Here is a 115,343-nt window from a genome sequence, read left to right on the forward strand (position 1 = left end):
TAATGGCTCCGGGGAAAACAGATACACCAGTCTTTGGACGATCAAGAAAGGAAGAGTGATCAGTCAGATTATTTATCACAGTCCGGAATAATTTCAGTATTTTTGTCCCGAAAAAGCTTTACCGCTTATTCATCAAAGAAATGGGTTCAGGGATAAATCAATTCAGAAATGTAAAAGAGGGTAAACCTTTTAGGTTGTGGAATTAATACATTATGGATTGAAAATCGTTGAATCTCAAATGTTGATAATGAATGTTTCAAAAGTCTAAGAACTCGTTTCTTAGGCTTTTTTATTGTATAAAGAATGGTGGATCAAGCGGAAAAGTTGGGGGCATATAATATTTAGATCTATTTAATTTTTAAAATTCACGCAAAGATCTTTTGACTACTCTTCATTTTAAGTAAGCTAAGAAATGAATCGATCTTAATCGATTCTGATGAAGCGAACACTTTGCATGCGCTTAGTCAGCAGCTACGCTGCCTTCTTTGTCTACTTGAAATAGAACATTATTTTTTTTAAACTTTGCGTGAAAAAGGATCTCAATAATTTTGATGCTAATCAATAATGAACAGAATTTTTTATATTCAGACCCAATTTATTATGTCCCTAATTTTTGAGACTGATTGATCCGCTAAAATAGGATATAAAACGAAAAACAAAAAACCCCACCATAAATGATGAGGTTTTTGTGAGCGCGAAAGGATTCGAACCTTTGACCGTCTGCTTAGAAGGCAGATGCTCTATCCAGCTGAGCTACGCACCCTTAAAATTTTGAAAAAAGTCGGGGCGGCAGGATTCGAACCTGCGACCTCCTGGTCCCAAACCAGGCGCGATGACCGGACTACGCTACGCCCCGAGGAGGTCATCAATAACGAATTTTACTTCGTTTTTGCGGTTGCAAAGGTACAATACTTTTTGAAATAAAAAAATAAAATCCGGAATAATTTTTAATTAATTTTTCATGAAAATTTTTTGACAGGTCTTAGTCATTTAAAAACCATTCACTTATGCTGTTGTAATGATGGAAATAAAATTTTTATTTTTTTAACATTCTTTGATTTGATGATAAAAGAGATAATGGATGAAACGTAAAAACCAATAAAGGCAACTTTAAAGAAAGATGGAAGATATTGCTGTTGCAGAGTTAAGCTCTTAGAAGATCTGCCGATATTTGATGATAAAAAGGTGTTTGGGACTAACTCTGGCTAAATTTTGAATTTTAAACCACGTAATTTTTATATTTGTTTATTAAATATTGAAATTGAGAGCTTTATAAAAACATTTTCTTATGTTTAGAATATTTTTTAGTTTTATTTTTTTGGTCTCTGTTGCTATTGTTGCGCAGCAACCGACAAGAGAGGATTCTTTAGTAGGATCTGTTACTCCTGAAAAAACATGGTGGGATTTACTGCATTATGATATTACCGTGAAGCCTGATTATCCAACTAAAACGCTTACAGGAAATAATAAAATAAAGTATAAAACACTTTCAGGAGGAAACTCCAAAATGATGCAGATTGATTTAGTGAAGCCCTTGACCATAGATAGTGCTTTTCAGGATAATAAAAAATTAACTTTCCATAATAAAGGCAATATATGGTATATTTCCTTGCCAAAACATAGTAAGAGTAAAAGCTATGAATTAAATATTTACTATTCCGGGAAGCCTGTTGAATCGGTATCACCACCCTGGGACGGAGGAATGGTTTGGGCAAAAGATTCCTTAAACCGTCCATGGATATCGGTGGCTTGTCAGTATAAAGGAGCCAGTTTATGGTATCCATGCAAAAATATGTTATATGATGAGCCTGATGAAGGTGCTTCCATTTCCATCATTGTTCCTGCAGACATGACAGCGGTTGGGAATGGAAGATGGGTAGGCAAAAAATTATCTTCTGACAGAACGGCAAAATATACCTGGAAAGTTGTTAATCCTATCAATCATTATGGAATATCATTTTATGCCGGAAATTATGTAAATATCAGTCAGACTTACCAGGGTAGGAAAGGGAAGCTGGATATGAGTTACTGGATTCTCGATTACAACAGGCAAAAAGCGCTTGATCATATGATTCCTGAGGCTGTTCAGACAATGAAATCCCTGGAACGATGGTTTGGGCCGTATCCATTTTATGAAGACGGATTTAAAATAGTGGAGGCGCCTTATATCGGAATGGAACATCAGAGTGCTATTGCCTATGGCAATAATTATACAAAAGGAACTTTTAAAGGAAAAGATATTTCTAAAACAGGATGGGGGAAAAAAACAGACCGATTGATTGTTCATGAGATGGCACATGAATGGTTTGGAAACAGTATAACCGCTTCCGATATTGCGGATCGCTGGATACAGGAGGGCTTTGCGGGGCTTGCCGAAGAACTGGTTATTGCAGACTTATGCGGGAGAAAAGCGGGAGAGGAATTTCTGGTTGCAAGATATAAGGGAATAGACAACGAAAAACCGATTATTGGCAGGTATGGAATTAATGAAGATAGTAGCTCAGATAATTATATTAAAGGCTGGGCTGTAATCCATATGATTAAAACAATAATGAATGATGATGAGAAGTTCCGTAAAATTTTGCAGGGGGTTACTGCCAGTTTTTATCATAAGGTAACATCAACACAAGAGATTGAAGATTATATTATTACAAAATCTGGGATGAACTTTAAACCACTATTTAACCAATATCTCCGGACAACGCAGATTCCCGAGCTGGAATATTCAATCAAAAATAACGAATTGAGATATCGGTTTACCAATTGTATCGATGGATTTTTTATGCCGGTAAAAATAGATGGGTCAGATGATTGGCTATTCCCGACAGTTTCATGGCAAACCTTTCAGCTGAAAAATAATAACATTACAGAAATAAATACTGATCCTAATTTTTATATAAAAGTGAAAAAAGTAGAATAAGCATTTTGAAAGAAAAAGTCTGTTTTCTTAATTTTAAGTAAAAGTATATTATGGTTGTAAAATATAAATGTTAAGACTTTTTTTAACTTATCTTTACCCCATGAAACGATTAATGCTTGTGTGTTTACTTCTTCCAGTACTGACGTTCTCTCAAACCAGTGGAAAAGTAATAAAAATTTCAGATGGAGATACTATCACAATTCTTCTAAAAGGTAATCAACAAAAGAAACTGAGACTCGCCGAGGTAGATTGTCCTGAAAAAGGACAGGCATTCGGGAAAAATGCTAAGCAATACACATCAGGACAGGTATTTGGTAAAACTATTAATTTTATTGAAACGGATAAAGACCGTTATGGACGCTCTATTGCCAAAGTGTATTACGACAATGGCAAATATCTCTCAAAAGAATTGATAAAAGCAGGAATGGGATGGTGGTATTTCTTTTATTCTAATGATGCTTCCCTGGGAAAACTGCAGGAAAAAGCCCAACAGAAAAAAATAGGCCTCTGGCAGGATAATCAGGCGATTGCTCCCTGGGAATACAGGAAAATAAAAAGAGAAGCAGGAAGCAAAAAAAATGAAGCTTTTAAAGCGAATGGAAAAGCAAAAGAGATCATCTGAATAATGTGAAAATCCTTCATACAGCTTTTGTGCATTTGTTATTAGGATGTTTTATCAAAACGATACTCATGACGTAAGAAATAAACAAATCTCAGCATGAAAGTTTTTGTGTACAATAACTGATAGATTGGATATGTAAACCATAGACGATTAAGATGAAAATAAAAGACGAAAAAGATTGTGAATGACTGACGTATTTGAAAATTATCTATCCTCAACAGGAGGACTAACAGCAGAGGAAATCAACTTTTCTGCACAGTTTTTCAAGCCGGTCCGCTTAAAAAAAGGAGATTTTTTTATTCATGAGAATGAAATCTGCCGTTATATCGGATTTATCACTAATGGCGCAGTAAAAGCATACAATACCGACGAAGAAGGAAAGGAAAATATTACCTGTTTCAAGTTTGAAAATGAATTTGTCACCTCGTTTCAGGAGTTTGTGGCGCAGGAAAAGTCCGGAAGAAGTATCAGGGCTATAGAAGATAGTATAATTTACAGGATAAATTACCCGGACTATCAGCATCTTCTTGCTCAGGTAACCGCCTGGAATGGCGTGATAAAATCGATCATGGAGCAAGAGTATATCCAAAAGGAACGTTATCTGCTGAATTACAATAATAAGCCGGCTGTGGATAAATACCGTCATGTCCTATCCAGCCAACCGATGCTTGTTCAGCGGATAACAACACAGGATCTGGCATCATACCTGGGTATCACGCCGCGATCACTTACACGGGCAAAGGGACAAATACATAAGCCCAACGTGTTATAGGACAAATGTCCTTATGCAGACCAGATAAGTAATGTAGATTTGCACAAAAAAAATATGTTACGTCAAATTGCTCCCGAAGTATTCCAGATTCCACTGATGCCACGAAACAGTATCAACTGCTATATTATCGAAGGTGTATTGGTAGACTCCGGAATACGGAGCTCATATACCACTATAAGGAAAGTTAATCAGAAAATTGCTGTTCATCAACATGTATTGACGCATGCGCATGCAGACCATCAGGGTTGCAGTGACCAGATTTGCGCAGAGTTCAGGATTCCTTTACTCTGCCATCCCAACGAAGTTTTCAGAGCCGAAACAGGTATGGTAACCAACGATTATCCAACTCCGGATCATTGGGTGGCAAAGCTTCAGCAAAAATACTGGGCAGGGCAGGGTCATAAAGTCGATCAGACAATTGTTGAAAACGATAGGATCGGAAACTTTCGGGTGATAGAGACTCCCGGACATTCACCTGGTCATATTTCTTTATTCCGTGAACGGGATGGAGTGCTGATCATCGGAGATGCAGCAACCAATATGAACCTGCTTACTACAGCAACTGGTCTGCGGCTTCCTCCAAATATGTTCACCTCGGATCAGCGGCGTAACATTAAATCGCTCCAAAAGCTGGCAGAGCTGAACCCTTCCGTTATCTGCTTCGGTCACGGACCAGTTTTGCGAAATACAGATCAGAAGTTTGAGCAATTTGTGGCTAAATGCAGTAATGCTCTGTGACCGCAGAAGGTTAGAGCCTTTATCCGTCCCGATCATAATCGGGATATTCTATCCTTGAGTATTGTTAATAGATGGTAAATTATAAAACAACAAAAAACCTCACCAAAAAATGATGAGGTTTTTTGTGAATTTGACAGGATTATCCTCGAACTCTTTGGTTGCTGATCTTAATTGGGTTTTAAGGGTATTTTGTTGATTTTTAGCAACTTGAATTATTTAAAGAAATAGGATTCTGTAAGGACTACAGCAATTATTTCAGTTCTATTTTTTCCAAACTGTTCCTATTTGAGTTGATTGCTGTTAATAAATAACAGAGATTCTGTTACAACTTTCGTTAATTCAGATACTCTGTTTTTAGGCTGGTTGCTGAACTTTGTATAATAATTTAAAAAGCAAAAGAAATGCAAACGATACTAGGAGCCAACGGTCAGATTGGTGAAGAGCTCGCAAGAGAACTCAAAAGAAATTTTACTTCATCTATACGAATTGTCAGTAGAGATGCAAAAAAAGTAAATGATACGGACGAAGTCTTTTCGGCAGATTTATCAATTCGCGAAAAAGCAATCGAGGCGGTAAAAGGCAGTGAAATTGCTTATTTCACATTAGGCCTTCCGATCAGTTCTGATCTCTGGGAGAAACAGTTTCCGCTTATCCTTCGTAATGTAATTGATGCCTGCAAGATTAACCATACAAAACTCGTATTCTTTGATAATACGTATATGTATCCTCAGGATGATCGCATATTGACAGAAGAAACTGCTTTTTCACCTGTGGGAAGAAAAGGAAGAGTCAGAAGAAAAATGGCTGAAATGGTGCTGAAGGAAATCGAATCCGGTGAACTTGAAGCCGTGATCTGTCGTGCCCCGGAATTTTACGGCCCTCGCAAAACACAGAGCATTACCAATACCTTAATTTTTAATAATATCAAAGAAGGCAAAAAGCTGAAGGTTCCATTGAGTGCAAACAAGAAAAGAAGCCTGATTTGGACTCCCGATGCGAGCCGCGCCACTGCTTTGATCGGGAATACCCCTGAAGCATTCGGTCAGACCTGGCATCTGCCGGTGGATAAAAGCCATCCTACCTATAAAGAGTTTATCCGAATGGCTTCAGGAATTTACAGCAGAGATCTGAAATATTCTGTTGTTCCCAAATTGATGTTCAAAATAGGCTCATTTTTTAACAAAAGTGTAAAGGAATTACTGGAGCTTCTTCCCAGGTATGAACATGACAATATATTTGACGATTCAAAATTCAGAAAGAAATTTCCGGATTTTCAGGTCACAACATATAAACAAGGGATCAGCATAATAAAAGATGAACAGCTTTCAGGAAACAAAATAATTAAGTAAATTAGTCATGTACAAATCTGAAAATCAGCATATGAAAACTCCGGAAAAAGTATCATCAATAAGTACACTTCATAAGTTCTTGGGGTTAAAGAAACCCGCTAATCCGCTGATCAGTGTATTTAATTTTGATGATGTTAAACTGGAATCGGAGGCTATTCTTAGTGCCATAACCACTGATTTTTATGTTATTGCTTTAAAAAAAAGACTGTGCTGGTGGAAAATGCCGGTATGGCCAGCAATATTATGATTTTAATGAGGGTATTATGTATTTTATTGCCCCACATCAGGTCCTTCAGTTTGATGATATACTCCTCAATGGAGTAAAAGGTTTTGTTTTGGTGGTACATCCGGATTTCCTACATGGATATGGACTGGCATCCGATATTAAAGAATATGGTTATTTTTCCTATACCGCGAATGAAGCATTGCATCTTTCTGAAAAGGAAGAGAAAACTATTTTTGATATAATAGCGAATGTTGAACAGGAAATTGATATCAACATGGATTCCTTTACACAAGACCTACTTGTTTCTAACCTTGATCTTCTGTTAAAATATTGTGATCGTTATTATAACCGCCAATTTTTGACCAGAAAGAAAGTGAATAGTGACCTTCTTTCAAAGCTGGAGCTATTATTGGATGATTATTTCAAAAATGATAAGTTAACAATTAACGGTATACCCTCAGTTCACTTCATTGCTGATCAATTACATCTGAGTGCAAATTATCTGAGTGATATGTTAAGAGTGCAAACAGGGCAAACCACACAGCAGCATATCCAGAACCGATTGATCGAAAAAGCAAAAGAATTACTTTCTACTACCTCAATGTCGGTCTCTGAAATTGCTTATCAGCTTGGATTTGAACATCCGCAATCCTTTCACCGCCTTTTTAAAAGCCGAACATCACTTTCTCCACTGAAATTCAGATCATCATTAAATTAAGGTGCTGTATTTAAAAACTTTTAAATACAGAGATTCGGTTACAACTACCCGTAATTAGGCTACTCCCAGGTAATGGTTTCTTATCAACTTTGTACTATTAAAAGAAAAAATTGGGGCATGATGAAAATCTTAATTATAGTAACCAATATAGGTATGTATGCAAGTGGTAATCTGAAAACCGGTTTGTGGCTTAGTGAACTCACTCATATCTATCATGCGGCTAAAGAGAAAGGTTATGATATTACCATTGCAAGTCCTCAAGGTGGTAACATTCCTGTAGATCCCGAAAGTCTAAAACACTTTACACTAGATAAAATTTCTGAACAATATTGGAATGAGGATGACTTTCGGTTATTGCTAGCAAATAGTGAAAAACTATCTGAGCTTACTCAACAAGAATATGATCTGATCTATTTAGCTGGGGGGCATGGTACGATGTACGATTTTCCAGATGACTCTACTATACAATCAATGGTTAGGAATCAGTTTGAAAAAGGAAAGAAAGTCGCTGCGATCTGTCATGGAGTTGGTGGATTATTAAATGTTAAGCTTAGTAACGGTGAATATCTGATCAAAGCAAAATCAATGACCGGATTTGACTGGTTTGAAGAAACTATTGCCAGAAGAAAGCGGGAAGTACCCTTCAATCTGGAAGCTGCTATTAAGGAGCGCGGTGCAGATCTCAAGAAAGCCTTTATTCCAATGACATCTAACGTTGTTGTGGATGGTAATCTGATTACAGGTCAAAATCCATTCAGTTCAAAGGAAATGGCCAAGGTGGTTATTAAAGAACTTGAAAAAATAAAGAATTAAATGACTCGAAAGGAACATTATATTCATTTTAAATCATAAACATATTAATTATGGCAAACAACATTAAAGCTGAGAGCGATCCGCAGATCCTTTCAGGTATCAGGGAATTTTTGAAGGGACTGAATAATAGCGGTGGTAAACCGCTAGAAACATTGACTCCACAGGAAGCCAGACAGGTTTTGGTTGATGCGCAAAATTCTGTTGAGGTAGATTATTCAGGTATTACTGAAGATAAAAGGGAAATTACGCAGGATGGAATTACGGTAAATATCCATATTGTAAAACCTGCCAATGCTTCTTCCGAGAACCTTCCGGTGTTCATGTTTACGCATGGCGGTGGATGGGTATTGGGTGATTATCCAACCCATAGAAGATTGGTCAGGGATTTAGTTGTCCATAGTGGTGCCGCTGCCGTATTTACAGATTATACACCTTCACCGGAAGCACAATATCCAGTTGCAATCAATCAGATATATGCAGCTACAAAGTGGGTATCAGAAAATGGTGCTGAAATTGGTGTTGATGGTAAAAATATGGCGGCTGCCGGAAACAGTGTCGGCGGAAATATGACTGCGGTCCTCTGCCTAATGGCGAAAGATAAAGGAGGCCCTGAAATAAAATTTCAATTGTTATTGTGGCCTGTAACTGATGCAGATTTTTCTCGTGAATCCTGGCAAAAATATGCTGAAGAACGATTCCTTACAGCTCCATTAATGAAATGGATGTGGAATAACTATCTCCCTGATGTCGAAAAGCGCAAGGAATATTATGCTACCCCATTCAATGCACCCTTAGAAAAACTTAAAGGCCTTCCGCCTGCATTGGTTCAGCTGGCCGAAAATGATATTCTCTTCGATGAAGGTTTGGCATATGCAAGAAAACTAGATGAGGCTGGCGTTCCAACGACTATCGAGACTTATAACGGATTTATCCATGATTATGGACTCTTAAATCCGTTAGATCATATTGAAGCAGTAAAGTTTTCATCAGAACAAGGTGCGCTAGCGCTTAAAAAAAGCTTTGTTTAAAAAATAATTAGGTAAGCTTTCGAAAAGAAAACATAATCGTTATATAAAAAATCCTGCAAATAGCCAATTTGCAGGATTTATCTATTCTTAATTCACAGAATTAACTATTAAAATGTTGTTGAAGACTAATGGATAACAGTTTTATGACAGGAGATAAAGACTTGGTAAATTTATGTTAAATGGTTGTTTTTCAGTTTTTTAATTTTGTATAGAAAGTTCGAATCCTGTTTGGTTTATTATGTTTTTAAAGAGTTTTAGCTTCAAAACAAACTGAAAAAGAATAAAATATTTGTTTTTTTAAAGAGATATTTTGTTTTAGAAAATAAAGGAAAAGGGGGTAAAATACATTAAATAGGCTGATTGATGGGTATTTATAAATAAAATGACACCATTTGGCCTAAATTGTCCTAATGGTGTCATTAAGTGAGCGCGAAAGGATTCGAACCTTTGACCGTCTGCTTAGAAGGCAGATGCTCTATCCAGCTGAGCTACGCACCCTTAAACGTTGATTTGCTTAATGTATAAGGTCATTAAAAAAGTCGGGGCGGCAGGATTCGAACCTGCGACCTCCTGGTCCCAAACCAGGCGCGATGACCGGACTACGCTACGCCCCGAATATATTAAGAGAGCGGAGGGTAAGGGATTCGAACCCTTGCGACACTTTCGCGTCGACAGTTTAGCAAACTGCTCCGTTAACCACTCCGGCAACCCTCCTTATTTGTTTATTTTTTAATGATCGTTGTTCTGTTATTGCGAGTGCAAATATAGAACAGATTTCTTTATTTACCAAATAAAATTCAAGAAAAATTTGCGTATTTTTGAAGTAATAAATCATCCAAAAACCAAACTGATGCGTAAAACATTATATATCATCGGATTAAGCACATGTGTTTTTTCATGTACTTCCCAACCGAATGTGAAAAAAAATACATACAAACCGAAAACCCCCGTGGTACAGGCAAAACCAGCAGTTAAACCTGCAACTCCCGAACCTCCGAAACCGAAAATTATTTCCGATCATGGAGTTGAGTTTTTTACCACTAATATAGCAGACCCTACTAAAAATGATAATACGGCAAGTTACGGTTCAATTGTTTCGGCTAAACCTGCCGGATATAAAGTAGTAAAAACCTATTTTCCTGCCATTGCACAAAACTTCAGACAGCGTTACTTAATATTACATTATACAGCACTCCCGGATGATAAGTCGATTACTGTTCTTACACAGCAGGCGGTAAGCGCTCATTACCTGGTTAATAATACCGGAGACAATGAAATCTACCAGCTGGTAGATGAAAACAAAAGATCTTATCATGCAGGGGTAAGCTCATGGAGAAACGATAAGAATCTTAATGATACTTCTATAGGAATCGAAATTGTAAATACCGGTTACACTACGGATGGATCCGGGAAGAGGATATTCGCGACATTCAGCGATGAGCAGGTGAGAAAAGTAGCTGCTTTAGCGAAAGATATTATTGTAAGATACCAGATTCCTGCCACGAATGTTCTTGCTCATGCAGATATTGCCCCTACAAGGAAACAAGATCCGGGGCCAATGTTCCCCTGGAAGAAATTGTATGACGAGTATCAGATAGGAATGTGGTATGATGAAGCAACAAAACAAAACTTCTTTGATTTAGCACAGTTGGATTTCACTACAAGATATAATGAACCATCCTTTATTTTCCTTATTCAGACTGCATTGCAGAAATTTGGATATGGAGTAGATCCTAGCGGACAATGGGATGATGCAACCAAGAAAACCATTGAGGCTTTCCAATACCATTTCCGCCCTCAGAATTACAGCGGAATTATGGATGCTGAAACATGGGCAATACTACAGGCTTTAAACCAGAAATACCCAATAAAATAATTGAATTAAAAGCGCATCGGTAGATGCGTTTTTGCTATCTTTATACGATCAAAAAAATAGTAAAATATCTGTAATGGAAAATTTCAGAAAAGAAAGTGATCTATTGGGGGAGTTGAATGTTCCGATAGATGCTTATTATGGGGTTCAGACGCAAAGAGCGATAGACAACTTCAAAATTTCAGGACAGCTTTTGTCTTCATATCCGGATTTTATCAAAGGCCTGGCTTTTGTAAAAAAAGCAGCTGCAAAAACCAATTATGAATTGGGACTTCTTGATGAAAACCTGTATTTTAAAATCGCAGAAGCATGTGATGAAATTGTAGCAGGGAAATATCATGACCAGTTTCCGGTAGATATGATCCAGGGGGGTGCAGGGACTTCAATTAATATGAATGCCAATGAAGTAATTGCCAATATTGTATTGGAAAAACTTGGTAAAAATAAAGGAGAATATGAGTTTTGCTCACCTAATGACCACATAAACCTTTCCCAGTCCACGAATGATGCTTATCCTACAGCGATCAAAATGGGATTGCTGCAGATGAATATCGGCCTGGTAGAAAGACTTGAGAAAATTATAGCGGCTTTCCGTGCAAAAGGTCAGGAATTCCAGGATGTCATCAAAATGGGGCGTACACAACTTCAGGATGCTGTTCCGATGACGTTGGGACAGGAATTTGAAGCATATGCCGCGACATTGGAAGAAGATATTTCCAAATTGAATAACAATGCCAGTCTTTTTGTGGAAGTTAATATGGGGGCTACAGCTATCGGAACAGGACTGAATGCCCCGGTAGGATATGCTGCTCTTTGTGCTAAAAACTTAGCTCAGATAACAGGCTTCCCGATTGTTTCAGCGCCGGACCTGGTAGAAGCTACACCGGATACAGGTTCATATGTTATCTATTCTTCAGCAATGAAACGTCTTGCCGTGAAATTATCTAAAATCTGTAACGATTTAAGATTGCTTTCTTCAGGACCGAGGGCCGGACTTTTTTGAAATTAATCTTCCTCCTATGCAGCCGGGATCATCAATTATGCCGGGGAAAGTTAACCCTGTTATCCCGGAAGTAGTAAATCAGGTTTGTTTTAAAGTAATAGGAAATGACCTTACCGTGACTTTTGCTGCGGAAGCCGGACAGCTACAGCTTAATGTGATGGAACCGGTACTTTCCCACGCTATCATGGAAAATATCAATTTCCTTTGCAATGCTTTAGATACCCTTCGTGATAAATGTGTGGTAGGAATTACTGCCAACAAGGAAGTGTGCCTGAATATGGTGAAGCACAGCATTGGTATCGTAACAGCACTTAACCCTTATATCGGTTACAAGCAATCTACGCAAATTGCTAAAGAGGCATTGGAAACAGGTAAAAGTGTTTACAATCTTGTTTTGGAGGGAGGAATTCTCTCTCAGGAAAAGTTGGATGAGATCCTTGATCCGAAAAATATGCTGAAACCGCATAATAAATAATAAAAAACAATAAGTGATAAATGATCCTCTATCTGTGATCATTTATCACTTATTCATCATCATTTATACTATAATTCGTGAGGTTTTTAATCATAATTCCTGCACATAACGAAGAAACTAACCTTTCATTCACCCTGGATTCTTTACTGCAGCAAAGTCAGAAAGACTTTAAAGTGGTGGTCGTTAATGACGGCTCCACAGATAAAACATCTGAAGTGATCAGGAGGTATACCGCCAGTGATGTACGTTTTGAGACCATTACGCTTCAGAAATCCGAGCATCAGCCAGGGTCCAAAGTAGTTCATGCTTTTAAAAGCGGGCTCCAGACACAGGCTATCGATAACTTTGATATCATCTGTAAATTTGATGCAGATATTATCCTTCCTGAAAACTATTTGCAGGCTGTAGAAAATGCTTTTATCAATAATCCGGAATATGGATTGGTAGGAGGATTATTATATGTGGAAAAAGAGGGAAACTGGGTGTACGAGGGTAATTCCAACAAGCACCATGTAAGAGGTCCAATGAAAGCTTACCGGAAAGAATGCTTTCTCCAGATGGGAGGTTTAAGAGAAACATTAGGTTGGGATAATATTGACGCGATACTCTTAAAAAATAAGGGTTGGAAAGAAATTGTTCTCCCTCAGCTGCATGTTAAATTGATGAAAATAAAAGGAGCAGATTATACCATAAAACCGGCCGATTACTATGGCAGGTATTTTTACTTTTTGGGACTGAACAGATTGATGGCCTATATTGCTTCTTCAAAAGAAGCGATGAAAAGTAAGTCCCTCTCATTTTTCTTTGATATTATCAGCTCCTATGAACACTGTAAATCCAGGAAACTGGAACTGAAAATAACAAAAGAAGAACAAAAAGTCATCAACGACCAGCGTTGGAAAATGCTCAAGAAAAAATGGCTGAAGATATAGAATGATATAAGACTAATATTCATCAATACAGCGGGCTTTAGCCCGCTTAATAAAACATAAAATATCCATTGGCTTTAGCCAAATCCTATAAACAACAGATTGAATTCAGTGAAAAAAATAGCCTACATAGAAATAGATACTCACGCCGAGATTGCCCGGGCTTTCATGGATATTATGAGAGGTAGCGAAAACATTACTGTAGACTATTATTTTTCAAAAAAAAGTTACAGATCAAATCCATCACGATGAGGAAACTGTATTTTTATCTGACAGCTCGATGATTCCGGACCAGTTAAAGGAAAAAGAATATGATCTCATTATTATCGGAACAGTCCATCGCTTTTTCAATACCTTTTTAACCATTGTAAAAAAGTATAATACCGCAATTATCACTCATAATCTGAATTTTACAAGGGCTTCAAATTCCGGCCTGCTGAAAAGTATTTTTAAGGGGGATATCATTTACAGGCTTAAATTATGGTGGAAAGAAGGATTGTTGTATGCTCCCAAAGTATACCAGCAATCGAAATTTCTTTTGGTGTTGGACGAAGCATTAACTTCGGAAAGGCATCGGTTTCTGCCTCTGTTTTATACAAAGGATTATATAAAACCTGAAAATAACGACCTGACAGTGGTTATTCCGGGTGGTGTATCACAGAAGAGGAGGAATTATGATTATATTTTTAAAACCATTCAGAAAATACAATCAGATAAAAACTATGAATTTGTATTTCTGGGAAAGGCTAAAGATAATGAACTAAAACAATTGAAAAACCTTTCCGGGAAGTTGCCGGAGAACATCCATATCACTTATTTTTCTGAGAGGGTTTCTTCCGGGGACTTTGAAAAATGGATGCAAAAAGCAGATGTTTTGTGGTGTCCGATCCAGCAGGAAACAGAATTTTTCAGCTTACAGGAAATTTACGGACTTACCAAAATGACGGGAAACCTGGGCGATGCTATTGCTTATGGGAAACTAGCCATTTTTCCTAAGAATTATCCCTCAAAACTGGAATTTATTATTCCTGAAAAAGAAAATATTCCTGAACTATTGGATGAGCTATCCAGTATGCATTTTGATTTTCAACAACACTATAACAGGGAAGATATACAGAAAAGATTAGAGAAACTTTTAAACAGTCTTATTACTGCTTAACGTTAAATCTGGCATTTTTCTTTACCTTATTTAACCTGAATGAGGTAAGAAAATTAATCATAAAGGCTGGAAGCAGAAAGATACTGGAAGTTACTTTCAGTTATAAAGTACTGGCAGTAAATGACACCATTAATTTTGTTTAATTTTAAAGAAGATAAAACAGAGAAATAGTTATTCTTTAGGGTTCCATGACTTCCATCTTCCACCTCCCAGCTTCAATCTGATTAAATCACAAATTCTTATCCCGAAATGACGTTATTTAAATTTAAAAATACTTTTAATAAACGTCATATTCAGATAATCTTCTATCGGGAATATTCTGGTAAAATAATTTCCGATATAGATCAATGCCAAAACTACAGCAGGTTTATAGACCAGGTTGATGAAGTTATTGTCAAAATTAGGAAGAACAATAGCTACTGTGATGGCTAATGTACAGATGATGGAAACGAAGATCATTTCAATCGTCAACGGCGAAACTTTAAATACAATATAATTGAATGCTATTTTAATCACATTATAAATGGTGAGGGAAATAGCTGTTGACATGGCAATTCCAATAAGCTTCAGATTCGTGTTTTTGATAAAATAATAATTCAGGCCAATCGTTAATCCTGCCAATAAAAGCATGATCAGAATATTGAATCTGTAATATTTTGAAAGGGAAATAATGTTTCCGTTGAATCCTGTAGCAAGGTCAATTAAAACTGCAGAGCCCCAAATCCAGACTACAGGCTCATATTCTCTGAGCATGGTCCCGTTTTTCGGCATGAATTGCGTAAGATAGGGGAATCCCACCATAATGCAGGAGAATAAAACAGCGCCTAGAAAATATAAAGTTAAGGATGTTTTTTTATGAAATTTATCCAGTCCTTCCATATCACCATCAGCAAGATGCTTACTGATGATAGGAGCTGAAATATTGAATAGTCCCAATTGGGGAATTGAAATCAATGAGATAAGAGCATATAAAACGGAGTATATACCATTTTCTTCCATTCCCATAAATTCTCCGATCATAAAGCTGTTAATCGCCAGATAATTTCCAAACGTACCTAAAAAATCCAAAAAAAACTATAGTTGAGAAACTCTTTCCAGAAATTATTTTTCTTAAAATAATCCGTACTGATATCAAACTTGATTTTCTCAAGTTTATTGGTGTAATATATATAGCCGGCAAGCATCAGCGTAAATATTCCGAAGAAGAAGGCAAGGGCTATATTTTGTGACAGTGAAAAATAGAAGAAAAGGCAAAATGCTCCTAAATTGGCTATTTTAGGCAAGAGATTGTCAAAGATATTGGAGACAACAATTCTTTTATAATTGGAAGTGTATTTATTGAAAATAGCACAGAGTGATAAGATTAAAATAAGAGGCAGGATAATCTTTTTTTATTTTCCAGGCCTGCGAATGAAGAAACTTTGGATAAAAGTAGGGGAGAATAAAAAAGATAGCGCAAAATATAAGAAAGTTAATCAAAACTGTAACAAGCGATAATGAAAGCATGTTCTGATTTTTACCCTCTTTCTGTAAAGAATGAAAAAACTTTACATTGGCATAAGAAATTCCGAAAACAACAAACGGAACCAGCATTTCCGCCGTTTGCATACTATAGCGAAGCTTCCATAAAATTCAAAATCATTCGGAAAAATGAATATTGCGGAAACCGTGCCCAGCAAAAAACCAATATAACCGATAATGGAATATTTGAAGCCTTGTCTCGCTACTACGCTCATAAAGTTGTTTTAAGGTTTTTTAGGTATAAAAATAATATTGTTGATGTACTGCGTTTTATTTTTTTCGTCGTTTGTATTTTGTGATAGGATCTCTTCTGTAAGAGCTTCCAGTGTGAAGCTGTTTCTGTTCAGATACCTGGCTTCATATCCCCAGCTTTTTACTTCAGAAATTTCATTCCATATTGGTGTCTGGTGGTGTCTTTGTTCCATCTCAACCATTAATGTCGGAAGGAATTGCCTGATGGTTTCTTTAGCTCCCAGGAGCGTCTTGATTTCATTTCCTTCAACATCTATTTTGATAAAATCCAGTTTGCTGAAGTGTTCTAATGCTGCCCAGTCATCCAGTTTAATCACTTTTACTTTTTCGGTATAGCTTTTTTCTTCGCCTTTTTCCTTATAAGAAGTGTTCAGGGTTCCCCGGGAGGCAATGGTTTTTCCATTGATAACAGGAACTTTAAATTCAGCGGTCATATTTTCATCAGAAAGGGCTAAAGGAAGAATCCTCATGGCAGGGAACAGTCTTTTTAATCTTCGGTAAAGTTTTTTATTGGGTTCAAAAGCATAAATATGCTCATGATCCAGTTTATTTTCCAGTTGATAAAGAAAAGTTCCTACGTTTGCTCCAATGTCCAGTATTACAGCGTTTTTGGGAAGGTATTCCTTGATCCATACCAGTTCCGGTTCTACATTGCGTTCCGAAAAGTTACTCTTATTAAGATTATTTAAGTTTTTTAAAATATCTTTTTTTATAAAAATCCGGACTTATATATTGTAGTTTCTCTGCAATTTTCTGGTATAAAGACATCCTTAGCTTTTTGACGAACAGCAAAGATAAACAAAAAATGTAAAACTTATCTTAAAAAATGTTAAATATAATAGCTTGAAAATCAGCTGTTAGTGTTTATGGTGTTTTTTAAAAGAAATATATTTTCCATCAACTACAAAACGATTAATTATAAACCATGCAAAAAATTATCCGTAAACATCTGTGAAAATCAGTGTCATCTGTGGTTATGATTAAAACCACAAAAGTCACAAAAGTTTTTAGACACCTTAGTTTTTAAGTTAAAAGTATTGCGTTGAAAAGAGCACAAAAGTTTAAAAATCAAAGATTTTTGTAAATCTGCGGTATCAGCAGCAATCAAAAAATTATCCGTAAACATCTGTTTTAATTCGTGTTATCTGTGGTTACAATTAAAACCACAAAAGTCGCAAAGCTTTTAGGCACTTCAGTTTTTTAAGTTAGAAGCATTAAAAGTCAGAGATTTTTATAATGAGCTATACCTGGACTGTCTGTGAGTAAAAATATTCACAAACATCTGTATGGGCTATTATATAGTTTAATCAAAAAAAGGAGCATTCAGGAAATCATTGAAAGGCTTCATTAGTTTAAAGATTTTTGTCATATTTTTCACTGCGTTTTTATCAAGGACTTCTTCATCTTTTAAGCGATATAGTACAATGAAATTTTTTAGTTTTAAATATTCTGCCATAGGATCTTCTTTTTCAAAACCTTGAGGAATTTTTTTAAGCTTATCATCCTGGTCAAGTTCCGGAAAGTATTTTTTAAACTCTTTATTATTCAGTATTTTGAGAAAATCATCTCCATATAATGATATTTCTTTACGGACCTCTTTCAGAACAGATGATTCAGGCATATAAATTCCGCCAGCCAAAAAAGATTTACCGGGCTCCATATGCAGGTAATAACCGCCTTTCTGGCTTCCTTTTCCCATGCCCAAAGAAGCTCCGAAATTAGTTTTGTAGGGAATTTTGTCTTTTGAAAACCTGGTGTCACGGTAGATCCTGAAAAGTGCTTTTTTGCTGTCGATTTTTGCAAGTTCTTCATCAAAACCGGACATTTCTTTAATCAGATCATCCAGAAAAGAAATAACATTTCCCTGAGCTTCGGTGTATAAAAATTTATTTTCATTAAACCATTCACGGTTATTATTTTTATCTAACTTTTTTAGAAAATCAAAATGTTTTAGGAGAAATGCTTGCTGACATATTTGGATGGTTGTTTAGCTTTGTTAATATTCTTGATCGGCTGTTAATTTTCCATGTGTATAGAGATAGTCAAATTTACATAATTAGCCGGGATATTAAAAGGAGAAAAAAGCATTTGATGATTTTATTTTTGAAAATTCATAAATAATTGAGAAAAAATTAATCCAATTTAATAAAAAAAACTAATGTTTAATAAGTTCTTAATGTAAGGCTTGTTTTTTTAGATTTAATTTTCAAAAAATTAAAGATATATTAAAAGATTCTGAATTTAAGTTTATAAATTTAAAACTTTGTTCAAAAACAAATCAAATATTTATTGTATCTTTGCAAAAATTTTAAAATAGTTAATGAATTTATTTACGGAAACCAATTTAAGTCCTGATATTCTTAAGGCGATTGGCGAAATGGGTTACGAAAGCCCAACAGAAATCCAAAAACAGACTATCCCTTTTATTCTTTCAGATATTCGCGATTTGATCGCACTTGCGCAGACAGGGACAGGCAAAACAGCAGCGTTTTCGCTTCCGATTTTGGATATGATTGACGATACGAGTCGCAAAATCCAATTATTGGTGCTTTGTCCGACACGGGAATTATGTCTTCAGATTGCTAAAGACATAAAGAATTACTCTAAGTATATGAAAGACATCAAAACTACTGCGGTTTATGGTGGAAGTAGTATTGTAGAGCAAATGAGATCTTTAAAGGATAAGCCACAAATCATTGTGGGAACTCCGGGAAGAGTAATTGATCTTATCAACAGAAAGGCGCTTGATTTTTCTGCTATTCATTGGTTGGTATTAGACGAGGCTGATGAAATGCTTTCAATGGGTTTCAAAGATGAATTGGAGACCATTCTAAGTGAAACTCCGGAAACGAAACAAACCTTCTTATTCTCTGCTACGATGAATAAAGAAGTGGAAAGGATTTCCAAAAACTATCTTACCAAACCACACCGTATTTCAGTAGGTTCCATCAATGAAGTGAAAAAGAACATTACTCATGAATATTATGTGGTAGGATACCGCCAGAAAAAAGAAGCATTAAAGCGATTAATTGATGCTAACCCTAACCAGTATTCCATCATCTTCTGCAGAACGAGAATGGAAACCCAGGAAGTAGCTGATTTCTTAATGCAGAACGGCTATGCTGCTGACGCCCTTCACGGGGATCTTTCCCAGGCGCAGAGAGATACGGTAATGAAGAAGTTCAGATTGAAAAATATTGATATCCTTGTAGCGACAGACGTTGCCGCTAGAGGTCTGGATGTCAATTCTCTGACTCACGTTATCCACTACTCCCTGCCTGATGACCCTGAAGTATTCGTTCACCGAAGCGGAAGAACAGGTAGAGCAGGAAAAGATGGTATTTCTATGGCTTTGATCAAGCCTGAAGAAAGCAGAAAACTAAAGCAAATCAAGTCTGCTACGAAAATTGAGATTAACGAAAGAACCATTCCTACAGGTGACCAGATTATTAAAGCTCAGGTAGGAGGAGTTTTTGAAAAGCTATTCACGGAACATGAAGATCTTTTTGAATTTGATGACAGTTTAATCCCGGATCTGAGTAACTTTACCAAAGAAGAACTGGTACATCAGTTGCTGCAATTCCAGTTGAAAGACCTTGCTTTATATTACAAAGATAAGCATGACCTTGCTGAGCAGAAATTAAGCACCAGGGATGATGATTATTCCAGAAGAGATCGTGGTCGCGACAGGGACAGGGGAAGAGACAGGGATCGTGGAAGAGATCGGGAACGTGGCGGAAAACCAAGAAGAAGAGATGAAAATATGGTAAGATTCTTCTTCAATCTTGGAAAGAAAGACCATTTGAAGAAACTTGATGTTTTAGATATTATCAATAAAGCTACTGCCGGAGGAAAGAGTAAGAAAAGAGCTGAAATCGGTGATATTGAAATCCTGGAGAAATTCTCCTTCTTTGAGGTTGAAAAATCGTTTAAAGACAATGTTTTAAGCAATATTCAATCTATGAAATTTAAAGGAAAAGACATGAGGGCTGAAGTAGCCAACTAAGTCTTGCTTATACCATATAAAACCGGCACCAGTGCCGGTTTTTTTGTTTGATAATCAGAGGTTAGGCGAATGTTAACAAAACTTAATGTTAGATAGTTTCAGGTACAATCCTTTTTTAAGAAATTTGCACACGAATTATAAATACTAAAAAATGGGAATTGGTAATATTTTCCACGCTTTTCAACCAAAAGATAAAATCTTCTTTGTACTTTTTGAAAAGGTAACTGAAAATCTAGTTGCAATGTCTGAAGAATTCAACACAGGAATCAAGGATTTCGACCTTAATGATGATTCTATGTTGAAAAAAATGAGCGATTTTGAGCATAAAAATGATGAACTTACTCACGAGATTTTCGTAGAACTGGGAAAAAACTTTATTACACCTTTTGACCGTGAAGATATTCACACTCTGGCAACAGGATTAGACGATATCGCAGATTATATTTACGCCTCTACAAAGTATATTTTCTTATATAAGTCTCCTGAGATGAAGGCTTATTCGGATTTCTCTTTATTGATCCACAAGGCATGTCTTGAAATTCAGAATGCAATGAAAAACCTTAAAGGCTTCAAAAACATGGAGCAGGTGAAAGAGGCTTGTATTAAAGTAAACTCTATTGAAAATATTGCAGATGACCTGCTTTCAAATTCTATGGTAGAATTGTTTGAAACTAATGATGCTATCAATATCATTAAAGTTTCATCTGTATTGAACTATCTTGAAGTTGTAACTGATAAAGCAGAAGATGTTGCGAATACCATTGAGAACATCATGATTAAATACGCATAAATAATACATAGCAAAAAATGGAATTTCCGATTTTACTTGTAGTTATTATTGCGCTGGCCCTGATTTTTGATTATATCAATGGTTTTCATGATGCTGCCAACTCAATTGCAACTATAGTTTCTACAAAAGTTTTAACTCCATTCCAGGCTGTACTTTGGGCAGCGCTCTGGAACTTTGCAGCTTTCTTTATTGCTGCCTATATTATTGGAGAATTTAAAATTGGTAATACAATTGCCAAAACCGTTAACGAGAATTTTATCACCCTTGAGGTCATCTTTTCCGGTCTTGTGGCTGCAATTGCATGGAACCTTCTGACCTGGTGGTTTGGTATTCCTTCATCATCTTCACATACATTAATCGGAGGGTTTCTGGGAGCTGCATTGATGCATGCCTTTATGATGGATTACCACGACGTGGCAGCGGCACAGCCGGCGCTTGGGACGTGGGAAACTGTTAAGGAAGCTTTTAGCCAGGTAACCCGTCAGAGTGTGGTGAAATTTGATAAAGTGATTCCGATCTTCTTATTCATCTTCATGGCTCCGATTATAGGGATGATCATCTCTATTATTATCACCCTGATTATCGTACACCTTTACAAAAAATCAAACCCGCATAAAGCAGATCAGTCTTTCAAAAGATTACAGCTGGCATCTTCAGCTTTATTCAGCTTAGGGCACGGTTTGAATGATGCACAGAAAGTAATGGGTATCATTGGTGCTGCATTAATTTATTACCACGTTGAGATGCTTCAGGACCCGGTTTATCTGAATATCCCTGCTGCAGAACGTTTTGACTTCTTTGCTGAACATTACCTTTGGGTACCTCTGGTATCTTTCCTTGCTATTGGTTTAGGAACGATGAGTGGAGGCTGGAAGATCATCAAAACAATGGGTACCAAGATTACAAAAGTAACTTCATTGGAAGGGGTGAGTGCAGAAACGGCAGGAGCTATTACTTTATTTATCACAGACCACTTTGGTATCCCTGTATCTACAACACATACGATTACAGGTTCTATCATCGGGGTAGGATTAACAAAAAGGGTTTCCGCCGTGAGATGGGGAATTACGGTAAGCTTACTTTGGGCTTGGGTATTAACAATTCCTATTTCTGCCATTGTAGCGGGGATTACCTACCTTCTGGTAACATTCTTTTCTTAATATACAAAAATCACTTAAGCATATAAAACTTTGTCCGGTTGGGCAAAGTTTTTTTGTTATATAACCAGGATGGCAACATCAACAAGAAATTTTTGATCAGCGTACATATATCTCTCCAGCTTATTCAGAGACTTTCTTAGCTTACTTTAGCTCCTACTTTTGAAACTATCCGAATTTGGAATTTATTTTTTTCACCTAATTGTTATTTATTAAGTAATGAAATGCTTGTTTTTTATGATTCTTATTTATGATATTTTATGAAGCTTAATATCTTTGTAAAATGCTTGCTGTAAAAGGTTTTTGTGTGTTTTTTTAATTAGCCGCTTTTATTATCTTTGCCATACTGAAATGATTAAATTTTAAAAAAAACACAATTCACTATAGAATAGAGATATTTTGGCTATTCAGTCTCAACAAGTTTTTACACGAACACTATATGAAACGAACACTATTATTTATTTTTGCTCTTTCGGCTTCTGCCGTTTCTGCTCAAAGCTGGAATATTACCGGAAATTCAGGAACAAGCTCATCGAACAACTTTATAGGAACAACAGATAATCAGGATTTGGTTATTAAGACTAAGAACATTGAAAGGCTGAGGATTAACTCAGCCGGAAATATGGCTATTGGAGGAATTCCTGATGACCCGTATGTTCCTTTTCAGGTATATGGAAGGGCCCAGTTCAGGTCTAATATCAACAGTGATGGTCTCCAGATAAGTAATGCAGCCCCCAAACTGGATCCCGGACTTGATTTGGTATGGATTAAATACGACCATTATCAGCCTAATGATGTAGGGCTGTTGACGCTTTCCACTCCTTCATTTGACGGGGATTGGCCGAAATCGGTATTTACCGTGAGAACCAATGGTAAAATTTTTATGGGCGGGGTAGACCCTACACCGGGATTCGTCTGCAGCGATTGTAATGATTACAGACTCTTTGTAAAAGACGGAATAAAGGCAGAGAAAGTAAAAGTAGAGGCAGGCCCTGGTGGCTGGGCGGATTATGTATTTAAAAAAGAATATAAGCTCCGTTCTTTGGAAGAGGTAGAGCAGCATATTTCAGAAAAAGGACATTTGCCGAATATTCCTTCTGCTCAGGAAGTGGAGAAAGAGGGAATTAATTTAGGGGAAATGAATACTAAACTCCTCGAAAAAATTGAAGAGCTTACGCTTTATTCCATTGAGCAGAATAAGCAATTAAAATCCCAGTCTGAAAAAATTGAGAAACTGGAACAGCAGGTTCAGAAACTTTTATCCACTCAAAAATAACACAATATGAAGAAAAAACTATTTTCTGTATTTTCTTTGTTGGTTGGATTTTTAGGCTATTCACAAACTGAAGTTTACTTTAAATATGATGAAGCCGGAAATCAGCGATACAGGGGAACCAATACGACGGCCAAAAAAGCTGAAGACCTAATTTCTAAAGAGGTAAAAGTTCAGGAACAGGCAAAAACAAGTATTGCCGCATCACAGACACCTGCCATAGATGAAAAAGCATTCTGGAAACAAATCAGGTTATATCCGGTTCCGGTGAACGACTATTTAACCATCGACTGGACTGAAGAGGTGGACAGCCTGATAGAATCTGTTTCACTCTACCAGCATAGTACTGTTCATTGGAAATTCCAGCAACAAAATATTCCCGGGTTAAACCGTCAGGTTAAGATCAATATGACCGGCTATGATTGGGGTGTTTATATTTTGCGTTTTACCCTGAAGGACGGAAGAGTCTTTGGCAGAAATGTTACGAAAAGATAAGAAACAAGGAAGAATTTAAAGAGTACAAGATCTCTATGCACGAGATTGTTTTTCTGCCCATCTTTATTTATCAATTATCATTAATACAATAACAAATAATTCTATATGAAATTATTTTTATCATTTATATTATCCTTATGTTCAGTGCTGGGGTTTTCACAGACGATACTTAACCAGCCGGAGACCACTACACGGACGGTTCAGGATCCACGTGCAGTGATGCTGGCACGAGGATTTATTGCAAAATCCGGTACCTCCAATCCGTTTATTGCAAAACTAGGCCCTGCTACAGAGAATCCAGGCGGAGGGCCAACGGATTCCAATGCCGGAGCCGATAATCCAAGTGGAACCTCTGCTCCCGCAGGCCAGAGCTTCCATGATACGAAAGGAAATATAGAAGTAAATGGCAGCGGCCAACTACAATTTACCTTACCCATTGCTTTGCCTCCGGGTGTAAAAAATGTGGCTCCACAGGTTAACCTTGTGTATACCAGTGGTTCCGGAAACGGAATTGCAGGATATGGCTGGAATCTGTCGGGAATAACTGCCATTTCAAGAATAGGAAAGACTATTGAAAAAGATGGGGAAGTTAAAGGGGTTCAGTTAGACTATTCAGATTATTACAGCTTCAATGGGCAGAGACTAATTCTCAAATCCGGAGAATATGGAAAGGATGCTGAGTATGTCACTGAAAAGTATTCTAATATTAAAATAAAATCCTCAGGGATAGGGCCGCTCTCTAATCCGGCACAATTTGAAGTTACCTTTGAGGATGGTTCACAGGCTTGGTATGGTGCGTACAAATCAGGTTTCAGGGATAATCCGGAAGTGACTACCCCTTTGGAATATAATATTGTAAAATGGAGGGATATTAAAGGTAATTATATCACATATAATTATTTGCAAACAGGTTTCTCAAATATCGCTATGATTTCAAGCATTCAGTGGGGAGGAAATGAAACACTAGGCAAGCCTCATTTTAATACAATAGATTTTACTTATATTGGTAGAGGCTTAGCCGAAGATTCCTATGTAGGAGGAGTTCGTTTTTCACAAACTCAACTTTTGTCTGAAGTTAAAGTAAACTCCAATGGCAGCCTATTTAAAAGATATACAATCGATTACCTGAAAAATGGGACGAATTATCAGGCCGTTGATAAAATAACGGAATATAATGCTGATAATAATGCTGCCAATCCGGTAGCTTTTACCTATCCTTCTCCGACACAGCCAAATTTAGAATTTTCAAACAATAATGTAGATAGTTTTGAAAACGTAAAGCTGACAGGTGATTTTAATGGTGATGGATATTTGGATTTTTCCCTGAATAACGGAGTGGTGAAGCTTGGAGGACTCAATAATACTTTTATTGATATTTCCACAGGTAAAACCTTTAATACAGAAGCTAAAGTTGTTAATACATTGTTGGATGAAGAAGGGCAGGTTCATAATGGAAATGGAATTGTTCAATACGAAGGAGGTAAAGTAACAGGTTATATTTTTAGAAATAATATATTTATCAAAGTATTTGAAAAGAACGTATATGATGAATCGCAATGTACACAAAGTACAACTGATCCTCATCCTGCGGGCTGTCGAATGTTAACCCCTATATTTAATGAAGGCGATCTTAATGGAGATGGTATTTCTGATGTCTTTTTAACTTTAAAACAGGAAATTTGTCGATGGATTCCAGACCCTAACTGCAGCGATAAAAGCGCTGATGGTACTGCTAACCGTCCTCCTCCATGTGCAATACTTGATTGCAATATATATACAGTGGGAAATTTTATTATTGACTTAAAGAATGTAGACAATCCTATTTCTACTTACATTGTTGATTCTGGCATCAATGAAAATTCCTACTATAAACAGCAATATCTGGACGTAGATGGCGATGGGAAAGTAGACATTATTGATGTTTCCAATACCGCTTATACTGTATTTGAGTTTATAAGAACAGCTCCTAATCAGTATCTTAAAAAAAATAAAATTCACAGGTAACTTAGCTGAAACAAAAGCACCAGAGTTTCCTGTGCTATTCGGGGACTTCAATGGTGATGGAAACCTTGACTTTACTATCCCAACTACAGATAATAAAGAAAAAGATAATTGGAGGTTTTATTTGGGAACAGAAAAAGGATTTTCCACTTATCTAAAAACGGACTTTTTGAAATATAGAAAACCTGATGACTATCGGAATAGTAATTATCCTACTTTTAATATATACCAGCATGTATATTCAATATCAGACATCAATAAAGACGGAAAATCGGATATTGTACATATTCTTCCTTTTAACAAGGCAGGTCAGGTAAATTCAAACGGAGCTATACTTAACAGATACTTTGGCTATACTATTGATGTTTATACTGCTAATGGAGCCGCTACAAATGGAAGTCCTGATTTCTATACCAGTTATATTTATGGAGGATATAATTATGTAACCGGTACTGGTGAATTTGGCTTATTCTCACCTATTACCTCACAGGTAAAAGTCAACAACAATTATTATGATGTATTATTATTCTGGAAGGAGAGGATGCATAAACTTAAATCTCCTTCATCTGTTGGAAAACTATCACAAGTACAATCCATTACTCAGGGTGGAATTACCACATTAATAGATTATTTAGAAATTATTCCTGATAATGATACTAACCCTAATTTTTATCAGAAAAATAAAAAAGAATATTATCCTTATTTTTCTTTAAGTAGGGTTGATCAATCTTATGCGGTATCCCAGCTAAGACAGGAAGGAAGAAAACAAGATTTCCGATACAGAGGAATGACAGGACATATGCATGGAAAAGGGATGTTGGGCTATAATCAGTCTGCCCGCAGCTCATGGTATGCTGATGGATTTGAAAATATCAAGATCTGGTCTGGAGCAGAAACTGATCCTCTTTTTGATGGAATTCCGGTAAAAGAATGGAGCATAAAAACCAATGATGAGTCCAAAATATTCCCTGTTGATATTTCTGAAAATAACACTCAGCTATTAAGTTTCAAATCTACTGTTTACCAAACGGATAAACTATTAAATGGACAAATCATAACAGTAGCAATTGCCGATACCGATAAGCCAAAGGTGATAACTGCTACTGTTCCGAAAAGTATTAAAACCAAAGATTTTTTAACTGGTACAACAACAAACATATCAATCACATATGGAGATTACTACCTCCCACAACAAAGTGTCACCAATGTTAATAATGGTTATGCAGTAACTACTTCTAGTTTTGAATATATTCACAATTTAGCAGGAATAGGTTATGATTATTTTGTAGGTCGTCCAAAAATCAAAACGGATATCATTCAAGCTTATGGCGATACAAAATCTGCCAAAGAAGAATATATATACGAAAACAATCTGTTAAAAACCTTAAAAACCTGGAACAGGGATAATACCGGATATTTACTAGAAACTTATACTTACGATGGTTTTGGAAATATTACTCAAAAAACGATCAGTAATAGCATAGACTCCCAAACCCAAACCACCGGAGCTCTGTATGATGTTAAAGGAAGGTTTGTAGAGAAAAAGACCGATAATTTAGGATTAGAAACTAACATTACCTATAATAATTGGGGGCAGATTTTAACTCAGACCGATCCGTTAGGAAATATCCTTACCAATACCTATGATGCATGGGGTAAGCTTCTTACTTCTAAAACCAATTTAGGAGGAGCTACTACCTATGAATATAAAAGAGATGATAACGCTAATCTTACTGTTATCCAATACGATCCTGATGGAAATATCTCGAAGAAATTTACCAACAGATTGGGTCAGGATTACAAATCATCAACTAAAGCTTTTGGACAAGGACAATTTGTTTCTAAAGATACCCAATATGATGTACTGGGAAGAAAAATTAAAGAATCTGAGCCTTATTTTGAAGGGCAATCAGCCAATCAGTGGAATACCATTACTTACGATGATTCCGTATTTCCTGTCACTAAGGCAACCGCTACGTCATTCAATGGCAAGCAGATGGAAACCACTGTTTCAGGCTTGATAACAACTATCAAAGAGCTCAACGGTTATGGAAAAACTACTTCAAAGACCACTGATGCGTTAGAAAATGTAATTTCTTCAACAGATAAAGGAGGAACAATACAATTCTCTTACAATGCAGCAGGAGAACAAATCAAAGCTCAATATGCCGAAAATATTGTTACCACTAAATATGATTCATGGGGGAGAAAATCAGAATTTAATGATCCTTCCAATGGTACGTATAAGTATGAATATGACGGTTTCGGGCAACCTAAAAAGATCATCAGTCCAAAAGGAACCAAAGAATATACCTATAATAATCTTGGACAGCTGATCTCTCAAACGGAAATTTCAACCACAGATGGAGGGCAGGCAACCAACAAAACGATTTCTTATACTTACGATAATAAAGGAAGAGTTGTTGCCAAATCAGGAACTTCCAAAGGACAACCCTATAGTAATAATGTTTCCTATGATCCGCAAGGAAGATTATTATCATCATCGGAAAGCAGTAACGGAAAATACTTTATCCAGAAAGGAATAACCTATGATGATAAAGCAAGAGTAATCTCTTATGAAAAGCAATTATATTCTTCAGGGGTGCTTACTAAAGTTCGAATTGAGAATGTCTACAGCATTTGGAGTGGTGAGCTCTATCAGGTAAAAGATAAAAATTCAGGAAAAACCCTTTGGGAACTTAAGGAAACTAATGCTAAAGGACAAGCTCTAAAAGCTAAGCTAGGAGCTGTAGATATCAACAATACTTATGATGCAAATGGATTCTTAACGAATGTCAATCATTCGTCGGCAGTAAAGTCAGGTATCCTGCAACTTTCATATTCATTTGATGCAATAAAAAATGAGCTCAAAAGCAGAACTACAGGAGGAGATTTTAATATTGTAGAATCTTTTGATTACGATGATAATAACCGTTTGGTGAATTGGACGAATCCTGTTACAGGAATTAAGCCTTCTACGAATAGAAATGTCTATGATGTTAAAGGCAGGATTATGGAGAACGATCAGGTAGGAACCATTAAGTTTGAAAATTCTGCAAAAATCTACCAGCCGACAGGAATGACCTTAAATGCTGCCGGAACCCAGAACTATAATAATGACTTGATCCAAAGCATTGCTTATAATGAAAACAATGATCCGGTATTTATTGATGGAGAAAAGGGAGATATTGCGTTCCAGTATGGTTTAATCAGCATGAGACAGAGAGTTACTTATGGAGGAAATTTCAATACAGATGGAGAAGGTAAATTTACCAAATATTACAATGAAGATGGAAGCTATGAAGTCTTAAAAGACAATACAACTGGAAAAGAAAAACATATCATTTATATTGGAGGAACACCCTATGAATCAAATATTGTATTTTTAAAGAACTTTACAGAGAGCAGTGGTTCTTATAAATTTTTGCATAAAGATTACATTGGAAGCATCTTAGCCATTAGTGATGAAGCAGGAAATAAACTGGAACAAAGGCATTTTGATGCATGGGGTAACTTTACTCATTTGCAGATTGGAAACGGAGCCATTATTACGGATAAGAATATTATTGATACTGCTTCGTTATTAATAGACAGGGGTTATACCAGCCATGAACATTTTGCTGAAGTAGGCATTATCCATATGAATGGTAGATTGTATGATCCTTTATTAAGGAGATTCTTAAATGCAGATGAAAATATCCAGGATCCTTATAATACCCAGAATTACAACAAGTATGGGTATGTACTTAATAATCCATTGATGTTTAATGACCCGAGTGGAGAATTCTGGCAGTTTTTAGCCATTCCAATTGTTAAAGCGGTACTTTTTGCTGTTGTGTCTTACACAGCTACTGTTTTGATTACCGGCTCTAAGTTTAATATATTGAACTTATATTCTACCATTGTAATGAGTATGCTCAGTGCGGGGATAACTACTGTTATAGGGGATGTTTTTTCTACTGCTACGGCAAGTATAGGAAATGAAGCTTTAAAAAGTCTTGTCCATGCAGGGGCACAGGGAACGCTGAGTTTTATGCAGGGAGGTAATTTCTTTACCGCGGCCGCCAGTGCATTTTTAGCAAGTGCAGTATCTTTCGGATATGCTGCTGCTGTTGGAGATGCCTATAGTGGTGTAGGACAGGTAGCATTGGGAATGCTTTCCGGTGGTGTGGGATCTGCTCTTTCCGGAGGGAATTTTTGGGACGGTGTGAAGATTGGGGGTATTGTGGCGCTATTCAATCATGTTACCCACCAGACTCAACGTATCACAAGACAGCAATCAATAAAAGCAATCCAACAACAGTATCCAAGGCTTTATAAAGTGTTATCAAAATTGCCTCAATTTTTAAATGATAATCCTGAGATTCTGAATACGTTATCTCAAGATACAGGGCTTACAAAGGAGCAAATTTTAAAATTCATGGACATTAATAGTTCAGAAGGGCAAATCATTAAACTGAGAAGAATGGGAAGGCTAGGCAGCTCAGCTTATCCTATTAGCTATATAAATGAAGACTTAGTAAAAACCCTTGAAGGATTACAAAGCCGTACTTATATACAGGGCACATCATTTTTAGCAGCTGTAACTGTTTTGCATGAATTTGTACATTGGGGTAGAGCATATAATATACTGCCATCTGATCCTAAAAGCAATAAATGGAATGCAACTGATTATGGAGATTATTGGGAGCAACGGACTTTTGAAACTATAACCGGAAGAAATCAAGAAACAATTAATTTATCATACAAATATGGCTGGAAATTTTAATTTATCAAAAATGAATAAGAATTTAAAATATATAGTGTTTTTTATTTTGTTGGTTCACATAACTTCTTGCAACAAGGAAACACAAGAAGATATTGGGCGGGATATAATAAATCAAAACTTACCTATTATATTAGATTCTATAGATAAATATTATACTTTAACCGATGAAATTTTATTGAATAAAGAAAAACGCCAAAATACTATAAAAAATTGAAAACTCTGTTAGCTATGATAGTTTTTTCTTTGAAGAATGTGAATTTTGTCAGGATATAATGAGAAATGATAGATCAAATGTTGACTCTATGTATTTTACCCAGTTCAAAATAAATAATATTCCGATAAAAAAAAATTGATGAGTATAATATTGTATTAGTGAAGCCTAATAAAGGATTTTACGGAATAAGAAAGACAATTGAGGTCTCGTTAAATAATTTATATATCTACAAAAACCAAAAAAAAGCTTTCTTAATTGTTGACAAAATAGCAGCCAATTCCAAAGGAGGTAAAACAGAAATTTATTTTTTTGAAAAACAAGGTGATAAGTGGAAATTTCACGAGAAAAAATTATTGTTTCTATAATAGGATACTAATTTTAGTAGCGGTAACTGTTCTGCATGAGTTTGTACATTGGGGAAGAGCTTATAATATTTTACCATCTGATACACCTGCTAATAAATGGGGGCAATCTGATTATGGCTCTTACTGGGAATTGAAAACTTTTGGCACTCTAACAGGAATAAATCAAGAAACAATTAATTTATCATTAAATATGGTTGGAAATTTTAAGTTGCTTTATCGCTATTCAATTTTTTTTATTTAGTTTGGTCACAATATCTTGTTCTAAACAAAACACATCTGCTAAAATAGGCCAGGAAATCATAGAACAAAATATTAATATTTTTGTTGATGAGTTGCATTGGTCAACGTTTGAAAAAAATAAGAATATTATAGTTCCAATATTTATCTCGAATTATGTAACTGAGAATAAACTATTTCTTGATGAATGTGATTGTTTTGATATTTTTAATATGGAGGGATTTAATATTGGTACAAATTCAAAATATGAGTCTTTTTTTATCAAGACAGTACCCTTAAAGATAGAAAACAAAAGTATAAAATTGGTTGAAGAAAATAGTAATATAGATTTAGAAAAATTTGTAGAACTCCAATTTAACAATTTTTTTCTTGATAAAGATCAAAATAGAGCTTTTTTAATAGTTGAAAAAATTGGTCATGGAACTAAAAGTTGGACTAAGGAGGTTTACTTTTTTGAAAAGAAAGGTCATAAATGGAAATTTTATAAGAAAAAACTATTAATGATTGGCTAATCTATCAATATGGCTGGAAGTTTAAACATTTAAAGTTTTCTTAATAATTTTTTTATCAACAGTAAGAATTCAATGGAATACAAAATGGTTGGTAGAGAAATAATTAATGAAAGTATAAATAGCTTCATTTGTAAACTTCTCTGTTTTGTCATTTTAAACAAAATTATTATCCATATGATAAAGCTTTAAAAGGCAACTTTGCTGATTCAGAATATTTACGAAGATTTTCAAAACTTAATTTTGGTAAAGCAAAGTTTGTAGCCCAGCCTGTAATAGAAAACAGTTTAGTTTTAAAGCTTTCAGAAAAAGATATCACTAATTAAAGTATTTATTCTTGATGATGGGGTAATTTTACTCATTTGCAGATTGGAAACGGAGCCATTATTACGGATAAGAATATTATTGATAATGCTTCGTTATTAATAGACAGGGGTTATACCAGCCATGAACATTTTGCTGAAGTAGGCATTATCCATATGAATGGTAGATTGTATGATCCTTTATTAAGGAGATTCTTAAATGCAGATGAAAATATCCAGGATCCTTACAATACCCAGAATTATAACAAGTATGGTTATGTACTGAATAATCCTCTGATGTTTAATGATCCAAGTGGAGAGTTTGCTTGGGCAGCAGGATTTTTCTTAACGTATATTGCTCCGATAATTTGGGGAGTAGCAGTAGGAACGCTGATCAGTGCAGGAATGTATGCAATACAGGCGTTAGTAATGAACAGCTGGTCATGGAATGGTTTTGCAAATGCTCTTTTAATGGGTGCGGTCACAGGAGGAGTCTCTGGTGGTTTAGGACAAGTATTCAGTGCCAGTGGTTTCTGGGGATCTGTAGGAAGTAGTGCCTTCACAGGAGCGGGAACAGGTGGAGTTACAGCTTTGCTTACCGGAAAGAATTTTCTTGAAGGAGTACTAAAAGGAGCCGTAATTGGTGGTGCTGTAGCAGGAATATCTTATTATGGAGCTAAATTCTTTTCAACACCGGTATATAGTGAACTAACCAAAGCTGAATATGACGCTCTTGGAATACCTGATTCAGGAGAGGCATTAGATCCATCAATACACACGTTAAGAAAAATGTATAAAGATACTGGATGGAGTGAAATGAAAACTGGTGCAAAACAGTTTTATGTAGATCATGTATCTAATGGTTATACTAAAAGAGGAGACCTATATATTAATGCTAAAGGTGAAGAAGTAATTGCCTATACCAGACGAAATTTTTGGAATGGTAACACCTCAAGTATATCCTTCTCAAAACATGCCTTTGGTTCTAAAATTAAGCTTGGTTTTGTAATGAATCATGAATTAGGGCATTCTGTAATAAACCTTAGTTCTTTAAATGATTACTTACAGGTTAAAACCCAAAGTGGATATGAGCCTGAAATGTTGCCAAAAGCTTATGGTCTTGATAAAATAAGTATTGAGCATGGCGCAATTTGGGGAATTGAAAGAGACTTTTTAAAATTAAATGGACTAGACAAACTTCCAGGCTTTTTTGATTCAGAAAAACGCGACATATTTTAATACATATTTTTTAGAAAATCAGCAATATCGACGTGTATATGATGCTATTAAACATTTACCTGTAAAACTTAAATAAATGAGAAATATAATAATATTATTAGTTATAGCTATTTTTTCTCTTATAAGCTGTAATAAAAAAGAAGAAAAAATGGAGGAAATTAAAATTGAGATCTTAAGTTATAAAAAAATAGATTCCACAAATTCATACTGTACGCTTTCGTTTGAAAATAGTAGCTTTAAAAATTATGTATTGCCAAGCAGTGGTAGAATATACTTAGTTTCCACAAAAAATGGTATTGTCTCCTATGATGATAAAGGAAAGATTGAAGGAAAAATAGTCAGTTCAGATTTTGTGGATTACGCAGGGGGAGCTAATAGTGATGAAAGTGTTAAAGTACAACAACTAATTAATAAATATTTTGAAGCTATATGGCCATCAACTATTGATTTAGACCAACTTTGGAATAATAATTTTGAAGGTTTTGTTCATTCTTTGTTATTCATGCCAAAAAAAAGCAAGCAAAAGGTAATAATATGGTTTCATGCTTTTGATATAAACCAACATACTTTAACTAATAAAAACTCAAGGATTTCTATAATTTCAGATGAGCAAGAACCTCAATATCCACTCTATTTAAAAAAAATTGATTCACTTCTTAAAGTATATAATTTTGATTATGAAGTATATAAAAAGCCTCCATATTTAATAGATTCATTGTTCATTAATAAATAAATTGAGTATGAAGGCTTCCTCGCAGAGGCTGCAGGAAAATCAATTTCATTTAAAATTGATGAACCAGCCTTTAAATATAAAGAAAGTCTTGATAATGTTGGCCATTACTATATTCAAGAAAGCAGCACAAATTTTCTTAATAATAATGGATGGCAAAATATGATTAATCATATTCCTGAAAAAGTTTCAATAGCATGTGGTATCACGATTTTAATGAGACTATTAAAAAAACTCTTAATCGGCACTGATAAAAAGATAAATATTAACTTTAAATGAAATGTATCATGAGAAAAATAACCAAATAGGTCTTATTGTATGTTTATTTTCATTAATACTAAATTCTTGCAAAAAAAAACAATAACGAATATGAAATTTTTAAATGATTTTATTGCAAGTAATAAAATAGAAATTACCAATTTGCAAAATGATTCATTTTGTTTCAAAGATTTATATTTAAGTAAATCAGAAGAAAAAGCATTAAACATAAATCTGCAAAATGATGTCCTTTGTAATCAAAAAATAAATATCAATAGATTAAAAGATATTAAATTTCAAAAAGATGTACTCAAAAGTTAAATATCTTTTCCTATTTATAGTAATGACAAAAAGTATACTTATGTAGTTATATCACATTATAAAAAATAATGAAGTTAATTTTTATACATCAACTATTTTATATAAGCTTAAGAAAATTAATAATCATTGGAAAGTTATTGATGAGTATAAAGCCGTTACTCAAAGTTAAATTTCTGTGCGGTGGCAAGAAGTTTTGCTAGAAGTGCAGTAAGAACTATTGCTTCCGGTGCTATATTAGGGGGGAGGTTCTGAACTTACAGGTGGTAACTTCTGGGAAGGAGCCATAATTGGTGATTTCGTAGCTGGGTTTAATCATGTTATGCATAATATAGATCCTTCCAACGAATATCTCCTTAATAAAGATGGTTCTACTACTAAAATAGGTGACAAAGGTGGAGATACAACAGATTATCTTTATGCATCGGAATCTACAGGTTCTCCCAAATTAATGCTTTTAGCTACGGCAGATGTTCAAAAAGGTCTTGCTACGTTTCAGAAGGTGGAGGAACACGAGATTTTGGAGTGAATATCCGATTAGATCAGAGGCTGCAAAGTCCAGCTCTATATGACCCAAGTTTTGACGTTGCTATAACTCAAATTGGGGGAGGATTGGTTTTAAAAGGAATGGGATTGGGAGGAAAGTATTTGATCAGTAATTTTAGCCGAGCGACAGGAGGACTGAAACAATGGAAGACCAAACCAAACTACCTGGAAATAATTGGAGAGTTAAAGATCCGGGACATTTTCATTGGAAGAAATAAAGAATATGAAATATTTAAAATTTAATTTGCCTATTAGAACTAATAAGAAAGGAAGTAATTTTTTTCAGAAAATAGTCAGTAGAACACTTAAAATAATTTTACCTGTAAGTAATTCTGATTTCGAAAATAAGATAGATGATGTTAAATATTGGCTAGTAGAATTTGATGAAGAGAATATTCCTAACAGAGAAATAGGATTAGACGAAAATGATAATGTGATTTTAAAAATGCCATATAAAAAGAACTATGGTTTTTGGACCGATAATGAATTATTGTATGATGATTTTATTAGTAGATTTTCAGCGATAGAAGTTGACAGTATAACTTTTAATACAAAATGGAATAGTTTTGATTTAAAATAATTTCTTTCAACTCTCTCTCAGTAAAAATCCGGGTAATAGTAGAGGCGTGACAGTAAATGTTAATGTCGTTATTGGGTCAAGTGGTGGATATACTAAAATGAGCATCTACGATATATCTACTCATCGGTATTTAAGTGGAGGACAAATTGTAAATAGATAAAAAATGAAAATTAAATTCTACCATTCAATAACTATATTAATTTTTTGGTTATTAAGAATATTTTATAAGGTGTCTGTCCAAAATTTATCTTACAATTTGAAAGTAATTTTTAATATAAATTTTCCTGAAATTAAATTGTTAACATATTTTTATTTTGGAATATCAATAATTTTAAATATTTTTTTAATAAAGAAAACTAAAAGTAATATTATTATTTATTACTTATTGTTATCATTATATATACTGATAATAGTTTTCTGCTTTAAAGTAATTTAGAAATTAACCATTAGAATTACTAGCGAGAGAGAGTTTTAATACAAAAAAATGAAAAATATGATTTAGAAATATGTCTTAATAAAAACAGTAATCCCTCAACTCAGAAATTTTTTTAAAAAAAGGGACATTTATAAGGCATCTGTAGTAATCGAGTAAAATTAGTTTTTGTGAAGACCAATTATTCTAATGAATAATATATCCTCCGTTAAACCACAACTTCAAAAGCCGGATTGAAACGATAAGGTTTTTGTTTTTATAAAGCCTCGAAAAATCGTATTTTTGTTCAAATTATAAGATTTTATGGAATTTTTAGACAAATACCAGCAGATTGTTGGTGACGCCATTGATAAATACACTTTTAAAGATAAACCTACGGAGCTGTATGAGCCGATGAATTACATCATTTCCCACGGAGGAAAACGTCTTCGTCCTATTATGGTGCTGATGGCATGTGATCTGTTTGGCGGAGATCTGAAGCAGGCAATAAAACCTGCATTGGCAATTGAATTTTTCCATAACTTCACGCTGATTCATGATGATATTATGGATGAGGCACCGCTAAGAAGAAATAAACCTACCATCCATACTTTACACGGAATTAATGTAGGGATCCTTTCAGGAGACGGGTTGATGCTGAAAGCGTATAAGTTTTTTGAAGACCTTGAGCCGGAAATTTTTAAAGCATGTATCAGAATTTTTACCCATACGGGGCTTCTGTTATGTGAAGGGCAGCAGTATGATATTAATTTTGAGACCCAGGAGAACGTTACCTTTGATGATTACATCAGAATGATTACCTATAAAACCGGAGTGTTAAGCGCTTCCTCTTTCGAGATCGGGGCTTTAATTGCAAGGGCGGATTTTAAAGATGCCAAAGCAATTTTTAACTTCGGAAAACACATTGGAATTGCCTTCCAAATCATGGATGACTATCTTGATGTATTCGGAGACCAGGCGCAATTCGGGAAAAAGCATGCCGGAGATATCTACGAAAACAAAAAAACAGTTCTGTACCTGTTGGCAAGAGAGCATGCTACGGATGAGGAAAGAAAGGAATTAGACTACTGGTATTCCAAAAAGACCGATAATATCGATAAAATCTACGGTGTTGAAAAGATCTTCAGAAGAACAAAAGTAGATGAAAAAGCGCTTCGTTTAATTGAAAAGCATAATGAAATCGGGCAGAGCTACCTTAAGAAAATTGATATTCCCGAAGAAAAGAAAAAACCTTTCATTGAACTGGCCAATTATTTATTGAGAAGAGAAAGCTAAATATTAGAGAAGGGATGGGCAGCAGGAGCAATATGTACTGAAGCCTGTCCTGTCATCCGAGATCATACAATGAAATTCAGAACTGAAGTTGATATTCCTGCATCACAAAAAAAGATTGAGATCGAAGATAAAATATTTTCGATAGGATCGTGTTTTGCCTCTGAAATGACAGATCTGCTGCAGCAGGGGCAGCTTCAGACCCTTAATAACCCCTTCGGAACAATTTTTAACCCTTTTTCGATTCATCATGAAGTCAGGGTTCTTCATGATTCAGCATTTTATCAAGAAGAAGATTTGATCACTTACAATGACGAATACATCTCTTTGGACCATCATACCCATTTTGATACCCGGTACATCCATCAGACCTTAGATAAGATTAATGGGGCCATTGAAGCGGGAAATGCTTTTCTTCAGGAGGCCGACTGGATTATTGTGACGTACGGAACATCATTTATCTATGAATTTCTACCCAGGAAAAAACTGGTGGCGAACTGCCATAAAATCCCGCAGAAGTTTTTCTCTAAAAGACTGCTCTCTCACCAGGAGCTTACGAACTCTATTTACAATACGATTTTAGACCTTAAAGACATCTGTAAAGAGGGAGTGCAGATATTATTTAGTGTTTCGCCGGTCCGGCATACCAAAGATGGAATGGTAGAAAATCAGCTCAGCAAATCCAAACTGATTACAGCTATTCATGAATCCATTTCCATGTTTGATGACTGCCACTACCTTCCGGTATATGAAATTTTGATGGATGACCTGCGGGATTACCGTTTCTATAAGGAAGATATGATTCATCCAAGCACCCAGGCCGTTAATTATATTTTTGACAAATTTGGAAACTCTTACTTCTCAGACGAAACCAAAGATTTTATTAAAGAAAATTTTAAAATCATAAAAGCCCTGGAACATAAAACCAGTGATAAAAAAAGATCCGAAATTTATTGAGTTTCGGGAAAAACTCGAACAGAGAATAGAGAATCAGCGTAAAAAAGTAAAACATAAAATTTTTTCAAATGATTGATTTTACAAAGATTGACTATTTGAAAGAAGGAAATAAAAGGCAGAAAAGAGCGTTTGAAGTTCTTACCCGGTATAAAGTTTTTGAAAAACTGAGTAGCTATTCTCCGGTGCTGGCAGGAACTGTTCCTATTGAAATTGATATCGAAGGAAGCGACCTTGACATTATCTGTGAAGTAGACCTTAGGTTTGAGGAAGATTTTTTAGATGATATCATGTTCAGTAAACTGATTCCAGTTGAAACAGAAATTAAGGTTGAAAATATTGTGGTAAACGGGATACCAAGTATTGTCCTGAACTTTATGCTGGAAGAATTCCCCATTGAAATTTTTGGACAGAACAAACCTGTTACCCAACAGAATGCATACCGGCATATGATCGCCGAATACAGGATACTCCAGGAGAAAGGAGAAGAATTTAAACAGAAAATAATAGAACTGAAGAAACAGGGTATAAAGACAGAACCGGCTTTCGGAATGCTGTTGAATCTTGAAAACCCTTATGAAGACCTGCTAAAACGATACAATAATGATTGATACACATACCCATTTATACGCGGAAGAATTTGATGAAGACAGAAAAGAAGCCATTCAGAGAGCCTTAGATAAGGGAATTGCTAAGTTTTACCTTCCGGCAATTGATTCAGAATCCCATGAAAAAATGTTGGAACTGGAAGCGGAATATCCGGGACAGGTTTTTTCAATGATGGGATTACATCCTTGCTATGTAAAACCCGAATCCTGGGAAAAAGAACTGGAAATTGTAAAGAATTACCTTGAACAGAGGCATTTTCCTGCAATAGGTGAAATCGGGATAGATCTTTATTGGGATAAAACCACTTTAGACATCCAGGTCAAAGCATTTGAACAGCAAATTGACTGGGCCATAGAAAAAGACCTTCCGATTGTGATTCATACCAGAGAAAGCTTTGATGAAACCTTCGAGGTCCTGGAGAGGAAAAAACATCCGAAACTGAGAGGAATCTTCCATTGCTTTTCAGGAAACCTGGAACAGGCAAAACATGCTATTGATCTGAATTTTATCCTGGGAATCGGTGGAGTAGTGACCTTTAAAAACGGAAAAATTGATCAGTTTTTACACGAAATTCCTTTAGAAAAAATTGTGCTGGAAACAGATTCGCCATACCTGGCTCCGGTTCCGCACAGGGGAAAAAGAAACGAAAGTTCATATCTTGATCTGGTAGCCGGAAAACTCGTTAACATTTACGGAAAAGACTTTTCTGAAATAGACAGGATTACCACAGAAAATGCACAGGCGTTATTTGCTGCAAAGTAATGTAATGGATAACCATCATTTTTATGAGTGATAGGAAAATGATAAATTGAAGGGTAAAGAAGAATATATGATAAAGATATCAAAAGATATACAATTTTACGGTTATACAGGATTTCTTATCATTGTTTTAGCCTATTGTATCGCTCAGTTGTATATTAAATCGCATCTTCCTGAGCTTGGCTGGACGGTTTCGGACTGGTTGATCAATTATGAAGACGGTGGGTTTAAAAGGAGAGGCTTATCCGGAAGTATTTTATTCTTCATTCAGGACAGTTTCGGGATTCCGCTGAATACACAGATATTTTTTATCCAGTCATTATTTTTTATCATTATTTTTTACTTTTTCATCCGTCTGGTCATCTCCAAAAAAGTAAACTGGGATATCCTGATACTGGCATGTTCACCATTATGCCTCTTATTTATTCCCGTAAGTATTTTTAACTCGGGCAGGAAAGAAATTATTGTAATTGCCCTGATGCTGTATTTTGTCACCGGAAGAATAACCGGGCTGAAAAAATATGTGCTTTTTATAGGATTTATCATAGGACTGTTTTTACATGAGCTGTTTTATTTTTATTTACCCTTTCTAATGGCAGCCTCTATAGTAAAAACCAATAAGATAGATTTTAAATACCTGGGAGGCCTGTTTGTAACTTCTACGGCAGTAATGTTAATACTGTTCTTCTACGGTGGGGAAATTAACCAGGGGCAAAGCCTGGAGCTTTTGAAGCAGCGGGGAATAGAGTTGGGTACATTTAATATTTTCACCTATAATGTAGTTGAGGAAAGAAAAGCAATGATTGAGGCTTATCAGTCTTATATTCTGTTTGGGGCGGAACTTATATTGATGGTGCTTTTGTTTTTTATTTTTGTGAAAAAATATATACCTCAAAAACTTAAGGCCTTCAAAATCTTTACCCTGATTTCTTTACTATGGGTATCTCCGCTTTATTTCTTGGGGGCAGACTGGTTCAGATGGAACCATATCTATTCAGTATTACTCATGGTCCTGATTATTGCAGCGATGCCGGATAATGATCAGAAGACCGTTTCAATAGAAGGAAGGTTCAATACTCCGTTACTGATGATCATGATTCTCTTTTTCATTGTTTTTTACCTTCATATCCAATATGACAGTTCCGGAAATTCAGAAGAATATTTGTTGCAGTATATACAGGATAAAATTTCTTTTTTAAAGATATAGGATAAAAAAAGTTTCTCATCATTGAGAAACTTTTTTGTTATTTTTTTCTGGTAAAATTCTTATTCTTGGGCTTTTTATAACCGAGTGATGGGGTAGCAGATGAACTGTTTTTACTTTTTTTAGGTCGTGATCCTGAAGGCTTCTGAGAAGGCTTTTTTTCTGCTCCGGCGGGTACCGGTTTGTTGTTGGAATCTCTTTTCTGAGCCACAAGATCATCCGTGTGGAACGGGTGGTTTTTAATCACCGGGATTTTTTTTCCGATAAGCTTTTCCGTATTCTTTAAATTAAGAAGGTCAAGCCCGTCAACGAAAGAAATGGAATTCCCTTCAGCTCCTGCTCTTCCCGTTCTTCCGATCCGGTGTACATACGTTTCTGAAACATCTGAGAGTTCAAAATTAATAACAAATTTTAATTCATCAATATCAATCCCCCTGGCAGCAATATCTGTAGCAACAAGAACCCTGGTTTTTCCTGATTTAAAATTATTCAGGGCATTCTGTCTGGCATTCTGGGATTTATTTCCATGAATGGCTTCTGCAGAAATATTGTCTTTCTGAAGTTTTCGGGCAATCTTATCTGCGCCATGCTTTGTTCTTGAAAAAACCAATACAGAATCTGAAATGTCATTTTTAAGAATATGAACAAGTAAGTTCAGTTTGTTTTCTTTTTCTACAAAGTACACGGATTGTTTAATGGTATCCGCGGTAGAAGAAACGGGAGTAACCTCTACTTTCACAGGATTATTCAGGATAGAATTTGCCAGTTTCTGAATTTCCCCCGGCATAGTTGCCGAGAAAAACAAAGTCTGTCTTTTCTGTGGCAAAAGCTTAATGATTCTTTTAACATCGTGTACAAAGCCCATATCAAGCATCCTGTCTGCTTCATCAAGAACAAATATTTCAAGATTTTTCAGGCTGATAATTCCCTGGGCAATAAAATCAAGAAGTCTTCCGGGAGTAGCCACCAGAATATCAACTCCTTTTTTCAATGCGGCCTCCTGGTTTCCCTGCTTTACTCCTCCAAAAATAACAAGCTGCTTTAAAGGAAGATACTTTCCGTAAGCATTGATGTTTTCCTCAATCTGGATCGCCAGTTCGCGGGTGGGAGTAAGAATTAAAGCTTTAATATGATGATTGCTTACTTTATTCTTTGATAAATTCTGTAGAATAGGAATGGAAAAGGCCGCAGTCTTTCCTGTTCCGGTCTGCGCACAGCCTAAAAAATCTCTGCCTTCTAAAATCTCAGGAATAGATCTTTCCTGAATGGGAGTAGGTTGGGTATATCCCTGTTCCTGAATTGCTTTTGCAATAGGTTCTATTAAGTGTAGGTCTGTAAAATTCAAATAAATTATTTTAAAATTAAATAAAAAAATTCTTTCCGTCTGAAAGAATTACTTTTTGCAAAGGTAATCTAAAAAAAATTAAAAGTTTTTTTATTCCCTCCGGCTGCTTTACTTTCAAATAAATATTATTTAAACCTGTATCCCACACCTGCCTGTAAAAAACCAATCTTGGTAGGAACGGTATTTTTTTTACTCACTTCGATAAAATTGAAATTATACCTGGCATCAACAAAAAAACTGGAGCTGATCTTATACTCTGCCCCAACAAAAGGAAAGAGGTTTAATGTTTTTGCTCCGTTGAAGTTACCTTTGTATTCACCAGCATAAGGGTTGACAGTCGTAAGTTTCGTAGAAATATTGAATCCCAGATTCATCCCCACAGAAGCAGATAAATCAGGAATGAAATAATACTTTACAGAAACAGGAACCTGGATCTGATGGAACTGATACGTAAAATCCATGTTTCCCACTTCAACAATTTCTGTACCCACCTGTTCGGTCCAGGGATATGAATCTTTTCCCCCTAATTGTGTATACAATAGCTCGGCCTGTATCGCCAGTTGAGAGGATACAGGCTGTTCTGTCAGAATACCTGCATAGAAATAGGACTTTGAGCCCAGTTTTTCATCAAAAAATTTCATATTGGACAATGTATACCCTCCTTTAACTCCAAAACTCACAGATGAGTTTTGAGCGGTCAGAATACCTGATACGGCCAATAGTAATGTTAAAAAAAATGTTCTTTTTCATGATTGTTCTTTGAGTTATATGGCTATAGTTTTTATAAGAAAATTCCCTCTGTAGAGAAGGAATTGTTTTACAAAGATAATCTAAAATTTGAAAAGCTTTATTTTACCCGGGTCCACTGTTGGCTTTTTCGTAAATTTTCAAAAAAATTTGTATACCTCGGAAAGTTTTTCGCTTCCTTGTTTTCCGTAATCTTCTATATTTTTTGAAGTCCCGTCTGCAAAGTCAATTCTTAGATAAGAAGTCGGCAGATCCGTGATCTCTCTCTTTCCATACTTGTCATGTAAACTTTTTACATCCAATGCATCCAGCAATCCGATCAGCTGGTTATAATCCGCTTCTTTGATCGTTCCTTTAAAGGTTCCTTCACGGGGTTTTGAAAACTCATCTTTTGAAGGATGATCATTGAAGTTAAAATGTTCGGCTTCAAAAACAGCAGTTCTGTCCGGGCTGATAGTCATTTTGAAGACAGGGCAGAACCCGAAACAGGGAGTCGCTTCATATTCAATTTTAGAATATTTAGTATTGTTCTTTTGAACAGTACATGAAAATAATAATATAAATGCACAAAGGCCTAGTAAATATTTCATAGTTTAGATTTTAGAAAATCGCTCAATAATTATTCCAAAAGATCATAATAAAAAAAAGAAACCCCGGAGTTGTCCGGGGTTGTATATTGTAACAGGAAGTTTTTTACTATCCGTGTAATTGTTTCCAGATGGCGTCTTTCAGTTCCACCAAACCTTCTCCGGTAACTCCGGAAAAAAACAGGGGCTGTTTGTTCTCTGGGAATTCTGCTGCAATTTCCTTTTTAAGCTCATCATCCAGAAGATCTGATTTTGAGATGGAAATAATAAAATCTTTATCCAGCAATTCAGGGTTATATTCCTTCAATTCATTCTCAAGGATCTTAAATTCCTGAAAATGATCTTCAGAATCTGCCGGGATCAAAAACAACAGGATCGAGTTTCTTTCGATATGCCTCAGGAATCTGTGCCCTAAGCCTTTACCTTCTGCTGCTCCTTCGATAATTCCCGGAATATCAGCCATTACAAATGATTTGTAATTTCTGTAATCTACAATTCCAAGATTAGGAGTAAGGGTGGTAAAAGCATAATCTGCAATTTTAGGCTTTGCTGCAGAAACAGCTGACAAAAGGGTAGACTTTCCTGCATTAGGGAATCCGACCAATCCTACATCTGCCAAAATTTTAAGCTCAAAAACAATATAACCTTCTTCACCCGGAAGACCTGGCTGTGCATATCTTGGAGTTTGATTGGTAGAGGATTTGAAATGCTCATTTCCTAAACCGCCTTTTCCACCATGCATCAGGATAATTTCCTGTCCGTCTTCCAGAATTTCACCGATGATTTCACCTTCTTCATTTTTGGCAATCGTTCCTACAGGAACATCAATATAAACATCAGCACCGAAAGCACCGGTCAGCTGGTTTTTTCCACCGTTCTCACCACGTTCAGCTTTTACGTGACGGGTGTACCGGAGGGGAAGTAAAGTCCATTCATTGCCATTTCCTCTCATGATGATATGACCACCACGACCTCCGTCGCCGCCGTCAGGACCTCCCTTCGGAATATATTTTTCACGGCGAAGGTGGGCAGAACCTGCACCTCCGTGTCCGCTTTTACAATGAATCTTTACGTAATCTACAAAGTTTGACATAATTTTTAGGGTTTAGGCCTCAGGGATTAGGGAATAGATATTTAACTATGCTAAATCCTAATCCCTAAATCCTAAATCCTTATTTGATTTTTTCTACTTCAGCAAAAAGCTTTTGTGAAATTTCATCAATTTCTCCTACACCGTTTACCTCTACATATTTACCTTGCTGCTTGTATAGTTCGGCTACTTCTGCTGTTTTAGCATAATATTCTTTAATTCTGTTTTCGATGATCTCTACATTGCTGTCATCAGTCCTTCCGCTGGTTTCTCCTCTTTTTAAAAGTCTTTCAACCAGGATTTTGTCCTCTACCACCAAAGCAAGACAGATATCAATCTCATCATTCAGTTCTTCTTTAACGATTTTTTCCAGAGCTTCCGTCTGAGCCGTTGTTCTCGGATATCCGTCAAAAATAAAACCGTTGGTATCTGTAGGTTTTCTGATCTCGTCAATCAGCATATCTGTTGTCACCTGATCCGGAACCAATTCTCCTTTATCGATGTAAGATTTAGCCAGTTTTCCAAGCTCCGTATCATTTTTCATGTTGTATCTGAAAAGATCACCGGTTGAAACCTGCTTTAAATTGAATTTCTCGATTAGATTTTGTGCTTGAGTTCCTTTTCCACTTCCTGGAGGGCCAAACAGAACAATGTTTATCATAATGTTGATTCGCTTCCGGCAATCGGCATTAGGCTTCCGGCTTTTGTCTGCCTGCTTTCTTGCTTTTAGCTTTTGTTTAGTTAATAATTACTTTTTTAGATATTTATTGAAAAGCTAATAGCCAGAAGCTAGAAGCTAATAGCCATTTTTAATGGTTGATCTGTCCGTCTGCTAATTGATACAGATTAGGTAAATTTCTTCCCAGTTCATCATAATCCAATCCATACCCAAGAACAAACTTATTAGGAATTTCCTTCCCGATATAATCCAGTTTGAAGTCCTTTTTGTAAATCTCCGGTTTCAGTAAGAAACTTGCCAGTTTTACAGATTTAGGACGCTGTGTTTCTTTAAAATATTTGAAAAGACTTTCAACCGTATTTCCGGTATCAACAATATCTTCTACAAGAATGATATGACGGTCCTTCACATCTTTGGTCAGTTCCATTTTCTGGTACACAATCCCTGTAGATTCAGTTCCTACATAAGAACTCATTTGAATGAAAGCGATTTCACATTCACCCGGGTAATATTTTAAAAGGTCTGAGAAGAACATGACCACTCCATTCAAAACACCAATGAAAACAGGAACTTCATCTTTGTAATCTTCATAAATCCTTAACGCGGTCTCTTTGACAATCTCCTGAATTTCGGCGTCCTTCAGATAAGGAACAAAAGTTTTGTCGTGAACTTTAATACTTTCCATAAAAAATTTTAGTAGGAGGCAAAGTTACGGATTTTTGATTTTTGATTAAAATCTTTTTGTGTTTAATCCCGGATTTGTACTATATTTGTTCTTTCAAAACCCCAAAATACAGACATGTAGGATATAATTTCTTTCAGATTCAATAAAACGGTAGCCCAGATGCTACCAGTGTTTAACCATTCTTAAGAAAGAAATCATGATTTTACTGCAAAATATATCCTTTGGGTTTCCGGGAGGAGATCTATTATTTAATCATATCAATGTAACAATACCGTCTCAAACCAAATCTGCTTTGGTAGGGAATAATGGCATGGGAAAATCTACCCTGCTGAAAATAATAGCGGATGAAATACAACCGTTAAGCGGAAATATTAATATTCAGGGAGATATTTTCTATGTTCCGCAGATGTTCGGGAATTTTAATCATTTTACAATAGCAGAATGTCTAAGGATAGACCAAAAGCTGCATGCACTTCTTAAAATAACAAACGGAGAGGTAGATGAAGAATATTTCGAAATTTTAAATGATGACTGGGAGATTGAAGAACGCTGCCAGAATGCTTTACAGTACTGGGGACTTCAGAATTTTAAACTGACTCAAAAGCTTGGAGAGCTAAGCGGAGGGCAAAAAACCAAAGTTTTCCTGGCCGGAATTCAGATCAACCAACCGGACATTATTATCCTGGATGAACCCACCAACCATCTGGATAATGAAGGTAGGAAATTATTATATGACCTGATCGGTAAAACCAGTGCTACGATTATTATTGTAAGTCATGACAGGACTTTACTGAACCTTGTTGATACCATATTTGAACTAAGCAACCAGGGAATTTCAGCCTATGGAGGCAACTTTGATTTTTATGCAGAGCAAAAAGAGATAGAAGAAGAAGCCTTGCATCATGACATCCATGCAAAGGAAAAGGCTTTAAAGAAAGCAAAAGAAAAAAGAACGGGAAACTCTGGAACGTAAGCAGAAACTGGATGCGAGGGGAAAACAAAAGCAAGAAAAATCCGGGGTTGCACGGATTATGATGAATACCCTCAGGAATAACGCAGAAAAAAATACATCAAAATTAAAAAGTGTGCATACAGAGAAAATCAGTGGTATTTCCGGAGACCTTCGTGATCTTCGCTCATCCCTGAAAAATTTTGAGCAGATGAAAGTGAATTTTAATGATTCCAATCTGCATTCAGGCAAAATTTTAATAACAGCTGAGAATCTCAATTTCAGTTATGGAAAAGAAAAACTATGGAAAGAGAATCTCAGCCTTGAAATCCGGAGTGGGGACAGGATCTGTATTAAAGGTTCAAACGGATCCGGTAAAACAACCCTGATAAAGCTCTTGTTGAAAAATATTGAACCTTTTACGGGAAATGTCAGAACATCAGAATTCAACAGTATTTACATCGATCAGGAATATTCTTTGATTAACCATAACTCTACGATTTACGAGTTTGTTCAGACTTTTAATGATAATGCAATGCCGGAATCTGAAGTCAAAACTTTATTATCAAGGTTTTTGTTTGGTAAAGATACCTGGGAAAAAACAGCCGGAGTATTGAGTGGAGGGGAGCGTTTACGGTTACTTTTGTGCGGTCTTTCCATCAGCAATAAAGCTCCGGATATGATTATTCTTGATGAGCCCACCAATAACCTCGATTTGCAGAACGTGGAGATTCTGACCCAGTCTATTAAAGATTATCATGGGACACTGCTGGTGATTTCACATGATGAGGTTTTCCTGCAGGAAATCGGTATAGACAGGGAAGTGGTATTAAATTAGAAATTTCACACAGATCAAGGCAGATTGATTATAAGATCAGCCTTGATCGCTCTTTTACTAAACTACAATAAGCCGGAAATTAACCACAGTGTCTGAATATCCATTCATGAATCCCGGTCAAAAACGTCTTCCCGTATTTCTTCATTTAAAATTTCATGACGCATTTCCGGATAGATTGTATATTCTATATCCTTAAAGCCGTCATGCTTTAAATGATCAATAGTTAGCATTACGCCTTTACCGAAATCACCAATCGGATCATCCTGTCCGCTTACAAACAAAAAAGGAAAGGAGAGGGGGATAGTGGCAGCCCAGTTTCTGGAAGTTGCCCTTTTGTAAATCGTAAATAAAGTATAAAAGGCATTGTTTGAAAACGGAACCCCGCAAAGCTCATCCTTAGCAAAATGTTCCCTGTTAACTGGGTTCAGGCTAAGCCAGCTTGTACTGCTGTAATTTTTTTCTTTCCTGAAATGCTTATTGTTAACCATTGTAAAAACAGAATTTAATACAGTACGATGGCGGGGAGCAATGATATTTGCTAATGATAAATAGCCTTTTAATAAACCGATCCCTGGTAATGGGCCTCCGGTGCCTGTAATAATAGCCCCTGTAAATTGGTTGTTCGCTTTTTGAAGAAGACATCGGGTGATAAAAGATCCCATAGAATGTCCGAGAATAAAATGGGGAACATCCGGGTACTGTTCGCTCAGATATTCATTCATCATTTCTGCGTCTGAAATAAGCCTTTTATCAGGTTTATGGAGCTGAAAGAAACCCATATGCCTTTTTTCCCTTACGGACCTTCCGTGTCCCAGGTGATCATACGTCAGTACAGCGACTCCAAGGCCTGCAAAATATTCCGCAATCTCAGCATACCTTCCACTGTGTTCCTGCATACCATGAACAATCAGAAGAGTAGCTTTAATAGGGATGTTCTCAGGAGAAAATAACGTGTAGTAGAGCTTTGACCTGTTGCTTAGGTCGGAAGATAGGTATGCTGATTTTTGTGTTGTGGCCATGCGATTTCCTATTTCAGATGATACCCAAAGATAGGAATAAAACATTTAACTCTAATATCTTATATAAAAAATGGGCTCGCCGGTTTTTATATTGATTAAAAAATTTTTGTTAAAAAATTAATGTTTATTGATAAATGAATTAATCTCAGAATTTTTAAGCTTAATCTCATGATTTTCATCCCAACTCCAAATAAATTTACACTATAATTTGGCCGTCATTTTTTTTAAAAGTAATTTTGCACGAATCTTAAAACAAAAGTAAAATATGTCAACTTATGTAGTTGTAGGTCTTCAGTATGGAGATGAAGGCAAAGGAAAAATCACGGATGTTTTATCGGCAAAATCGGACTATGTGGTGCGTTTCCAGGGAGGAGACAACGCTGGTCACACGGTTTATGTGGGTGATGAAAAATTCGTTCTACACCTTCTTCCTTCAGGAGTTCTTCAATGCAAAGGGAAATGTATCATTGCGAACGGAGTAGTGGTAAACCCTAAATCTTTCATTAAAGAAGTGAATCAGATTGAAAGCAAAGGCTTGAGAACAGATCACATTTTTTATCAGCAGAAGAGCGCATGTCATCATGCCTTACCACATCCTTTTGGATACTTACCGTGAAGAGGAACACGGAGGAACTCAGATCGGAACCACCAAAAAAGGAATCGGACCTTGTTATGAAGACAAGATAGCAAGAGTAGGAATCAGAATGGTAGACCTTTTAAACCCTGAGATTTTAAGAGAAAAAATTGAGAAAAACCTGAAAGTTAAAAACTCTCTTTTCGAAAAATATTATGGAAAACCTGTTTTGGATGTCGAAGAAATCTATAATGAATTTTTGGAGATCGGAAAACAACTGCAAGACAGAATCGTTGATACTGAGTTAGAATTGAACGAAGCGATCCACGAAGGTAAAAACGTGTTGTTTGAAGGAGCTCAGGCATTAATGCTGGATATCGATTTCGGTACTTATCCATATGTGACTTCATCCTCTCCGTCTACAGGAGGTGTTTGTACGGGGGCAGGAGTGCCACCTACTTCGCTTCAGAATCTTATCGGAGTAGCAAAAGCATATTGTACAAGAGTTGGGAACGGTCCTTTTCCATCTGAATTAGACAACGAACTGGGTGAAAAAATCAGACAGATCGGTGGAGAATTCGGGGCTACCACAGGAAGACCAAGAAGAACAGGCTGGCTGGACCTTGTGTCTTTAAAGCATGCTTGTATGATTAACGGAATCAATAACCTGGTAATTACAAAATTAGACGTTCTTACAGGAATTGAAAACCTTAAGATCGTTACCCATTACAAAACAGAAGACGGAAAAATCATTGATTATTTTACTTCTTCTACTACAAAATTATATGACTACGAACCAATTTACCAGGATTTACCGGGTTGGAAAGAAGACATTACAAAAGCAAGAAGCTATGATGAACTTCCTGAAAACGCCCAGAAATATATTGAATTTATAGAGAAATACCTGGGAATCAATGTATATCTTGTTTCTGTAGGACCTGAAAGAAGCCAGAACATTATCAGAAAAGAATTGTTCTAGTAACATTCACGATACATAGTAAAAAGACTATCATTTTTGGTAGTCTTTTTCTATAGCTATTCCACAATATGCTGAAATGCATTAGCGTTTAGGAAATCTATATAACGGACAGTTTATTTTATTAAAACGGGGTCGATATTATGAATATTCCTATATTTAAGCATAATTTTTATCCATGGAAAGTCATCATATATCTGAAGAGCTTCAGAAAAACATCTTTATAAGTTTAGCGTTCACAATTGCCTATGCTGTTTTATTGGCTGTTTATGAAGATATTCCCATAAACCAGGCCTCGGACTTTCTGATTGTATTGTTTATGGTCTGCAGCTTAATATTGAGTACAAGTGCTATTTATTTTGCAGGTAAAAGCTACCGGAAAACAAAAATGAGTTCGGTTGTGCTGATTATTATTAATTCTATAGGATTATTATTGCCGCTGATCATTCTTCTGTTGCTTATTTAACCTGAGTCCGGATTAAGAAAATTAAGTAGAAAGGCTATAATGACCGGTACCCAGCGCTACCATGAATAGTTATTCTTTATGGGGCTATGACTTCCATCTTCCATCTTCCAATCTGATTAAATCAGAATTTCATCCTGAACTGGTGTTATTTAATTCAGTTATTTTTTTTAGGGAACCAGGCGGGTTTCTGTTGGCATTTTCTATTTTAAAATGTTAAATTTTAGATATTGTCATAATTTTTTTTTAAAATACTGCTGTTTTAACAAAATTATGGCAGATGTTTTGATATTGAAACATTGCTTATCGATAAGAACTAATGAAACTAATAATCACTTTTTAACAGTTTAAATAGTATAGTGATGAAACACCAGAACCAAAACCAGGAATTTCGCTTCAACGAAGTTCTTTTTGAGCACCGCAACAAAGAATATGGTGCCTATGTATTAAGAAACGAATCAGATAGAATATTAACCAAAGCACTATTTATCGGAGCCAGCTTAATGGCGGCTGTGTCGATTACGCCATTCGTAATCTCTGCATTTAAAACAGATGTAGTAGATCACAGACCTCATGATGATGGCAGGAGAATTATTAAAATAGTAGAACCACCAGAAATAAAGCCACCTGTAAAAATTATCAAACCTGTACAGCCTGTTGCTCCACCTGATGTGAAAACATATAACAGTATACCTCCTATACCATCACGAGATGCTCAGGATAACGTGAAGAAGGATCCTGTCCCTGATGACGCTGTAGCTGGATTAGTAAATAATTTTAAAGGAGATGTGGTAGCGCCCAATACACATGTACCTACAACAATACCTGTGGCAACAGGTCCGGTAGTTAATACGGCACCGCCAACAATTCCGGAGCCTGCAGTAGATAAAAATAAAATTGCTGAACCCGGAGAACTGGGTTCCGAAGCCAGTTTTACAGGTGGAATAGATGCATTCAGAAATAAAGTGATGAACAGCTTTGATGGATCAGGTTTTGAATCAGATGATGTCATGAAAACTACCATTACTTTTATTGTGGAAATGGATGGTACCATTTCAGGAATCAAAGCTAACGGTGCTAACGCGGATTTTAACAATGAAGCGATCAGAACCATCAGATCCATTAAAGGAAAATGGACACCTGCAAAAAATAAAAAAGGGGAATTCGTAAGAAGCTATTTTAAATTTCCGATTTCCATGAAGTTTGAGAATTAATCCCTAAAAAGATATTTTAAATAGTTATCCACAAAGATTTTTTTTTTGTGGATAATTTTTTTAATTGTTAAATTGCTTATTAACAATATTTTAACTCGATTTTGCTTTTAGGCATTCATTGGGAGCAAAGAAAAAAGTGTATTTTTGAAACTTAAAGTTCTAACAATGGCAAAAATCATAGGTATTGCTAATCAAAAAGGAGGAGTCGGAAAGACTACTACCGCTGTAAATTTGGCAGCAGCATTAGGAGTATTGGAAAAAAGAATATTAATCATTGACGCTGACCCCCAGGCTAACGCTACTTCGGGGCTGGGTGTGGAAGATGTTCAGTATTCTACATATAACCTGCTGGAGCACAGTGCAGATACTAGAGTTTGTATCAAAAGGACTGCTACTCCGAATCTGGATATTATTCCGTCACACATAGACCTGGTAGCGGCTGAAATTGAATTGGTAGATAAAGAAGATCGTGAGTATATGCTGAAAAAAAGCATTGGCAAGCGTAAGAGACGATTATGACTATATCATCATCGATTGTGCACCGAGTTTAGGTCTTATTACGGTAAATGCACTAACGGCTGCAGACTCCGTAATCATTCCGATTCAGTGTGAATACTTTGCATTGGAGGGATTGGGGAAATTGTTGAATACCGTTAAAAATGTTCAGAAGATTCATAATAAAGATCTTGGAATAGAAGGTCTTCTTCTTACCATGTACGACAGCAGGTTAAGACTATCCAATCAGGTCGTGGAAGAAGTGAATTTACATTTCCCTGAAATGGTTTTTGAAACCATTATCAGCAGAAACGTAAGACTGAGCGAAGCACCGAGCTTCGGGGAAAGCATTCTGAATTATGATGCCGAAAGCAAAGGAGCGGTTCAATACATTCAGCTCGCTGAAGAGGTTCTTTTGAAGAACGAAAATTTAGTAAAGAATTAAATTAATAATAAATGGCCAATGGGTGAATGCTGAGCGTCACCCGTCAAACATCATTTATCAATTATATCTATGAAGGACAAAAAAAAGAGCTATGGGGCGTGGCTTGGGAGCCATTTTAAGTGCAGAATCGAAAGCGAGTATCAATTCGGCTACCGATGAAGGTGCAGATAAGTTTGTGGGGAATATCGTAGAAGTAGCCCTTGAAGATATCTATCCGAATCCAACGCAGCCGAGAACTTATTTTGATGAAAAAGCATTAAACGAACTGGCACAGTCAATCAAAAACTTAGGAGTAATCCAACCGATTACCCTGAGAAAAGATGGCGAAAAGTTTGAAATCATATCCGGGGAAAGACGTTACAGGGCAACAAAAATTGCCGGTTTAACAACGATTCCCGCCTATATCCGTTTGGTAAATGATCAGGAACTTCTGGAGATGGCTCTTGTTGAAAACATTCAGAGAGAAGATCTTGATGCAATAGAAATTGCACTTACCTATCATAGACTTTTGGAAGAAATAGGGCTAACTCAGGAAAACCTGAGCCAGAGGATAGGAAAGGACAGAAGTACGATTACAAACTCAATCAGGTTATTGAGGTTAAATCCGGATATCCAGAATGCGATCAGAAGTGGTGAGATTTCCGCAGGACACGGAAGAGCCATTATCAGTCTGGAAAATGAAGAAGACCAGCAGGTGCTGTTTGAACTGATCGTTAAAGAAAAATTAAAACGTTCGCCAGGCAGAACAGGCTGCTGCTGCCTTGAAAAACCCAAAATCTCCCGCAGCAAAAAAAGCAAAAGCAGAGCTTTCCAATAATTATAAAAGAGCCCAGAAGACCATTGCTGATATTCTGGACGTAAAAGTAGAGATCAAAGCCTCTGGAAACGGTAAAAAAGGTAAAATTGTCCTGGACTTCAAAAACGAAGAAGAACTGGAGTATATTTTGTCTCACATTAAATAATGAAGAACATACTTTTCACATTTTTCCTATGCATCACTGCACTGGCTTATTCACAAGTCAGTCCTGCTGATACTGTTCGTGTACCTGATCTTCCAAAAGAAGAAGTGCCGGCAGTGAAACCCGGGAAAACAGAATCTAAAATTATTGCCGACCTTGAAAAAGCCAATGGCCCCACAAGAAAAACAATAAAATTGAATCCTACCAGAGCAGGATTATATTCTGCAGTTTTACCGGGATTAGGACAGTATTATAACAAAAAATACTGGAAAATTCCCATCGTATGGGGAGCCGTAGGAGCAGGAGTAGGTATTGCAGTCTGGAATGACAATCAGTACAAAAAATACCGCGAATATTATGTCGCTAAATTGAATGGTACCCCTAATGAGTTCGTAGACAGCCATCCCTGGTTGGACAAAAGAGCATTGGGAAATGCCCAGGACAGGGCAAAAAGGCAAAGAGACTATGCGATTGCCATTACGGGATTAATCTATATTCTGAATATTGTAGATGCAGTAGTGGACGCTCACCTTTACGAAAGCCGCCATGACCCGGATCTTACTTTTAAACCCGCGGTTATCCAGGATCAATATGGTTATGACCCTCCTAAAACAGGACTAAGTTTAAGTTATAGATTTTAAATATAAATCATAGCACTATAGGGCAGAACCTTTCGAGTCATTAAAAATAAATATATCCTAAGCAATAATTAGGATCACAGAAATACAAAGAATATATGAGAATAGCATTAGTTGGCTACGGCAAAATGGGTAAGATCATTGATGAGATCGCACAGAAAAGAGGTCATGAAGTAGTTGCCCGCCTGAAGGAAACCCCAACTGCTGAAAATCTTAATAATCCGGATGTTGTAATTGAGTTCTCCCTGCCGGAAGTTGCATTTGATAACATTAAAGCTTGTCTTGAAAATAATATCCCGGTGATCTGCGGGACGACAGGGTGGCTGGAGAAAAAAGCTGAAATTGAAAGACTGACGGTTGAAAATAATACAGCATTCCTGTATGGCTCAAATTTTAGTTTGGGAGTAAACCTGTTTTTTGCTCTTAATGAAAAGCTTGCTGATTTAATGAAAAACGTGGATGAATATTCCTGTCAGCTGGAAGAAATTCACCATATCCATAAAAAAGACGCACCTAGTGGAACCGCTATTTCCATTGCGGAAGGAATTATCAATAATAATCCGAAGTTTGAAGCCTGGAAACTGGAAGAAACACAAGGTAACCAGCTTGGGATTTTTGCCGTACGGGAAGATGAAGTTCCGGGGACACACAGCGTTTTCTACAGAAGTGAAGTAGACGAAATCGAAATCAAACATACCGCTTTCAACAGAAACGGATTTGCACTGGGAGCTGTAGTGGCAGCCGAATGGATTAAAGACAAAAAAGGAAACTTCGGAATGAAAGATGTTTTAGGGCTTTAATTTGTAACAAATTCTTTAAATTGCATACCAATAACAGGAAATGATGAATGGTAAATTGTACATAGCAACGCTGTATCATTTATTACTCATCATTTATATCTAGAATAGGCACAAAAAATTTATGAATTATTTTTTAACTTATACAGTATATGTTCTCATTTTATCCGTATTAATGGGGATTTCAACATGGAAGCTGTTCAAAAAAATGGGTTATAGCCCTTTATTTGCATTTATACCTTTCTATAATTATTTCATTATTCTGAAAGAAACCAAACATCCGAAATGGTGGGCAGTTCTGTCTTATCTTCCGATAGTGGGACCTATCATGATGTCTGTCTTTCATCTTTATTTAATGAAGAAGTTTGGAAAGACCCTTTTCAAAGACCAGTTTCTTACGGTAATCCTGCCGTTTATCTATATGGCTGTTGTAAACTATGCTAAAGATACAGAACTTGAAGACGAAAGTACAAATGAACTGTTTCTTACGGATGAAGAGAAAAAATGCAAAAAAGAAAGATACATTTTTTGGCTCTATTACTTTTGCAGTTGTTTTTGCTACCATCATTCATGTTTTTATCACACAGCCGTTCGGAATTCCTACAGGATCTATGGAAAGAACATTACTGGTAGGAGACTTCCTTTTCGTTAACAAATGGAGCTATGGGTACAGACTTCCGATGCGTCCGTTAGCCATTCCTTTCCTTCAGGGAACAATTATGGATACAGGACAGAAAGGAAATCCTAAGGATGATCCGAAATCTTATGTAGATGGAGTGAAACTGCCTTACACCAGAATATTACAATTTAATAAGCCTCAGAAAAATGATGTGGTTGTTTTTAACTATCCTCAGGATTCCGTACATACCGCGATCGATCGAAAAGATCCTTATGTAAAAAGATGTGTAGCGACTGCGGGTGATACTTTTGAAATGAGAGCCGGAAGACTTTTCGTCAATGGCAAACCGGAAACTGTTTTAGGGGATCAGGAGGTACAGCATAGATATATTGTAAATACGGGAAGCCAACTGGATATCCCGACATTGTACAATACATATGGTTTCTTACCTGTTCAGGAAGTACAGACTGATAAAGGATATCTTTACGCTTTTCAGGGCCTGACGGATAAAACTGCCAAAGAAATCAAAGAACTTCCTCAGGTGATTGATATGAAAGAAGAAGTGTCACCAAAAGGAGAAGCTGCAGTATATTATAGAGACGAAGCCAAAACAAAAATCGATACAACCCAATCTATTTTCCCGATCAACAAACCATGGAATCAGGACTGGTACGGACCGGTTAGAATTCCTAAAAAAGGTGATGTCGTGGCAATTAATGCCGAAACACTTCCAATGTATCAATGGATTATTTCTGAATATGAGCACAACAGTCTCGAAAATAAAAACGGAAAAATTTTCATTAATGGAAAAGAAGCTACTCAATATACTATCCAGCAGGACTATTATATGATGGTGGGAGATAATAGAGATGCTTCTTTAGATGCCAGATTCTTTGGTTTCGTACCGGAAGAGAATATCGTAGGAAAGCCCATGTTTACCTGGATGAGCCTTCAGGGAGCTTTCAAAGACGGTAGTTCCACATATCAGGCACCATTCAAGATCCGCTGGGACAGAATGTTCAAAGCTACCAATACAGGAGAAGCCAACAAAACATCTTACTGGTGGATTGCAGCCATGATCCTGATCCTGTTTTTCGGATGGGAATACTTTGTGAAATTATTCAGAAAGAAAAAGACAGAAGACGAATTATAAAATAAAATTAAACTTAAAATAGAATGAAGTATTTGAAAAAATACTTCATTTTTGCATTATGAATATGAAGAATGTATTATTGCCGGTATTTTATATGCCCCCGGTTTCATGGTTTTCAGTGTTTTTGAATGCTGAGAATGAAATTACGCTGGAACAGTTTGAAAACTTTCCAAAACAGACCTATAGAAACAGAGCCAATATTTATGGTGCGAACGGGAAACTTTCTTTGATAATCCCTATTCATCATAATGGAAAAAGGGAAATGAAAGATATTGAGATTTCCTATCGTGAAGATTGGAGAACCCTTCATTGGAAATCAATTAAAACGGCATATCAGAGTTCTCCCTATTTCGAATATTATGAAGACAAATTCAGGAAAATTTTTGATCTGAAAGAAAAATTTCTTTTGGATTTTAACCTTAAGGGGCTTGAAATTATCCAACAGATATTAAAAACAGAAAAGGCACAGTCTTTGAATGAAGAGTATATCAAAAATCCTGAATGCGTCAATTTAAGGGAAAAATTCTCCGCAAAACTTCCTTCGGAATTTGAAATGGAGGAATATTACCAGACATTCTCTGATAAATTCGGATTTTTGAAAGATTTATCAGTTCTGGACCTTATATGTAACAAAGGCCCTGAATCTCTTACTTATATAAAAAAATGTTAAACAATTATAGAAAGATGAAATCGCACGGAATTCCTGTATGTATAATCCAAGAAGGGCGATGACATGATTTAATAAAATAAAATATCAATATATGAAACGCCTGTGCTCAATTGACAGTCAAGAGCTATGAGATGTGGCGTTATTCGACTTATAATAATAATAAAAATATACGAATGAAAAAGGTATTGTTAGCCGCTGTTTTTTTTAGCGGGTTTTAGTTTCTCTTACGCGCAGGAAGCTAAAGGAAAAAATACAGATCCGAAAGAAGACAAAGATCTGATGACCTGGTATCATAAAGACTTTTCCGCTACTAAAGTATATGGGGTAAATACAGAAAATGCATACAAATATCTGGAATCAAAAGGATTAAAGCCGAAAACCGTAGTCGTTGGGGTGCTAGACAGTGGAGTGCAGGTAGATCACCCGGGATTGGTGAAAAATATTTGGTCCAATCCTAATGAAGTTCCGGGAAATGGCAAAGATGATGATGGAAACGGATATATCGATGATGTACACGGATGGAACTTTATAGGAGGAAAAAACGGGGATGTTGATATTGATAATATGGAAGTAACAAGAGTAGTTGCTAAATATCAATCTGTTTTTGAAGGTGATGACTCGGTAAAGAACAAAGCCAACCAGGCTAAAATGCCGGAAGAATTTGCGATGTATATGAAGGCGAAAGAGCTTTTCAATAAAAAAAAGCATGGAAGCCAAGCAAAACTTCAAAACTTATTCTATGATCAATGAGCTGGTTCCTAATATGGTGAAGTTGTTAGGCGGGAAATCAGTAACTAGCCAGAATATTTCAGCAATAAAAGCACCTACGGACCAGAAAGATGCCATTGCTTTAAATATTTTAGCTCAGGTCTCTCAAAGTCCGGAATTTCAGGGGAAATCATCTGAGGAATTTGAAAAAGCTATTAAAGAGCAGATGAAGGAGGCTATTGATTATTATGCACCACAGGCTAAGCAATACGATCTGAGTTATGACACCAGAAAAGAAATTGTAGGAGATAATTATGATGATTATTCTGAGAAGAATTATGGAAATAATCATTATGAAGGACCTGATGCCGAACACGGAACCCATGTGGCAGGCATTATCGCCGGACTTCCGCAAGGAAAAGAAGTCCAATATGGGGTAGCTTCCAAAGTAGCCAAGATCATGTCTGTAAGAACAGTGCCTAACGGTGATGAAAGAGATAAAGATGTTGCCAATGCTATCAGATATGCTGTGGATAATGGGGCTAAAATTTTAAATATGAGCTTTGGTAAGCCGGTTTCACCAGGTAAAAACGTTGTATGGGATGCTTTTAAATATGCGGAAGATAAAGGAGTGCTTTTAGTAAAAGCAGCGGGTAATGAAAATGAAGATGTTGCAGAGCATTTGGCATTTCCTACCAATTTCAAAAATGCTACCGATGAAAAACCATTTGTAAGTAATGTTCTTGTAGTAGGGGCAAGTACCAATAAAAATAATGCATTGAGAGCAGATTTCTCCAATTATAACAAGAAAATGGTGAACGTTTTTGCTCCGGGCGAAGAAATTTATTCTACCGTTCCTAAAAATGAATACAAATACCTTCAGGGAACATCCATGGCATCCCCGGTGGTAGCGGGTGGTGCTGCAATATTGCTTGCTTACATGCCTGAGCTTAAACCTTATCAGATTATTGAAGCTCTTGTAAAATCCAGCAACTCCAATACAGAAAACGGATTTGCAGATTATTCCCAGGCCGGAGGTGTTATTGACCTGAAAAAAGCAGCAGAATATGCCTATACTAATTTTTATAATGGTAAGACGTCCAACAGTACAGGTAAAGCTTCGAAACGTATGACCAATGAAGTCAAATCCGTAAAAAAGGCTGTTAAAAAATAATTTATCTTCCTGTGTTTAAGGAGAAACCATAAAAAGTCCGGATTTTTTCGGACTTTTTATTTTTTATTTTCAATTTTGGCACGGTTTTTTGTAACTTTATAATAACAAAATAATAAACAACAAAATGAAAAAGTTACTACTTGCAGGGATGTTAGGAACATCACTTTTTGCAGTGTCTTGTTCCTCCGTGAATAAAGCGGCTACATCTCAAAATCAAAGAGCAGAATTCCTTAAATTAAAAGGAGACTGGCAGATTGTGAGCGTAGATTACGAAAAAGGATATAAAATTAAACCTTTTGATGAAGGTGCAGATGCCCAGTGTTTCGTGGGAAGCCACTGGAGACTGATTCCTAATAACTGGACAGGAGCATATACTTTAAATGGAGGAGGAAATTGTCCGGCCATTACACAGCCTATCAAATTTGAAATAAAAAACGGTGATACGTTTATGTTTAAGAAAATTGCTGCAGGTACTAAAGCCAAACAAAATACAGCAGGATATACTCTTACAGTAATCAATCAGACTACAGATCAGTTCTCTCTTCAGCAAGATGTTCCTTTTGAAGGAGGAAGCGTAAAAGTTGTTTACAACTTCCAGAGAACAGGAATGAAATAATTTATAACATAAAAGATAAAAAAAATGAAATTTACTAAAACATATGTGAGTGCCCTTTTCTTGTCATCAGCATTATTATTGACAAGCTGTGAAGCGGTTCAGAATTCCAATCACCAACAAAGAGGTACAGCAGTAGGAGCAGCTTCTGGTGCAGTACTTGGAGGTATTCTTGGAAATAATGTAGGCAAAGGAGGTAATGGTGCTATTGGTGCTGTATTAGGAGGAATTATCGGTGGGGTTGCAGGTAATGTTATCGGTAACAAAATGGATAAGCAGGCCAGAGACATTAAAGAAACTTTACCGGGAGCTCAGGTAGAAAGAGTGGGAGACGGTATTAAAGTAACCATGAATGAAAGTATTGTCAACTTTGCATTTGACTCTTCAAACCTTACTTCCGTTGCTCAGGGTAACCTGGATAAACTGGCTAAGGTATTGAGCGATAACCCTGATACCAATATTAATATTTACGGACATACAGATAGTGTAGGTAAAGATGCTTACAATATGGCACTTTCCCAAAGAAGAGCGGATGCCGTAAAATCTTACTTAGTAGGAAAAGGAATTGCCGGAAGCAGAATGTTCACCAAGGGTGAAGGTGAAAACATGCCGGTTGCAAGCAACGATACTGATGAAGGAAGAGCTAAAAACAGAAGAGTGGAATTTGCTATTACAGCCAATGAGAAAATGATTAATGATGCCAAACAAGGGCAGTAATTAATTTTAATATATAAATATTTTCGTAAAAGACCGCCCCGGCGGTTTTTTTTTGTATTTTTATGCTGTCAATTTTGAATTCATTATTTTTGTAATGAAACATCATAAGTATAACACAAAAACTATGAGGTTTCTGATAGCAATTAAAATAAATAAGATTTCGCAAGAAATAGCATAAATGAAGAAATATTTAAAACTGCTCCGCGTGGAGCAATGGGTGAAAAACCTCTTTGTATTTGTCCCTCTGTTTTTTTCAGGTAATATTACTAATATAGATCTGCTCACCAAGAGTATTTTTGCATTTATTATTTTCTCACTTGCTGCAAGTGTAGTATATATTCTGAACGATTATAATGATATTGAAGCGGATAAAAAGCATCCGGAAAAAAGAAGACGGCCGTTGGCAAGTGGTGTCATTTCAAAGTCAAAAGCTATAGGAATTCTCTTTGCACTTGTTATTGCAGATATTGCCCTTGTATTTTTTGCCCAGCTTTATTTTCATCAGTATTTATGGAAATTCGGAGCCATTATTGCTTTTTATGTTGTGATGAATCTTGCCTATACATTCAGGCTGAAACATGTTCCGATTATTGATATTTTCATTATCGCCATAGGATTTGTATTACGGGTTTTGGCAGGAGGATATATTACCGGGATCAGTATTTCTCAATGGGCTATTTTACTGACTTTTGTTCTGGCATTGGTGCTGGCTATCGGGAAAAGGAGAGGGGAGCTTATCAATGCCCAGGTTTCCGGGAAGACCAGGAGGGCATTGGATGGTTATAACGTTCAGTTTGCAGATATTGCATTGTCTATTTCGGTTACGCTCGCTATTATATGTTACCTGATGTTTACATTATCTCCGGAAGTTCAGGCAAGGTTCCACACAAGAGTGTTTTACACTGTGGTTTTTGTTGTTTTTGCCCTGCTGAGGTATTTGCAGCAGACGCTGGTGTATAACAGGACAGAATCTCCCACAAAAATAGTATATAGAGATCGTTACATTCAGGTTACATTATTGCTTTGGGTAGCTGCATTTTTAATTCAAATTTACTTTAAAAAATGAAGCCGAATTTCACACAGAAAGTTACCAACTGGGGGAATTACCCGGTAGTAGAAAAAGAAATGAGATCTGAGGACAGCTTCAAAAAAATAAAAGAATTTGTACTCAGCCATAATGAGGTGATTGCAAGAGGAAATGGAAGGTGCTATGGAGATGCTTCCTTAGGAGAAACAATATTTTCTACTAAAAAGCTAAATAAATTCATCAGTTTTGACCGCTTAAACGGGATTATAGAATGCGAGTCCGGGGTACTTCTTTCGGATGTACTTGAAATAGCGGTTCCGCAAGGATATTTTTTATATGTAACACCCGGTACCAAATTCATTTCAATTGGAGGTGCTATTGCTTCTGATGTTCATGGAAAAAACCATCATGCCGAAGGCTGCTTTTCAGAATATGTCCTGGAATTTAAACTGATGATGGAGAACGGAGAAATAATAACCTGTTCCCGGGAAGAAAATTCAGAAAAATTCTGGGCAACGATTGGAGGGATGGGACTCACGGGAATTATTCTCACGGCAAAATTTAAGCTTAAAAATATAGAATCAGCTTATATCCGTCAGGAAAGTATTAAAGCAGATAACCTGGATGAGATTTTCAGATTATTTGATGAAAGTGAAAGCTGGACCTATACGGTGGCGTGGATTGACTGCCTTCAGAAAGGTAAAAATATCGGAAGGAGTATACTGATGAGGGGAGAACACGCTTTCCAGCATGAGCTTCCCCAGAGGCTGGGAAAAATGCCTTTACGGCTAAAGAAAAAACTTCAGCCTACTGTACCTTTTTATTTTCCGGTATTTGTATTGAATGCCCTGACGGTAAAAATATTCAATTGGTTGTACTATAAAAAGCAATCCAAAAAAGAAGTGAAAAGTTTTACCGATTATGAAACATTTTTTTATCCATTGGATGTCATTAATGATTGGAATAAAATCTATGGAAAATCCGGATTTATCCAGTATCAGATGGTAATTCCTAAAGAAGCAGGAAAAGAAGGAATGAAGAGGATTCTTGAAACCATAGCCAAAAGCGGTAATGGTTCATTCCTGGCTGTTTTAAAATTATTTGGAAAAAACAATCCACAGGCTTACAATTCATTTCCTTTGGAAGGATATACACTGGCGCTGGACTTCAAAGTCAATTCAAAACTGAAAAAACTGGTGGATCAGCTGGATAGTATTGTTCAGGAGTTTGGGGGAAGAATTTATCTTACCAAAGACAGCATGAGCAGGTCTTCGCTTACCAATTATCTGAAAAATATTCAAAATCCTAAATTTGTGTCTTTACAGCACAAAAGAATTATAAACAACAACTCATAATGATAGTTCTGGGAAGTACATCCGAAGTGGCTCAGGCATTTGTAGAAAAAGCCCTTCAGGAAGGAGAAAAGTTTGAAAAAATCTATCTTTTTACCTCAAATAAAGAGACTACAGAAAGGTTTGCAAGACATATTGATGTAAAGTTTCTGCAGCAGTCTGAAGTCATAGAACTGGACCTGATGAAAGAAATTGATTATAATAGATTTGATAATATCAATTCAAATGTATTATTTTGCGCCGTAGGATATTTAGGAGAAGGGACAGAGGAAGGACTATATGATAATAAGAATACTGAGCGTATTATTGACATTAATTATTCAAAGCTGGTTCCCGTAATGAATTATTTTGCCCATCGGTTTGAAAGCAAAAGATCAGGTACCATCATCGGGCTTTCTTCAGTGGCAGGAGACCGGGGCAGGCAAAGTAATTTTATCTACGGAAGTGCAAAAGCGGCTTTTACGGCCTATTTAAGTGGGCTGAGGAATTATCTTTTTGATAAAAAAGTACATGTTCTGACCATAAAGCCAGGATTTATGGCGACCAAAATGACGGAGGGGCTACCACTGAATCCTAAACTGACTGCTACTCCTAAACAAGCTGCCGCCTGTATTTACAGAGCTTTTAAAAAGCAGAGAAATGTGGCATATGTTTTGCCGGTTTGGAGTATTATCATGATGATAATCAGGAATATCCCTGAATTTATATTTAAAAAAATTAAAGCTTTGAAAAATGAAAAAATTGTATTGTTTTGATTTTGACGGGACCCTTACTTATAAAGATACCATGTTTATGTATCTTAAGTTTTATGATTCTACAAAATACCGGATACAATTTTTTGAAACATGTTCCTCTTTTTATTTTGCTGAAGCTTAAATTGGCAGAAACAGAAAAAGTGAAAAAAAAGTTTTATAGGATCTATTCTTAAAGGGCAGACTCAGGAAAAAATCGAACTGAAATCTAAACAGTTTTTCGAGCAGCACTATCCTAAAATTGTCAGGGAGAATGCTTTAGACTTTATAAAAAATATCGATAGGAATAATATACAGAGTTTATTAGTTACTGCTTCGCTGGATATCTGGGTAAAACCCTTCGCTGAAGAACTCCAAATGCAGCTGGTTTCTACCCGGGCAGAGTTTAAAAACGGGGTTTTCACAGGAAACTTTATTGGTAAAAACTGTAACGGAAAAGAAAAACTGATAAGAATAAAAGAAGAAATCAACAATTCCAAGTATGATAAAATTATCGCATTTGGTGATACTTCGGGTGATCGTCCAATGTTGAAATGGGCAAATGAGGGACATTACCAATTTTTTCATTAATTTTGGCTGATAAAAGTGAAAAAAATGAAAAGCCTGTTAATCGTATGGACTGCAATTCTGATAAGCTGTACAAGTACACCTTCCCACACATTGGCGGGTACGCAGAATAATGCTGAAATTCTTGTTTCTGAAGCACAAGGTGGCACAGACCAGATGGGTTTTAGAATAATAAAAGATGAAAAAGATTTCCGAAATACAATTAAAGGAAGTTTTGGCATTATAGGTCCGGAAGGAGATGGATCTTATATCAAATATCCGCAATTTCCTAAAAATAAAAAAGTTGTTTTATACAATCTGGGAACCTTCAGATCAGGAAGCCACACCATTGAAGAGATCAAAAGTGTATCTGTGAAAAATAAAATTTTATATGTAGAAGTTCCGGCCGGAGCACCCTCTGGTGGAATGGAAATTCAGGTGATTTCCAACCCCTGGTTTATTTTTACAGTTCCTGCAGATTACCAATTTACCTCCGTAGAATTAAAATATTCAAAATAATAATGGATAAAATATATTTAGATAATGCCGCAACCACACCTCTTGCAGATGAAGTAATAGATGCAATGGTGGGGACCATGAAGATGAATTTCGGAAATCCGTCTTCAACTCATAGCTTTGGACAGGAAGCAAAAATACTTATCGAGAATGTAAGAAGGCAGGTTGCAGACTATCTTCATGTAACTCCTGCTGAAATCATTTTTACCTCCTGTGGGACAGAGTCCAATAATATGATCATTAAATCATCTGTAGAACATCTGGGAGTAGAAAGGATTATCAGTTCTCCACTGGAACATAAATGTGTGTCGGAAAGTATTCTGGACATGAAAAACCGAAAAGGAGTAGAGGTAAACTATATCCGCCCGAACGAAAAAGGAGATATTGATCTTGCTAAATTAGAAGAGCTTTTAAAAGCATCAGATAAAAAAAACTCTGGTAAGCTTAATGCATGCCAACAATGAAATAGGAAATATAATCAATCTTAAAAAGGTTGCCCAGCTATGTAAAGAGCATAATGCGTTTTTCCACTCGGATACGGTACAGACGATGGCTCATATGAACCTGGATTTCTCTGATATCCCTGTAGATTTTGCATCCTGTAGCGCTCATAAGTTTCACGGGCCAAAAGGGGCTGGCTTTGCCTTTATCAGAAAAGCAACAGGTTTAAAAGGCATTATTACCGGCGGACCTCAGGAAAGAAGTCTTAGAGCTGGAACTGAAAATGTCTGCGGTATTGTAGGGCTGGGAAAAGCATTGGAGCTTTCTCTGAATCATATGGAGGAGTATACCCAACATATGCAGGATATCAAAGATTACGCAATTGAAAGGCTTTCTGCAGAAATTGAAGGAATTAAGTTCAATGGAAGAAGTGCTGAAAAGGAAAACAGTCTTTATACAGTTTTAAGTGCGTTACTGCCTTACAAAAATCCATTGATAGGACTTCAGCTGGATATGAAAGGAATTGCAATTTCGCAGGGAAGCGCATGTTCATCAGGAGCGTCAAAACCTTCAATGGTAATGATGATGGTGCTTTCTGAGGATGAAATGGATCACTGTACGCCATTGCGTATCTCTTTCAGCCATATGACGACCAAATCGGATATTGATGCATTAGTAAATGCGCTAAAAGAAATTTCGAGCGATATGGCTATAGAAAAAACTAATGTTGAGCATAGATAGTCTTATGATGTAAAAGTCGTAATTTTGAATACTCAATAAGAAAAAAACAGAAATAATATTAATTTAAAATAAAAGAAACAAAAATGGCTTTAGAAATTACGGACAGCTCATTTCAGGATACGGTTTTAAAATCAGATAAACCTGTATTAGTAGACTTCTGGGCGGTATGGTGCGGACCTTGCAGAACTTTAGGTCCTATCATCGAAGAAGTGGCATCAGATTTTGAAGGAAAAGCAGTAGTAGGAAAAGTGGATGTAGACAACAACCAGGAAATTTCAATGCAATATGGCATCAGAAATATCCCTACAGTTCTTATCTTCAAGAACGGAGAAGTAGTAGATAAATTAGTAGGTGTAGCACCAAAAGAGGTAATCGCTGAAAAATTAAGCGCTCACCTGTAAAAAAATAAGTTTGATAATGAATACCTTCCATTGCTGGGGGGTATTTTTTTTGAAAATAATTTGCAGGGAATAAAAAAAGATGTAATTTTGCAACCACGAAAAAGAAACGAAGTTCTTTAATAATTTGATCCGGTAGTTCAGTTGGTTAGAATGCCGCCCTGTCACGGCGGAGGTCGCGGGTTCGAGTCCCGTCCGGATCGCAGAGTTTTCTCAATTTCTTTAAAAAATTGATCCGGTAGTTCAGCTGGTTAGAATGCCGCCCTGTCACGGCGGAGGTCGCGGGTTCGAGTCCCGTCCGGATCGCAACTATTACATCAAAATAGTGCAAAACGCTTTAAAACATATGTTTTAAAGCGTTTTTTGTTTTATATCTGTTCAAATTGGGCTAATAATTAACAAAATAAAAGTGACCTATTCAGTGACCTAAAAGATTTGATAAAATAGGTCACTGAACAATTCGAACTTTCAAAGAGGTATTTTTTGAGATTAGCGACCTAAGAAGTGACCTATTTCAGTGACCTACAAAATTTAGTAAAAATAGGTCACTAAATTATTAAAATGTTTGATGGAAAGGTCCTGTTACTTACGCTCTAAAGTGACCCTTTGAAGTGACCTTGCGAAATTGGCTGGGTAAGGTCACTAAATGATTGGTAACGCCTTCTGGAAGCCAGTTTAGAAAGTGAATATCTTGTTAATATGTTTTTACTGAAGTTATTTTAACCTTTAAAAACAGAATATATGAACAAGACATTCAACCTACTTTTTTATGTTAAAAAGTCCAAAATTAACTCGCTAGGTGAAGCTCCAGTCTATCTGAGAATTACGATTGACGGTAAAATATGTGAAATAAGTACTAAAACGTTCTGTACATACTACGAAGTGGAATTCTAGAGCGCAGAGAGTGGTCGGTTCGTCAGAAGCCGCCAAGTCATACAACTTATACTTGAAAACCTTCGAACAAAAAGTGTATGACGCCTACAACACTTTGTTGAGAACAGACGAAGCTGTTACCTGTGAAATGCTTAAGAATAAATTGATAGGTAAACATGAACGGGTTAGAACTTTAATTAGTATTTTCAAAGACCATAACAACCGTATGGAGAAACTTGTTGGAATTGAATTTGCAAAAGGTACACTGACACGATATAACACTTGTCTAAGTCATACTCAGGAATTTCTTTTGTGGAAATATAACCTTTCCGATATTGATATTAAAAAAGTAGATTATACATTTCTAAACGATTTTGAAATGTTTCTCAGAACGGAAAAGAAATGTAAAAATAATTCGGCAGTCAAATATGTTAAAAATTTTGGAAAGATCATAAGAATCTCTTTGGCTAGTGGCTGGATAGAAAAGGATCCCTTTATCCATTACAGCTCAACTTTTACCGAAGTAACAAGAGCGTTTCTTAATGAGGAAGAAATTGATAAATTATTTAAGAAAGATTTGAAGAATGAACGTCTTTCACAAGTCAGGTACATCTTTTTATTCAGTTGCTTTACAGGTTTGGCTTATATTGATACGCAAAAGTTGACACATCAAAATATTAGCGTTGGCTTAGACGGAAATAAATGGATTTTCACAAAACGACAGAAAACAAAAACGACTTCAAACATTCCTTTGCTACCGGAAGCTGAGAAAATAGTTGAAATGTATAAAAATCATCCTGCATGCTTAAATAGTGGTAAATTGCTTCCTGTACTCAGTAATCAGAAAATGAACGCTTACCTAAAGGAAATTGCCGATCTATGTGATATTGATAAAGAATTAACATACCATATTGCTCGTCATACTTTCGCGACCACCATTACTTTGGCTAATGGTGTGCCTATTGAAAGCGTGAGTAAAATGTTAGGGCATAAGAATATAAAGACCACTCAACATTATGCAAAAATTTTGGATAAGAAAGTGAGTGAAGACATGTCAGTTTTAAAAAAATGTTTTGGACAATAAAAAACAATTAGTAGGTTAAGGTAGGCTGAAATCTGTGGAACGAAAAGATAAGCAACAAACTTGAAGCGACAAAGTTCATCTTGTCGCTTTTTTATGTAATATTATTTAGGTTTTCTCTGTTTTAAATTTTATCGACTAAAGTTATTTTTTAGCAAACTTTCCTATAAAACACAATGGATTTTAAAAAAATATTATTTTTATTTGTAGGTTATAGTTTTTTTATAAATAATCAAAAAGTCACTAATGTCCGAAAATAAGTTTGCTATACTCATCGGTATGAATAATTATGAAGATGACGTTTTACCGTTCTGTATTAAAGATGTTGAAGACATGGAGAATGCTCTTATAACTTATTGTCGTTTTAGTAAAAAGAACATTTTTAAAATAACAGATAGTGACAAACCTGTCAAGGAGCAGATCGATGAAGCTTTTGCTATTATCGAAAAAGATTTTAAAATTAAGAGAGATCTATTATTTTTCTACTTTTCAGGTCACGGAGATTATGACAAAAAAAGAGGAAAAATCAAAAAATAAATTTTTGAAGATGATACTGAACTAACAATTGAAGACATACTGATAAGGTATTTTTATAAGATAAGTCCCAAAAATCAGTATCTATTAATCGATGCGTGCTATTCTGGAGGTAAGGTGTATTTTAAGTCAAACAATCCTGAAAAAGAAATAAGGCGGCTAAATTACAACTCGTCCGAGTTGTGTTTTATGTTTGCTACGGAGAGTAAAAAGAAAGCCGTTCAAGATGAGGATATACAAAACAGCTATTTCACTTATTTCTTTTTGGAGGCAATAAAAAATGATAGTTTGTATGATGAAGATGGCTACTTAACAATACAAGCTATTGATAACTATCTAAAGAAAAAAAGTGGCGAAAAAAAAGTAATTTTCTGCAAGTTCCTGTGAGTGAATTTAGAAGCTCTGGATACAAAGCGTTTGCATATAATGAAGCACTTATAAATTCCAAAAAAAACATACGTAAAGAGATAATGAAAGAAACGGAAATTGAAAACAATAAACAAGCGGATAATGGTACTTACAATTTATCATTTGAGGAAAGTTTATCCTTCGCTCACAGGGGAAAAGAACAAGAGAAATATGTGAAAATAATTAATCAGATAGTCCAAGATTATATTGAGAATGAAGATTTATCGCAGTTTGATATTCACATAGAAAATCTCTTTTTAGAAATGGCATACGAGCACCAACATGAAATTTCTAAAAGGCTTATTCAGAAAGCAAGGAAAGAAAAACTGGAAGCTATTAATGATATTTTCGAGGTTGAATTGGTTGAAAAGCCAGCACAACCCGCCTGGATGGGAGGGTTAAGCCAAATGCTTAGTTATTTACATGATAATTCAAAACCGGAGTATAATTATAAAATTTATGCTAGTTCTGACCACATCTATAGTACAGGGATATCCCTCAAAGCAAAAACAGTTTATGAAGTTAGTTGCGGTATTGCTATTTTGTTGTATCAGGTAAAATTCGGATTTGCCATCGCCTGTATTCAATACGATTTTGATTGGGGTGGGGAATTTGATAATGTTCTTAAAAGTACCACTATTACAATAAAACCTTTTGCTTTAAATAAAGACAATACTCACTCTGTCACTTTATTTGTGTCTCAAAAGATGGCTAAGTTTCACAAATCCATCAATTCAGCATTCGAAAATCGGAATAAAGAAATTGAGGATTTCATTAGTAAAACAAATAAATAGCTTTTTTATAGCGCTGGCTATCATTCAAATACAAGTAACTATTTTATCTTTTTCTCTTTGTTTCGGCTTGCACATTTTCATCATTTTGCAATTGGGTTGTATTTGAATAATTTATTTTAACAGAATTTGGTTCAGTTGAATAATAAAATAAGACTTTATTCTCCGTCCCACGTTCCTTGATAAAATCTATTTCTTTACTGATTTTCATTTTTTCCACTTTCTCTTTTTTGTACTGAACGAATAAATGTGTTTTAATATCTGGAAGATCTTCTAATTTTTTATCCAGCTCTGCAATTTTGGCTTCAGTAGCTTTCGTTTGCTTTTCAATTTCATTAACATTGACTCCTTTCATTGCAAGCTCTTCTATAACTTCTGTAATTAAAGCTTTGGCAGCATCAATAGCTTTCTGATAGTTTGGAAGCTGATCGGTCCAGTACTCGGCATTTTCTCCTGCCTGTTTTGAATAACCTAATAAGAGTTTCTTCATTTAGGTGATACTTGTCTTCAATAATCTATATTTTTTAGTCTTGGATAATTTAGATAGTATTGTAGAGATATGGTTATGATAATCCCTTAATTAGCCTAAACGTCAAATTGATTCTCTCTTTCATTGGAATAGTTGACTTAGCAATTCTATGCTCCCAATGCTCCTGCAAATCTCCTTTCATAATGAGCAGTGAACCGTGCGGTAACGGGAGGCTGTACTTGCTTTGATGATGATCTTTTTTCCTGAAATCAAAGTTTCTGGTTTGTCCGAGACTTATTGATGCAATGACGGGGCGTTTCCCATAACGGCTTTCCTTATCCCTATGCCATGCTACCGAATCATTATTATCGCGATAAAGGTTGAGCAAAACACCATTAAACTGATAGCCGAATTCTTTTTCAATTCTTTCTTTTAGATTATACAATTCAGTAGTCCATTCATTCCTTGCAGTTGTATTATTATCAGCCAAATCGTAAGACTTTGTATCTCCATACCACGCGGTGAGACGTGGAGTTAAGACCGTTTTATCATAAATTTTCTGAGTACGCTGCTCCCATGGTGCTGAATGAAGAAGTTTATTTTTCAAAAGATCAGCTTCTTCCTTACTCAGGAAATTTTCTTTGTATTCCAAAAGGTCTTTTGGAAACTCATATAGATCTTTGGAATCGAATAAAGTTAGCTGAGGCATTTTACAATTTGTTTTTATTTATATATTTGCTTACTCTCTTCATAGAGAGTTTTTTCATCATTTGTGTTTGCTTCCCTTCGGGGAAGTTTTTTATTCTTGGCTTAATTTCAATAAGCTGTTTTCCAGTTTGCTAATACTCTTTTTAGCCTCGTCCATTAAATTTTTCAAATTCGCTTTATCAGGCAGAGTGTGCGGTTTATAATCCTGCGGCAAAATTCCTCTCACGTAGCGCCATACTTGAGCAATCTCGTCCAAAGCAATATTATAAGGTTCATAAAATGAATTGTCCGCTAAAACGGTAATGAATTTTTTAGTTCTTTTCAAAAAATGTTTTGTAAGTAATGCCCTCCTGTGTCACAAAAATATATTCCTTATTGGCTTTTAAATCTTCCAGTTTTTCAACATACTCACCAATAAGAATAGATTGATCGGCAAATGGTGGCATTGAATCACCATCAGCTAAAAATCCTCTGTATTTCCCATTCTTAAGGAAGGGGAAATATATTTTTTGTAGGCTTTCAATGTATTCAGGATCACTAAAACCTTTCAGATACCCCATAGAAGCCTTCTGCGGAACAATCTCAATAAAATTATTACCTTCCGTATCTACAACTATTGGAAGCAATACCTTATTTGCTGGAAGATTAACTACATCTTCCAAAGGGTACTTTTTAATATCGACTGTCAGTAAAAGGTCAATACTTACCTTAAAATATTTCGAAATCCTGATCAAAACCTCATAGGGAGCCTCTGAGCGACCGTCTTCGTATTTCGAATAACGCACTCTGCTCAAAAAAATTTCTTTTGCCAGTTCTTGCTGTGATAATTTTTTTTGAGCTCTTAAATACCTGATGTTTTCTGAAAAAATTGACATTGATACAATTTGTATCTGCAAATATATAAAAAATGATACAGTTAGTATCTAATTTTGTCAAATGGAAAGAGCGATCGCGCATATGGATTTGGATACGTTTTTTGTTTCCTGTGAGCGGCTGAGACACTCTGTATTGGAGAAACAGCCTGTTATCATAGGAGGTGGAGATCGTGGAGTGGTGGCATCGTGTTCCTATGAAGCCAGAAAATTCGGGGTACGTTCGGCAATGCCGATTAGAATGGCTCTGCGATTATGCCCCGAAGCGCAGGTCATTAAAGGCGATATGGAATACTACTCCAATATGTCGCATATGGTAACAGAGATCATTCAGGAAAAAGTGCCTGTTTTGGAGAAAGCGAGTGTGGATGAATTTTATCTGGATCTCTCCGGAATGGACAAATTTTTCGGATGCTACCAGTGGACAACTGAAATTGCCAATGCCGTGACCAAGCAATCAGGATTGCCGATTAGTTTTGCGCTCTCCACCAATAAAACCGTTTCAAAAATTGGAACCGGTGAATCAAAACCTGCCGGAAGATTTGAAGTGAAGCCTGAATATATTCAACCTTTTTTAAATCCTTTATCGGTCAAAAAGATTCCGATGGTTGGAAATGTAACTTTTGAACTGCTGTCAAGATTAGGGGTCAGAAAAATAGAAACCCTGTCTAAAATGCCAGTTGATGTGTTACAGCAACTGATCGGAAAGAACGGACTAGAACTTTGGAAGAAAGCCAACGGTATTGATAACACGCCTGTCATTCAATATTCTGAAAGAAAATCTATTTCTACGGAAACAACCTTTGCCGAAGATACTATCGATGTTCAGAATATCAGAAGTATTCTTTCCGGAATGGTGGAGCAGCTCTGTTACCAGCTGAGAAACGAGCAATGGCTGACCTCGACCGTTTCTGTAAGAATACGATATGCGAACTTTGATACAGAGACTAAACAATGTAAAGTACCTTATACTTCAGCAGATCATACTTTGCTCAAATATGTTTTAGAACTGTTCAGAAAAGTATATACCCGCAGGATGAGAATTCGTCTTGTTGGGATAAAATTTACCGGGCTTGTTCACGGAAGCCATCAGATGAACCTTTTCGAAGATACGGAAGAACTGATCTCATTATACCAGACAATGGATAAAATCAAAGATAGGTTTGGAGTAAAAAGTGTTGGACGTGCTTCAGGTCTTTTAAATTAAAAATTAACTTATGTTTCTCAATTGTCATACTTATCATAGCTTACGTTATGGGACTATCTCTGTTGAAGATTTGGTGCAGTTGGCTGTTGATTATAAGTTAAAAGTTTTGGCATTAACTGACATCAATACCGTGACCGGTATTTATCAGTTTTACAAATTGTGTCAGGAAAGTGGAATCAAACCAATTGTTGGCGTTGATGTGCGAGTTGTAAATGAGCAATACTACATTTGCTTGGCTAAAAATCCTAAAGGCATTGCTGAAGTTAATAGGCTTTTGACGGATTACAACTGTGACGGTATTAGTATTCCGAAAGAGAATCCTCGATTGGAACATTGTTTTGTCATCTACTCTTTACAAAATACTCCCGAAAAACTATTGGAACACGAATTTATTGGGATCAGACAGGAAGAGCTAAATCTATTGATAAAACCTGAACTCAAATCTTTAATACATAAAATGGTCATTCTTCATCCGGTAACCTTTAAAACCGATGAAGAATACGAGCTTCATAAAGTATTGCGGGCGATTGATGGCAATACCCTTTTTACGAAACTGACTGAAAAAGATTATTGCAGAAAAGATGAATGTTTTATTGATAAGAAAAAGCTATTGAGTCAATTCGGACACTACCCTGAAATTATTGAAAATACAAAACATATCGTTAATGAATGTAGCTTTGATTTTGAATTTAATACACCTAAAAATAAAAAACATTTTACTGACAGCAGGGAAAATGATTTTAAATTATTATCTCAGTTGGCTTATGAAGGTTTAAGTAAGAGATATCCTGATAATAATCAACAAGCGAAAACAAGGGTTGAAAAAGAGTTAAAAGTTATTGATGAATTGAATTTTTGCGGCTATTTCCTCATCACCTGGGATATTATACAATACAGTAACAGCAGGGGGTTTATGCACGTTGGCAGAGGTAGCGGCGCTAACAGCATTATTGCCTATTGTCTTGGAATTACAGACATATGTCCTTTAGAACTCGATCTTTATTTTGAACGTTTTCTTAACCTGAACCGTAAATCGCCTCCGGATTTTGATATCGACTGGAGCTGGAAAAATCGTGATGTCATTTTAGAATATATTTTTAAAAAGTACGGAAAAGATCACGTGGCATTTTGCGAAACTAATGTGGAATTTAAAAGAAAATCAAGATTCAGAGAGTTGGGGAAAGTATTCGGTCTTCCTAAAGATGAACTGGACCAGCTTTCTAAAAAACCAAAAGAATTACACGATCAGAATTCAGTGGTTCAGCAGATTTATAAATATGAGCAACTTTTGGTAGGCTTTCCGAATCAGAGAAGTATGCACTCCTGTGGGATTTTGATCTCTGAAGAACCGATTACCAATTATTCAGCTTTAGAATTCCCACCAAAAGAATTTCCAATTGTACAGTTCGATATGCATACGGCAGAAGATATTGGACTGGAAAAGTTCGATATTCTATCTCAGAGAGGACTGGGAACAATTAAAGACACAGTTAATTTGATTAAGGAAAAAAGAGGAATTCACGTAGATATTGAAAATACAAGAATCTCGAAAGATGAAAAAAAGTGTAATGAGTATTTAAGCATTGGAAAAACCATTGGCTGTTTCTACATCGAGTCACCAGCTATGCGAGGTTTACTGCGGAGACTTAAATGTAACAATTATAAGGTATTGGTAGCTGCATCTTCCATCATTCGACCAGGTGTTGCCCAGAGCGGAATGATGCGCGAATACATTTTCCGGCACAATCATCCCGGTCAATTTGAGTACTTCCACGATGTGTTTGAAAAAGAATTAGGGGAAACGTACGGCATTATGGTCTATCAGGAAGATGTCATAAAAATTGCGATGCACTTTGGAGGTGTTTCAGCTGCCAATGGTGACGTGTTAAGACGGGCGATGAGTGGTAAGGGGCGTTCTCTTTCTGCCTTACAGAAATTAAAAGATGATTTTTTTGAATCGTGTAAAAGAAAAGGACATCCGGACCAGCTCTCTCAGGAAGTTTACCGACAAATTGAATCTTTCGCCGGATATTCGTTCTGTAAAGCACATTCCGCTTCCTATGCGGTGGAAAGTTATCAGAGTTTATATCTGAAAGCTTATTATCCTATTGAGTTTATGGTTTCTGCTATTAACAATGGTGGAGGATTTTACCGGACAGAAGTTTATGTTCACGAAGCTAAAATGTCAGGCGCTACGATTCATAATCCGTGCATTAACCTGAGCGAATTTCATACAACCGTATATGGAACAGATGTCTATTTAGGCTTAATGCATATTGAGAAACTGGAAGCATCTATCAAGCAATTTATTACTGAGGAAAGAAAAGAGAATGGAAATTACAAATCCTTAGAGGATTTTGTCAAAAGAGTTAATATTGGCATCGAAACACTGCAGATATTAATTTTTGTCGGCGCTTTCAGATTCACAGGAAAGCAAAAACACGAGTTATTGATTGAGGCAAGATTCTTACTTTCAAAGAATCAATACAAAACCAAGATTATATCATTATTTGATGAACCTCAAAAAAATTATGAGCTACCGACAATCGATAGAAATCCATTTGAAGATGCCTTTGATGAGATTGAGATATTAGGATTTCCGGTTTCCTATTCTATATTTGATTTACTTAAAACGAAGCACAGAGGCAACGTATTGGTTAAAGATCTTTTAAAGTATCACAAGAAACAAGTTAGGATGCTGGCTTATTTGATTTCCAGAAAGCATGTACCCATTAAAATGAAAAATGATCCGGGAAAGAAAGATGATATGTATTTTGGAACCTGGATAGATGCGGAAGGGCAATATTTTGATACGGCCCATTTTCCGGACAGCCTGAAAAAGTTTCCTTTTAAAGAAGGTGGTATTTATCTTCTGCAGGGGACTGTTGAAGTTGATTACCATTTTCCGACTGTGACTATTACCCGAATGGCTAAGATGCCCCTGATTGCCGATCCGCGGTATTCGATGGATGAGGACAAATCAAAAGAGATGGAAAGAAGTTTGCGGGAAGATGTTAGTATGACTTTCAGGCAGCCTTATCCGCAGGAACACGAAATTGGATTGCCTAGAATAAAGATGGACTGAATACAATTATCTATTTTTTTACTGCAATTTATAGCCAATGTATTGCTACAAGATACACATATGAGCTAGAAATTGAAAAAAAATACATATTTTTAAGAAAAATCGCAATGTAATCTAAATTGGTATTTAGAACTAAAAAAACAATAGCTATGGGCTCGATGATTCTTTTGTCAGTAGGTAATCTTGAAGTTGATTGGGGAAAAAACAATTTCTTCAATGATTATAATCCAATTTTTCAACCTGATGACCTGACAAAGGTTCCATATTATTATGTTGACGAGGAAAATCCAATGACTGATGGTTCTGAAGAATATAACTTGGTAATTGAACTTAAAGATGGGATGTCAAAATCTTTATCAAAAGTTATAGACAGGATCAACCTGTTAGGCTACTCATTTGAATATGCTTGCAAGGAATTTCAGCTTATCACTGAATTGAATGATATTGATTTAGACAAATTTAATTTTGATCATTTATTAGAAGCACTAACTAAAGTGGATGTGAATGTAATTTCTTGCGACTATGGTGAGGGCGAAAGTTTCGGCAAATTTTTTAGGCGTTACATATTTGATAAATTAGGACTTGAAAAAATTATCGATGATCCCGACTATGGTCGTTTTCAGATTGGTGAAGCAATGGAAAATCTGAGTGCTTACTCAATTTTGCATCTATTGATGCAAAATCCATTAGCAAAAAGTTTACCTGTTAACTGGCAGTTTTCTGACGTCGAAGAATCTGGTTGGGCTAACAGGGACTATTTTGTAAGAGAATTAGATGCCGAACATAAATTTTTGATCGTGACCGAGGGGAGCACAGATGCAAAAATTCTCAAGCACGCATTCAAATTAATTAAACCGCACATTTCAGACTTTTTTACCTTCGTAGATATGGAGGAAGGATACCCATTTAGTGGAACAGGAAATTTATTTAATTTCACAAAAGGACTGATAAGTATTGCAGTCCAAAATGACATTATAATTTTATACGATAATGACGCTGAAGGAGTGTTTAGTTATAACAAAACTAAAAAACTAAAATTACTGAATAATATGAAGGTGCTTAGACTACCAGATTTGCAGGCTTTTGAAAGCTTTAAAACCGTCGGTCCTGATGGTGAAAGCTTTGGCAATATTAATGGCTGCGGTGCTGCAATTGAGTGTTATTTAGATGTTGGCGCTGATGCAATGGTCAGATGGAATAATTACAATAAGGAGTTAGGCATTTATCAGGGAGAGTTGTTCGAGAAAAGAACACATATGCTGAGATTCTTTGACATTAAAGATTTGGAATCCAGCTACGATATATCCAAAATTTCAGCAGTTCTTGAACTGATAATTAAGGAGTGTATTAATTTGAGATCTGCTCAAAAAATAAATGAATTAGAGGAAAATCGTTGGAAATTAGATTAAAATAGGTAATTCAAGAAAAATACAATTGATTCGCACGTTCAAATAAGTTTTTGTAGTAGCACATCGGCTCGCTTATCTTCTTTAGTAGTCAACGTTTAATATATTTACCATTGAATTTCATATATTTTATCCTCATCATTTAATTCCAGATCTTCTACTTTACAGTGATGTTTTTTCGCTTCTGACTGAAGAAAACTTAGTAAATTATTGTACTCTTCCGTAGCATAGACAGCAGTCCGCATTAATTTGTCCAATTTTCTAAAGGAATTTTTGCCTCCCTTCAGTTCAAAAAAGGAAGAGTTAATATGTCTCATATAGAGATAGAGATATTCATTTCCGACATTAATAGCGTCATCCAGATATGGCAAAAGATTGGCAGCACCAACTGTATCATAACTTTTCATTGCCTTTTCAATCCAATATTCAAGATGAAGAAACATGGCAATATCTGCTTTATTACTTTCCGTAATTTTCATATTGTATTTTAATGCAGCAATAGAAAACAAAAGATGGACCCATGAAACTTGAAAACCACAATATGGAATTTGCTCAAAAGTATAATGACTATGACTTCTGGTTAAACGGCTGCCATACGAAGCTTTCCGTATTTCGAATGAAAAACTACTAATCAGATTGTTTTTGTCTTCGTATCCTTTAACTTGCGAAAGAGTTGGATTATTCCAAAATTTTGAAACAATATCGTACAGATATTCAAGATCATCACGGGTTCCCCAAATTTCGATTCCAAGTCCTTTTTTTGTAGGTATTGTATAAATCATTATTCTTTTCTTGTGTAAGCAAAAGTAAGTCAGAAATTTTGTTAAAAAAAATGAATTTTTTTATGAATACAAATTCTTTTAAGATTCCACCTTTCGTACTTTTTTATCGTTTCTAATCTTTAAAAAAATTATCTTCTATACATTTTCACTAATTGCGAAAGTTCATAGATGCATAATAAACTATAAAATATGACTTACCTTTGTTCCGCTCTAAAAACGAAGTTATGCAAGGTAATAAAGTCCAAAGAAAGAAAATCATAAGGATGAGCTACGTAAAATTAGCCGGGATTTCAATTCTTGTTAGCATTTTTTGTTCCCTGATTTCTTATAGCCTAAAGCATTTGACAGGATATGTGCAGGAACATTTATTTGAAAAAACCATGACTACGGAAAATAGATTATTTATCATTTTGCCTAGTATAGGGATTACAGCCATCTATTTTTTACGTAAATATTTTTTCCAGAATAGAAAAAACAAAGGAATTAAGGAAATATACACGACTCTTGAAACGAGAAAGGATCATCTCCCTTTTTTCAAAATACCTTCCCATTATATCAATGGATTTTTAACGGTAATTTTCGGAGGTTCTACGGGAGTAGAAGTATCTACTGTTGTTGCTACAGCAACATTTGGTAATCAGGCCTACAAACATTTTCATACCGCAAGGGCATATAAGACAGAACTGATATGCGCCGGTATTATAGCTGGAGTAACAGTATTATTTGGAAGCGCCTTGGGCGGATTTTTATTCGCATTTGAAGTTATTGCCCGTAAATACAATAAAACTTTGCTGATTAGTGGAATCAGTTCTATGCTTTCTGCTTATGTTTTTGTTCATTATTTTGATTCCAACCCTTTATTTTCATTTGCAGTAAAAGAGTGGCGTTGGTAGGCAATGCCGTTTGCTGTGATTCTGGGTTTGATCGGGGGTGTTTTTGCACTGTATTTTACGAAGATTGTTATTTATGCGAAGACATTTTTCGGTGGGATCAGTAATAATTTTATTCGTGCAAATCTGGGAGCTGTCTCGGTTGGAGTATTTATCTTTTTTCTTCCTGTTTTGTACGGGGACAGTTATCACGGGCTTGGAAAAATTCTTGAAAGCAGTTCATACGACACAGTAGATCCGGGCTATTTCATTCCATTGATATTACTTGTTTTTGTAAAGCCTTTAGTGGCATCATTAACACTAGGTGCAGGAGGTGATGGAGGAGTTTTCGCTCCAAGTATCGTAACAGGCGCATTATTAGGAACTCTTTTTGCTCAGTTTTGCAACCATTATTTAGGTACGCACTTGATAGTTATTAACTTTGCATTGTTCGGAGCCGCTGCGATGCTTTCCGCAGCTATTCATGCGCCTATTACTGCGATATTCATTATTTCCAGTATTGTACCATCAGGTTATCTTTTGCTAATCCCTTTGCTGATCACTAGCATTGTTGCCAAAATCCTGGCTAAGAAACTATATCCATACAATGTATATACTTACAAAGAAGTTATAAGTAAATAAAATGGAGTGTTCATCAAAAGATATAATCCATAATAATAAAGCTACCTCTTAGAGGCAGCTTTATTGTAAGTAAAAGGTCAGAAACTACTTTTTCAGGTGAAGTGATTTATCGCTTTTTTCTGAAAAGTAGATAATCGCACCAATGATCGGTAAACCGAACTGCAACCAGATATAATTGTTTCTTTGTCTTTTTGAAAGATTTTTGTTTTTAAGAATATCTCTGATTGTAACAACGTTTAATACCGCAAATACTGCAAATGCAATAATTAAATAAGTTGGATCTTCAAAAAGCATCATATATATATTTTAAGATATTGACGAAATGATTGCACACGATACGGTTACTGACGCACCGCATGATCCCCACCAAGGTAACCCCATTGCTTCATACGAATTACAGATTGCTGTAGATGTAGAATTTTGCTTGATGGCTCTTACAATACAGCTATAGCATTCTCCAAAGGAAATATTTCCATTGCCATTGCTGTCACATAAATGTCTTGAAGTTAAATTAGCACTTTTAGCTGGATTTGCAAGGTATGCATATTTTTCCCTAAGCTCATCAGAAAGCCCATCTCCTTCAACATTAGTATAATACCCCTTATCAATATCCATTTTGGTATGCATAAAGTTGTCATAATTCAGATCATACAGTTTGATACTGCCGGTTTGCCTATTCATATCATAGGATGATAAATCAGCATAATTCAACGCATATTTATCTTTGTTCGGAAGGAACGGTGTGTCTTTAAGATTAAGAATTTCCAACTTGCCTTCCAATTTACCATTTCGCAAAAGAGAAACCACAAAAAAATCATACGTCTTGCCATCGACTTCATATTGCTTATAAAGTATAGTGTTAAGATCCATATCACCAAGACCATTAATATAGTCTTTGTGGTTTTGATAGGTTTGTGAACTTAAAAAATTATCGAAAGCCGGGTCTTTGGAATTAACATAAGAGAAGCCGTCCGTTTCTTCAGATGTTCTGGCTACAGTTTTAGAATTTTCATTAGAGATTTTTACTGCATCATCCCCGTTCATACTGTTGAAACTATCGTTGTTACAAGAATAAATGATAGCAGCAAATAAAAATGCAAAAAAAGTGAATAAGCTTAATTTTTTCATAATAGTTGATTTTAGTTTAGTAATGACAATAATTTAAATTTTACTTAATGTTAAAAGATTAAATTTTCTCAATTCAAAATCAAAAATTATATGAGCTGGCTTGATTATAAAAGCCAACTGCAAAAACTGAACTGATTATTGAACTTCTATAAGTTTAGGAGCTTGTTTTTTTGCTTCCTCTTTCTTTGGCACAGTGAGTTTCAGAACACCATTATCATATTTAGCTTCAATATGTTCATCATCGACTTCGTCTTTGGGAAGCTCAAAACATCGGCTAAAAGATTGATAACTAAACTCTCTGCGAGTATAATTGCTGTTGTTCTCTTCTTTCTGATCTTTTTTTGAAGAAGAAATAGTAAGAAGATTACCTTCCAGGCTAATTTGGAAATCTTGTTTTTCCAAACCCGGTGCGGCGACTTCCACCATAAAATTTTCTGGATTCTCCATAATGTTCACTGATGGGAGAGTCGTCCGTGTGGAAGAAAAATTATTATTGCCCCAATTAAATAGTTCGCGACTGAAAAAGTCATCGAACAGTGTACGTGGATTTGCAGGGAGCAAACTGCCATTGTTTCTTTTTTCGATTGACATAACAAACGTTTTTTTGGTTAAACAATAAAATTTAAAGAACACAACAATCATTTTTCAAACGATATACCAGAATCTTATCAGTGAAAAAATGTCACAATCTGAAAAGAAAAAATGTCACTAACGATAGTAAAGTTGTCAAATTACCTAAAAGAAAATCTGACATTTATTGGCGTAGAAATTCATCACAGTTTCTACACTCCATTTCGGGTCTGGGTCGGTCAATTTAACTTCCAGCCCATTATCTTTCAATATGAAGATTCTTTCTAATAGTGTTGCTAGTAACATACATTATGGATTTGAAGATTGGACATTCTCATTGGTGTTTGCACTAAAAAGACTTGGTGCAAAATGACGTGCATATTCATCCTGTTTTTTGCTAATTATTTCAGCAAATTCGGAATATGCAGATGCTTTAGGGGGGGCTGACCAGGCTTCTTTGTATTTGCCTTCTTTTTCCAATTCTTCTGCTCTCTGGAAAGCATCTTTGTATTTTTTTTCTTTTGCTTCCTTTTGTTTTTTCTCCTTGTCCGCCTTGTCTTTTTCCATCACGGATTTCTTTTGGGCTTCTTCGAGGCTTTTCATAAACGCTTCCATATTGACCATTAAACCGGAAGCGGTCTGTAATGGTGTTGAGATTTTTTCAAAAAAACCGTTGTCAAGTTCTTCTGCCATACCGTTCAGGTTGAATGGCAGAATAAGATTTTTCGCTTTGTCACCACATCGTTCGTTGTTGAGTAGTACAGTCAGTACAAAACCGCTACCTTCTGCTTGTCGGAAAATTAATTTTAAATCTCCCACCAGATTTAATTTGGCTAACTGTCTAAAAAAATTAGTCTGCATATCTATTTTGTTTAGTGATTTATTTTACAAGTTCAAAAAGTGGTATTTCGGAAGTCCAAAATTCTTCGCCAGTATGTTTGCCATACACCTGATAATAGCCATAGCCGTTCTTTACTAATTGGACTGTATGGGAAGTCAACCTATTTTCAGGTACGGATAATTTTTCAATAGTTTCCTCGTCAATCTCTATAAATGACCAATCTCTTCCATCAAGTAATGCGGATGAATCAGCACAAAATTCGTTATCATCCTTAATGGCTGGTAACCTGTTCGAGTAGTTTTTGAATGTCTTTGTAGCTGTAAAACAGAGAGCCCCCTATCTTGCTATATGTTAAAGTACCATTAATTCGTAGAGTTTGTAAGGTACCGGACGATATATTCAGTACTTTTCTTACCTCAGAGCTGCGAAGCCATTGTTTTTGTATAGGCATGCTATTTTCCAGCAAGTGCTTAATCTCTTCCAACAGTTCTTTTTTCAACTGCTTAAGGTCTTCTTTGGTTACAATAGATATTTCCATAGTTCGAATTTTAATCACTTGACAAAATTTGCAAATCAGAAAAGAAATCTTTCGGTAGTTTTTCGTTACTACCGAAAGATTTCTTTGTAGCCATTTGTAGGACAGGCTTTTGTTATAATGGAAAATCAGAAATAGCTTTATAGGCTTAATAATTGATCTGCTTTAAGCATTTGTTTGCTATTTTTTCACAGTATGAGAAAAATTTTAAAGGTTTTTCACCATTAAATATCCAGATCATCAAGAAAATGTTTCAAATTCTTGTCTAGTAAAGATAGAAATTTAGTTCTTTCTCCTTTTCGTAACCGAATTTCACTTAAAGTTTTATGGTAATTACCTAAGTTAATGTTCAATGAACTCTCTGCCCACCTAAATATTTCCGAGAGATCTGACTGACCGCCGTTAAAACACTTCGTTTGATAAAGCGCATATAGCAATTCAATCAAGGCAACTTTAGGAGCTGTCCATTCTAGTTTCCTGACTTGACTTATGGATGATCTGTCGTTTTTATCTTTTGTATTCACCTTGTCCATTAAATATTGATCTAAGAGGTCATTAGCAATAATTTGTGCAACGATATGGTCGTGTGATGTGCAGAACTCCTTAATGAAGTAGTATACTATGAATATGATCTCGGTGGAAATCTGAAAAAGATAGCTAACGAAGCAAACTACGAGTACGTAAAATCCATTAAATATGATAAGTATGAGCAACGTACAAGTATTGCTTTTGGAAACTACACTTCGTCCACATTTGAATATGATTCAAAAATGAGAAGGCTGCAGAACCATATATTACAGGATGCTAACGGTTTGAAAATTCTAAATGGTACATATACTTATGATTTTGCTGGAAACATTACGAAAATTGAAAATACCGGTGAGACTACAGATCCAGGATTTGGAGGGGATTATACATTAAATTATGAATACGATACCCTTAATAGACTCCTTAAATCTTCTGGGAATGCACTGCCTCACATAAGAGAAGGACAACCCCCTACACCAATTGTAAGTAATATTACTTCCATGTTTAACACATCATTGTCCTATAATGTTGGTGGTGGTATCGCAACAAAAACACAGTATCATGAGAAGGATGGAGCAGTGCAGCATAGTAATACATATGATAATACATATAGTTACATTTCTGGCACCCACATGGTAGAAAGAATTGTTGATGGTCCTACGGGTGCCGAAGATTATTACAAGTATGATGGAAATGGCAATGCAATCGAACATTCAACGATTCAGACTGGCCCTACAAACTTGTACTGGGATGAGCAGGATAGGTTACGTGCTGTACATACGCCAGAAATCGGTTCTTTTCAGTATTATGTTTATGATGACAAGGGTGAACGTACTATTAAGGCTGATGTTCAAAATGATACAGAGCTGTATCAAAATGGTGAGATGGTAAATAATGGTTCGATTTTCAATAATTTTAAAGTTTATCCTAACCCTTATGTAGTTTATAGCGGCGACGGGATGCTGACCAAACATTATTTTGCAGGTGACCAGCGTATAGCAAGTAGGTTAGTTGACGTGGGTACTACTTTTATAAGTACGACTACCACTAAACAATCAACTTCTGACGGAAATAATAAAGTTGCTGATCCTAAGGAGGCGGCCGATAATGGCTTTAAAAACTTTCTTTCAAAAGCAGGTTACAATGCTGAAGACGTAGAAAAAGAATTTTCAAGAAATACGCTTAATACATTAAACACCAATGATGCAGTTTATTACCTGCATGGAGATCATCTAAGCACTGCCACATTTGTTACCAACGAAGTTGGTGAAGCAACGCAATTCTTCTTAAACTTACCATTTGGTGAAACTATGGTTGAGCAGCAGGAGCCAACATCCTATGTAAATCCTTATAAGTTTAATGCAAAAGAGCTTGACAACGAAACTGGTCTTTATTATTATGGTGCAAGATACTATGATCCTAGAACAAGCATCTGGTACGGTGTTGATCCGTTGGCAATCTACAATCCTGTAATGGAAACTCAGTTTTATGGAGACGGACAGCACAATGGAGGGATCTACAATTATGGTAATTTAAATCCTTACGTTTATTGCTATCAGAATCCGATAGTGTTTATTGATCCAAATGGGAAACAAAGCTATTTTATGAATAGTAGAGGTTTTTACATCGATGGTGACTCAAGTTGGGGACAATATGCGGGCAGTGTGAAACCTAATGATGATTATCATGAACTGACAAGGATTAATGGCAATTTATATCATAAAAATACAGATAATTGGGTCGGAAGAAATGTAAACCGCCTATTTGGAACTGGATTCGATGAAAAGCTTCGCTACGATGTTGATCACGAAATTGATATGGGTACATTGCAGGAGTTCGGAGCAATGGTAGTGACAGGGATGGCTTTAGGAAAAGTAGGTGGCGTTGCGGGCGCACTACTCAAAAAGGCTGGCGGAAGTCTTTGGGGAATGGCCCCATTAGAAAGAGGTTTTGTTTATGAAACCATATTAGGATTGAAAGGTGCTTTTAAGTCAAGTAATTTCCCAGTAATCGATGCTTTTGCCGATGGAGTTGCTACAAGTATAAAAACATTGGATTTGGCTGCGAAATCCTATGCAAAAAATAACCAGGTTTTTAACACACTGAAAGGATATATTAATAAATTAGCAAACTTTAAAGGTGCAGAATGGGGAGGCGAAGCTGTAGAAGGATCAGCAATTAAGAGCCGTGTTCTAGAAGTTGGGGTTCCTGAGGGAGCTACTTCATCGCAAATCGAGCAAATTAACAAGGCTATTAAATACGGAAAGGATAATGGTGTTAAAGTAAATGTTAGAGTTGTTAAATAATACTGAGTTATGAAAGTATGTAAAGTTTATAAGAAAAAGAAGGAATATAAGATAGTAACTGGTTATCAGGTAGATGTTGGTCGCTATGTTTACAGCAGTCCAGTATTTATATTGCCGATTCTAGCAAGTCTGGATGAAGTAAGTGACTGTCTTTTCAGGTCATTAAAGGAAAGTAGAGAAATAACTTATGAGGAATATAACACGGGGTTTTCCCCTAAGGAGCTGTTAAAAGAGATGAAAGAATCATCTTTTCCAAAATTGTATAAGGACTCTACAAGTTGCATGGTATATCTAAAAGGTGATATTATAGAAATTGTTCCCTATAGGCGCGAGCCGCCGGAACAAGGGTTATTTCCAGTTACTTCAGAAATGGTAACTATTCCATACACGAACGATAATGAACTGGCCATTACTGATGAAATCTTGAAGGTTGTTAGTGCTGAATATTAACTTTTATTGGTTTGAACTTTATGAATTTTGAAATTAAGAAAGATAATAATCAAGGTCATACGGTTATTTAAAATGGGAAAAAATGTTCAACCCGATACAGATGAAGAGAGCAAGTAGCTTTTAGCAAGAAAAAATTGTGGAACTTTTGTACATTTTGATAAAGAAACCTTTAAAGAGTCTATCGAGCAGTTTTTAGAAAAGAAGGCTTACTATAATGATACTCACCACCTACCAGGTGGTGGTTTATTAGGATATGTACTAAGTCCTGTGAAACAGTTGAAAAAAGTTTTACTAAAGGTTACATTTGCTATTATATTCGTAACCACGAGTTAGAAACATATCTGAAAACGCATTGCGACTCTTATAGAGTTATTCTTGTTCCTTTTTGCATTGTTTCCTGCTACTTGGGCCTAGCAGCAAGTTTATTGTGTTATTTTTATGTATAGGCACAATATAATGGAACAGCGCTTTGCAGGACCGGTAGATTTAGTCATATAGGTAAACTAATAGGAGTATCAGAAATTAAAGTAAAATACTATGAATAGTAAAGATAGAGCTACAATAATCAAAAACTTATATTTTCCTGAAAATTTCATAAAAAAGGGACCGCTTGCCTATAAAATGGTTAAAAAAGATGACCTTTGTTATCTTGTTGGCTTTTTTGTAGATAATTCTATTGATAAAGATAGTTTTTATGTGCAGTATTTTGTTCAACCTTTATTTATTGAATTTACAACCTTTGTTTTTACACTAGGGCAAAGAGTCGGGGGAATTTGGAATAAAAATAATATTTCAGATTTACAAATAAGTTTAGAACCATTTTTTTTAAAAGCGCCAAATAGTGTTCCTGATATTATCAGCTATATAAATAGCAATTTTAAAAATCTGGATAATTTATTCAAATACCAAAGTCTATCTTATAGCTATATTCTCATTCATGAAAATGAAGCAGCTATAAAAGAACTAAAAAAGGTTCCGTTTAAGGAACTTAAAAATGGTCCAATGTGGAAACAAAAAGAACTAGAACGAATAGAGCAGGTTTTGGACTTACTTCAAAAAAATGAGTTTCATCAACTTAAAGAAATTTTTGGACTATGGCAACAAGCAACTTTAGATGCGATTAAATTATCAAAGTCAGACTAATAAATTGTCAGTTTATCATTGATCTTATTGCAGTTTTATCTATGTGGCAATAAGCTTTATTAAATTGGTTTTTAGTATCCCTAAAGAATTTAGCCACCATTTATTCAAGTGGTGGTTTTTTCACTTTGGATTCTCGGCGTTGGATGATGGCGCTGTAATATCATCGAGGTTATCGCAGGTGCTCAGAATTATTTTAATTAACAAGAAAAAACCTGCATATGAATTTTGTCATGAGACTGTGACGGCTTAGTATTTGCATTTTTCTGATTACCAAAATATTAATTATTAAAACATCAGATCATGGCAGACAACAAATCAAAAAAAGGGAAATCCGACAGAAATAAAGTAAGCGGATCAGAAAATTATGAAATCCAGTATTTTAAAGATAAGTTGGGCGTAAGCTCTCAGGCTGTTACCGGGGCGATACGTGCCACGGGGTCAAACGACAGAAAGGTGCTGACTGAATATCTGCAGAAAAGACACGGCAAATAAAGCTTCCGGCCTCCAGTATTCAACTAACCTACTAATATTACAGCTATGGGACTTTCTAAATATCGCGAGAAGCGCTCTGAGGAGAAGACCCCGGAGCCTTTTGGTGGAAAACCAAGTGGAACTGAATTACGTTTTGTGGTCCAGAAGCATGATGCTTCCCATCTGCATTATGATTTCCGTCTGGAGATGGATGGCGTGCTCAAAAGCTGGGCGATACCGAAGGGGCCTTCGATGGATCCAGGTGTCAAACGCCTGGCGATGATGGTCGAAGACCATCCCTGTGATTACCGGAGTTTTGAAGGAGTGATCCCGAAAGGCCAATATGGCGGCGGTACCGTGATCGTCTGGGACGAAGGAACCTACGAACCGGCAGAAGGGGTGTTCAAGGATATAGCCAAACAGGAAAAAGAACTCCTGCACCAGCTTTATTCGGGCAAACTTAAATTCAGGCTCAATGGGCAAAAACTTAAAGGAGAATTTGCGCTGGTGAAGGCTCATGGCAGAGGCGATAACGGCTGGCTTCTGATGAAGCTTGATGATAAATACGCCAGTGAAAAGGACATTACGAAAAAAGACAAATCCGTGATCTCGGGTAAAACCATACCGCAGATGGAAAAGTCTCCCGATAAAATATACGGTGAAAATATCATCAAGAAAGACAGCACCGTCAAAGATAAACGTTCAACAAAAAAGAAAGCAGCAGAACTGATCAATGACCAGCTGGAAGCTGTTCCAACAGATACTCCACAAAAGAGATCCAACATACAGCCACTGCTAAAGAATGCGCCGAAGCAAAGGTTTTATACCCATATTGAGCCGATGCTGGCAACGCTGGTCGATAAACCTTTTGACGATGAAGGATGGGTTTATGAAGTCAAATGGGACGGGTACAGAGCAGTCGCTTTTATGAATAATGGCGAAGTGGAACTGAAATCCCGTAACGATAAAAGCTTCAATGAAAAATTCTATCCGATATACGATGCACTGAAAGCGCTTAAGCTAGACGCCATACTTGATGGGGAAGTGGTAGTATTGGGAGAAAGTGGTACAGCCAATTTCGGCTCCCTTCAGAACTGGCGGAGTGAAGCAGACGGCGATCTGGTCTACTATGTTTTTGACATTCTTTGGTATAACAGACAGGATCTCAAGGAACTCAGCTTGCTGGAACGAAAGGCAATTTTAAATGAAATCCTTCCAAAAAGTAACAGCATCCTGGTCAGTGAACATTTTGAAACTTCCGGCATACATTTTCTGGAAGAAGCGAAAAAACTGGGACTTGAAGGAATTATGGCCAAGCGCAAGGACAGCATATACCATGTGCATAACCGGTCAAAAGCCTGGTTAAAGATCAAAGCCAACAAACGGCAGGAAGTTGTGATCGGAGGATATACGCTCAACGATGATTCCAGTAAATTATTCAGCAGTCTTCTGGTAGGCGTTTATGAAGGGAAGAAACTGATCTATACCGGTAAGGTAGGTACAGGTTTCAACGATAAGACGCAGAAGGAAATGATGGAACTCTTCAGACCGCTTGTCATTGCTAAAGCCCCTTTCTCCGAGGAACCGGACGTTAATAAACCCTCGCGCTTCCGGCCGAATCCACCCCATGCCACGGTCACCTGGCTTAAACCCGAGCTTGTCTGTGAAGTAAGCTTTACAGAGCTGACCAGTGACGGGATCATGCGGCATCCTTCTTTTGACGGGATGCGAGAGGATAAAAGCGCCAAGAAAGTTGTCCTGGAAGAGGAAGCACCGACAGAAACTATGGTTGACGAAGGGGTGGACCGCATCGTTACGCCACGTGCAAAAGGGCAGCGGAAAACCCTGTTAAATCCAAAAGATAAAACACAGGTCAGAAAGATAAACAGGCATGAATTAAAGTTCACCAATCTTGACAAAGTATTCTGGCCCAAGGAAGGCATCACGAAAAGGGACCTCATCAATTACTATTACCAGGCTGCTCCTTTTATATTGCCATACCTAAAAGACCGTCCGCAGAGCATGAACCGTTTTCCCAATGGAATCGAAGGAGAAGGGTTTTACTTCAAGAATGTGACCGATACGGCACCGGATTGGGCGGAAACCTACCTTTACCATAGCGATGCAGATGATAAAGACCGCCACTATCTTGTGGGCAAGGATGAAGCGACATTGCTGTATATGGCGAATCTCGGCTGTATTGAAATGAACCCGTGGAGCAGTACGGTTAAAAAACCGGAACATCCATCGTTCTGTATTATTGATCTTGACCCCGATCAAAATTCATTCGATCAGGTCATTGAAGCGGCACAGGTCACCAAAAGTATTCTTGATGATATGGAGATACCCTGTTACTGCAAATCCAGCGGTTCAACAGGACTACACATCTATATTCCGCTTGGTGGAAAATATACGTATGAGCAGTCCAAGGAATTCGCCCGTGTGATCGTTACGCTGGTCCATAAGGAGCTTCCGAAATTTACGAGCATTGAACGGGCTATCAAAGACCGTAAAGGCAAAATGTATCTGGATTTTCTACAGAACAGGCTCCACGCCACCATTGCCGCTGCGTACTCTGTCCGACCGAAGCCCGGAGCTACCGTTTCTATGCCTCTACATTGGGATGAAGTGAAGCAAGGTTTAAAAATAAGCGATTTTCATATTTTGAACGCTATCGAAAGAATGCAGAGTGAAGGGGATATTTTTAAGCCGGTACTGGGAAAAGGCATCGATTTAAAGGAGATCGTTAATAAGTATTATCAATAAGATTTCTTGTTCAAGCATTTACTAACCCAAAAAATAAACAGTTATGAACGTTAAAAGAATTTTCGGAACCATCCTTACTGTTCTAGGAATAATTGGTTTAATATACACGGGGTATGAGCTTATCAATAAAAGCCAGGCTTATACTAGCTTAGGTGTCGTTGGTGTTCTAGGCTTATTATTCTTTTTTGCCGGTATTGGCTTGGTAAAGAATACGAAAGATGAGGCTTAATTGCTAAAGGTCAGTAGAAGACTTAGATGATGAATGAAAACCCATTGGGAATTGCTGCCGGAGTGTTAACTTCCATATCGATGTGCCAATTTTGTACTACTTTAATTATGCAAACTACCATTAATAAACAATTCTTTAGATTCTGAACGGTATATACGTTACCATTTAAAATAAAGGACATAGGTCACTTTATATGATGAAGTCTATAGTTGTAGGATCAACATCAGAAAAATAAATAACGCTGGACAATAGCAATTTCAACCCTATTTATTTTTTTGAGTTCAAAATCTTTTTAGAATTTAAAATATAAAATATTCAAACATTAAATGGGGAATATTTTTTGTATTTTAGCAATTAAATAGGTAACAATGAGCAAAAGTAGAAGTAACTTAAGACGTAATATGCGAATTGCTCGTAAAACGAGTGTAAGAAATCAACTTGCATATTTTGCTAGAACAGCATCACACAATGCTAAAAGATCTTCCATTGCTTTAGATATTCCTTTCGAAATCATTAAGGACGGAAATATTTACAGATTCAAAAATGGAGAAATGATTAGGTTGGGTACTTTCCAAAAAATAAAAGCTGATAAAGTTGGACTTTCTAAAGGAAGTAAAATATGTCTAAAATAAAAAGATTGAGAATTTTTGCTGGACCTAATGGTTCAGGAAAATCTACTTTATTTGAAACTTTTCAGCGAAATTACAAACCTGGAATTTTTATTAATTCTGACGTTGTAGAAAAAGAAATCCTTGAAAAAGGATTTCTTGATTTATTACCATATGGTCTTGACCTTACTCAAAATGACCTCCTGAATTTCTATCAGACTGAAAATGCAAAGACTCTTCTAGAAAAATCTCAAAAATCAGGACATAAGATTGATATAGAAATAAAAGAAAATATCATTGTAGATAAATCTCGAGATGCTCATAGTTACGAAGCAGCTTTAATTACTACTTTTATAAGAGAAAATCTTCTTAAAAAAGGTATTTCCTATTCTTTTGAAACTGTAATGAGTCACTCTTCAAAACTCGATGAAATTATAGAAGCAAAAAAAAAAAGGTTATAAAGTCTATTTATACTTCGTGTGTTTGGATAAAGCTACCTTGAATGTTTCAAGAGTTAATGACAGAGTTCAAAAAGGCGGACACAAGGTAGATCCAGATAAAATAGTAACAAGATATAAAAATACTCTTCAAAATCTTTATCCGGCTTTAAAGCTTGTGGATCGTGCTTATTTATTTGACAACTCAGATGAAATGCTTATGATCGCTGAGACTGACAGTGGGGAGCTAACGATTAATATTGATGAATCAAATTTCCCAAACTGGTTTATTGAATATATAATAAACAAAGCTTGATCAAATGATTTTAAAGATTAATATTCTACCATCATAGAAAAAGTACTACTCTGTACATACGGCTTATAAATCATTTATAAATATATTTTTTTTGTAAGTTTCAATTCGTTCTTTTTAAGTGTTTATAGTCCGTGTTTATTGGAGGACATTTTTTGTTCATTTTATTACGATCAGTAGCGATATCTACAGTTTACACTTCGTTCATATTCATAAAACTACTTGCAATGTAACATGAAAGCAGCTGAGTTTAGGTGTGTTTTTTTAGAATTTTTAAAAAATACTTCACTTTATAGTGAGTTATTTAAAAAATATATACATTTGCAAAACGATAGGCATTAAATATCTGATGTTGTAGTTTTTAAAATGTAGGAAAAAGGTATTGCTTCTCCATTTTTAAAAAAACTACGTAATGATGATTTCTCAAACGATTATTCAAACAAATGAATTCCATATGGAATTCACCTTTCCCAATATTTTTCGAATTGCTTGCAGGGAGATACTGTTAGGCAGCATTAAAATCTTACAAAACAATAAAATACGAACGCAAAAGTGATTCGATATTATCTGTTTAGTCTCTACCTGTTTAAAATTTTTAAAGTATAACCAAAAAGAAAACTCAATTATGAAAAAGATTTATACCACGCTACTGGTGCTAGGATCTGCTGTAATTTTTTCGCAGAAGGTCGCTTGGCAAAAGAATATTGAATCAGATACCCAGGATTTCCTTTCCGGTTTGGCGGTTACGGTAGACGGCCAGTATCTGGTTTCCGGATCATCCATTCAAAACAATCAAAGTTTAACAGGCAACAATCAAAACAAAGGTTACGATTATCATATTCTTAAACTTGATCAGCAAGGTCAAAAAGTTTGGGAGAAATATTTTTCAGGTAATCAGCACGACTATCTCAGTTCCACTGTCTCTACTCGTGAGGGGGGATTCCTTTTAGTAGGGACTTCGTATTCTTCTTTAGCGTTGGATAAGAAAGACAGATCCAACGGTTCATCCGATATCTGGATTATCAAGATTGATGAAAATGGAGAGGAAGAATGGCAGAAAACCATCGGCACAAGATACAGTGAAGAAGCCAGAACCGTTACCCAGACCACTGATGAAGGATTTGTTGTTGCAGGCTCAACCAATCATCCCAAATTAGGATATGGTTCTAAGGATGTTTTTGTCACTAAATTGGATAAAACAGGTAATATTATCAGTCAGCTTATTTTGGGCGGCAAAGGCCTGGATGAAGTTGAAAAAGTGATTCCTACGAAAGACGGCGGTGCTCTTTTAGGTATTTACTCCAGAAGCAATATTTACGAAGGTCCATCAAAATCAAGGATCAATTCTAAAGATCTGAATACATCACTAACACAAAACAGTAATTCTGAATCTTCCTCAAAAAATCCAACCAATACTGCTGAATCGAATTCAAATAAACAAAATTCAGAATCCTATGATATTAATTTCTATGGAAAATCTTTTGGCAATTATGGTGAAGGGGACTATTGGATCGTAAAGCTGGACAAGAATGGCAATGTACAATGGGAGAAGAACTTTGGAGGCAGTGAAGATGATCATATCCGGACAATGGCTTTAACCGATTCAGGTTACATCATTGGAGGAGAAAGTAGATCTCAAACTTCAGGTAATAAAAGAGCGAAGTTGGAGGAAGGCACAGACCTTTGGGTATTGTCATTGGATGGAGATGGAAATGAACAGTGGCAGCAGTCCTATAACTTCAATAACAGGGATGTATTGATGTCCATAAACACTATCAAAGAAACCACAAGTAAAAATCAGGAAACAACAAAAGGGTTTTTAATTGGTGGATTTACACAGTCAGAAGGCAAGGTTGAGAAGAATGATGAGACGTTTTGGATGTTGTACATCGATAAGAATGGTAAAGAGGTTTGGAGGAAGTATGTTGAAGGCAAGGATAAGAAGAAGGAAGAACGATTGACAAGTGCTATCCTGAACAGGGACGGTTCCTATATTTTGGCAGGGACGAGTGCAGAGGAATGTCACAAAGTGAACTGGAACTTCATATCAATGAATATAAAGTATTTGCAAGAGTTTCTCCCGAACAAAAAGTAAACATCATAAAGGCTTTTAAGGCCAATGGAAATATTGTTTCGATGACCGGAGACGGAGTCAATGATGCGCCGTCACTCAATGTCGCCGATATTGGAGTAGCAATGGGAATACAAGGGACAGATGTGGCCAAGAATGCCGCCGATATGATTTTGGCAGATGATAATTTTTCAACGATCATCAGTGCTATCGAGCAGGGACGGAATATTTATAAAAACATCAAAAAATCAGTTATTTTTCTGCTTTCCTGTAACGTAGGAGAAGTGATTGCGATGTTTGTTTCCATTATAGCAGGACTTCCCGTTCCGCTAATTGCTACGCAGCTTTTGTGGATCAATTTAATTACAGATACACTGCCTGCCGTGGCTTTGGGGATGGATCCGGGAGATAAAGACGTGATGAAAGAAAAACCCCGGACACGCAACGAAAATTTCTTTTCTCACGGATCAGGAAGAAGAGTGGTAACGGCAGGGATTCTCATTGGTGTTCTTACTATCGCAGCTTTTCTGTTAGGCTATTATACCAAAGGTTATAGCCCCTTTGCGAACAGCATTCCGGAAAATGTACACGAATACACACGCACATTGGCTTTTTTGACACTCATCCTTTCCCAGCTGTTTTATTCTTTTAGCTTCCGGCACGAATTTAAATCTATTTTCAAGGTTGGATTTTTTTCTAATCAATATCTGCTCGGGTCTGTTATATTGGGTTTAGGATTACAAGTACTCGTCATATATACGCCTTTTCTGAGACAGGCTTTTAAGCTGCAGATGATAGGAATGGATGAGTGGCTGGTGGTTTTGGCACTCGGAGTGTTACCTCTTTTAGCAAATGAAGTAGTTAAGTTTTTTACAAGGAGAAAATTCTTACGCGCAAACTAAAGTCCGGATAACTGATAGGACTAATGGAAGAAGCAGTATTTCTTCTTCGGAAATTATTCAGCCTCGTATGAATCATTGAGTAAAAAGATGGGCTTACACCACTTCATCAATTAAAAACGATAAAAAAACGCTCTTACGGGCGGAACACTTGGCTTCTATAGATTTCTGTACAAATAATGCTCCCTAAGAATCGTGAGAGGCTTCAGGGAGCATTATTTGTAATTTAGGATTTTATTAAAAGACATTTACAATTGAAATATGGTTATAAAAAAGATCAAATGGATACTCGTATTATTTGTTCTGTTTTTCTTTTTTTTCTTGTTTGCGATAATAGCCTCTGAACAGGAAATTGTGCTTCAGGGCTTCCATGTTTTGGTTGAAGCCTTCGGTTCCTTTCTTCACATTATCTAAGCTCGTGTTTATTTTTCCTGTCAAAACAGAATCCTTCAATAGTGCATTTATCGGTCCTTTACCATTGTTAAGTGTCTCGCTGAAATCTTGAATATTTTCGGTAATTGCAGTTAAATTCTTGCTGGCATTATCAATATTATTGAAGCTATGACGGATTTGATTTTCAAAATCTTTGTCAGCAAGCAGGAGCCCTGCTGCACCCTTGCCTTGTTTGGCGGCCGATATCATATCATTTAATTGTGAGGTTGCGGTTTCTATGTTTGCAGTGCTATGGTAGATTTTTTTCCATAGACATCTTTAAATTCTTTGAAGACTCTTTATCATCAATTAGATTCAATATCTCGCTATCATTAATCCGTAATGCTGTTTTTTTGAGCAATCCTGAAATATCCATAATATTCTGATTAGACTTGGATAAAGTATTTAGCATTTCATCGATACCTGCTTTTTTCTGAACCTTGAGATAATCACCATCTTTTGCCTGGAGTCCTTTTTGCTCTGAAGGTACAATATTCACTATAGAATTACCTATGACTCCCTCTGTTCCGATGTAAACCGTTGCATTATTATCAACATGCCTGGCTACTTCTTTGTCGATAAGCATTGTCACTTCGATAGTGCTTGAGTTAAGGAGGATAGATTTCACTGTACCGGCCTGAAGTCCGGCAAAGAGTACATTGCTTCCTTCCTTGAGTCCTTGGGCATTTTCAAATTTTGCCTTGAGTGTAAATTTTCTTGTAAAGATAGAGCTGCCTTTGCTGACATAGAAAAGGGCGGCCATGAGCAACGCAAATCCTGCAATTACAAATATTCCTAGTTTAATATTATTTTCCTTCATATTTATTCAAAAAACTGTTTTATATTCGAATCAGTTGATGTCTCAAATTCGCTATAGGTACCTTGTGCATAGCATTTTCCGTCCAGCAGTAAAGCAACCCGGTCTGCCGTCTTTCTTACGCAGTTCATATCGTGAGAAATAATGATTGAAGAGGTATGGTATTTTTTCTGCAAACTTATAATCAAATCGTCTATTTCTCTTGCAGTAATTGGGTCAAGCCCTGTGGTAGGCTCATCATAGAGTATAATCTCAGGCTTTAGGATCATCGTCCTGGCCAATGCGATTCTTTTGAGCATCCCTCCCGACAATTCTGAAGGCATCATATCCATGGTATGTGAAAGATTTACATTTTCCAATGCTTCTTTTACATTGACATCTATCTGTGCCTGTGTTAGTTTGAACCAGCGCCTGCGCAACGGAAATTCTAAATTTTCACGAATGGTCATAGAGTCGTAAATTGCATTACCCTGGAAGAGAAAGCCTATTTTTGAACGGATCTTATCCAAAGCTTCATAACTTAGTTTGGTAATATCCTCGCCTGCGACTATTATTCTTCCTTTTTCAGGTTTAAGGAGTCCTATGATGCATTTTATCAGGACTGATTTTCCGGAACCTGATTTTCCCAACACCACTACGTTTTCCTCTCTTCCTACGGTGAGACTGAAATCATCCAAGATTATATTATTACCAAAACTTTTATAAAGGTGCTCAATAATAATACTGGGATCTTTTTGTTTCAATTCCTTTTTACTCGTTATCTCCATAATTTATTAATTAAAACCGAGCATTCCGGTGATCTGCACAGCTAACAGATCGATTAAAAAAATCAAAACTGAAGAGAGAACAACAGCAGAATTAGCCGCATTACCCACACCCCTGGTTCCTTTTTCTGCGGTATATCCTTTATAGGATCCGACAATTCCTACTGCAAAGCCAAAGAAAAAGGTCTTTATAAAACGCCGGGATAATATCACTGAAGTCCAAAGAATTAAATACCTGGGTGAAAAATAATGTCAAACTGGTAGTTGAGTTGATGTTTACTCCTATCCAGGCTCCCAGTAAAGAAATACCGTCAGCCAGTATTATCAAAATTGGAAGCATGAAGGTAGTTGCCAAAACTCGGGTGGCCACAAGGTACCTAAAAGGGTTGGCACCGCTGACCTCCATTGCGTCTATTTGTTCTGTTACCTTCATAGAACCGATTTCCGCACCTATGCTGCTTGATATTTTCCCGGCAAAGATCAATGCTGCTATCACGGGGCCAATTTCCCGTATAATAGCAATGCCCACCATAGCGGGCAATTGCGATTCTACTCCATAGCTTACCAAAGATGGCCTAAGCTGCATAGTCAATACCAGACCAATAATAAACCCTGTGAGTGACAGCAAACCCAATGACCTATATCCTATTATATAACATTGGGTCAGAAACTCCTTTATCTCATAGGGAGGACTTATACCTAAAGATAAATAACGACCAGTAAAGTGAGCAATGTTCCCGGTTTCTGATAAAAAATTCTTTATAGTATTTGTAATTGCCATATTTGCAGGTCTATTAATTCGAATTAAAACATAAATCCATTTATTGAATGTTAAAATCTAACTGAGCATTTAATTACTTCAAAAAGTCTTTGTCCTTATAAGCCGGATCAGGATATGTATAAAATCCTTCGCCGGTTGCAACCCCCAGTTTACCCTTGTCGATGAAATTTTCTTTCAGGTATTCCACCACTTTTTGCTTAACGGGGTCTTTTGTAGCTTCAGCTGCCATTTTGTTGATGTTGTAAGCAGTAGTAACCCCAACTACATCCAATATCCCAAACGGTCCCACCGGTGCTCCGGTAGCCACCATCCAGGTTTTGTCTATGGTTTCCACGTCTGCGATACCATTTACCAACAATCCCAGACCAGCTCCTAATAAAGGTACCAATAGGGAATTGACAATATACCCCGGCTGCTCTTTATGAATAGCCAACGGTACCATCCCAATCTCTTTTGCGAATGCGAGAAGGCTTTCAAAAACCTCATCCGAAGTGCCCGGGTGCCTCATCACTTCTCCGGTATTGTGTTTCCAGATTTCATTCGCAAAATGCAGGGCAACAAATTTTTCCGGTCTTCCAGTAAACTCGGCAAATTGACTTGGCAAGAGTGTAGACGAGTTGGTCGCAAAGACCGTTTTTTCAGGTGCTACCTTAGCTAGTTCCTGGTAGAAGTCAATTTTAATCTGCGGATTTTCCGTTACTGCTTCTATCAACAGGTCGGCATCCTTTACTGCTTCCGCCAAATCCGAATGGTAAGACAACCGGCTTTTGGTAGCATCTAATTGTTCCTGCGTAGCCCCTAAATCTTTTTTAAAGGCTTCGCTCAGGATTTGGAACTTAGTTTTTGCTTTTTCCAAAACTTCATCATTAATGTCGTACATGGTTACATTGAATCCGTGAAATGCGGTTTGAAAAGCAATCTGATATCCTAATACGCCACTTCCGGCGACTGTTACATTTTTAAAATTCATAATCTTTTTGTTTTTATGATCTGTACGAAGTATGAATGGCTTTGGCCAATACATCAGGTCGTTTCCAGTATTCGGTTACAGGTGCTACTTTTTTGTCCAATCCAAGCAATGTATATACGGCTGACCTTGCCGCGCGAACGGAATACTCTTCGGTAAACACCATATCTTCCGGTATTTCCACAAACTGGCTGATCAGGGCGAGATTGGTAGAACCTTCAGGTACCACGGCAGGGCGATCGGTCTTGGCTCTTGGCTGGAAAAGGGCATCGATATAAGGCATCATACAAGGGATAACGTTGATGACGCTTTCCTTGATTTTGGCTTCGTGCTGCTCAAAATGCAGGTGGTGAATTAATTCAGTGAGCAATTCTTCGCCTGTACAGTCTATCATCGGTTTTTTGACAAAATCGCCGATAGCATCAGGGTATAATCCATAACCCCAAAGTATGGTGGTATCATCACCTTGTGCCTTGAAATGCGGTTGTGCCGCCACAACGATGGACATCCGCCACGAAGAGTCCTTGAAAGTCATCAGGGCTCCGCTTCCTGGTTTATTTCCGGAATATTCCTCAATGAGCTTCAGCATCTTGTTGCCCTTAAAGGTTGGCGTGAAAGAATACCATTTGGTTTCGTCCGGTTTGGTAAAGAACGGATCGGGATTGCCCAATCTTCCCGGTTTCTTATCTGCTATTTTGCGCCATAAGGCAAAACTTGGCGGATTGCCGGGTAAATATCTGGCAGGCGTTTTATAATCGCCATTGTTGGAATTATCGGTGATACATCCATTCGTAAAGAAGACCAAATCATCTTCGTTTACGGCAATTATTTCCGTATTTCCTTCAGCATTGACACATTCTACTTCAGAAACGGTGATGTTATCGTTGTCCTTAAAATGAAGGTCTGTAACCGTTTTACGAAGTGAAAAGTCCACATTGTATTTATCCAGGTATTTTTTGATGGGTAAAATGACCGATTCATATTGGTTATAGGGCGTTCTGGTCACGCCTTCCAATGTATTTATACGGGAAAATTCCAACAGCATCCTTTTCATATAGCGTTGAAATTCGAAGATGCTGCTCCATTCCTGCCAGGCGAAGGTGGTCTGCCACATATACCAGAAATTGGTGGTGAAGAAATGGTCATCGAACCAATCGCGGATCGTTACATTATCCAGTTCATCTTCATCGGTAAAAAACAGCTTTACCATTTTCATACGATCCTTGGTATCGAACTGCATATCGGTAACGGGCAATCTATTACCGTCCTTATCAATCAGACGGGCTTGGGCATTCGTAGGATTGGCGTGGTCAAAAGCCAATATTTCATCCTTTACGGAAATATTGGGAACTTCCAGAGAGGGAATTCGGCTGGTAAGTCCCAGAAATTCTCGTAAGTTTCTTCGTTTAGCATCCTTCCGCCACGGCAGATGAAGCCTTTTTCCTTGCTGCCTGCCCCATCGTTGCTTCCACCCAAAATGGGCAAGGCTTCTATAATGTGGATGTTTTCTCCTTTGAATCCACCGTCTTCCAATAGATAAACGGCTCCTGCCAGGCTGGCTAATCCGCCTCCGACGAAATAGGCGTGTTTTTCTGAATTGTTTGTGCTCATATTTTGAAGAATTTTAGATCAACAACAAGTATTTCCTAGTTGTATTTTATAATTATATAAAAATTGAAAACCGGCAGCCGGTTGAAAAATTATTGTATTCGGTTGCCGGAATTGGTTGGTTACAAAAGCTTTGCTTCACGCAATATTTCTTCAGCGTATGTTCCTTCAATTTTTTTAAGCCCGTATTTTTCTACAATGGATAAAAGCCAAGGAAGATCCAGTTCTTTGAGGTTCTTTTTATCATTCAGAAAATAAATGGATTCTAATAGAACCCTGATGTCGAAAGAGGAAGCAAAAACTTCAGGAACGCCCCGGTCTACCTCTAACAACGTATAAACCGCTTCCATTGCTGTACGTACGGAATATTCTGTCGTAAATACCGTATCTTTTTCAGTCTCAGCAAAATTGCCGATAAACGCGAGGTTGACCGAACCTTCCGGAACGACCAAAGGACGGTCGCCCAATGCACGAGGCATAAAATAAGAAGTAATATAGGGCATACGACAAGGGATGGTATTAGCCGAATTTTGGGCAATAGCTGCGATTTCACTTTCGGGAACACCGATATGATATAGTAACTCCTCGCATAATTCGGCTCCGGAACATTCGGTTATTTTTTTCTTGACATAATCACCGGGCTTATCGGAGAACAATCCATATACCCAAACAATCACCTCATTGTCTCTCTGTTTTTTAAAGTGGGGCTGGCGGCTGATAGAAAAACCATATAACCAACTGGAATCTTTGATGGTTACAGGCCCGCTGGTTACAATACTGCCACTCTTCGGGTCTTTTTTTCGTGATTTTTTCAATATAAGGCAATACTTTATCGTCCGTCAACGTAATGGTTCCGGAAATGACCCAGTTGGCTTCTGGAATATTTTCGCAGAATTTCTCTGGTTTTCCGAAACTGGCATCTTGTAGTGCCAGCTTTTTCCAAAGCTTCCAGCTGCCACCGATATCTGACGTTACGGGAGCCGGCGTATTGTTATCGCCATAAGTGGTGCTTTCCGTGATGGAGCCATTCGTTACAAATATCAAATCATTTTCTGTTAATTGGATTTGCTTTTCTTGACCGTCCTGAATCAATTCTATACGCTGTGCTACTTTCTTATGGTCTTTTGTATCAACTATAATATTTTGAACCTGGGTATTGTATTGAAAATCAACCCCCTGCTCTTTAAGATAATTGACAAGCGGTAGAATCAACGACTCATACTGGTTGTACTTGGTAAAACGAAGCGAAGACATATCGGCAATTTTGCCTACGTGAGGTATGAAACGCAACACATAGCGGCGCATCTCCAATGCACTGGCCCAGGGTTCAAAAGCGAACATCGTTGCCCAGTATAACCAAAAGTTGGAATTGAAGAAATCTTCGGTGAATACCTGGTCTATCTGCAAATCCTGCAATTTTTCTTCGGGAATCAAAACCAGTTTTATTAATTCCTGTATGGCTTTTGGTGTCAAGGTAAGCAGTCCATCGGTAGAGAGACGTTCTCCTTTATGGACGATCACCCTTGTATGAGAGAAGGAAGGGTCTTCTTTGTTCAGCCAGTAAAATTCGTCCAGTACAGATGCTCCTTCGGTATCAAGGGAAGGGATACTGCGAAAAAGATCCCACAAGGTTTCGAAATGGACTTCCATCTCTCGGCCGCCGCGAATGATATATCCCTTTTGTTCATCCAGGATACCGTCCATACTGCCGCCTGGAAGTGCCAGTTCTTCTAAAATATGAATCTTACTGCCGTTCATCTGCCCGTCGCGGATCATAAAAGCCGCAGCAGAAAGAGATGCCAATCCTGAACCAATCAGATACGCTGATTTTTGGTCTACATTTGCGGGTTTTTTGGGATTTGCAAATGCTTCATAATTTCCATTGCTGTAATACATAATTTCCTTTTTAAGAATGTTTTTGTTATGCTAATAGAAAACGTTTTTGAAATCTATTCTTACATACTTGTTCTTTAACAAAGTTACGTATATACTCAAATTCTTTTTCAACCCGAAATTCAGTTATGTCGTTCTGAAATTCGGGTTAGGAGATATTCTACTGTCTACGATATTCGGTAGGAGAAATGGAAGCATATTTTTTGAAAAACCTACCGAAAGCTGAAACGGAACTGAATTGAAGCAGATCTGCAATATGGGTAATACTGTATCCAGGATTGCCAAGCATAACATACGCTTCTTTCAGCAGCGCTTCATCGATGATTTGATGAGGTGTTTTGCCGGTGGCTTTCTTTACCACTTCTATCAGGTATTTGTCAGATATGCACAGCTGTTTTGCATAAAAACCGACATCTTTATAAAGCAGAATATTTTCCTTTACCAATTCATCAAACTTCAAAAACAATTCCTTTTTCTTCTTTTTCTTCTCTTTCGAATCGCCTCCTTCTAAACTAACTATCTCCGCAATTTCCAGCAAAAGATTAAAGATAATCGTGCGAATTATCTCTTCTGTAAATTTACCTTTTATGGAAGTTTTTATTTTCAGATAGTCCAAAAAACGCATACAATGGAACCGCTTGTTGTATGTCGGCTTCCAGAATATTGTACGAGCCGTACCGAAACAGATTCATCTTGTCAATAATGAAGGGGTTGGCAATATTTTTAAGCAGAAAGTCTTTTGAAAAAAATAGCAGCTTCATCCTGAAATCCTTGCTTACTTTTTTAAATTTTATGATAGTAGAAGGTGCGGAAATGAGGAAGCCATTCTGATTGATATTATATGTATTGTTATCTATTTCAAGTTCAATATTACCGGCAAGACAGATACAAAATGCATAAAAATCTATCCGGAATGATTTCTTTGGGAATTTAAGAATTGAATTACCTGAGGAAATATAATAAGGCTCGTTGCAATTAACCCCATAAAATGCAAGGGTTTCCTTTAAATTTTCGTATGATTTCATATATATCCTTTAAATAACTTCATCGGGGATTTTACCTTGTTAAACATCGGAGCTTTCACTATTCCGAAAGAAGATTTAAGCAAAGATTCCAGGTTCATTGCAAGCCCCAAATATATCAAAATATTTTCTCGTTTTTGTTTATAGACGGTATTGGTGCAGAAAAAAGCAGGTTGCACGAAGTAAAACAACGCCGAAATCTTGATGTAAGCTACACCGTAATTACAGCTCCTTATAAAGGTAGACTGGGAAAACGTAAGATTGAAAAAGGACAGATGATTGATGTTGGAGACCATCTTTGCTATATCGTAAATGACGAAACACCAAAGTGGATTATGGCTAATTTCAAAGAAACTCAGATTGCTCATTTTTCTGTAGGAGATTCGGTTTACATCACAGCAGATGCTTATCCTGATCAAAAATTTAAGGGAAAGATTCTTGCATTTTCTCCAGCTACAGGTTCAAGTTTTTCTTTGCTTCCGCCTGATAATGCAACCGGAAACTTCGTGAAAATTGTACAGAGAATACCTGTAAAAATTGAAATTCTGGGTGTAAATAATGAATAGCGTTCCAAATTACTTTCCGGAATGAACGTAACTGTTACAGTTCCACATCACAAATAAAAAGAAATGGGTTTATTTAGAAAATGGGTTCCCGGCTGGGTAGCAAAAATAATTTTGTTTGCTCTGTTGCTTCCCAATATGATTATGTTTTTTCTGCCATTGGCAAATGAAGATGTTGCCGCAGGATATTATGGGATCGAACCCAATGACGTACAGTTTACCATTTCTCTTTACTATGCAGGTTTTGCTTCTTTTTATTGTTTAGAAAGAAGGTTTTACAGCTACTTTACCTCAAAGCAGTATTTTATTCAATTTCAACTTTTTCAATTACTTTGCTGTTATCTTTTATTTTCGTCACAAATTTTACTGGTAGTTTTTATAGTACGGTTTATTCAGGGAATGCTTTTTGCAAGTGCTGTTAATCTTTACTTATCGATAGCGACAGGTTTTATGAAATCTTTCAGAGCTAAAGAAGTGGCTTACAGCTTATTTTTTGGGATGCTTTTATGCACAAGTTCTTTCAATAATCTGATAACAGCCGATTTGATCGATCAGTATAATTTTGATATTGTGTATAAACTTTGTATGTTGATGTTTGCTTTGAGTGTAGTGGTTGTTTTAGTGTGTATTTCTTCCGCAAAAGTTTTCCACAGGCATACACTTATTCAGTTGGATGTGAGCAGTTTTATTTTGCTTGCGGTTATTTTAATAGGTTTAGGGTATTTAAGCGTTTATGGGCAACAGTATTATTGGTTTGAAAGTTCAGAAATAATTACAGTCACTGGAATGACCGTTTTTGCCGTCGTGCTTTTTGTTATACGTCAGCTCACTTTAAAAAGACCATATATTGATCTTTCTATTTTTAGAGAAAAAAATTATTTATGGGGCGCTTTACTTTTATTTTTTATGTACATCGAAAGGTTTTCGTTTGCGTATGTGGGAAGTTTTTTATAAGAATGTCCTTCATATGGATCCTCAACATATTTCGTATATGTTTGTATTTAATCTGATTGGAATTATTGCAGGAGTGGCGTTGGCAGCATGGCATCAAATTAAAAAAATCTAATGTAATCTGGCTCTGGATGTGTGGTTTTATCTCTCTAATGATTTATCATATCTGCATGACACAAATGCTGGAAAATGCCGGAAATGAAAGATATTATAGTATTCCATTATTTGCTCATGGTTTGGGGGTTGGGCTAATTATGGTTCCTACGATATTATTTGCAATCAGTATTGTGCCATATTATTTAGCTCCTTCTGCAGCTGCATTCTGTCTTATTGTAAGATTTTGGGATATACCGTAAGTACGTTTCTTACCAAATTTTTTGCAGTTTATAATTATAACCTGCATTATAATCAATTTTTAGACTACATTAATAACAACAATCAATTTTATCTGGATAAAACAAATCAAATAGGTAATTATCTAAAAAATAATGGACTTCCACCTAAAATTATACCGCTCGGTACCCAAAAGGTTTTTAAAACTCAACTCGATAATCAGATTCTTCTGCGTTCTATTATGGATTATTATTCTCTGATGATTTGGTTTTCTTTAGTTATTCTTTTTCTGTTGCTGTGCTATTATATTAAAGAGAAAAAAGTCTATGTCCATTTCAGACCACTTTTACCTATTTAATTGGGGGCATATATAGAAGGGCTAGTATAATTATCAGAAAGAATTAAATATCTGAAGAAAAACTTTAAGAAAACAGTATAGTTAAAAAATTTAAAGAACATAACCTCCAATAAAGTGAAGATACAGCATTGAATCATAAAAGGGACCGGATTTTTTGTGTGAAAATTGGGAGTCATCAGAAGGAATCTACAAAAAAATTATATTAGGTTGTCCATGTAAATGATTACAAATGAATTTAATATTTTTTATTATGAAAAAACTTAATATGAATTACACAATAAGTACTATTACCTAAATATTATTCCATAATAACAACTACTACAATAAAATCCATTAAAACCGGTTTGAAACAATAATCCAATAGAAAAACATAGATAAAAAAAATCGGTAATCAGAGATTATAGAAATTACAGTTTTAAATAAAAAAGGTCGGGTTGCCCGACCAATAGAATAAGGATAATGAATTATTATATAACAAAAGTAGTAAAATTATTTTATTTTAAAACATAACGATTGTAGATATTACTGATAATATTTTCTATTCTAATATTTTAGTGTTTAGTGAGTTTCTTTTTTCTCATATGCATTATTATAGATCACATTATCAGATACTATTTCTCAAAATGATGAAAGTAATTTTTAAAAAATATTATTAAGTAGCATTTTATCAATCATTCTTCATAGTGTTCTTAATAAATATTTTTTAAATTGAAAATAAATATTGTAGCCACAGGTCATGATTAGATTTCTTATAGTATTATCTTCTTGATAGGTTGTAATAATATTGATAATGCACTCTGTAGAATTCAAATATGTTTGTAGAAATTTGATATTATTTTTTTTATCTATTCTGTTCATGCTGTTAACTTTGAAAATCATGAATCAACCTTAATTCATGTTAAATTTGATTATTCTGAAAGCTTAAAAGTAAATTCGTTTCTAGGGTCGCTTTTGTAAGCGTTCTTTTGGGTCGTTGGTGAAATTCCGAATAGGGGAGAATAGGTTTTCACTTTGACAGTTTTGTTATCGGGATAGAATTCGATAATTCTAAGCCAACCGTCGCCTCCGTTACCATCGCGGTGACCACCGCCTTCGCTTTGCATATCAAAAAGCATTTGATTTACGTTTTTCCCAAAGCTGTTAGTGTCGGTACGGAACCCTTCACCGGAAATGTGACCACTTAGTACCAACTGCATATTTTGAGACGGCTGTATTAGCTTTTCCCATATCTGTTCTCCATTATTAGATTGCGGAAGTACAATAGATTTAGACTTTTGCGGAACATTATTGACTAAAAAGGGCTCATACATGAACCATGAGTTTTCTTTATCCGTTCGCTTGTCTTTCTCATTCAGGAAAGCATGGGTTATTAAGATAGATCTGTGGTTTTTGTATTGAGGCATTTCCAAGACTTTTTTAGCCCATTCTAAGGTTTTATCTCGGGGTGCAAATTCAAGGCTGACAAATAAGTAGTCCAATCCATTTAACCCTTTTAGTTCCAAAACCGAATTTTCCATACTTGGAGCACCGGCATCATTAAAAAAGTTCTGTGCTAAATATTTTTGGTTTAAATTGTTAAAGTTGGAAGGGAAAAACTCATTATAACGAGAAAATCTTCGTCCTTCATTATTGATGCTGAAGTCATGATTTCCGGTGGCAGCTACATAAGGAACTTTTCCATTCAGCCTTCCCATGATAGACTGGATTGCTTTCCATTGATCATCTGCACTTTGATCGCCGTCATACCCCTGATTAAGAATATTATTGTGTTCCACCAAATCACCAACCTGACAGACCATTTTAATATTAAGGGTCGAGATATTATCCTCGATCCATCGTTCCATCAAATCTAAAATAGGCTGATTTTGGTTCCATTTCACATAGTTTTGGGTATCCGGAATGAGGATGATACTCCATGATTTTTCATTGTCTAGTTTGGGAGCCTGAAATTTTTCTTGTGCGAAAAACACTGCAGAAAGCAGTAGTAAGAGTAATGATATATTCTTTTTCATAAAATTCTTTTGTATAGCTTAATATCCTGGGTTTTGTTTTAATGAAGGAACATAGATTCTGTGTACATTCTGTTGGCATTATAAATGTCATTTCCATAGGATCCTTGTAAGAAAATATTTAAATCAAAATTCTTATAGCTGAATGTATTGTTGAATGAAAATGTAAATTTGGGATTGGGGTCTCCGATGAATGTACGATCTTTATCATTGATAACTCCGTCATTATTCAGGTCTTTGAAACGGATATCCCCAGGAGCAGTACTCGTAGCGTAATTAGTTCCCGGTGTTTGCACAGCATGTACATCTATCTGAGCCTGATTTTGAAAAATGCCATCTGTCACATATCCGTAAAATACATTCACAGGATAGCCTGCCTGAATAAGCCCTATCGTACTGTTGAAGCCAGTGTTTGATACTAGAATGGGAGTGTCGCTATTAATGGTTTCTACGTTGTTTTTATTGTAGGAAAATACAAAATCTGTTGACCATTTAAACTCTGTTTTTAAAAGGTTTTTAGTCGATAAAGTTACTTCTACACCTTTGTTCTGAATTTTACCCGCATTCGTATAAGGTACATAAACATCAGAGTATCCTGAAGTTACAGGTACAGACATGGGTACAAGCATATCGTTGGTATTTTTAACATAACCATCTACGATAAGGCTGATTCTGTTATTGAACATATCAAGATCAATCCCTGCATTAAACTGTTCTTGTCCTTCCCATTTTACATTTGGGTTTGGAAGCATTGTAGGAAGTACAGCTCCTACATAAGTGTTGTTAAAGTTATACAGATAGGTGTTATAAGATGATGAGAAACTATAGTTACCAATCTCCTGGTTACCGGTTATCCCGTATCCTAATCTTAATTTAAGATTATTGATGGTTTTTGAATCTTTCAAAAAGTTTTCATTAGAAATTCTCCATGCAAAAGCAGCAGAAGGAAACCATCCCCATCTGTTTTCTTTTCCAAACCTTGATGATCCATCTCTACGGATCGTTGCAGTAAGGTAGTATTTATCTGCAAAACTGTAATTGGCGCGTCCTAAGTATGACATGATTGCCCATTCAGACATATTCCCATGTTGTGTAGGCTGTAATGTACCGTTGTCTATCTGCTGTGTATTGTCACTGGCAAATTTTTGTACAGATGCATTAAGGTACTTAAATTGATTGCTTTGTGAGCTGCTTCCGGCTACCACATTGACGTGATGTTTTCCAAAGGTTTTGTCATAAGTTAGGGTATTGTCCCAAAGTAAGGTGATACTTCTGTTATTTCCCTCATACAAATAAGAGTTTTCCTGAGATTTTACGCCCCATTGATATTTTGGTGACCATGTTCTGTCATCCCAAATATTTACTTCAACACCACCTAATGATTTGAATTTTAAATCTTTCAAAATATCGACTTCTCCATAGATGTTTCCCTGAAGGTTATATCCTTTGGTAGATTTATCTACTAAACTTGCTTTTCCGATTGGGTTATCAATATCACCATACAGCATTGGGTTAGTTCCGGGTCCGGCCCAGTTACCATTTTCATCATAGATTGATCTGGTAGGTAAAGATAACATGGTATTTTTTACATCATATTCTCCCTTTTTCTTTACATCGTGCTGTACTTTTAAACTGTTCCCCAACTTAAGAAAAGGCTTGATCTTGGTATCTCCATTGAGTTGTACGATAAATCGTTCATAGTCAGTGTTTAGTACCATTCCTTTTTGGTTAAAATAACTTGCAGATACGTACAAGTTACTTTTTTTCGCTACGATCTCCATATGAAAGAGAGTAACTCGACATAATAGAAGGGCTAAAAAGCGCTTTGAGCCAGTCTGTACCTTTCCCCAAAGAAGCTGGATCTGCAAACTCTGGATTAGTTGAAAGTCCTGCATTTGTAAGCATTTCATTATTGAGCTGTGCATATTGAGAGGCATCTAAAAATTTTGGCATATTGGCAACGCTTTGTACTGCAGTAAAAGTATCAAAGTTCAGAACTCCTCCTTTTGCTCCTCTTTTGGTCGTAATAATAACTACACCATTTGCTCCTCTGGAACCATAAATAGCAGTTGAAGATGCATCCTTTAGGATATTTATTGATTCAACATCGCTCATATTTATCTGGTTTAAACCTCCGTTAAGCGGCATACCGTCTACGACAATAAGTGGGTCATTATTTTTGATAGTACCTGTTCCACGTATACGAAAAGTAACGTTACTGCCTGGTTCACCAGAATTGATAACGGTAACACCGGAAGCTCTTCCCTGAATAGCCTGCCCAATATCTGCGACAGGCTGATTTGAGGCTTTATTCATATTAATTACCGAAACCGAACCGGTAAGATCTTTAGCTTTACCGTAACCTATGACTACTACTTCCTCTATTTTCTTTTCGTTTAAAGTATCTTTTTCCTGTCCGTAAAGATCTCCCGAAAAGTAAAGTGCAGCTATGGCTACTGTAATTTTGAGGTATTTTGAATTCATTTATAAAAGGTTTTTATATAGTTGTAATTTTTCTTTTAAAAACAATATTATTTAATTAAAAAATATTGTTGATTGTAGGAATGGACATGGCTGTTCCTTGTACTTGCAAGAAATATATGTTCTTTAATCTGGTAAAGAATTTGAGTGAAAAAAGGTGATGGAAAAATTTCTACATTCCCACTTAAAATTCCTTTTTTTATATCGGAATTATCTGGAATGCAAAAATGAAATCGGACGTCAATACAATTTTTATTATACCATTTGTTTTTTAAAATGGTAATAGAAAATCGTGAAAATAAATATTGTTTTAACATAATTGAAATCTTTCCTCATTAACAATTGTCAACAATATGTTAACTAAAAGTTAATTGGATGTTGCTAATATATTTCAATTATGTACCGTGAAACGAAGAGTTTATATCTGGGGGTTGTTTTAGGTAACTTTTTTTTAATCAATAAATTTATAAAGTGTTTATTTTCATTTATTTAATTTATTTTCTGAGTTAATAAAAAGTAAATGTTATTGAACAGAAATGGAACCTATATGCATGATTTGTATTTCAAATTGGTCATTGGAAACCACCGATTTTGCCTTTACCCGACTCCGGTAATTATAAATAGTACGTAAAGAATATCTTAAAAAATCAGAAATCTGTTGGGCATCATTTATACCCAATCTTATCAGTGCAAAAATTCTAAGTTCAGTATTAAGAGTGCCAAAACTTAGTTCATATTTTTCTTCCGGTCTGAGTAGCTTATTAACTTCATCCACAAAATTGGGATATATTTTTAAAAAGGCTTGGTCAAAATTTTGATATAACTCATTAAGATCCATCTCATGATTTTTTTTTATTATTGAGCATCTCGGAAACTTTTTGAAGCTGACCGCTCAAAAGCCTGTTGGACATTAATTTTTTATATCGGTCAAATTTTTCAAGATAACTGGAACATTGATTGATGAAGAATGCAACATACTCTTCCTTAATGTGGTTGGCTTCATCAAGCTTTGCATTGAGGATTTTGAGATCTGAATTAATTTTTGAGAGCTCATTTTTGGAACTCTTAATGGTTCTAAGATTTTTATATATAAAATATAAAGTGCCTAATAATACCAAAAGTAATAAACTGATAAAGAATATTGAAGTCCAGAGTTTTTTGTTCTGAGTATTGATAGTGTTTAAATAGGTTTCTTCAATAATGGGCTGTACTTTTCCTATCTGTATATTTCTGAAACGGGCATTGTAAAAATTAGCATCTTCTAGTGCAGACTGTATATAAGTATAGGCTCTTTCAGTATCACCTTGTTGGAATAATACAATTGCTAGCTCCTGCAAAGATCTGTTCTCTTTGGTAGAAGATTCTATATCCGAAATTGCAGAGTAGATAAGATATTTTTCCTGAGAAGATATGTTCCCGAGTTTTTTGCTCGATTACCGCTTTGCAAAAACTGCCGATTGCATGAAGTCTTGTTCCTGGTTTTGTTACATTCAGAAATTTATCAATATTTTCGTTTGCCACATTCCAATTCCCGTTGATCCTGTTTTTGTGGCTTAAAAAAAGATAATATAAAGGATCATTTTCTTTCATGGATATATATGCAGAATGATAATATATGGCAAGCTTTTCACGGTATTTTTGTCCATAAATATTGTCATCACCTGTATAATCTATGAGATTAGAATAAAGACATTCATAAGCAGAATTGTAAGGAAAGTGTAGGTCTTTAGGAATATTTTGAGGATCAATATCATCCAAAATTTCTTTAGACTCTACAAAAAGCCCAGTAGTTGAAAGCAATACGGATCTCTGAAAAAGATTTTTATATAACCATTGTTTGTTATTGTTTCTTATAGCTATCTCTTTATTTTTATCAGAATAAGCATAAGCAGAATCACACTGATATCCCAAATAATACTCTACTATTTGATGATTTATAGAATAAATGATACTGTCATTTGTCGTATTTAGCAACTCATTTTTAAGTTTTTTTATACTCTTCTTTTTATTGTTTTCGTAATTCTTTTTTTCTTTTATTTTTTCATCCAATGTTTGCAAAAGTTTAATATTTGTACTGATTTTAGTTTTTCTTTCTTTACAAGAAAATATCAGTAGCACCGTGCATATAATAAAACAAAATCTTTTACCTAATTGATGTATCATTGTTAATATTTAATAGGAAGATGTTATAACAGCTATGAATAAATTCGTAAAACAAATGTATTGTTTTTTATCATAGAAGTTATTTTACAATATAATTATGTTATTGTTGAAATGGCAAAAGTTCAGGTAATTTCAAAAAAATGTAAGATATTTAAACAATTAATCACCTGACATCTTTTAATTTTTTTTTTACTGTCTTTAAAGTAATTAAATGCTAATTTATAGTAATTTTAATTTTATTTATAAAATAGGCTAAATTCACTATATTTGTTTTATTGCACAATAAAAAATCTCCTAATTTCTTATTAATGATTATCTGTAAAGATAAAATATGTATATGTTTATTTTTTTTAGAAAATTTATAAACCTAGCACCAGAGTATTTTTAATGATTAATATTTAAGATATGAAAAATTATAAAAAACCTCATCGAAGCAATCAATGATTTAAGAAAACAAGGTTATGAAGAAGATCTTGAAATAAAGGATGGTAAGTTAAACAGTATTTCTTCAAACTTTCAACTTCATCCTGAGCAGTTTAATATTGATGAAGTTTATCGGTTTGAAGGGGAAACAAACCCAGATGATAGCAGTGTCATATACGCGATCAGTTCCAAACATGGAAAAAAAGGAATCTTAGTTGATGCTTATGGTGTTTATGCAGAAAATATGACACCTGATTTAGCTGCGAAATTAAATAGGTCGTAAATTATTAGTTGTAAATTAGGCACATTCTATAATTTTTACGTTACAGCATAGTTAATACTATAAAATATCTTAATAAGTCAATAAATTAGTTTTACAGGAAATTTAACTATATGATTATTTTAGCCATTTTAATTCTGATACTGCTCAATGCTTACTTTTCATTAGCTGAAATAGCTCTAATTGCCGTAAAAGAACACGAACTCAAAAAAGAGATTGATTCAGGAAATATTGCTGCACAAAAGGTTAAAATATTAATTAAGGATCCTGAGACCTTCCTGAGTGTTGTGCAGGTGGGCATAACTTTATTGGGGATCATTGAGGGTATCTACGGAGGAAAGTTTGTGGCTGAAATGATTGATCCTTTTGTTTCCGGGCATTTTAATCTCTCTCCTGTGATGTTACGTGTGATAACAACTTGTTTGGGAATAGGTTTAATAACCTATCTTACGATTATCATTGGTGAATTACTTCCAAAATCAATAGCACTTCAGAGTCCTTTAAAAATATCTTTGTGGGTAGCGCCTTCATTGGTTTTGTTTTCTCGTATCGCATTTCCATTTGTGAAATTGTTAACATTAAATACACGTTTTCTTCTCAACCTTCTAAATATACATAAAGGTGAAAATCAGAAAATTTCTGAAAGTGATCTAAAGAATATGCTAAGTACAGCTTATCGTCAGGGAATCCTCAAAGAAGAAGAGCTGGTTTTGCATCAAAATATCTTTACATATGATGAACTTATCGCAGAGCAAATAATGAAGCCTGCTGTTATTGTAGAAGTAATATCTTATAGTGCAAGCAGAATAAAGGTGACTGATTTTATAAAACGTAAGCCTTATTCTCATTTTCCGGTACTTGACGAGAAAACAGGCAAAATAACTGGTGTGCTTACAATAAAAGATTTCTTTTTGGAAATTAATATCCCATGGCAGAACCTTATACGTTCTCCTTTTATAATTACACCGGAAACATTGGTTAAGGATATTTTTCTCGCCTTTAAAGAAAAGAATCACGACTTTGGTCTGGTTATGGAAAAACAGACTGAATTTTTAGGTATTATTACGATGCAGGATGTTATGGAAGGTGTTTTCGGAGATATGCCGGAACGTGAAGACTACCATAAATATTT

The 115,343-nt window shown here is 36.0% G+C and carries 99 protein-coding genes, 7 tRNA genes and 15 pseudogenes (1 of these 121 running past the window's edge); 78 read left to right on the forward strand and 43 right to left on the reverse strand.

Annotated features, from left to right (window positions below):
• Positions 1-689: 689 nt before the first annotated feature.
• Together HX13_RS16200 and HX13_RS16205 are read right to left on the reverse strand one after the other, a co-directional pair.
• Positions 690-763, reverse strand: a tRNA-Arg gene (locus HX13_RS16200).
• 18 nt (positions 764-781) lie between these two features.
• Positions 782-856: transfer RNA gene (locus HX13_RS16205), tRNA-Pro, on the reverse strand.
• A gap of 432 nt (positions 857-1,288) precedes the next feature.
• Here HX13_RS16205 and HX13_RS16210 point away from each other — a divergent pair.
• The 8 genes and pseudogenes from HX13_RS16210 (at position 1,289) to HX13_RS16245 (ending at position 9,186) form a co-directional block, all read left to right on the forward strand.
• Positions 1,289-2,920, forward strand: a complete 1,632-nt coding sequence (locus HX13_RS16210; RefSeq protein WP_050021951.1) for a M1 family metallopeptidase — start codon at positions 1,289-1,291, stop codon at positions 2,918-2,920.
• Positions 2,921-3,032: 112 nt separating this feature from the next.
• Positions 3,033-3,542, forward strand: coding sequence for a thermonuclease family protein (locus HX13_RS16215; RefSeq protein ID WP_082129190.1), 510 nt, complete (start codon positions 3,033-3,035; stop codon positions 3,540-3,542).
• Between the two features lie 184 nt (positions 3,543-3,726).
• Positions 3,727-4,314, forward strand: a complete 588-nt coding sequence (locus HX13_RS16220) for a Crp/Fnr family transcriptional regulator (RefSeq protein ID WP_050021953.1) — start codon at positions 3,727-3,729, stop codon at positions 4,312-4,314.
• 54 nt (positions 4,315-4,368) lie between these two features.
• Positions 4,369-5,052: an MBL fold metallo-hydrolase gene (locus HX13_RS16225; RefSeq protein WP_050021954.1), complete on the forward strand. Its 684-nt coding sequence runs from the start codon at positions 4,369-4,371 to the stop codon at positions 5,050-5,052.
• Between the two features lie 401 nt (positions 5,053-5,453).
• Positions 5,454-6,401, forward strand: coding sequence for an NAD-dependent epimerase/dehydratase family protein (locus tag HX13_RS16230; protein WP_050021955.1), 948 nt, complete (start codon positions 5,454-5,456; stop codon positions 6,399-6,401).
• Between the two features lie 31 nt (positions 6,402-6,432).
• Positions 6,433-7,345: pseudogene (locus HX13_RS16235) on the forward strand (helix-turn-helix domain-containing protein).
• Between the two features lie 117 nt (positions 7,346-7,462).
• Positions 7,463-8,158, forward strand: a complete 696-nt coding sequence (locus HX13_RS16240) for a type 1 glutamine amidotransferase domain-containing protein (RefSeq protein ID WP_202962926.1) — start codon at positions 7,463-7,465, stop codon at positions 8,156-8,158.
• A 50-nt stretch (positions 8,159-8,208) separates the two neighbouring features.
• Positions 8,209-9,186 (forward strand): alpha/beta hydrolase, encoded by a 978-nt coding sequence (locus HX13_RS16245; RefSeq protein ID WP_050021957.1) that lies wholly within the window; start codon positions 8,209-8,211, stop codon positions 9,184-9,186.
• Positions 9,187-9,610: 424 nt separating this feature from the next.
• Here HX13_RS16245 and HX13_RS16250 read toward each other — a convergent pair.
• The 3 genes from HX13_RS16250 to HX13_RS16260 form a co-directional block, all read right to left on the reverse strand.
• A tRNA-Arg gene (locus HX13_RS16250) sits at positions 9,611-9,684 on the reverse strand.
• 41 nt (positions 9,685-9,725) lie between these two features.
• Positions 9,726-9,800: transfer RNA gene (locus HX13_RS16255), tRNA-Pro, on the reverse strand.
• Between the two features lie 15 nt (positions 9,801-9,815).
• Positions 9,816-9,900, reverse strand: a tRNA-Ser gene (locus tag HX13_RS16260).
• Positions 9,901-10,036: 136 nt separating this feature from the next.
• On the opposite strand from HX13_RS16260, the gene HX13_RS16265 reads away from it, so the two are divergent.
• The 4 genes and pseudogenes from HX13_RS16265 (at position 10,037) to HX13_RS16280 (ending at position 14,625) form a co-directional block, all read left to right on the forward strand.
• Positions 10,037-11,062, forward strand: coding sequence for an N-acetylmuramoyl-L-alanine amidase (locus tag HX13_RS16265; RefSeq protein ID WP_050022045.1), 1,026 nt, complete (start codon positions 10,037-10,039; stop codon positions 11,060-11,062).
• Between the two features lie 73 nt (positions 11,063-11,135).
• A pseudogene (aspA, locus tag HX13_RS16270) lies at positions 11,136-12,537 on the forward strand (aspartate ammonia-lyase).
• Between the two features lie 77 nt (positions 12,538-12,614).
• Positions 12,615-13,469, forward strand: coding sequence for a glycosyltransferase (locus HX13_RS16275; protein ID WP_050021958.1), 855 nt, complete (start codon positions 12,615-12,617; stop codon positions 13,467-13,469).
• 277 nt (positions 13,470-13,746) lie between these two features.
• Positions 13,747-14,625: a glycosyltransferase gene (locus tag HX13_RS16280; protein WP_238555430.1), complete on the forward strand. Its 879-nt coding sequence runs from the start codon at positions 13,747-13,749 to the stop codon at positions 14,623-14,625.
• 255 nt (positions 14,626-14,880) lie between these two features.
• Here HX13_RS16280 and HX13_RS16285 read toward each other — a convergent pair.
• The 3 genes and pseudogenes from HX13_RS16285 to HX13_RS16295 form a co-directional block, all read right to left on the reverse strand.
• A pseudogene (locus tag HX13_RS16285) lies at positions 14,881-16,361 on the reverse strand (lipopolysaccharide biosynthesis protein).
• A gap of 9 nt (positions 16,362-16,370) precedes the next feature.
• Complete coding sequence (locus HX13_RS16290) at positions 16,371-17,117, reverse strand: FkbM family methyltransferase (protein ID WP_316931342.1); 747 nt, start codon at positions 17,115-17,117, stop codon at positions 16,371-16,373.
• Positions 17,118-17,701: 584 nt separating this feature from the next.
• Entirely contained in the window at positions 17,702-18,379 is a 678-nt protein-coding gene (locus HX13_RS16295; protein ID WP_316931343.1) for a DUF2461 domain-containing protein, read from the reverse strand.
• Between the two features lie 339 nt (positions 18,380-18,718).
• Here HX13_RS16295 and HX13_RS16300 point away from each other — a divergent pair, with 339 nt between their 5' ends.
• The 20 genes from HX13_RS16300 (at position 18,719) to HX13_RS16400 (ending at position 41,420) form a co-directional block, all read left to right on the forward strand.
• Complete coding sequence (locus tag HX13_RS16300) at positions 18,719-20,404, forward strand: DEAD/DEAH box helicase (protein ID WP_050021960.1); 1,686 nt, start codon at positions 18,719-18,721, stop codon at positions 20,402-20,404.
• Positions 20,405-20,555: 151 nt separating this feature from the next.
• Positions 20,556-21,194, forward strand: a complete 639-nt coding sequence (locus HX13_RS16305; RefSeq protein ID WP_002981301.1) for a DUF47 domain-containing protein — start codon at positions 20,556-20,558, stop codon at positions 21,192-21,194.
• 17 nt (positions 21,195-21,211) lie between these two features.
• On the forward strand, positions 21,212-22,354 hold the full coding sequence (locus HX13_RS16310; RefSeq protein WP_050021961.1) for an inorganic phosphate transporter: 1,143 nt from the start codon (positions 21,212-21,214) through the stop codon (positions 22,352-22,354).
• Between the two features lie 436 nt (positions 22,355-22,790).
• Complete coding sequence (locus HX13_RS22830; RefSeq protein WP_050021962.1) at positions 22,791-23,627, forward strand: hypothetical protein; 837 nt, start codon at positions 22,791-22,793, stop codon at positions 23,625-23,627.
• A 6-nt stretch (positions 23,628-23,633) separates the two neighbouring features.
• Positions 23,634-24,119: a hypothetical protein gene (locus tag HX13_RS16320; protein WP_050021963.1), complete on the forward strand. Its 486-nt coding sequence runs from the start codon at positions 23,634-23,636 to the stop codon at positions 24,117-24,119.
• A 105-nt stretch (positions 24,120-24,224) separates the two neighbouring features.
• Positions 24,225-26,123 carry a SpvB/TcaC N-terminal domain-containing protein gene (locus tag HX13_RS16325; RefSeq protein WP_128572450.1) on the forward strand — a complete coding sequence of 633 codons (1,899 nt, stop codon included), beginning with the start codon at positions 24,225-24,227 and terminating at the stop codon, positions 26,121-26,123.
• A gap of 31 nt (positions 26,124-26,154) precedes the next feature.
• The gene (locus HX13_RS16330; protein WP_050021965.1) at positions 26,155-30,888 is read left to right on the forward strand and encodes an RHS repeat domain-containing protein; all 4,734 of its coding nucleotides are present in this window, start codon (positions 26,155-26,157) and stop codon (positions 30,886-30,888) included.
• A 10-nt stretch (positions 30,889-30,898) separates the two neighbouring features.
• A complete protein-coding gene (locus HX13_RS16335) occupies positions 30,899-31,102 on the forward strand; it encodes a hypothetical protein (protein ID WP_238555431.1) in 204 nt (67 codons plus the stop codon).
• Between the two features lie 559 nt (positions 31,103-31,661).
• The gene (locus tag HX13_RS16345) at positions 31,662-32,216 is read left to right on the forward strand and encodes a hypothetical protein (RefSeq protein WP_128572452.1); all 555 of its coding nucleotides are present in this window, start codon (positions 31,662-31,664) and stop codon (positions 32,214-32,216) included.
• A gap of 359 nt (positions 32,217-32,575) precedes the next feature.
• Positions 32,576-33,754: an RHS repeat-associated core domain-containing protein gene (locus tag HX13_RS16350; RefSeq protein WP_050021969.1), complete on the forward strand. Its 1,179-nt coding sequence runs from the start codon at positions 32,576-32,578 to the stop codon at positions 33,752-33,754.
• Positions 33,755-33,830: 76 nt separating this feature from the next.
• On the forward strand, positions 33,831-34,487 hold the full coding sequence (locus HX13_RS16355; RefSeq protein WP_050021970.1) for a hypothetical protein: 657 nt from the start codon (positions 33,831-33,833) through the stop codon (positions 34,485-34,487).
• Positions 34,488-34,853: 366 nt separating this feature from the next.
• Positions 34,854-35,063, forward strand: a complete 210-nt coding sequence (locus HX13_RS16360; RefSeq protein WP_128572453.1) for a hypothetical protein — start codon at positions 34,854-34,856, stop codon at positions 35,061-35,063.
• A 319-nt stretch (positions 35,064-35,382) separates the two neighbouring features.
• Positions 35,383-35,589 (forward strand): hypothetical protein, encoded by a 207-nt coding sequence (locus tag HX13_RS16365; RefSeq protein WP_050021972.1) that lies wholly within the window; start codon positions 35,383-35,385, stop codon positions 35,587-35,589.
• On the forward strand, positions 35,586-35,849 hold the full coding sequence (locus HX13_RS16370; RefSeq protein ID WP_050021973.1) for a hypothetical protein: 264 nt from the start codon (positions 35,586-35,588) through the stop codon (positions 35,847-35,849). Before HX13_RS16365 ends, HX13_RS16370 begins: the two co-directional genes overlap by 4 nt.
• Positions 35,830-36,186, forward strand: a complete 357-nt coding sequence (locus HX13_RS16375) for a hypothetical protein (RefSeq protein WP_050021974.1) — start codon at positions 35,830-35,832, stop codon at positions 36,184-36,186. Before HX13_RS16370 ends, HX13_RS16375 begins: the two co-directional genes overlap by 20 nt.
• A gap of 736 nt (positions 36,187-36,922) precedes the next feature.
• Positions 36,923-37,894: a polyprenyl synthetase family protein gene (locus HX13_RS16380; RefSeq protein WP_050021975.1), complete on the forward strand. Its 972-nt coding sequence runs from the start codon at positions 36,923-36,925 to the stop codon at positions 37,892-37,894.
• Between the two features lie 69 nt (positions 37,895-37,963).
• Positions 37,964-38,848 carry a GSCFA domain-containing protein gene (locus tag HX13_RS16385; protein ID WP_316931334.1) on the forward strand — a complete coding sequence of 295 codons (885 nt, stop codon included), beginning with the start codon at positions 37,964-37,966 and terminating at the stop codon, positions 38,846-38,848.
• A gap of 68 nt (positions 38,849-38,916) precedes the next feature.
• The gene (locus HX13_RS16390) at positions 38,917-39,456 is read left to right on the forward strand and encodes a DUF4269 domain-containing protein (protein ID WP_050021976.1); all 540 of its coding nucleotides are present in this window, start codon (positions 38,917-38,919) and stop codon (positions 39,454-39,456) included.
• Positions 39,449-40,216 carry a TatD family hydrolase gene (locus HX13_RS16395; RefSeq protein ID WP_050021977.1) on the forward strand — a complete coding sequence of 256 codons (768 nt, stop codon included), beginning with the start codon at positions 39,449-39,451 and terminating at the stop codon, positions 40,214-40,216. The genes HX13_RS16390 and HX13_RS16395 overlap by 8 nt, the downstream gene beginning before the upstream one ends.
• 67 nt (positions 40,217-40,283) lie before the next feature.
• Positions 40,284-41,420 (forward strand): hypothetical protein, encoded by a 1,137-nt coding sequence (locus HX13_RS16400; RefSeq protein WP_128572454.1) that lies wholly within the window; start codon positions 40,284-40,286, stop codon positions 41,418-41,420.
• Between the two features lie 37 nt (positions 41,421-41,457).
• On the opposite strand, the gene HX13_RS16405 is transcribed toward HX13_RS16400, so the two are convergent.
• From HX13_RS16405 to HX13_RS16430, 6 genes are all read right to left on the reverse strand, one after another.
• Complete coding sequence (locus HX13_RS16405) at positions 41,458-42,762, reverse strand: DEAD/DEAH box helicase (RefSeq protein WP_050021979.1); 1,305 nt, start codon at positions 42,760-42,762, stop codon at positions 41,458-41,460.
• A 125-nt stretch (positions 42,763-42,887) separates the two neighbouring features.
• Positions 42,888-43,481 (reverse strand): porin family protein, encoded by a 594-nt coding sequence (locus HX13_RS16410; protein WP_050021980.1) that lies wholly within the window; start codon positions 43,479-43,481, stop codon positions 42,888-42,890.
• A 168-nt stretch (positions 43,482-43,649) separates the two neighbouring features.
• The gene (locus HX13_RS16415) at positions 43,650-44,099 is read right to left on the reverse strand and encodes a DUF6438 domain-containing protein (RefSeq protein ID WP_238555433.1); all 450 of its coding nucleotides are present in this window, start codon (positions 44,097-44,099) and stop codon (positions 43,650-43,652) included.
• 106 nt (positions 44,100-44,205) lie between these two features.
• A complete protein-coding gene (gene obgE / locus HX13_RS16420) occupies positions 44,206-45,189 on the reverse strand; it encodes a GTPase ObgE (RefSeq protein ID WP_050021981.1) in 984 nt (327 codons plus the stop codon).
• A 79-nt stretch (positions 45,190-45,268) separates the two neighbouring features.
• The gene (locus HX13_RS16425; protein WP_050021982.1) at positions 45,269-45,847 is read right to left on the reverse strand and encodes an adenylate kinase; all 579 of its coding nucleotides are present in this window, start codon (positions 45,845-45,847) and stop codon (positions 45,269-45,271) included.
• A 148-nt stretch (positions 45,848-45,995) separates the two neighbouring features.
• A complete protein-coding gene (locus tag HX13_RS16430) occupies positions 45,996-46,550 on the reverse strand; it encodes a phosphoribosyltransferase (RefSeq protein WP_050021983.1) in 555 nt (184 codons plus the stop codon).
• A gap of 196 nt (positions 46,551-46,746) precedes the next feature.
• Between HX13_RS16430 and HX13_RS26090 the strand changes: the two genes are divergently transcribed.
• Positions 46,747-47,523 (forward strand): ATP-binding cassette domain-containing protein, encoded by a 777-nt coding sequence (locus HX13_RS26090; protein ID WP_316931336.1) that lies wholly within the window; start codon positions 46,747-46,749, stop codon positions 47,521-47,523.
• 112 nt (positions 47,524-47,635) lie between these two features.
• Positions 47,636-48,337, forward strand: coding sequence for an ATP-binding cassette domain-containing protein (locus tag HX13_RS26095; protein WP_316931337.1), 702 nt, complete (start codon positions 47,636-47,638; stop codon positions 48,335-48,337).
• 104 nt (positions 48,338-48,441) lie between these two features.
• On the opposite strand, the gene HX13_RS16440 is transcribed toward HX13_RS26095, so the two are convergent.
• The gene (locus tag HX13_RS16440) at positions 48,442-49,356 is read right to left on the reverse strand and encodes an alpha/beta fold hydrolase (RefSeq protein ID WP_050022046.1); all 915 of its coding nucleotides are present in this window, start codon (positions 49,354-49,356) and stop codon (positions 48,442-48,444) included.
• A 265-nt stretch (positions 49,357-49,621) separates the two neighbouring features.
• On the opposite strand from HX13_RS16440, the pseudogene HX13_RS16445 reads away from it, so the two are divergent.
• From HX13_RS16445 to HX13_RS16565, 25 genes and pseudogenes are all read left to right on the forward strand, one after another.
• Positions 49,622-50,909: pseudogene (locus HX13_RS16445) on the forward strand (adenylosuccinate synthase).
• 175 nt (positions 50,910-51,084) lie between these two features.
• Positions 51,085-51,372, forward strand: coding sequence for a hypothetical protein (locus HX13_RS16450; protein WP_050021984.1), 288 nt, complete (start codon positions 51,085-51,087; stop codon positions 51,370-51,372).
• A gap of 359 nt (positions 51,373-51,731) precedes the next feature.
• Positions 51,732-52,583 (forward strand): hypothetical protein, encoded by an 852-nt coding sequence (locus HX13_RS16455; RefSeq protein WP_050021985.1) that lies wholly within the window; start codon positions 51,732-51,734, stop codon positions 52,581-52,583.
• Between the two features lie 165 nt (positions 52,584-52,748).
• A pseudogene (locus HX13_RS16460) lies at positions 52,749-53,523 on the forward strand (ParA family protein).
• A gap of 91 nt (positions 53,524-53,614) precedes the next feature.
• Positions 53,615-54,485, forward strand: a pseudogene (locus HX13_RS16465) (ParB/RepB/Spo0J family partition protein).
• On the forward strand, positions 54,485-55,123 hold the full coding sequence (locus tag HX13_RS16470; protein ID WP_050021986.1) for a DUF5683 domain-containing protein: 639 nt from the start codon (positions 54,485-54,487) through the stop codon (positions 55,121-55,123). The pseudogene HX13_RS16465 and the gene HX13_RS16470 overlap by 1 nt, the downstream one beginning before the upstream one ends.
• A gap of 95 nt (positions 55,124-55,218) precedes the next feature.
• A complete protein-coding gene (dapB, locus tag HX13_RS16475) occupies positions 55,219-55,920 on the forward strand; it encodes a 4-hydroxy-tetrahydrodipicolinate reductase (protein ID WP_050021987.1) in 702 nt (233 codons plus the stop codon).
• Between the two features lie 121 nt (positions 55,921-56,041).
• Positions 56,042-57,689 (forward strand): annotated as a pseudogene (lepB, locus tag HX13_RS16480) (signal peptidase I).
• A gap of 58 nt (positions 57,690-57,747) precedes the next feature.
• Positions 57,748-58,359, forward strand: coding sequence for a WbqC family protein (locus HX13_RS16485; RefSeq protein WP_410493154.1), 612 nt, complete (start codon positions 57,748-57,750; stop codon positions 58,357-58,359).
• A 173-nt stretch (positions 58,360-58,532) separates the two neighbouring features.
• A pseudogene (locus HX13_RS16490) lies at positions 58,533-60,241 on the forward strand (S8 family serine peptidase).
• Positions 60,242-60,365: 124 nt separating this feature from the next.
• A complete protein-coding gene (locus HX13_RS16495; protein WP_050021988.1) occupies positions 60,366-60,857 on the forward strand; it encodes a lipocalin family protein in 492 nt (163 codons plus the stop codon).
• 24 nt (positions 60,858-60,881) lie between these two features.
• Positions 60,882-61,571: an OmpA family protein gene (locus tag HX13_RS16500; protein WP_050021989.1), complete on the forward strand. Its 690-nt coding sequence runs from the start codon at positions 60,882-60,884 to the stop codon at positions 61,569-61,571.
• Positions 61,572-61,749: 178 nt separating this feature from the next.
• Positions 61,750-62,637, forward strand: a complete 888-nt coding sequence (locus HX13_RS16505; RefSeq protein ID WP_050021990.1) for a decaprenyl-phosphate phosphoribosyltransferase — start codon at positions 61,750-61,752, stop codon at positions 62,635-62,637.
• Complete coding sequence (locus tag HX13_RS16510) at positions 62,634-63,953, forward strand: FAD-dependent oxidoreductase (protein ID WP_050021991.1); 1,320 nt, start codon at positions 62,634-62,636, stop codon at positions 63,951-63,953. The genes HX13_RS16505 and HX13_RS16510 overlap by 4 nt, the downstream gene beginning before the upstream one ends.
• Complete coding sequence (locus tag HX13_RS16515; RefSeq protein WP_050021992.1) at positions 63,953-64,705, forward strand: SDR family NAD(P)-dependent oxidoreductase; 753 nt, start codon at positions 63,953-63,955, stop codon at positions 64,703-64,705. Before HX13_RS16510 ends, HX13_RS16515 begins: the two co-directional genes overlap by 1 nt.
• Positions 64,683-65,272 (forward strand): annotated as a pseudogene (locus HX13_RS26100) (HAD family hydrolase). Before HX13_RS16515 ends, HX13_RS26100 begins: the two are co-directional and overlap by 23 nt.
• Before the next feature lie 24 nt (positions 65,273-65,296).
• On the forward strand, positions 65,297-65,767 hold the full coding sequence (locus HX13_RS16525) for a hypothetical protein (protein ID WP_050022048.1): 471 nt from the start codon (positions 65,297-65,299) through the stop codon (positions 65,765-65,767).
• Between the two features lie 2 nt (positions 65,768-65,769).
• Positions 65,770-66,946: pseudogene (locus HX13_RS16530) on the forward strand (cysteine desulfurase family protein).
• An 83-nt stretch (positions 66,947-67,029) separates the two neighbouring features.
• Positions 67,030-67,347, forward strand: a complete 318-nt coding sequence (trxA, locus tag HX13_RS16535) for a thioredoxin (RefSeq protein ID WP_027374941.1) — start codon at positions 67,030-67,032, stop codon at positions 67,345-67,347.
• A 126-nt stretch (positions 67,348-67,473) separates the two neighbouring features.
• A tRNA-Asp gene (locus HX13_RS16540) sits at positions 67,474-67,547 on the forward strand.
• Between the two features lie 29 nt (positions 67,548-67,576).
• Positions 67,577-67,650 (forward strand) — tRNA-Asp (locus tag HX13_RS16545).
• 435 nt (positions 67,651-68,085) lie between these two features.
• Positions 68,086-68,238, forward strand: a complete 153-nt coding sequence (locus tag HX13_RS26105; protein WP_316931338.1) for an Arm DNA-binding domain-containing protein — start codon at positions 68,086-68,088, stop codon at positions 68,236-68,238.
• Positions 68,239-68,290: 52 nt separating this feature from the next.
• On the forward strand, positions 68,291-69,301 hold the full coding sequence (locus HX13_RS16550; RefSeq protein ID WP_316931339.1) for a site-specific integrase: 1,011 nt from the start codon (positions 68,291-68,293) through the stop codon (positions 69,299-69,301).
• Positions 69,302-69,544: 243 nt separating this feature from the next.
• On the forward strand, positions 69,545-69,835 hold the full coding sequence (locus HX13_RS16555; protein WP_050021993.1) for a caspase family protein: 291 nt from the start codon (positions 69,545-69,547) through the stop codon (positions 69,833-69,835).
• 467 nt (positions 69,836-70,302) lie between these two features.
• Positions 70,303-71,034 carry a hypothetical protein gene (locus HX13_RS16565; protein WP_128572455.1) on the forward strand — a complete coding sequence of 244 codons (732 nt, stop codon included), beginning with the start codon at positions 70,303-70,305 and terminating at the stop codon, positions 71,032-71,034.
• Positions 71,035-71,077: 43 nt separating this feature from the next.
• On the opposite strand, the gene HX13_RS16570 is transcribed toward HX13_RS16565, so the two are convergent.
• The 4 genes from HX13_RS16570 to HX13_RS16585 form a co-directional block, all read right to left on the reverse strand.
• Positions 71,078-71,521, reverse strand: coding sequence for a hypothetical protein (locus HX13_RS16570; RefSeq protein ID WP_050021996.1), 444 nt, complete (start codon positions 71,519-71,521; stop codon positions 71,078-71,080).
• Between the two features lie 73 nt (positions 71,522-71,594).
• Positions 71,595-72,209, reverse strand: coding sequence for an alpha-ketoglutarate-dependent dioxygenase AlkB family protein (locus HX13_RS16575; RefSeq protein ID WP_050021997.1), 615 nt, complete (start codon positions 72,207-72,209; stop codon positions 71,595-71,597).
• Positions 72,210-72,299: 90 nt separating this feature from the next.
• Entirely contained in the window at positions 72,300-72,533 is a 234-nt protein-coding gene (locus HX13_RS24625) for a hypothetical protein (RefSeq protein WP_050021998.1), read from the reverse strand.
• Positions 72,520-73,083 (reverse strand): XRE family transcriptional regulator, encoded by a 564-nt coding sequence (locus HX13_RS16585; protein ID WP_050021999.1) that lies wholly within the window; start codon positions 73,081-73,083, stop codon positions 72,520-72,522. The genes HX13_RS24625 and HX13_RS16585 overlap by 14 nt, the downstream gene beginning before the upstream one ends.
• Positions 73,084-73,144: 61 nt before the next feature.
• On the opposite strand from HX13_RS16585, the gene dinB reads away from it, so the two are divergent.
• From dinB to HX13_RS16600, 3 genes are all read left to right on the forward strand, one after another.
• Complete coding sequence (gene dinB, locus HX13_RS16590; RefSeq protein ID WP_050022000.1) at positions 73,145-74,287, forward strand: DNA polymerase IV; 1,143 nt, start codon at positions 73,145-73,147, stop codon at positions 74,285-74,287.
• 10 nt (positions 74,288-74,297) lie between these two features.
• A complete protein-coding gene (locus tag HX13_RS16595) occupies positions 74,298-77,372 on the forward strand; it encodes a DNA polymerase III subunit alpha (RefSeq protein WP_050022001.1) in 3,075 nt (1,024 codons plus the stop codon).
• Positions 77,373-77,491: 119 nt separating this feature from the next.
• Positions 77,492-78,781, forward strand: a complete 1,290-nt coding sequence (locus HX13_RS16600; protein WP_050022002.1) for a HEPN/Toprim-associated domain-containing protein — start codon at positions 77,492-77,494, stop codon at positions 78,779-78,781.
• Positions 78,782-78,885: 104 nt separating this feature from the next.
• On the opposite strand, the gene HX13_RS16605 is transcribed toward HX13_RS16600, so the two are convergent.
• Positions 78,886-79,560: a DUF6904 family protein gene (locus tag HX13_RS16605; RefSeq protein WP_050022003.1), complete on the reverse strand. Its 675-nt coding sequence runs from the start codon at positions 79,558-79,560 to the stop codon at positions 78,886-78,888.
• Between the two features lie 380 nt (positions 79,561-79,940).
• On the opposite strand from HX13_RS16605, the pseudogene HX13_RS16610 reads away from it, so the two are divergent.
• Positions 79,941-81,071: pseudogene (locus tag HX13_RS16610) on the forward strand (chloride channel protein).
• A gap of 84 nt (positions 81,072-81,155) precedes the next feature.
• Here the strand turns inward: HX13_RS16610 and HX13_RS16615 are convergent.
• The 7 genes and pseudogenes from HX13_RS16615 to HX13_RS26440 form a co-directional block, all read right to left on the reverse strand.
• Positions 81,156-81,368 carry a hypothetical protein gene (locus tag HX13_RS16615; protein WP_050022004.1) on the reverse strand — a complete coding sequence of 71 codons (213 nt, stop codon included), beginning with the start codon at positions 81,366-81,368 and terminating at the stop codon, positions 81,156-81,158.
• Positions 81,369-81,377: 9 nt separating this feature from the next.
• Positions 81,378-82,199, reverse strand: coding sequence for a hypothetical protein (locus tag HX13_RS16620; protein ID WP_050022005.1), 822 nt, complete (start codon positions 82,197-82,199; stop codon positions 81,378-81,380).
• 135 nt (positions 82,200-82,334) lie between these two features.
• Entirely contained in the window at positions 82,335-82,790 is a 456-nt protein-coding gene (locus HX13_RS16625; protein WP_050022049.1) for an Hsp20/alpha crystallin family protein, read from the reverse strand.
• Positions 82,791-82,943: 153 nt separating this feature from the next.
• Positions 82,944-83,075 (reverse strand): annotated as a pseudogene (locus HX13_RS22175) (PRTRC system protein C); the annotation flags it as partial.
• Positions 83,076-83,078: 3 nt separating this feature from the next.
• Positions 83,079-83,630 (reverse strand): PRTRC system protein E, encoded by a 552-nt coding sequence (locus HX13_RS16630; RefSeq protein WP_050022006.1) that lies wholly within the window; start codon positions 83,628-83,630, stop codon positions 83,079-83,081.
• Positions 83,631-83,881: 251 nt separating this feature from the next.
• Positions 83,882-84,148, reverse strand: coding sequence for a helix-turn-helix domain-containing protein (locus tag HX13_RS16635; RefSeq protein ID WP_050022007.1), 267 nt, complete (start codon positions 84,146-84,148; stop codon positions 83,882-83,884).
• 221 nt (positions 84,149-84,369) lie between these two features.
• Positions 84,370-84,858 (reverse strand): RteC domain-containing protein, encoded by a 489-nt coding sequence (locus HX13_RS26440; RefSeq protein ID WP_157837458.1) that lies wholly within the window; start codon positions 84,856-84,858, stop codon positions 84,370-84,372.
• A 57-nt stretch (positions 84,859-84,915) separates the two neighbouring features.
• Here HX13_RS26440 and HX13_RS16645 point away from each other — a divergent pair, with 57 nt between their 5' ends.
• The 11 genes from HX13_RS16645 to HX13_RS16690 all read left to right on the forward strand — a co-directional run bounded on the left by HX13_RS16645 (position 84,916) and on the right by HX13_RS16690 (position 96,369).
• Positions 84,916-86,979 (forward strand): RHS repeat-associated core domain-containing protein, encoded by a 2,064-nt coding sequence (locus tag HX13_RS16645; RefSeq protein WP_050022009.1) that lies wholly within the window; start codon positions 84,916-84,918, stop codon positions 86,977-86,979.
• A 9-nt stretch (positions 86,980-86,988) separates the two neighbouring features.
• On the forward strand, positions 86,989-87,429 hold the full coding sequence (locus tag HX13_RS16650) for a hypothetical protein (protein ID WP_050022010.1): 441 nt from the start codon (positions 86,989-86,991) through the stop codon (positions 87,427-87,429).
• Positions 87,430-87,966: 537 nt separating this feature from the next.
• Positions 87,967-88,572 carry a hypothetical protein gene (locus tag HX13_RS16655; RefSeq protein WP_050022012.1) on the forward strand — a complete coding sequence of 202 codons (606 nt, stop codon included), beginning with the start codon at positions 87,967-87,969 and terminating at the stop codon, positions 88,570-88,572.
• Between the two features lie 300 nt (positions 88,573-88,872).
• Positions 88,873-89,064, forward strand: coding sequence for a DUF3606 domain-containing protein (locus HX13_RS16660; RefSeq protein WP_050022013.1), 192 nt, complete (start codon positions 88,873-88,875; stop codon positions 89,062-89,064).
• Positions 89,065-89,109: 45 nt separating this feature from the next.
• Positions 89,110-91,809, forward strand: coding sequence for a DNA ligase D (gene ligD / locus HX13_RS16665; RefSeq protein ID WP_050022014.1), 2,700 nt, complete (start codon positions 89,110-89,112; stop codon positions 91,807-91,809).
• A gap of 43 nt (positions 91,810-91,852) precedes the next feature.
• Positions 91,853-92,038, forward strand: coding sequence for a hypothetical protein (locus HX13_RS16670; protein ID WP_050022015.1), 186 nt, complete (start codon positions 91,853-91,855; stop codon positions 92,036-92,038).
• A gap of 368 nt (positions 92,039-92,406) precedes the next feature.
• Positions 92,407-92,670: a hypothetical protein gene (locus HX13_RS16675; protein ID WP_050022016.1), complete on the forward strand. Its 264-nt coding sequence runs from the start codon at positions 92,407-92,409 to the stop codon at positions 92,668-92,670.
• Positions 92,658-93,107, forward strand: coding sequence for a hypothetical protein (locus HX13_RS24630; RefSeq protein ID WP_238555435.1), 450 nt, complete (start codon positions 92,658-92,660; stop codon positions 93,105-93,107). The genes HX13_RS16675 and HX13_RS24630 overlap by 13 nt, the downstream gene beginning before the upstream one ends.
• Before the next feature lie 22 nt (positions 93,108-93,129).
• Positions 93,130-93,399: a hypothetical protein gene (locus HX13_RS24635; RefSeq protein ID WP_238555436.1), complete on the forward strand. Its 270-nt coding sequence runs from the start codon at positions 93,130-93,132 to the stop codon at positions 93,397-93,399.
• 622 nt (positions 93,400-94,021) lie between these two features.
• Complete coding sequence (locus HX13_RS16685) at positions 94,022-95,491, forward strand: hypothetical protein (RefSeq protein WP_050022017.1); 1,470 nt, start codon at positions 94,022-94,024, stop codon at positions 95,489-95,491.
• Entirely contained in the window at positions 95,416-96,369 is a 954-nt protein-coding gene (locus tag HX13_RS16690) for an HAD-IC family P-type ATPase (protein WP_050022018.1), read from the forward strand. The genes HX13_RS16685 and HX13_RS16690 overlap by 76 nt, the downstream gene beginning before the upstream one ends.
• Positions 96,370-96,660: 291 nt before the next feature.
• Here HX13_RS16690 and HX13_RS16695 read toward each other — a convergent pair whose 3' ends face one another.
• From HX13_RS16695 to HX13_RS24650, 10 genes and pseudogenes are all read right to left on the reverse strand, one after another.
• Complete coding sequence (locus HX13_RS16695; protein ID WP_050022019.1) at positions 96,661-97,008, reverse strand: hypothetical protein; 348 nt, start codon at positions 97,006-97,008, stop codon at positions 96,661-96,663.
• A gap of 40 nt (positions 97,009-97,048) precedes the next feature.
• The gene (locus HX13_RS16700) at positions 97,049-97,618 is read right to left on the reverse strand and encodes an MlaD family protein (protein ID WP_050022020.1); all 570 of its coding nucleotides are present in this window, start codon (positions 97,616-97,618) and stop codon (positions 97,049-97,051) included.
• A 2-nt stretch (positions 97,619-97,620) separates the two neighbouring features.
• Complete coding sequence (locus tag HX13_RS16705; protein ID WP_050022021.1) at positions 97,621-98,382, reverse strand: ABC transporter ATP-binding protein; 762 nt, start codon at positions 98,380-98,382, stop codon at positions 97,621-97,623.
• A gap of 6 nt (positions 98,383-98,388) precedes the next feature.
• Positions 98,389-99,160 (reverse strand): annotated as a pseudogene (locus HX13_RS16710) (MlaE family ABC transporter permease).
• 73 nt (positions 99,161-99,233) lie between these two features.
• Positions 99,234-100,130 (reverse strand): 3-hydroxyacyl-CoA dehydrogenase, encoded by an 897-nt coding sequence (locus HX13_RS16715; protein ID WP_050022022.1) that lies wholly within the window; start codon positions 100,128-100,130, stop codon positions 99,234-99,236.
• A 13-nt stretch (positions 100,131-100,143) separates the two neighbouring features.
• Positions 100,144-101,738 (reverse strand): annotated as a pseudogene (locus HX13_RS16720) (oleate hydratase).
• 119 nt (positions 101,739-101,857) lie between these two features.
• A complete protein-coding gene (locus tag HX13_RS26110) occupies positions 101,858-102,550 on the reverse strand; it encodes an oleate hydratase (protein ID WP_202962927.1) in 693 nt (230 codons plus the stop codon).
• Positions 102,432-103,631: an oleate hydratase gene (locus tag HX13_RS16730; RefSeq protein ID WP_202962928.1), complete on the reverse strand. Its 1,200-nt coding sequence runs from the start codon at positions 103,629-103,631 to the stop codon at positions 102,432-102,434. The genes HX13_RS26110 and HX13_RS16730 overlap by 119 nt, the downstream gene beginning before the upstream one ends.
• Before the next feature lie 157 nt (positions 103,632-103,788).
• A complete protein-coding gene (locus tag HX13_RS24645) occupies positions 103,789-104,253 on the reverse strand; it encodes a helix-turn-helix domain-containing protein (RefSeq protein WP_238555437.1) in 465 nt (154 codons plus the stop codon).
• On the reverse strand, positions 104,207-104,653 hold the full coding sequence (locus HX13_RS24650; protein WP_238555438.1) for an AraC family ligand binding domain-containing protein: 447 nt from the start codon (positions 104,651-104,653) through the stop codon (positions 104,207-104,209). Before HX13_RS24650 ends, HX13_RS24645 begins: the two co-directional genes overlap by 47 nt.
• A gap of 158 nt (positions 104,654-104,811) precedes the next feature.
• Between HX13_RS24650 and HX13_RS16740 the strand changes: the two are divergent.
• From HX13_RS16740 to HX13_RS22185, 3 genes and pseudogenes are all read left to right on the forward strand, one after another.
• Positions 104,812-105,216 (forward strand): annotated as a pseudogene (locus tag HX13_RS16740) (efflux RND transporter periplasmic adaptor subunit); the annotation flags it as partial.
• A gap of 63 nt (positions 105,217-105,279) precedes the next feature.
• A complete protein-coding gene (locus HX13_RS16745; RefSeq protein WP_128572459.1) occupies positions 105,280-106,167 on the forward strand; it encodes a hypothetical protein in 888 nt (295 codons plus the stop codon).
• A 56-nt stretch (positions 106,168-106,223) separates the two neighbouring features.
• On the forward strand, positions 106,224-106,520 hold the full coding sequence (locus tag HX13_RS22185) for a hypothetical protein (protein WP_128572460.1): 297 nt from the start codon (positions 106,224-106,226) through the stop codon (positions 106,518-106,520).
• A gap of 1,243 nt (positions 106,521-107,763) precedes the next feature.
• Here HX13_RS22185 and HX13_RS16760 read toward each other — a convergent pair.
• From HX13_RS16760 to HX13_RS16790, 6 genes are all read right to left on the reverse strand, one after another.
• Entirely contained in the window at positions 107,764-108,867 is a 1,104-nt protein-coding gene (locus HX13_RS16760; protein ID WP_050022029.1) for a metallophosphoesterase, read from the reverse strand.
• A gap of 38 nt (positions 108,868-108,905) precedes the next feature.
• Entirely contained in the window at positions 108,906-110,582 is a 1,677-nt protein-coding gene (locus HX13_RS16765) for a SusC/RagA family TonB-linked outer membrane protein (protein ID WP_238555439.1), read from the reverse strand.
• A 37-nt stretch (positions 110,583-110,619) separates the two neighbouring features.
• Entirely contained in the window at positions 110,620-111,348 is a 729-nt protein-coding gene (locus tag HX13_RS16770; protein ID WP_050022031.1) for a TonB-dependent receptor plug domain-containing protein, read from the reverse strand.
• 520 nt (positions 111,349-111,868) lie between these two features.
• Complete coding sequence (locus tag HX13_RS16780) at positions 111,869-112,183, reverse strand: DUF6377 domain-containing protein (RefSeq protein WP_050022033.1); 315 nt, start codon at positions 112,181-112,183, stop codon at positions 111,869-111,871.
• Position 112,184: 1 nt separating this feature from the next.
• Complete coding sequence (locus tag HX13_RS16785; RefSeq protein ID WP_050022034.1) at positions 112,185-112,682, reverse strand: FtsL-like putative cell division protein; 498 nt, start codon at positions 112,680-112,682, stop codon at positions 112,185-112,187.
• Positions 112,645-113,508: a hypothetical protein gene (locus tag HX13_RS16790; protein WP_128572462.1), complete on the reverse strand. Its 864-nt coding sequence runs from the start codon at positions 113,506-113,508 to the stop codon at positions 112,645-112,647. The genes HX13_RS16785 and HX13_RS16790 overlap by 38 nt, the downstream gene beginning before the upstream one ends.
• An 816-nt stretch (positions 113,509-114,324) precedes the next feature.
• Between HX13_RS16790 and HX13_RS16795 the strand changes: the two genes are divergently transcribed.
• Positions 114,325-115,343 carry the 5' portion of a hemolysin family protein gene (locus HX13_RS16795; RefSeq protein ID WP_050022036.1) on the forward strand. 256 nt of this gene lie beyond the right edge of the window, so the window shows 1,019 of its 1,275 coding nt (coding positions 1-1,019); the start codon lies at positions 114,325-114,327; its stop codon lies off the right edge, out of view.

Origin of the sequence: Chryseobacterium sp. P1-3 (genome assembly GCF_000738495.1) — a bacterium.
GTDB classification, from domain to species: domain Bacteria; phylum Bacteroidota; class Bacteroidia; order Flavobacteriales; family Weeksellaceae; genus Chryseobacterium; species Chryseobacterium gallinarum.

What these genes read in the sequence shown, in the direction of transcription:
- HX13_RS16210 (WP_050021951.1), top strand. Translation starts at nt 1,289, where the DNA reads ATGTTTAGAATATTTTTTAGTTTTATTTTTTTGGTCTCTGTTGCTATT.
- HX13_RS16215 (WP_082129190.1), top strand. Translation starts at nt 3,033, where the DNA reads ATGCTTGTGTGTTTACTTCTTCCAGTACTGACGTTCTCTCAAACCAGT.
- HX13_RS16220 (WP_050021953.1), top strand. Translation starts at nt 3,727, where the DNA reads ATGACTGACGTATTTGAAAATTATCTATCCTCAACAGGAGGACTAACA.
- HX13_RS16225 (WP_050021954.1), top strand. Translation starts at nt 4,369, where the DNA reads ATGTTACGTCAAATTGCTCCCGAAGTATTCCAGATTCCACTGATGCCA.
- HX13_RS16230 (WP_050021955.1), top strand. Translation starts at nt 5,454, where the DNA reads ATGCAAACGATACTAGGAGCCAACGGTCAGATTGGTGAAGAGCTCGCA.
- HX13_RS16240 (WP_202962926.1), top strand. Translation starts at nt 7,463, where the DNA reads ATGATGAAAATCTTAATTATAGTAACCAATATAGGTATGTATGCAAGT.
- HX13_RS16245 (WP_050021957.1), top strand. Translation starts at nt 8,209, where the DNA reads ATGGCAAACAACATTAAAGCTGAGAGCGATCCGCAGATCCTTTCAGGT.
- HX13_RS16265 (WP_050022045.1), top strand. Translation starts at nt 10,037, where the DNA reads ATGCGTAAAACATTATATATCATCGGATTAAGCACATGTGTTTTTTCA.
- HX13_RS16280 (WP_238555430.1), top strand. Translation starts at nt 13,747, where the DNA reads ATGATTCCGGACCAGTTAAAGGAAAAAGAATATGATCTCATTATTATC.
- HX13_RS16300 (WP_050021960.1), top strand. Translation starts at nt 18,719, where the DNA reads ATGAATTTATTTACGGAAACCAATTTAAGTCCTGATATTCTTAAGGCG.
- HX13_RS16305 (WP_002981301.1), top strand. Translation starts at nt 20,556, where the DNA reads ATGGGAATTGGTAATATTTTCCACGCTTTTCAACCAAAAGATAAAATC.
- HX13_RS16310 (WP_050021961.1), top strand. Translation starts at nt 21,212, where the DNA reads ATGGAATTTCCGATTTTACTTGTAGTTATTATTGCGCTGGCCCTGATT.
- HX13_RS22830 (WP_050021962.1), top strand. Translation starts at nt 22,791, where the DNA reads ATGAAACGAACACTATTATTTATTTTTGCTCTTTCGGCTTCTGCCGTT.
- HX13_RS16320 (WP_050021963.1), top strand. Translation starts at nt 23,634, where the DNA reads ATGAAGAAAAAACTATTTTCTGTATTTTCTTTGTTGGTTGGATTTTTA.
- HX13_RS16325 (WP_128572450.1), top strand. Translation starts at nt 24,225, where the DNA reads ATGAAATTATTTTTATCATTTATATTATCCTTATGTTCAGTGCTGGGG.
- HX13_RS16335 (WP_238555431.1), top strand. Translation starts at nt 30,899, where the DNA reads ATGAATAAGAATTTAAAATATATAGTGTTTTTTATTTTGTTGGTTCAC.
- HX13_RS16355 (WP_050021970.1), top strand. Translation starts at nt 33,831, where the DNA reads ATGAGAAATATAATAATATTATTAGTTATAGCTATTTTTTCTCTTATA.
- HX13_RS16360 (WP_128572453.1), top strand. Translation starts at nt 34,854, where the DNA reads ATGAAATTTTTAAATGATTTTATTGCAAGTAATAAAATAGAAATTACC.
- HX13_RS16365 (WP_050021972.1), top strand. Translation starts at nt 35,383, where the DNA reads ATGCATAATATAGATCCTTCCAACGAATATCTCCTTAATAAAGATGGT.
- HX13_RS16375 (WP_050021974.1), top strand. Translation starts at nt 35,830, where the DNA reads ATGAAATATTTAAAATTTAATTTGCCTATTAGAACTAATAAGAAAGGA.
- HX13_RS16380 (WP_050021975.1), top strand. Translation starts at nt 36,923, where the DNA reads ATGGAATTTTTAGACAAATACCAGCAGATTGTTGGTGACGCCATTGAT.
- HX13_RS16385 (WP_316931334.1), top strand. Translation starts at nt 37,964, where the DNA reads ATGAAATTCAGAACTGAAGTTGATATTCCTGCATCACAAAAAAAGATT.
- HX13_RS16390 (WP_050021976.1), top strand. Translation starts at nt 38,917, where the DNA reads ATGATTGATTTTACAAAGATTGACTATTTGAAAGAAGGAAATAAAAGG.
- HX13_RS16395 (WP_050021977.1), top strand. Translation starts at nt 39,449, where the DNA reads ATGATTGATACACATACCCATTTATACGCGGAAGAATTTGATGAAGAC.
- HX13_RS16400 (WP_128572454.1), top strand. Translation starts at nt 40,284, where the DNA reads ATGATAAAGATATCAAAAGATATACAATTTTACGGTTATACAGGATTT.
- HX13_RS16415 (WP_238555433.1), bottom strand. Translation starts at nt 44,099, where the DNA reads ATGAAATATTTACTAGGCCTTTGTGCATTTATATTATTATTTTCATGT.
- obgE (WP_050021981.1), bottom strand. Translation starts at nt 45,189, where the DNA reads ATGTCAAACTTTGTAGATTACGTAAAGATTCATTGTAAAAGCGGACAC.
- HX13_RS16425 (WP_050021982.1), bottom strand. Translation starts at nt 45,847, where the DNA reads ATGATAAACATTGTTCTGTTTGGCCCTCCAGGAAGTGGAAAAGGAACT.
- HX13_RS16430 (WP_050021983.1), bottom strand. Translation starts at nt 46,550, where the DNA reads ATGGAAAGTATTAAAGTTCACGACAAAACTTTTGTTCCTTATCTGAAG.
- HX13_RS26090 (WP_316931336.1), top strand. Translation starts at nt 46,747, where the DNA reads ATGATTTTACTGCAAAATATATCCTTTGGGTTTCCGGGAGGAGATCTA.
- HX13_RS16440 (WP_050022046.1), bottom strand. Translation starts at nt 49,356, where the DNA reads ATGGCCACAACACAAAAATCAGCATACCTATCTTCCGACCTAAGCAAC.
- HX13_RS16450 (WP_050021984.1), top strand. Translation starts at nt 51,085, where the DNA reads ATGGAAAGTCATCATATATCTGAAGAGCTTCAGAAAAACATCTTTATA.
- HX13_RS16455 (WP_050021985.1), top strand. Translation starts at nt 51,732, where the DNA reads ATGAAACACCAGAACCAAAACCAGGAATTTCGCTTCAACGAAGTTCTT.
- HX13_RS16470 (WP_050021986.1), top strand. Translation starts at nt 54,485, where the DNA reads ATGAAGAACATACTTTTCACATTTTTCCTATGCATCACTGCACTGGCT.
- dapB (WP_050021987.1), top strand. Translation starts at nt 55,219, where the DNA reads ATGAGAATAGCATTAGTTGGCTACGGCAAAATGGGTAAGATCATTGAT.
- HX13_RS16485 (WP_410493154.1), top strand. Translation starts at nt 57,748, where the DNA reads ATGAATATGAAGAATGTATTATTGCCGGTATTTTATATGCCCCCGGTT.
- HX13_RS16495 (WP_050021988.1), top strand. Translation starts at nt 60,366, where the DNA reads ATGAAAAAGTTACTACTTGCAGGGATGTTAGGAACATCACTTTTTGCA.
- HX13_RS16500 (WP_050021989.1), top strand. Translation starts at nt 60,882, where the DNA reads ATGAAATTTACTAAAACATATGTGAGTGCCCTTTTCTTGTCATCAGCA.
- HX13_RS16505 (WP_050021990.1), top strand. Translation starts at nt 61,750, where the DNA reads ATGAAGAAATATTTAAAACTGCTCCGCGTGGAGCAATGGGTGAAAAAC.
- HX13_RS16510 (WP_050021991.1), top strand. Translation starts at nt 62,634, where the DNA reads ATGAAGCCGAATTTCACACAGAAAGTTACCAACTGGGGGAATTACCCG.
- HX13_RS16515 (WP_050021992.1), top strand. Translation starts at nt 63,953, where the DNA reads ATGATAGTTCTGGGAAGTACATCCGAAGTGGCTCAGGCATTTGTAGAA.
- HX13_RS16525 (WP_050022048.1), top strand. Translation starts at nt 65,297, where the DNA reads ATGAAAAGCCTGTTAATCGTATGGACTGCAATTCTGATAAGCTGTACA.
- trxA (WP_027374941.1), top strand. Translation starts at nt 67,030, where the DNA reads ATGGCTTTAGAAATTACGGACAGCTCATTTCAGGATACGGTTTTAAAA.
- HX13_RS26105 (WP_316931338.1), top strand. Translation starts at nt 68,086, where the DNA reads ATGAACAAGACATTCAACCTACTTTTTTATGTTAAAAAGTCCAAAATT.
- HX13_RS16555 (WP_050021993.1), top strand. Translation starts at nt 69,545, where the DNA reads ATGTCCGAAAATAAGTTTGCTATACTCATCGGTATGAATAATTATGAA.
- HX13_RS16565 (WP_128572455.1), top strand. Translation starts at nt 70,303, where the DNA reads ATGAAAGAAACGGAAATTGAAAACAATAAACAAGCGGATAATGGTACT.
- HX13_RS16570 (WP_050021996.1), bottom strand. Translation starts at nt 71,521, where the DNA reads ATGAAGAAACTCTTATTAGGTTATTCAAAACAGGCAGGAGAAAATGCC.
- HX13_RS16575 (WP_050021997.1), bottom strand. Translation starts at nt 72,209, where the DNA reads ATGCCTCAGCTAACTTTATTCGATTCCAAAGATCTATATGAGTTTCCA.
- HX13_RS16585 (WP_050021999.1), bottom strand. Translation starts at nt 73,083, where the DNA reads ATGTCAATTTTTTCAGAAAACATCAGGTATTTAAGAGCTCAAAAAAAA.
- dinB (WP_050022000.1), top strand. Translation starts at nt 73,145, where the DNA reads ATGGAAAGAGCGATCGCGCATATGGATTTGGATACGTTTTTTGTTTCC.
- HX13_RS16595 (WP_050022001.1), top strand. Translation starts at nt 74,298, where the DNA reads ATGTTTCTCAATTGTCATACTTATCATAGCTTACGTTATGGGACTATC.
- HX13_RS16605 (WP_050022003.1), bottom strand. Translation starts at nt 79,560, where the DNA reads ATGATTTATACAATACCTACAAAAAAAGGACTTGGAATCGAAATTTGG.
- HX13_RS16615 (WP_050022004.1), bottom strand. Translation starts at nt 81,368, where the DNA reads ATGATGCTTTTTGAAGATCCAACTTATTTAATTATTGCATTTGCAGTA.
- HX13_RS16620 (WP_050022005.1), bottom strand. Translation starts at nt 82,199, where the DNA reads ATGAAAAAATTAAGCTTATTCACTTTTTTTGCATTTTTATTTGCTGCT.
- HX13_RS16625 (WP_050022049.1), bottom strand. Translation starts at nt 82,790, where the DNA reads ATGTCAATCGAAAAAAGAAACAATGGCAGTTTGCTCCCTGCAAATCCA.
- HX13_RS16630 (WP_050022006.1), bottom strand. Translation starts at nt 83,630, where the DNA reads ATGCAGACTAATTTTTTTAGACAGTTAGCCAAATTAAATCTGGTGGGA.
- HX13_RS16635 (WP_050022007.1), bottom strand. Translation starts at nt 84,148, where the DNA reads ATGGAAATATCTATTGTAACCAAAGAAGACCTTAAGCAGTTGAAAAAA.
- HX13_RS16645 (WP_050022009.1), top strand. Translation starts at nt 84,916, where the DNA reads ATGAGAAGGCTGCAGAACCATATATTACAGGATGCTAACGGTTTGAAA.
- HX13_RS16650 (WP_050022010.1), top strand. Translation starts at nt 86,989, where the DNA reads ATGAAAGTATGTAAAGTTTATAAGAAAAAGAAGGAATATAAGATAGTA.
- HX13_RS16655 (WP_050022012.1), top strand. Translation starts at nt 87,967, where the DNA reads ATGAATAGTAAAGATAGAGCTACAATAATCAAAAACTTATATTTTCCT.
- HX13_RS16660 (WP_050022013.1), top strand. Translation starts at nt 88,873, where the DNA reads ATGGCAGACAACAAATCAAAAAAAGGGAAATCCGACAGAAATAAAGTA.
- ligD (WP_050022014.1), top strand. Translation starts at nt 89,110, where the DNA reads ATGGGACTTTCTAAATATCGCGAGAAGCGCTCTGAGGAGAAGACCCCG.
- HX13_RS16670 (WP_050022015.1), top strand. Translation starts at nt 91,853, where the DNA reads ATGAACGTTAAAAGAATTTTCGGAACCATCCTTACTGTTCTAGGAATA.
- HX13_RS16675 (WP_050022016.1), top strand. Translation starts at nt 92,407, where the DNA reads ATGAGCAAAAGTAGAAGTAACTTAAGACGTAATATGCGAATTGCTCGT.
- HX13_RS24630 (WP_238555435.1), top strand. Translation starts at nt 92,658, where the DNA reads ATGTCTAAAATAAAAAGATTGAGAATTTTTGCTGGACCTAATGGTTCA.
- HX13_RS16685 (WP_050022017.1), top strand. Translation starts at nt 94,022, where the DNA reads ATGAAAAAGATTTATACCACGCTACTGGTGCTAGGATCTGCTGTAATT.
- HX13_RS16690 (WP_050022018.1), top strand. Translation starts at nt 95,416, where the DNA reads ATGTCACAAAGTGAACTGGAACTTCATATCAATGAATATAAAGTATTT.
- HX13_RS16695 (WP_050022019.1), bottom strand. Translation starts at nt 97,008, where the DNA reads ATGATATCGGCCGCCAAACAAGGCAAGGGTGCAGCAGGGCTCCTGCTT.
- HX13_RS16700 (WP_050022020.1), bottom strand. Translation starts at nt 97,618, where the DNA reads ATGAAGGAAAATAATATTAAACTAGGAATATTTGTAATTGCAGGATTT.
- HX13_RS16705 (WP_050022021.1), bottom strand. Translation starts at nt 98,382, where the DNA reads ATGGAGATAACGAGTAAAAAGGAATTGAAACAAAAAGATCCCAGTATT.
- HX13_RS16715 (WP_050022022.1), bottom strand. Translation starts at nt 100,130, where the DNA reads ATGAATTTTAAAAATGTAACAGTCGCCGGAAGTGGCGTATTAGGATAT.
- HX13_RS16730 (WP_202962928.1), bottom strand. Translation starts at nt 103,631, where the DNA reads ATGTATTACAGCAATGGAAATTATGAAGCATTTGCAAATCCCAAAAAA.
- HX13_RS24645 (WP_238555437.1), bottom strand. Translation starts at nt 104,253, where the DNA reads ATGCGTTTTTTGGACTATCTGAAAATAAAAACTTCCATAAAAGGTAAA.
- HX13_RS24650 (WP_238555438.1), bottom strand. Translation starts at nt 104,653, where the DNA reads ATGAAATCATACGAAAATTTAAAGGAAACCCTTGCATTTTATGGGGTT.
- HX13_RS16745 (WP_128572459.1), top strand. Translation starts at nt 105,280, where the DNA reads ATGGGTTTATTTAGAAAATGGGTTCCCGGCTGGGTAGCAAAAATAATT.
- HX13_RS16760 (WP_050022029.1), bottom strand. Translation starts at nt 108,867, where the DNA reads ATGAAAAAGAATATATCATTACTCTTACTACTGCTTTCTGCAGTGTTT.
- HX13_RS16765 (WP_238555439.1), bottom strand. Translation starts at nt 110,582, where the DNA reads ATGGTACTAAACACTGACTATGAACGATTTATCGTACAACTCAATGGA.
- HX13_RS16770 (WP_050022031.1), bottom strand. Translation starts at nt 111,348, where the DNA reads ATGAATTCAAAATACCTCAAAATTACAGTAGCCATAGCTGCACTTTAC.
- HX13_RS16780 (WP_050022033.1), bottom strand. Translation starts at nt 112,183, where the DNA reads ATGGATCTTAATGAGTTATATCAAAATTTTGACCAAGCCTTTTTAAAA.
- HX13_RS16790 (WP_128572462.1), bottom strand. Translation starts at nt 113,508, where the DNA reads ATGATACATCAATTAGGTAAAAGATTTTGTTTTATTATATGCACGGTG.